Below are 113,052 nucleotides of genomic sequence, written 5' to 3'. Positions count from 1 at the left end.
GCGCCGAGGCCCGCGCCGTTGTCGCCGTGGAAGTACTCGTAGAAGAGGATCAGGTTCTTCCAGTGCGGGTCCTTGGCGTACTTGGCCTGGGCGCCGTGCACCGGTCGGTGGCCGTCGGGTCCCTGGAGGAAGGTGGAGGTGAGGCGGTCGGAGATCTCGCGGGCGACCTCGTAGAGGGTGAGGTGCTTGCCGGAGCCGGTCGGGCACTCCACCGTGAAGGCGTCACCGTGGTAGACGTACAGGTTCAACAGGGCGCGGATCAGCAGCATGTTGACGGGGAACCAGACCGGGCCGCGCCAGTTGGAGTTGCCGCCGAACATGCCCGAGTCGGACTCGGCGGGGAGGTAGCCGACGCCGTACGTCTCGCCATGTACGTCGAAGGTGTAGGGGTGTTCGGCGTGGTGCTTCGACAGGGAGCGGATGCCGTGCGGGCCGAGGAACTCGTCCTCGTCGAGCATGCGGGCCAGCACGCGGCGCAGCCGGTCCTCGCCGAACAGCGCGAACAGGACTCGGCCGCCCTCGCCGGGGCCGATGTTCTGCTGGGCGGAGACGATGGCCGCCACGGCCGGGTGCCGCTCTATGAACTCCTGCGCCCCGGCGGCCAGTTCGGGGAAGCGGCGACCGGCCCAGGCACCGACCACGCTGGTCGCCGCGAGCGGGATCAGGCCGACCAGTGAGCGCACCTTGAGGCGGGTCGCGGTGCCGTCGGGCAGCCGCAGGACGTCGTAGAAGAAGCCGTCCTCCTCGTCCCAGAGGCTCTCGTTGTCCTTGCCCATGCGGTTGGTGGCGACGGCGATCCACGCGAAGTGCTCGAAGAGGGTCTGCGCCTGCTCGATGTAGACCGGGTTCTCGTCGGCGAGTTCGATCGCGATCTCCAGCAGGTTCTGGCAGTACAGCGCCATCCAGGCGGTGCCGTCAGCCTGGTCGAGGTGGCCGCCGGTGGGCAGCGGGGCGCTGCGGTCGAAGACGCCGATGTTGTCGAGGCCGAGGAAGCCGCCCTGGAAGACGTTGTTGCCGTCGACGTCCTTGCGGTTGAGCCACCAGCTGAAGTTCTTCATCAGCTTGTGGAAGGCGTTCTCCAGGAAGGCGCGGTCGGCCTTGCCGGTGCGGTGCTTCTCCAGCTCGTAGACGAAGAGGACGGCCCAGGCGTGCACGGGCGGGTTGACGTCGCCGAAGTTCCATTCGTACGCGGGGATCTGGCCGTTGGGGTGCAAATACAGCCGGCGCAGCAGCAGGTCCAGCTGGGACTTGGAGAAGCCGATGTCGACCATGGACAGGGCGATGGTGTGGAAGGCGAGGTCCCAGGCCGCGAACCAGGGGTACTCCCAGGCGTCCGGCATCGACATGACCTCGTCGTTGACCATGTGGTACCAGGCGCTGTTGCGGACGCCGGGGTCGGCGCCGAGCGGGTCGACGCCGTGTTCGGCCAGCCAGCGCTCGACGTCGAGGTAGTAGTACTGCTTGCTCCACAGCATGCCGGCGAGGGCCTGGCGGGCGACCCGTCGCTCGTCCTCGCTGGGGCCGTCGGGCAGGACGTCCTCGTAGAACTCGTCGGCCTCGGTGCGGCGGGCGTCCATGGTCGCGTCGAAGTCGCCCCAGGGGTCGGCGGGTTGGGCGTCGGTCAGCCGGAGCCGGACGGTGGCGCTGCCGCCGGCGGGGACGGTGAGGACATGGTGGACGGCGGCCTTGGTGCCGGTCCGGGCGGGGTTGACGGCGTCGGTCTCGCCGTGGACGACGTACCGGTCGATGCCGTCCTTGACGTACGGCGTGGTGTTCGAACTGCCGAAGACACGCTCGTTGTTGGTGTCGTTCTCGGTGAACAGGGTCTCGGTCCCGCCGCTGAAGTACAGCCGTCGCGTGCCCAGTTCCTCGTGCTCGGCGCGGACGGCCGACCCGTCCAGGGCGAGGCTCGGGACGGCGGTGCCGCCGGCCCAGGACCAGGTGTGGCGGAACCAGAGGGTCGGCAGCACGTGGAGGGGGGCATCGTCGGGACCGCGGTTGTGGGCGGTGATCTCGATCAGCAGGTCCTCGGGTCCTGCTTTGGCGTACTCGACGAAGACGTCGAAGTAGCGGTCCTCGTCGAAGATGCCGGTGTCAAGGAGTTCGTACTCGTAGTCGCGGCGCCCGCGCGAGCGGTTGGTGTCGACCAAGTCGTCGTAGGGGAAGGCTGCTTGGGGGTATTTGTAGAGGTACTTCATGTAGGAGTGGGTGGGTGTCGAGTCGAGGTAGAAGTAGCACTCCTTGACGTCCTCGCCGTGGTTGCCCTCGGTGTTGGTCAGGCCGAAGAGGCGCTCCTTGAGGATCGGGTCGTGGCCGTTCCACAGGGCCAGGGCGAAGCACAGCCGCTGTTTGTCGTCGCTGACGCCGGCGATGCCGTCCTCGCCCCAGCGGTAGGCGCGGGAGCGTGCCTGCTCATGGGTGAAGTACGACCACGCGTCGCCGCCGGGGCTGTAGTCCTCGCGGACGGTCCCCCACTGACGTTCGCTGAGATAGGGGCCCCAACGGCGCCATGGCGCCCGGGCCGCGTCGGCCTCCGCGAGCCGTTGCCGTTCGGCGCCCGTCGTACCGCTGTCCGCCATCGTGGACCGCCTCCTCGCGATTGGGCATCGCTCCAAGACTCGGGGGTCCCGGGCGGGCCCGCAACGGATGCATGGCGGAGGGGCGGCTTCCTCGTCCCGGCGACTTCACCGTCCCGGCTACTTCACCGTCCCAGCGACTTCACCGTCCTGGCGGGCTCCTTGTCCCGGTGGCCTCCCCGTCCCCTCGGCTTCTCCGGCGAGGCACGTCCTCCCTGTCCGGTTGAAGGCGCAACGAGCCTCTGTACAAGTAGGCCCCCGGTCTTCACGTGCGCTAGGAGATTCCCCTGCCATGTCCCTGTCCGAGCAGAACCCGGCCCGCACCGAGCCGGTCACCGCACCACCCCGCGCCGACACCCGGCGCACCCCGCTGTGGCTGGCGATCCTGGCCTGCAGCGTGCCCATGTTCATGGTCGCGCTCGACAACCTCGTCGTCTCCACGGCCCTGCACACCCTCGCCGTCGACCTGCGGGCGAGCACGCAGGAACTCCAGTGGTTCGTCAACGCCTATGTGCTCAGCTTCGCCTGCCTGCTGATGACCGGTGCCGCGCTGGGCGACCGGTTCGGCCGCCGGACCGTCTTCGTCGTCGGCATCGCCGTGTTCACGCTGGCCTCGGTCGGCTGCGGACTGTCCGACACCAGCGCCCAGTTGATCACTTTCCGTACGGTCCAGGGTTTCGGCGCCGCGGCCGTGATGCCCCTGTCGCTGACGCTGCTCTCGCAGGCGGTGCCCGACCGGCTGCGCGGGCTGGCGCTGGGCGTCTGGTCCGGGGTGAGCGGGCTCGCCGTGGCGATGGGTCCCGTGGTCGGCGGCGCGGTGGTCGAGGGACTGGACTGGCAGTGGATCTTCTGGATCAACGTGCCGGTCTGTGTCGTCGCCATCCCGCTGGCGCTGTACGCCCTGCGGGAGAGTTCGCTGCCCGGGGTCCGGCTCGACCTGGTGGGCGTGGTGCTGGCCGCGGCCGGGCTGTGCGCGGTGGTGTGGGCGATCGTGCACGGCGAGCCGGCGGGCTGGACCTCGGTGAAGGTGCTGGGCGCGTTCGCGGGCGGAGCCGTGCTGCTGGCCGCCTTCGCGGTCCGGGAGGCACGGGTGGCAGAGCCGATGCTGCCGCTGTCCTTCTACCGGGTACGGGCCTTCACGCTCACCAACGTCGTCTCGGCGACCATGTACTTCGGTGTCTTCGGCTCCCTGTTCCTGCTGGCGCAGTACCTCCAGATCGTGCCGCCGCGCACTCCGCTGGAGGCGGGGGTCCGCACGCTGGCCTGGACGCTGATGCCGATGTTCGTCGCCCCGGTGGCCGGGCTGCTCACCGACCGGGTCGGCGGCGGCCGCCTGATGGCGCTCGGCCTCTTCCTCCAGGGCATCGGCCTGGGCTGGATCAACCTGGTCACCGACACCGACACCGCGTACCCCTCCCTGGTCGGTCCGATGATCGTCGCCGGGATCGGCATGGGCTTCGTCTTCGCGCCGACGGCCGCGGTCGTCCTCGGCTCGGTCGCCAAGGAGCACGCGGGCAAGGCGTCCGGCGCCAACACGACCGTCCGGGAGATCGGCGGCGCGCTCGGCATCGCCGTGCTCAGCACGGTGTTCGTCGCGCACGGCAGCACGCGCGACCCCGGGCAGTTCGTCGACGGGCTGCATCCCGCGGTGTGGGTCGGCGTCGCGGTGGTCCTGGCCGGCGCGGTGTGCGCCCTCGGCATCCCGCGCGAGGTACGGCCGGCCGGGAGCGAGTCGGGCGAGGCCTGAGCACGGGGTCGCCATTTGCGAATAAGAACACTCCGAACGCCGAGCATCACCAACACTAGGGGAGTTGCGGCCGACCCGTAAGTAGGCACTTTTTAGTGCGTTACGCCCCTGCCGGCTCGGTCTTCCGGGTGTCGTAGCGGGCTCGCGCCTCGTCGACCTCGTCGGTCTTGTCGGCGGCCCAGTCGCGCACCTGGGACAGCAGGCCGTAGAGGCCCTGCCCGAGCGGGGTCAGCTCGTAGTCGACGCGCACCGGCACGGTCGGGGTGGCCGTGCGCTTCACCATGCCGTCGCGCTCCAGCATGCGCAGGGTCTGGGTGAGCATCTTCTGGCTGACACCCGGGATCTCGCGGCTGATATGGCTGTACCGCATCGCCTCGCCGTACGACCCGAGGGTGCACATCGTCAGGCTGACCCACCGGTTGCTGATCGTCGAGAGCAGGGCCACCGCGGGGCAGTCGTGCATGTACGCCTCGTACGTGCCCGGCTCGATCCGGCGTGCCGGCTTCGGCGTGGTGGTCATCGGTATCTCCTGTCGGGAGCGCAACGCACTAAAAAGTGCCTACTTACCAATCGATCGTAACTCCCCTAGCGTTCGTAGCACCCAAGGTGTTCGGCAATGCAAAGGAATGAGCGAAGATCATGCGTGCAGCAGTCGTGAGGAAGATCGGTGGACCCGAGGCCGTCGAGGTCGTGGAGGTCCCGCTCCCGGAACCGGGCCCCTTCGAGGTCCGGGTCAAGGTCGCGGCCGCCGCGCTCAATCCCGCCGACGCCGCTGTGTGGGGCGGGTTCTTCGGGCCGTTGGAGGAGGTCGAGTACGTCGGTCTGGGGCTGGACGCCGCCGGCACGATCGACGCGGTCGGCACGGGTGTACTCCTGGAGGTCGGCACTCCGGTGATCGTGTACGACGCCCGCGTGCTGCGCCCCACGAAGGCCCAGGCCGAATACCTCGTGACCGACCTCAACTCCCTCGCCCTCGCCCCGGAGGGCATGGACCTGACGCTCGCGGCGACGATCCCGCTCAATGCGACGACCGCCGTCCAGGCGCTGGACCACCTCCCGCTGCGCCCCCGGGACACCCTCCTCGTCACGGGCGCCGCCGGAGCGGTGGGCGGCTACGCCGTCGAACTGGCCCGGACGCGGGGCGTGCGGATCGTCGCGCAGGGGCGGCCCGAGGACGAGGAGTTCCTCCGTGGTCTCGGCGCCAGGTGGTTCGTGTCGCGCGACGAGAAACTGGGCGAGGCGGTACGGCGGTTGGTGCCCGAGGGCGTCGACGGCGTGCTCGACGCGGCGGCCCTGGGCGCCCCCGCAATGGCGGCCGTCCGTGACGGCGGCGTCTTCGTGAGCGTGCGGGTCGACGTGCTGCCGGAGCCGGAGCGGGGCGTGGTCGTGCGCCACACCTCCGCCGGTCCCGAAGCGACCCGTCTCGCCTATGTCTCCGCGCTCGCCGAGGTCGGCGTGCTGACACCGCGGGTGGGGCCGATCTTCCCGCTGTCGCAGGCCGCCGAGGCGCACGCCCGGCTCGCCGCGGGCGGCCTGCGCGGCCGGATCGTGCTGGTGCCGTGACGGCGGCCCCGGTCGTCACCGCGGTGACCAGGATCTCCGCTCCGGTGGAGGACGTGTGGCGCGTGCTGGTGGCGTTCGACGAGTACGCGCACTGGCATCCGGTCCTGTCCTTCGACGCGAAGCCCGAACAGGCCCTGGCCGGAGCGGAGTTGCCTGGTCGCGTCGCACGTGGCGACACCGCCGAGCAGGACGTCACTCTGCGGATCGTCGAGGTGGAGGCCCCGCGGCGGCTGGTCTGGGAGGGCGGATCGCTCGACACGCTCCTGGGCAGGCACTCGTTCCTGCTCACCCCACAACCGGACGGCACCACCGAACTCACCGACTCCGAGGAGTTCTTCGGCCCCGCCGCCGACGAACTCGTCCCGGCACTCGGCAGGTTCAGGGAGGAGTACGCCCGCAACGGTGCCGCTCTGCGCGCACGCGTGACGGGTCCGTCCGGCTGACACGGTCGGCCGAGGAGGGCGGGCTCACGGTCCGGGGCGGGAGGTGCCAGGACTCCCCCACGGTCCTGGCACGTTCCCGGTCCCGCGGACGTGCATCGCGGTGATCACCAGCATGCGTGGGCACCGGCTCGCCTGTCGTTGGCACACGGTCCACACCTAGTTGGCGCCGGGTCCACCGCCTTCGCCGTCGAATTCCGCCTGGCATCGCGCCTGTTCGCGGAAGGCGCCCGGCGTGACGCCGTGGGCGGTACGGAAGGCACGGCTGAACTCGGCGGCCCGCGGGAAGCCCCAGCGGGCCGCCACCGCGTGCACCGGCAGCGTGCTCAGCGCCGGGTCGGCGAGGTCGCGGCGGGCACCGGCCAGGCGCCGGTCGCGGATGTACGAGGACACGGCGAGGCCCTCGGCCTGGAAGAGGCGGTACAGATAGCTGCGCGAGATGTGGTGCGCGGCGGCCACCCGGGCGGGCGTGAGGTCCGGGTCGTCGAGGTGGCGCCGGATGAAGTCCTTGATCCGCAGGGTCAGGGTGCGGGTGCGCGTCTCCGGCGCCAACTGGCCCTCCGCGTCCAGGGCGTGGGCGAAGAGCGCGGTGACCAGATCGGCGACGACGTTGCCCAGCCGGGGTGCGTCCGCCGGCCGGTAGGGGTTCGTGTCCGCGGCCAACTGGCCCAGCAACTGGGCCAGTAGCGCGCCCAGCCCGTCCCTGCCCGAGACGCGGGAGCCGATCACCCGGTCGGCACTGAGCGCGGGCAGTGCCACCAGGGCCCGCGGGACCTCCAGCCCGATGATGCTGACCGGTTCGGATCCGGTGGCTATCTCCCACGCCCGGGAGGAGGTGTTGGTGTGGATGTCGCCGATCTCATAGGCGATCTGGTCCCGGCCCCAACTGGCCGCGCCTTCACCGCGGCGCAGCAGAGAGAGGTGGTACGCCTCCGGGTCGGACTGACGCACCAGCTTCGGGGTGCGGCGGAAGACGAGCTGGTCGAAGGTGGCGGGCCATACGGTGACGTCCCCCAGGCCGATCGACCGCACGTGTCCGCGGTAGTCGGCCGCGCGGTCGCTGTCCAGCTCCATGGGTGCGTGGGTGCGGCCCATCCGCTCGATCCACGCCTCGAACCGGTCGCCGACCGGCAGTTCCTCGGTACGGAAGACCGACTCCTGCAACACGGCGGTCAGTCAATCACACGGTTCTGTGAAGCGGTCGCGCACGATCCGTCGGTCACGGGTGATCCCCGAGCCGCCTCGCCCCTCGCCTTCCTACGCCGTCCAGCGCACCCGCAGCTCCTGCGGCTTGCGGAAGACCAGGCCGCGCGCCTCGGCCGGCGCCGACGGGTCCAGGTGCAGGTCGGGCAGGCGGTCCAGGAGGTGGCGCAGGCAGACGCTGGTCTCCAGGCGGGCCAGATGCGCGCCGAGGCAGAAGTGCGGTCCGTGGGCGAAGGCGAGTTGGAGGCGGGCGTTGTCGCGCCGCAGGTCGAAGCGGTCGGGGTCGGTGAAGACGGCCGGGTCCCGGTTGGCGCCGGCGATCGAGACGCTGACGAGGTCGCCGCGGCGGATATGGGCGCCGCCGAGTTCGACGTCAGCGGTGGCGTACCGGTCGACCACGGCCGCCGCGGGTTCGAGGCGCAGCGACTCCTCCACGGCCGCGTCGATGAGTTCGGGATCGGCGCGCACGAGGGCGAGTTGGGCGGGGTCGCGCAGGAGGTGCAGCACGGCGTTGGTGATCATGCCCTCGGTGGTCTCGATCCCGCCGAACATGAGCACCGCCGCGTTGGAGGCCACCTCGGGCAGCTCCAGGCGCCCGTCGCGGGCCGCCTCGACCAGTACGGAGCCCTCGTTGCGGGCGGCGACCGTGGCCTCGACGCTGGCCTCCAGCTGGGCGAAGGCGGCCCCGGCCGCGGGGTCGGCGGGCTCGCCCACGGTGAGGTCGGAGACCGCGCCCACCATGGCGTCGTACCAGGTCAGGACCTCTTTGGGGTCCGCGCCGAGCAGGCCGAGGGACTCGGCGACGACGGCGACGGCGAGCGGTCCGGCCACCTCCCGGCGCAGTTCCGCGCTGCCCCGGGGCCTGATCGCGTCGACGAGCCGGGCGCTCTCCCGCTCGACGAACTCGTTGAAGCGGGCGTGCACGTCCCGGACCCGGAAGGGGTCGGTGAAGGGCTCGCGGTGCCGTTTGTGCGCGGGGCCGTCGAGCGAGAGCATGCTCGGTCCGACGACCTGGGCGGTGGAGAAGCGGGGGTCGTCCACGGTGAAGGTGACCGGGTCGCGCATCACGCGCATCGCCAGGTCCCGGCGGGTCACCGTCCAGCCGCCCAACTCCGGTATCCAGGAGACCGGTTCGTGCTCGCGCAGCAGCGCGAGACGCGGGTGCGGGTCGCGCTCCAGCTCGGCGATGGTGGTGGCGGAGCCGAGCGGGAAACCGGCCGGCGGGGTGGCGGGAGTCGTCGGTGGCACGGCCGAGGGCGTCGCAGGAATCACCGGTGGTACCGCCGGTGACATCGCAGGATTCGCCGGTGGCACGGCCGGTGACATCGCGGAAGTCGTCGGACGGGCCTCGTTGTGGTCGCGCATGGATCCAGTAAGCCACAGCCCGCTCAGGAGACCGCCGCCAGCCCCTGTCGAGGCAGGTGGCGGGCCTGCACGACGGCCGAACCTACCGGAGCGTAGGCCACCGGCCCGGAGAGGACTATCGTCGGAGGTCAAGGGCCAGAACGAGGGGAGGCCGCCGTCGATGCAGCAGGACGAGGCCGTGATCGGCTGTACCGGGGAACTGCTCCTCCCCACGCGCGGAGCCGCGGGGCCCGGCGAGATCCTCGTGCGGGTCAGGGGCGGCTCCGAGACCTTCCTCGCCTGGTCCTCCCAGCCCCTTCCGAAGGGGGCCACCGTGCTCGTGGTCGAGTCCCGCGGCTGTCGCGGGGTCGATGTCATCGAGTGGGTCGATCCACTGGACGCGCTGGACGGCGACGCCGACGGCGCAGGTTGAGGAGTACAACATGTTCGGTTACCGCGTTCCCGCCCCCGACGAGGCGATGTTGATCTCGGGCGGGCGACGGGGTCTGGGGGGCGCGCCGTTCCGGGTGGTCACGGGGCACGGAAAGTTCGTGCTCCCGGTCTTCCGCAAGACTCGCTTCCTCACACTGTCGATGTGCGAGGCCGAGGTCACCGAGACCTGTGTGACCCGGCAGGGCATCGCGCTGCACGTACGCGCCGTGATCGCGTTCAAGGTCGGCAACGACACCGAGAGCATCATCAACGCGGGCCAGCGTTTCCTGTCCGACCAGGACCAGATGTCGGTGCTGACGGGCCGGATCTTCGCCGGTCACCTGCGGTCCATCATCGGCTCGATGACGGTCGAGGAGATCGTCACCGAGCGGCAGAAGCTCGCCGCGGAGGTCCTGGACACCTCGAAGGTCGAGATGGCGAAGATCGGGCTCATCGTCGACTCGCTCCAGATCCAGTCGATCGACGACGGCGCCACCGGGTACATCGACGCGATGTCCGCGCCGCACAAGGCCGCCATCCAGCGCCAGGCACAGATCGCGCAGGCCCAGGCCACGCAGGCCTCGGTCGAGGCGGAGCAGGTCGCGGCGCGCAACCAGGCCGAGTACGCCCGGCAGACCGCGATCGTCAAGGCGGAGTACTCCGCCGAGGTGGACCGGGCGCAGGCGCAGGCCGCGCAGGCCGGTCCGCTGGCGCAGGCGCACGCCCAGCAGGAGGTGCTGGCCGCTCAGACCGAACTGGCCCAGCGCCAGGCGCAGTTGCGTCAGCAGCAGCTGGTGGCCGAGATCGTCAAGCCCGCGGAGGCGGAGGCCCAGCGGATCAAGCTGCTCGCCATCGCCGAGGCGGAGCGCATGAAGATCCAGGCCGAGGCGGCCTCCTCGTACGACCGGGTCGCGCTCGACCGGATGCTGATCGACCAGCTCCCGCAGATCGTGAAGGAGGCCGCGGGCGGCCTGGCCGGTGCCAACGTCAACGTTCTCAACGGCGCGGACGGCCTCGGCGAGATCGCGGCCGGTCTGGTCGCCCAGGGCCTGACGATCCTGGACTCGGTCCGCCAGAACCTCAACGGCCAGAACTCCGACGGCCGCCCCGCCAACGGCCTGCTGGAGCTTCAGGGTTACCTGCGCACGCCGGAGACGGACGGCGACGGCACCAAGGAGGACCGGCCGCGCGACGCCGAGTAGGCGCGGTTCTCGTAGGGTCCCGGGTCCCCGGCATCGGTGCGGACCGACGCCGGGGACCCATCAACTGACCCTTATCATAAGTGCAGTTGATACCCATTTTCTGCGCTACTCTCGCCGTCCCACGCGTCACGCGAGAGACCAGGAACCCCATGCCAGACCAAGACCGCAGCCGGTCGGAGAAGTTGGCCTATGCGGCGGCCGGCATGGAGCCGCCGCCCGTGACCCCGCTGCGGAGGAACGATCCCCGGCGGGTCGGCCCCTATCACCTGGTGTCCGTGCTCGGCAGCGGCGGCATGGGCCGGGTCTATCTGGGCCGAAGCACCGAGGGTGGCGGCCCGGTCGCCGTCAAGGTGATCCGGCCCGAGTACGCCGAGGACCCGCTGTTCCGGAAGCGTTTCGAGCGTGAGGTCGGCTCCCTCGGCCTCGTCCAAGGGGCGCACATCGTGCGGCTGTTGGGCAGCGGCGTCGACGAGGACCTCGTCTGGGTCGCCACCGAGTTCGTGCCCGGACCCACGCTCGCGGAGGCCATCGAGGCGCGCGGGCCGATCGACGCGGCGGCGGCCTGGCGGCTCTTCGCCGACCTGGGCCGTGCGGTCGAGGCGATCTGGCGGGCCGGCATCGTCCACCGTGACCTCAAGCCGTCCAACGTGATCCTGGCGGCCGACGGTGCCCGGGTCATCGACTTCGGTGTCGTCCAGGCCACCGACGGCACCACCATCACCGCCACCGGCCAGAACGTGGGCACCCCCGCCTTCATGTCCCCGGAGCAGGTCAGGGGCCAGGAGGTGACCGCCGCCGCGGACGTCTTCTCGCTGGCCTCCGCGCTGACGTTCGCGGTCACCGGGAAGGCGCCCTTCGGTGACGGTTCGGGCGTGGACATCCTGCACCGGGTGGCTTTCGAGGAGCCGCGGGAGAAGGTCCTCGCCGAAGTCGCGGCCGTCGACACGGAGTTGGCCGCGTTCATCCGTACCTGCCTGGACAAGGACCCGGAGCGGCGGCCGTCACCGGAGATGGTGTTCAGGATCGCCATCGGCCATCAATTACCCGCTCCGGACGGCAGACCGACCCGAACCGCGCCGAAGCGGCCGCAACCGCGGGAGAGACAGCCCGCCGCCTTCGCGTCCGCGCCTCCGCCGGTCGCGCCCGCCGTACCCGAGGCCGTCGCGGCGCCCAAGCCCCCCGCCACACCCGGAAAGCGCCGCAAGCTGATCGTGGGCGCCGCCGCGGCGGCCGTCCTCGTCGCCGGGGGAACCGCCGTGGCGCTGCTCCAGCAGGGCGGCAGTCCGTCGGTGGCGGCCGACCTCGGACCGGACCCGTCGGCGGCGGCGACGGACATCCCGGCCGCACCGCCCGCCGGTTCGCCGAGCGGGCACCCTCCTGCGACCGGTCCTTCGGCCACGGACCGGAAGGCCGATCAGACGACGGACACATCACCGAGCGCGTCGCCGTCCCAGAAGTCCGGGTCGCAGGACATCCGCGCCGCCGCGTGTCTCGCCGAGATCGTGTCGGGCGGCCGGGGCGGCTGCGTCAAGACCCTCCAGACCCTCCTCAACGGCTACGGGCTGTACGTCACGGTCGACGGGCGGTTCGGCGCGTCGACGGGCGCCGCGGTCCGGGCCTTCCAGCGCGAGGCGGGTCTCGTCGCCGACGGGAAGGTCGGTACGCGGACCAAGAAGCTGCTGTACGCCGGGGCGCGCGGGCCCGTCAGGAGCGGTGCCGTGACGGTCACCGAGAGCGTCGACGCCGTTGATGTCGCCCGGTGTCTGGACGTCCGCGGAGGGAGTGCCCAGGTGTGGGGATGCACGGGTTCGGCCACTCAGAGGTGGGCGCTGTATCGCGTGCCCGGTCAGGCCGCCACGTACATCGTCGTGAACCGGGGCGCGCATGTGTGTCTGGACGCCGACGCCGGCACGATCGGCAGCAACGGGCAGAAGGTGCGGGCCAGGACGTGCGACGGACAGGGCGCGCAGAGGTGGCGGCTCGGCAGCGGCCACACGCTCGTCACCGCGACGGGCGGCTCCTGTCTGGACGCGGTGGCCGGTTCCTCAGGGAGGGACGGCCAACCGGTCCAGGGCTGGGCCTGCGCGGGCAGCGTCAACCAGGTCTGGACCTGGTCCTGAACGGATGCCGCGCACTCCATTTCGTAGAAAGCGCAATCAAAAACGATCCCCCGGTGCTAGAAATCGCTCAGGCTCGTGCGTCACACAGCACCGTCCCGCATCGACTCGCACCGACCGCACCTCTCGCACCTCTCGCACCTCTCGCACCTCTCGCACCTCTCGCACCTCTCGCACCGGCGATCCTGCACCCGATAGGACCACCTTGCCCACGACCTCACGCCCCGCCCGTCGACGGCTCTCCGTCCGCAACTGGCGCGTGGCACGCAAACTGCACGCCATCCTCCTCGTCCCGGTCCTGGTCGCCCTCGTACTGGGCGGCCTGCGGGTGCGGAACTCGGTGGACACCTGGCAGGCGGCCGACGACGCCGTCCGGGTGGCGGAGCTGGTCCAGGCGGCGAACCGGTACGCGAGCGACGCGATCAACGAGCGGGACGTCTCGGTCGCTCCCCTGCTGAACGGCGACCGGACGTCGAGCACGGTCGCACAGGCCCGCCGGATCACCGACGCGGACGCGGTGGCGTTCGACCGGGCGGTGGCCCGGATGCCGAAGACGCCGGGGCTGCTCCGCCGGGTCCAACTGGTGCGTGCCGGCGAGCAGTTGCTCCCGACCGTGCGCGCGCAGGCCTTCACCTCCCAGCTCAAGGGCGTGCGCGCGGAGGAGAGTTACCACGCCCTCCAGCATCCCCTCATGGAGATCTCCAACGAACTGGGCTTCGGCAGCAGCAACCAGGCCAGCTTCGGCCGCACCCTCTACGCCATCTCCCTCACGCAGGCCGCCGAGTCCCTGATCCGCTCCATCGGCGTCCACCTCCTCGTGGAGGACCGCAGCACCCTCGCCCCGGGCGAACTCCAGGCCCAGCTCGGCTCGTTCAGCTCGTACGTCTATCTGGAACAGGTCGCGCTTCAGGAGTACGCCGGTGCCGGCACCGCCGACGACATGACCCGGCTGCGCGAGGCTCTGGCCGCCGCCGAGGAGCGCGGGAAGGCGCAGACCGCCCAGGCCGCCGCGCAGGCCAAGGCGGGCGGGGAGACCTTCGTCGCACCGCCGACCCTGGCGCAGATGAACAGCGCGATCGGGTCGGGCAGGTCGGCTTCGGAACTGGCCGCGCAGGGCATCACGCCCGACTCCTTCTTCGCCGCCTCCACCCTCGGGTTCGACGCCTACCGCGGCATCGAGGTCAACCTCACCGACACCGCCCTGGCCGGCGCGCACGACATCGCCGACGACGCGCGGAGCGAGGCGATCACCAACGCCGTACTCGTGCTCGTGTCGATCCTGGTGGCCCTCCTCCTCGCGTCCTGGATGGCCCGGTCGATGAGCCGGAGCATGCGCCAACTCAGCGCGGCGGCCCACGAGATCGCCGAGCAGCGGCTGCCGGCCACTCTCGACCGGCTCACCCGCAGCGTCCCCGAGAGCGTCGACCGGCAGGTCGAGCCCATACCCATCACCACCCGGGACGAGATCGGCGAGGTCGCCCGCGCCTTCGACCACGTCCATCGCGAGGCCGTCCGGATCGGCGCCCAACAGGCCATCGTCCGGGGCAACTTCAATACGATCTTCACCAACCTGGCCCGCCGCAACCACTCCCTGATCGAGCGTCAACTGGCCCTGATCACCGACCTGGAGGGCAAGGAGGCCGACCCGGACCAGCTGGCCAGCCTCTTCAAGCTGGACCATGTCGCCACCCGGGTGCGCCGCAACGGCGAGAACCTCCTCGTGCTGGGCGGCGAGGAACCCACCCAGCAGTGGGACCATCCCCTCCCGCTGGTCGACGTCATCCGGGCGGCGACCGCGGAGGTCGAGCAGTACGAGCGGATCGAGGTGTCGGGTGTCCCGGAGACCGAGATCAACGGCCCCGCGGTGACCGACCTCGTGCATCTGCTCGCCGAGTTGATGGAGAACGCGACGATCTTCTCCTCCCCGCAGTCGAAGGTCCGCGTCACCGCAGCCGGGCTCCCGGACGGCATGACCATGGTCGAGATCCACGACGAGGGCATCGGTCTGCCCCCGGCGGAGCTGGCGGACCTCAACCACGGTCTGGCCAATCCGCCCACCGTGGGCGTGTCGATCTCCCAGCGCATGGGTCTGTTCGTGGTCGGCCGGCTCGCCGACCGGCACGGCATCCGCGCCCAGTTGCGCCCGTCCGCGGCCGGGACCGGCACGACCGCGCTGGTCATGCTGCCCCGGACGATCATCCATGGAGCGCCCGAGCCCGCGGTCGACGCCGACTCCACCACCCTGTCCCTGGCCGTCCCCGCCGGCACGCTCCCCGGCTTCGAGTCCTGGGACGAGCCCTCGACGCACCGGAAGTGAGCGACCGGGGAGGCCGCGAGCGCCGGTGAGAGCCCGTGAGAGCCCGTGAGAGCCGAGTGAACCGGGCGGGAACTCTTGGTCATGGATTCCTTTGGACGCCCGTTCGGACGCGATCCGCTTCCTAGCATGAGGTGATCACGTACGCACGACCCTCGGAGGTCCGGGTGCCGTTCTCCGGCCTCAAGGCGACTCCGCTCCGGCTGACCGGTGCGCTCCTTCTCGTCCTCGTCCTCGCGCTGACCGGCGTCCTGGTCGCCCGGCGCGGGCCGCATCAGGCGCGTGCGGCGGACGACGGGCTGCGGCACACCACCATCGAGGTGTCCGCCGGTCACTGCGGTCGCGGCTGGTCCGAACCGGCGTCCGGCGTCCAGGTCTTCGACCTGCACAACACCTCCTCCGACGCCGCCGAGGCGTACCTGGAGAACCCCGTGAGCAAGGCCGTGTACGGCGAGGTGGAGGACATCGGCCCCGGCACCACGCGTGCGCTGACCGTCCGACTCGGCAAGGGCGCGTACGCCTTCAAGTGCGTGCCCGACGACGCCGACGCGGTCACCGGACCGACCGTCCGCCTCAGTACGGGACGCAGCGGCCCGGCGGCGGCGCCGGTCACCGAGCACGACCTGATCCCGCCCGCCCTCGCCTACCAGAAGTGGATCGGCGGCGGTCTGAGCGACGTCGTACGGCTGACGACCGGGCTGCGGGAGGCGATCGACCGCGGCGATCTCGCGGGCGCTCGGACGGCCTGGCTGCCTGCGCACCTGGAGTACGAGCGGCTGGGGGCGGCGTACGACGCGTTCGGTGACGCGGACGGGGAGATCAACGGCACCGACGCGGGGTTGCCCGACGGGGTGCGGGACAAGGACTTCGCCGGCTTCCACCGGGTCGAGTACGGGCTGTGGCACGGCCAGTCGGCCGCTGCTCTCAAGGCTCCGGCGAGCGCCCTCGTCAAGGCGGTGACCGCCCTGCGCGACAGCTGGGCGCGGACCCGGATGGATCCCGCCCAGTTGGGCCTGCGGGCGCACGAGATCCTGGAGAACACGGTGCAGTTCGAGCTGACCGGCCGGACCGACTACGGCAGCGGCAGCAACCTCGCCACCGCCCGCGCCAACCTGGACGGCACGCGCGAGGTGCTCTCCCGACTGCATCCGCTCCTCTCCACTCGGTACACCCGACTGCCAGCTCTGGAACGACAGTTGGACCATGCCCAGGACACGCTCGACGGCTTCCGTCGGAGCGGCGCGTGGACTCCGCTGGACCGGTTGAGCCGTACGCAGCGCGAGGACGTCGACGCGGTCTTCGGCGACCTGGTGGAGCGGCTGGCGTCGGTGGCGACCCTGTTCGACCCGCGGAGGACGGTGTGAGTGGTGTGAGTACGGACGAGGACATGGGTGACAGGACGGGCGAGCAGGCCGGCGGAGTGGGTCGGCGTCGGTTCCTGCGCGGTGCGGCCCTCGCGGGTGCCGGACTGGCCGCCGGCGGCGCGGCCTCGCCGACGGCCGCGACCGCCCCCGGAACTGGCACTGGTGGGGACGCGTCCGCCATCGCCCCCTTCCACGGCACCCACCAGCAGTCCGCGATCGCGAAGCCGCGCCGGTGCACCGTGTTCACCTCCTTCGACGTGACCGCCGTGAACCGCACCGAACTGACCGACCTGCTGCGCACGCTCACCGACCGGGCCCGCCTGTTGGCCGCGGGCGGCACTCCCGACCCGGTCGGCGTCACCGGCCCGCCCGCCGACTCCGGGATCCTGGGTTCCCAACTCCCGTCCGGTGCGCTGGCGGTGACCGTCGGGGTGGGTGCCTCGCTCTTCGACGACCGGTTCGGGCTCGGGAAGGCGAAGCCGCGTCGCCTGACGGCCATGCCGGTCTTCCCCGACGACGACCTCAAGTCCGAGTGGTGCCACGGCGATCTGAGCCTGCAACTGCACGCCGACGACACCGACACCGTGCTGCACGCCCTGCGCGACATCGCCCGGCACACGCGTGGCGGCATGCAGGTGCGCTGGCGCATGGACGGCTTCACCAGCCCGCCGCGCCCTTCCGGCACCCCGCGCAACCTGCTGGGTTTCAAGGACGGCACGGCCAATCCGGACACCGAAAGCGCCCGGGAGATGGGCCAGTTGGTGTGGGTGGGCCGGGGCACGGACGAGCCGGACTGGGCGGTCGGCGGCAGCTACCAGGTGGTCCGGCTGATCCGCATGCTGGTGGAGTTCTGGGACCGTGTCTCGATCAGCGAGCAGGAGCGGATGTTCGGCCGCGCCCGCGACACGGGCGCTCCTCTCGACGGCCGGGCCGAGTTGGACACACCCCGGTACGCCGACGACCCCCAGGGTGCCGTCATCCCCCTCGACGCGCACATACGGCTCGCCAACCCCCGTACCACCGCGACCGCGGAGCAGCGGATCCTGCGCCGCGCCTACAACTACGACCTGGGCGTGGACGGCAACGGCAACCTCGACATGGGCCTGCTGTTCTCCTGCTACCAGCAGGACCCGGTGCGCCAGTTCGAAACCGTGCAGCACCGGCTCGCCGGGGAGCCCCTCACCGACTACATCTCCCCGTTCGGCGGCGGCTACTTCTTCGCCCTGCCCGGCGTACGGGACACGACCGACTGGTACGGGCGCGACCTGCTCGCCTGAACCTGTCCGGACAACTCCCCCGCCTTATGGGTCAATACCGGGTCAATCTTTGGCCTGGCTTCCCTGACCCGGTGTTCATCCACCCGCCACCGGCCTTCCGTCGAAGAGCCGCCCGGCAGGCGGAGCATCCCGGATCGTACGGCGCACCAGCGATCCGCCCGGAGGGTGAACGACCATGAGCAGCAGGGGAAGAGCAGCGATCCGAAGCCTGGGGGCGCTAACCGGCGCCGCGGCACTCACCGTCCTGGGCAGCAGTACGCCGGTGTGGGCGGCGGCGCCCGCAGGCCACCACAGCACCTCGTCGACGGCGACGCCGATCAAGCACGTGGTCGTGCTGTTCGACGAGAACATCTCCTTCGACCACTACTTCGCGACGTACCCGAAGGCCGCGAACACCGACGGCACCAAGTTCACGGCGTCGAAGAAGACCCCCAAGAACATCAACACCCTCGCGCACGCCGGGCTGTTGAAGAAGAACCCGAACCAGTACCTGCCCGAGCGGCTCACCCCGGCGCAGGCCCTGACCTGTGACCAGAACCACTCCTACGGGCCCGAGCAGTACGCGGCCAACGGTGGCAAGGCCGACCAGTACGTGCAGAACACCGAGGTCGACAAGTGCAGCGGCGGGCTCTTCGGCGAGCCCGGCCTGGTGATGGACTACTACGACGGCAACACGGTCACCGGCCTGTGGAACTACGCCCAGCAGTACGCCCTCAACGACAAGTCGTACAGCTCGGTCTACGGCCCCTCCACGCCCGGCGCGCTCAACCTGGTCTCCGGCCAGACGCACGGCGTGATCTCCACGGACGCGGCCTCCGGCACCGAGCACCCGAAGCAGACCTCGACGCCCGACTCGTACGCGGTGCAGTCGCCGAACGCCAAGGGTGTCGGCACGGTCATCAACGATCCGGACCCGGCCTACGACGACTGCTCCGACAAGGACCACACCAGCACCAGCGCGCTCGCGTCGATGCAGGGCAAGAACATCGGTGACCTGCTCAACTCCAAGAAGGTCAGCTGGGGTTGGTTCCAGGGCGGGTTCCGCCCGTCCACCGGCTGGGACGGCAAGCAGACCGACTACGCCAAGTGCGACACCGCGCACGCCAACATCGGCGGCGCCTCCGCGCTGGACTACAGCCCGCACCACAACCCGTTCGAGTACTACAAGTCGACGTCGAATCCCCACCACTTGCCGCCCAAGAGCGTCGACGAGATCGGTCACAGCGGTCAGGCCAACCACAACTACGACCTGACCGACTTCTCCGCCGCCGTCAAGGCGGGCAAGCTCCCCTCGGTCAGCTTCCTGAAGGCCGGCGAGTACCAGGACGGCCACGCGGGATACTCCGACCCGACCGACGAACAGCACTTCCTGGTCAGCGAGATCAACGCCATCCAGAGCTCGCCGCAGTGGAGTTCGACCGCGATCGTCATCGCCTACGACGACTCCGACGGCTGGTACGACCACGCCACGATCACCCCGCGCAACGGCTCCAAGGACACCTCGGTCGGCTCCAACGGCAAGGCCACCGACAGCCCCGCCTGCCAGAAGGCGCCCAAGGCGTCCGGCGGTTACGCGGACCGCTGCGGCCCTGGCACCCGGCAGCCGCTGCTGATCGTCTCCCCGTACAGCAAGGTGAACAAGGTCGACCACACCCTCACCGACCAGGCGTCGATCATCCGCTTCGTCGAGGACAACTGGCACACCGGCCGCATCGGCGACCACTCCTTCGACGCCACGGCGGGTTCCCTGACCGGCATGTTCGACTTCCGGCACCCCAACGGCAAGCAGGTGCTGCTGAATTCGAACGGCTCGGTCAAGTCGGTCCGCCCCCTCCACCACATCGCTCCTGTGGCCACCAGCATCACCCCGGGCCCGGCCTTCCAGAACACCGCGGTGTCCACGGACACTTCGGGCTTCCCCGCCGTCCCGGTCGGCCTCGGCGTCGGCGGCCTGCTGGCCGCCGGCGCGACAGGCACGTACCTGACTCTGCGCCGCAGGCAGGGCACGACGGCCTGAGGCCACCGGCACACGGATCAACTCCCTTGCCCCCGCGCCGACTTCGGTGCGGGGGCTTCAGCCGATCAGGCATACAGCCGCTCAGTCGACGACCGGTACCGACGGCGCGTCGGGCGGCATGTTGAACGGTGTGACCACCTGGATCGCCGAGGGCAGTGACGGGCCGTCGTCGGGGAGTGCCTTGTGGGCGCGCATGATGATCTGGCAGGCGCGGCGCATGTCCTGGCGCAGGTCGTGGTGGAGGACCGCGGACAGCCGACGTTCGCGCAGCAGGCGGGTGTTGTCGTGGTCGAGGTCGTGGGCGATGAAGACCGCGCACTCCCGGCCGAGCGCGTCGAAGGCGTCGAGGGTAGCGAGGTTGCCGCCGCCCGCGGAGTAGACGGCGATGATGTCGTCGTCCCGCTTGAGCGCCGCCAGGACGAGATCGTGCTGGGTGGCGTCCAGGCCGTCGCTGTCGGTGACCTCCACCAGGGCCCGCCTGGGGTCGGCGAGCCGCATCGCGCTGCGGAAGCCCATCTCGCGCTCCTCCTCGCCGCGGAAGGAGCCGCGGCTGATGGTGGTGAGCACGTTGCCGGGCCGCTTGCCGAGCCACTGACCCAGGAGGTACGCGGCGGTGGCGCCGGCCGCGCGGTTGTCGATGCCGACGTACGCCAGGCGGGCGCTGTGGGGCAGGTCGGTGACCAGGGTGACGACGGGGATGCCGGCCGTGACCAGCCGGCCGACCGCGGCCGAGATCTCCGGCTCGTCGGGGGCCTTGAGGATCACGCCCTGGGTGCCGCGCTTCGCGATCTTGTCGAGGGTCGCGACGAGTTCCCCGGGCGGGCAGGTCTCGCGGAAGTGGAAGCGTGAGCGCACGAGCGCGGGGTGCAGGGAGGGCAGCTCGGCCTCCAGGGCGTCCCGTACCGCGGTGGAGAACCGCTCCGGGGTCTGCATCACGATGTCCATCATGAAGCTGCGGCCCCCGAGCCGGACCTGGCTCTGCTGGCGGTCCAGGTCCTTGATGGCTTCCTGCACCTCCCTGATGGTGCTCTCCGTGACGTTGCCCCGCTGATTGAGGACGCGGTCGACCGTGGCCGTACTCAGTCCGGCCTGACGGGCGATTTCCCTGATCGGGTACGGGTGACGCATGAGTGATCCCCCAGACCGATGATGCACTCTTGATGTAGTCGTAGGCATTGAATGATGGGTTCAACCTCTCAAGACTGGCAGAAAGGCACTGACGACGAAAGGATCCGGATGTCTCCCACAACTGCAGGGACGCGCACTTGGCTGACGGAGGCGGACTGCGATCTCGACACTTTCCGCTCGCTCGTGGAGCAGGGCACCGACCCCGACGACCATCCCTCGGCCGAGCGGATCGAGCGAGACGTCCCGCTCTACGACAGCGATCGGCTCCGCTCCCTGACGGCCTCGCCGGAGGGCCGCCGGGCCGTGCAGGGCGAATTGGTCCGGGCTCTGCTGGACGGACCCGGCATCGTGGTCCTCAAGGGCGCCTTCCCGGACGCGGGTGTCGTGGACCGGACGTCTGAGGCCTTCCGGGCGCTGATCGAGGAGGAGCGCGCGAGCGGCCGGGCCCGCGGTGACCACTTCGCCGCGCCCGGCGCCAACGACCGGGTCTGGAACGCGCTGGACAAGGTGGCGCTGCGGGCACCCGAGGTGTTCGCCGACTACTACGCCAACGACGTACTGGAGCTGATCGCCGAGGCCTGGCTCGGCCCCGCCTACCAGGTCACCTCACAGGTCAACGTGGTCAACCCGGGCGGCAAGGCGCAGAACGTGCACCGGGACTACCACCTCGGCTTCCTCTCCCAGGAGCGCGCCGCGGCCTACCCGGCGCACGTCCACCGCCTCTCCCCCGTCCTGACCCTCCAGGGCGCGGTGGCCCACTGCGACATGCCCGTGGAGTCCGGCCCGACGCTGTACCTGCCGCACTCGCAGAAGTTCGAGCCCGGCTATCTCGCCTGGCGACTCCCGCGTTTCGTCGACTACTTCGAGGACCACCACGTCCAACTCCCGCTGGAGAAGGGCGACGCCGTCTTCTTCAACCCGGCGCTCTTCCACGCGGCCGGCACCAATCGCTCGACGGACATCAGGCGCATGGCCAACCTGTTGCAGATCTCCTCGGCCTTCGGCCGCGCGATGGAGACCGTGGACCGCGAGTCGATGGCGGGCGCGCTCTTCCCGGTGCTGCTGCGCCGCAAGGCCGAGGGCGTCTCGGCGGACTGGCTGCGCCGGGTGGTCGCGGCGACCGCCGAGGGCTACCCGTTCCCCACCGACCTCGACCTCGATCCGCCGGTCGAGGGCCTCGCCCCGCCCGCCCAGGCGGACGTCCTGTGGCAGGCCGTGGCCGAGGACTGGGACCCCGAACGACTGCGCGCGGAGCTTCAGTCCGCCGCCAAGCGCCGACAGGGCTGAGGCGACCGCGAACGAGCCGTACCTCGGCGGCGCACGCACAGAAGCGGTGGGGACGACCGTGGTTTCGTCCCCACCGCATCTGCGGCCTTACCTCACCAGTGCCGCAGCGGTGCGGAACGCCGCCTCGGCGGCCTCCCGCACCGGCAGCGCGCGGTGCGTGGCGGAAAGGATCTCCACTCCCCAGGGACCGCGGAAGCCGGCCGCACGGAGCGCGGCGACGACGCCGGGGAGGTCGAAGGAGCCTTCCCCGCACAGCCGACGACGATGGACGGTGTCCTCGAAGAGCGTGCCCACGACGTCCGCGTCCGCGTCGTCGAGTTCCACGCCGACTATGCGCGATCCCGGTATCTCCGCCAGTTCGGCGGGCGGGGTGTGCGCGCGCTCGGTGTGCCAGGCGTCGATGATGAGCCCGCCCGCCGGGTGACCCGCCGCCTCGACGAGCCGGAGCCCGTCGTGCACGGTCCTCAGGTTGGACCAGGGCAGGGGCTCGACCCCGAGCCGGGCGCCCACCCCGTCGGCCTGCGCCGCCAGCACGGCGAACTCCTCGGCCCAGACGTCCAGGTCCCAGGGCTCGTCCGCCACGTCGGGGCCGATCTTGAAGGTGCGTGCGCCGAGCGCCTCGATGGCCCGCAGCATCTCGGTGCGGACGATGTCCGACGCGGCCCGCCGTGGCCCGTCGGCCCACCAGTCGGTGAGCAGCTCCAACTCGATGTGGTTGATCCCGTTGTCCGCGAAGAGCGACCGGACACCCGCGAGCCCGAACTCCCGCTCCGCCTCCACCAGGTCGACGTACAGCAACCCGAACGCGGTGAATCCGGCCTCCCGCGCCGCTTCCACGCGTTCCCGCAGGTTCAGCGGACTGCGCTGGTCCGCCCGGTCGGGAGCGGCGTCACCGGCGGTGGTCCAGCACGTGGCCAGAAGTGCGTCAGAGGTCACTGCGCGGCGCCGCGCAGCACCGCGCGCAGGTGCTCGGCGCTGGCCCACACGTCCTCGACCGGACCCTTGGCCGTGGGCTCCTCGGTCAGGATGGTGTCCTGCTCCAGGACGTACCAGCCGTCGTAGCCGCGTGCGCTGAGGTGCGTGACGATGGCCTCCACGTCCACGTCCCCGGCACCCAGCGGGCGGTACATGCCCTCGCGCACGGCGTCGGTGTAGCTGAGCCGGCCGTCCTGGACCTTGGCGGCGAGGGAGGCGTCCACGTCCTTCATGTGGGTGTGCGCGATGCGCTCGGGCGCCTGCCGGGTGAGCTCGGCCGGGTCGGTGCCGCCGATGAGCAGGTGACCGGTGTCGAGGCAGAGCGAGATCGCCGAGTGCTCCAGGACGCGCCGGACCTCGTCGCCGTTCTCGATCATCGTGCCGACGTGCGGGTGCAGGACGGCGCGTACGCCGCGCTCGGCGGCCAGTGCGGAGAGCCGGTCGAGGTTGGACAGCAGCAGCTTCCAGCCGTCGGCGTCCAGCTCGGGGCGGGAGTCGTAGCCGTCCTGGCCGGTGACGGCCGACAGGACGAGCACCTCCGCCTTCGAGGCGTCGTAGCCCGCCAGGAGCTGCTCGGCCTCGGGCAGCGGGTCGTGGCCGGGCACGTGCAGCAGCAGCGGAGTGAAGCCGCCCACCGCGTGCAGGTCGTGATCGGCGAGAGTGCGGGCCATGGCGCCGGGCTCGGCGGGCAGGAAACCCTCGGGGCCGAACTCGGTGGCGGACAGGCCGACCTCGCGCATTTCGTTCAGTACCCGCTCGGGCGTCAACTGGTAGCCCCAGCCCGGGACTTCGCACACACCCCAGGAGATGGGAGCGCCGGCGATCCGGTGGAGCGGTGAGGTGGTCATGCCGTGGCCTTTCGATGGGTCCGGTCGAGGCGTCGAACGCGGTGGCGGAAGGCCGGCTCGGGGTCGCACGCCAGGCCGTTCACCTGCCAGAAACGTTAGGTCGATCGCACGCCATTTCTGAAGGGCCGGAAACCATCATTAACCCGTCAATGGACACGTCTTTTTCCCGTCGCCGCCGCGGTCACTGGTACGGCGTCGTCGGGACCGTCCTCGAACCGTCGGAGCGCCTCTGGTCCGCGGCCCACGCGGAGAGAACCGTCATGGCCTCGTCCGAAGGTGACCCGGGATCGGCCAGGAACGTGAAGAGGGTCTGGTCCGGGTCGCCCGGGAAGGTCAACGCCTCCGTGTGGAGGGTGAGTCGGCCGACGATCGGGTGGCGCAGGACCTTCGTGTCGTGGCTGGGTTCGACCACCTTCTGCCCCGCCCACCAGCGCAGGAAGCGGTCGCTCTTGATGGACAGTTCGCCCACGAGTTCGGCGGTGCGGGTGTCGTCGGGGTGCCGTGCGGCGTCCATCCGGAGCGTCCCGACGAAGATGGTGGCGACCTTCTCCCAGTCGTCCGCGAAGAGCGACCGCGCGGCCTCGTCGAGCATCACCCAGCGCACGGCGTTCCGCTCCCGGACGGGCATCGCGTCGAAGTCGGCGAGCAGTGCGCGGGCCATCCGGTTGCTCGCCAGGATGTCGGTGCGCCGTCCCAGTACGAAGGCCGGGGTGTCCCCGAGCCGGGCCAGCAGCGCGTGCACCCCGGGCCGTACCTTCTGCACGCTACGGGAGGTGCGGCGCCGCCCGCCGGCCGGTCGGCGGGCGACCGTGTGCAGGTAGCTGCGCTCGGCCGGGTCGAGCTGCAGGGCGTTGGCGAGGGCGTCGAGGACCGAGTCCGAGGGCGTGATGGGCCTGCCCTGCTCCAGGCGCGTGTAGTAGTCCACGCTGACGCCCGCCAGCGCCGCCAGTTCCTCCCGGCGCAGTCCGGGGACCCGGCGCGGGGTCGCGTCGTGAATGCCGAGCCGCTGCGGATCGATCGCCGCGCGTCGCGCCCGCAGGAAGTCGCCGAGGTCTTCGTTCCGGTCCATCCATCCATGGTCGCGCGAACCGGCGGACCGTGCCGCGGCGAAGGTGGCCCTCCGCGTCCCAGGAAGCGGAGGGCCGCTTCCAAGGCCTTCGCGGCCCTGCCCCGGCGGTTGGCTTGAGAAGGGAAACACCGCGGCGGATCACCGCCCCGGCGCCCCCTTCCACCTCACCCCGCCGTGTCTGTCGCACGGCCCACCACAGGGAGTCCCCGACATGCCTTCCACCTGGCTCATCACCGGCGCGACCTCGGGCTTCGGCCGTCTGATCGCCGACCGCGCGCTCGCCACCGACGCCCATGTGATCGCGGTCGGCCGCCGCAGCGACCGGCTCGCCGACCTGGCCGACAGCGCCCCGCACGGGCGGGTCACCACGGTCCCGCTGGACATCACCGCGCCGGACGCGGAGGAGGTCCTGGCCGACGTCGTGCGTGCGGCGGGCGGCCGCCTGGACGTCCTGGTGAACAACGCGGGATACGGGCTGTTCGGCGCCGTCGAGCAGATCGGCGCCGCCGAGGCCCGCGCGATCTTCGACACCAACGTGCTGGCCAACCTCGCCGTCCTGCGGGCCACGCTCCCCGCCCTGCGGGCCGCCCAGGGCCGGGTCGTGCAGATCTCGTCCCTCATCGGCCAGTTCGCCTGGCCCTCCTCGGGCCTGTACTCGGCGTCCAAGGGCGCGGTCGAACTGATCGGCGAGGCCCTCGCCCACGAACTGGCCCCCACCGGCGTCAAGGTCACCATCGTCGAACCGGGCACCTTCGCCACCGAGTTCGCCACCAGCCTGCACGTCGTCGCCCCGAACGACGTCTACGCGCCGACCGTCGGCAAGTTCCTCACCGACTTCTCCGAGCTGCCGCCCGAGGCCTTCGGCGACCCCGACACCGTGGCCGACGCGATCATCGCGGTCACGGCACTGGACGAGCCGCCCCTGCGCCTGGCCGTGGGCGCGGACGCGATCGAGAACATCCGTGCCTCGCTCCGCTCTCGCCTCGCCGAACTCGACCGCTGGGAGTCCTTCCCGCGCGTACCGGTCGGCCAGGGCGCCTGACATCGCGGCGCCCGTCCGGACATGACCGAGGGGCGGGGTCGGATTCCTCCGACACCGCCCCTGATCTGCGACTCCTTCGAGTCGGGACGACAGGATTTGAACCTGCGACCCCTTGACCCCCAGTCAAGTGCGCTACCAAGCTGCGCCACGTCCCGGTGCCCGTCTGACCTGGGGTTTCCCCCGGCCGAACACGCATGGAAACAATACCGCACTCGGGTCGGTGGTCGCGCACGCCTTTTGTCCTGCCCGACGTCCGCGCCGTCCTGCCCGACGTCCGCGCCACCCCGTCACCCCGGCTGCGGACACTCCCGCTCGGGTGCCGGGCGCAGGCCCGAGCCCGCCTTCGGCGCGTCCGCGCGGACCAGGTCGCGGATCGCCGGTACGGCGAGGAGGGCGACCGGGATGGCGAGACTGACGGCGCCCGCGACGAGGAGAACCTGGTCGGCGCCGAGTGCCGAGGCTGCGGGTCCTGCGAGGGCCTGCCCGACCGGCATCATCGCGAGGGAGCCGGCCACGTCGTACGCGTGGATGCGGTTGAGGACGTCGGGCGGGACCTGCGTCTGCACGCTGGTCGCCCACATCACGCCCCAGAACGACATCCCGGCCCCGGCGACGGCCGCGCCGACCGCCATGGCGGGAACGCCGAGGCCGGCCCCGACGGCCGCCGGGAAGCCCGCGAAGAGGAACAGGGAGACCGCGCCGGCGCGCAGCATGCGCCGCGGTCTCAGCCGCAGGGCGAGCAGGCCGCCGACGACCGTGCCCGCGCCGAGGGCGGAGTTGACCAGGCCGTAGGCGCGCGGACCGTGCTGCTGCACCACCTCCGTCGCCACCAGCGGAACCGACGGCCCCCACACTGCGATCATGTACACGCACCAGATCGCGATCACGCCCCACAGCCACGTCCGCGACCTGAACTCCCGCCAGCCCTCAACCAGATCGGCCCGGAAGGCCCTTCCGCCGTGCCCGGTCGGTTCGGTGTCGGGGGTGAGCGGCGGCAGCCGGAGCAGCAGCAGACACAGCGCGCTGACCGCGTACGTGGCGGCGTGGGCGGCGAACACTCCGCCGGGCGAGGCGAAGCCGACCAGCAGGCCCGCGGCGGCCGGGCCGCCGAGTTGGGCGGCGGACTCGGCGATACGGATCGCGCCGTTCGCGCCCTGGATGTCGGAGGCGAGCCGGGGCACCGTGCTCGCCACGCCGGGCTGGAAGACGGCTCCCGCGATGCCGTTGGCGAAGCCGATCGCGCAGATCTCCCACAGGACGACATGGCCGGAGTAGAAGAGCACGGCCGCGAGTGTCTGGGTGCCGAGGCGCACCAGATCCGCGCCGATCATCAGCTTCCGGGTGTCGAACCGGTCGGCGATGACCCCGCCGAAGACGACGAGCCCGGCGAAGGCGGCGACCGTCGAGGCCATCGCCAGACCGACCGCGCCCACCCCGTACCCGTGCTGGAGGAGCCCCGCCGCGAGGGCGACGGGCAGCATGGTGTCACCCAGCCGGGCCATGGCCCGGGCGACGAAGAACAGCGCGAAGTCCCGCGACCACACGGGCCGTTGCCCCCGAGCCCCCGCGGACCGATCCGGCGGAGCGGCCGCCCCCGGCGAACCCGTTCCCCCCGTCGGATCCGCCGCCGACCCCGGATGTGACGACATCCCTGCCATCCCCTCGCGTCTCCCGCCCCGCCCGTCACGAACAACCTCGGATCATGCCACGCGGCACCGACGACGCCCGAGGGGATCTCAGTCCGTGGCCGGCCGCCCCAACTCGGGGTAGGAGTCGAGCAGACGGGTCGGGGCCGCCTGGCGCCAGGAGTCGGCGAGGATGTCGTGCAGTTCGCCCTCGTCCTCCAGCGCGGACAACCGCACCCGCACCCACGCGAACTGCGCCTCGTGGTCGGCGATCCAGAACTTCTCCGGCTCGGCGAGGGCCAGTTCGTCGCGCTCCTCCTTGGGGCAGCGCACGGCGATGGAGGTCTCGTCCTCGGGCACTGTGGCGAACATCTTTCCCGCGACCCGGAACGTGGGCATGTTCCAGGCGATCTTCTCCGTCGTGTCCGGCAGAGCAAGGGCGACACGGCGTACGTCTTCGGCGTCCGGCATGCCTCGCACCGTAGCGCCTCCCACTGACAACCACCTGGTGAGAGCACCGCTCCTCGTAGGTCGCGGCTCACAGGTCGCAGCGCTCAGCGCGCAGCGGTTACGCCCGCCCCCAACCGCTTGTAATAGATCGACGTCGGCCGCAGCACCCCGCCGGGATCCGCCGCGTAGTCCGGGATCGCGCCGATCCTGGTCCAACCCGCCCCTCCGTAGAGCCGTTCGGCGAGGCTGTCGGTCTCGGTGTCCAGGTGGAGGAGGGTGATGCCGGACGCGGCGGCGGCCTCCTCGGCGGTACTGAGGAGCGTGCGGCCGAGGCCCTGTCCGCGGGCGTCCCGGTGCACCATCAGCTTGACCAGTTCGGCCCGGTGACGGCTGTTGGGCTTGCCCGGGAAGGCGAGGCTCACGGTGCCGACGACCCGGTCCCCGTCCTGAGCGGCCCAGACGGCGAGTTGCCCGGCGGCCACGCCCGCCGCCCGCTCCTCCCACCAGGCAAGCGCCTCCGCGCGATCGAGCGGTGCGAGGAACCCGACGGAGGCGCCACCGTCCACGGTGTCGACCAGCAACTCGGCCAACTCCCCCACCCGCGCGGACAGTTCACCACTACCAAGTCTCCGCACGATCACGGCAGCACCACCGCCAGGACGTACCGCACGTCCGCATCGCCCGCGCACCGGAACCGGGTCGGCCCCCACACCCGCAACCGCAGACAGTCCCCGGTGTCGAGGTGGTGCGTCACCTCCTGGGCCGTCACGTCCAACGCCCCTTCCAGCACCCAGATGTGCTGTTCCAGACCGGGCACGGGCGGCCGGTCGTACGCGAGGTCGGCGCCCACCGCCAGCCGCCCCTCGACGAGTTCACCGCGCAGCCCGGCATGCGGCGGGGACACGGACCGGCGTACGAAACCGGAGGCCCTGTCCTGCCACACCGGTTGCTCGGCGGCCCGCAACAGCAGCGCGGGCTCGGACTCGACCTCGCTGAGCAGCTGGGACATGGTCCGGCCGTAGACATTGCAGAGGCGGTTGAGCAGAGAGGCGGTCGGGCTGATCTCCGCGCGCTCAGCCCGGGACAGCGTGGACTTGCTGACCCCGCTGCGCTCCGCCAACTCCCCCAGGGACCAACCGCGTTCGGCCCGCAGGTCGGCCAGGCGAGCACCGAGCCGGGCGTCGACGGCGTCCGGGGTCGCCTCATCGAGCTGTTTCATATCCGGGAAGGTATCCCGGATATGAAACGAGCAGGTTACGTACGGCTCACTCCCGAGCCGCCTTGCCGAGCGTCACTCCCGAGCCGCTTCCCCGAGCGCGTCCAGCACCGGCCTGATCAGCGGATGCTCCTCCGCCCCACGGCGTACGGCCGCGAAGACCCGACGCGTGGGCGCGACCCCGTCGACGGGCCGGACGACCACCCCCGCGAGGTCCATGCCGATCAGCGCAGAGCGCGGCACGAGGGCGACGCCCGCGCCGGCCGAGGCCAGGGCGACGACCGCGCGGAAGTCGTCCGAGGAGTGTTCGAGCCGGGGCTGGAAGCCGGCGTTCTCGCAGGCGAGGACCACCACGTCGTGGCAGGGGTTGCCGGGGTACGGGCCGATCCACGCGTCCTTGGCCAGCTCCGCGAGCGGCACCTCGGCGGCGTCGGCCAGGTGGTGCGAGACCGGCACGACGGCGTCGAAGGGCTCGGCGTACAGCGCCACGTGGGTCAGCCGGGGGTCGTCGGCGGCCGGCGCCCCGCGGTACTCCACGGCGACCGCCACGTCGACCTGCCGGTCGAGGACCATCGGGAGGCTGGCGTCGCCCTCCGCGTCCTGGACCCGGATCCGGATGCCGGGCGCGGTCGAGGCGAGCCAGGCCAGGGCCGGCGCCACGACCAGGGCGATACCGGTCGCGAAGGAGGCGACGGTGACCGTCCCGGCCGCGCCCGAGCTGTACGCGGCGAGCTCGGCCTCGGCCCGCTCCAGCTGGGCGAGGACGGCGTTGGTGTGGCCGAGCAGGATCTCGCCGGCGGCGGTGAGACGTACCCCCTTGGCCCCGCGCTCGACCAGGCGGTGGCCCGTCTCCTGCTCCAGCGCGGCGAGCTGTTGCGAGACGGCGGAGGGGGTGAGGTAGAGGGCCGCGGCGGCGGCCGTCACCGTGCGGTGGTCGGCCACCGCCCGGAGGATGTGGAGCCGCCGCGCTTCGATCATGGGATCGATTGTCTCAAACGCGCCCGTCGAACCCGGCACGCGCCGGAACGCGACCCACCCCGGGCTCCCCTCAGCCCTGCTCGGCCGCCAGCTCCGCCCGAGCCGCCACGAACGCCTCCACCGCGCGGTTCACGTCCTCCGTGGAGTGCGCCGCCGACAGCTGGACGCGGATCCGGGCCTGGCCCTGCGGCACCACCGGGTAGGAGAAGCCGATCACGTACACGCCCCGCTCCAGGAGCAGCTCCGCGAGGCGGCCCGCCTTGGTCGCGTCGCCGATCATCACGGGGGCGATGGCGTGGTCGCCGGGAAGGATCTCGAAGCCCTCCTCGGTCATCCGGCGCCGGAACAGCGCGGTGTTCTCGCGGAGCCGGACGCGCAGGTCGTCGGCCGACTCCAGCAGGTCGAGCACCTTGAGGGAGGCCGCCGCGATCACGGGAGCGAGGGTGTTGGAGAAGAGGTACGGGCGCGAGCGCTGACGCAGCAGGGCGACGATCTCGGCGCGGGCGGCGACGTAACCGCCGGAGGCGCCGCCGAGGGCCTTGCCCAGGGTGCCGGTGATGATGTCGACGCGGTCCATGACGCCGTGCAGCTCGGGGGTGCCCCGGCCGCCGGGGCCGACGAAGCCGACGGCGTGCGAGTCGTCGACCATGACCATGGCGTCGTAGCGGTCGGCGAGGTCGCAGATCTCGCGCAGCGGGGCCACGTACCCGTCCATCGAGAAGACGCCGTCGGTGACGATCAGCCGCCGTCGGGCGTCGGACGCGTCCTTCAACTGCCGTTCCAGGTCGGCCAGATCGCGGTTGGCGTAGCGGAAGCGGCGGGCCTTGGACAGGCGGATGCCGTCGATGATCGAGGCGTGGTTGAGGGCGTCGGAGATCACCGCGTCCTCGGGGCCGAGCAGCGTCTCGAAGACACCGCCGTTGGCGTCGAAGCAGGAGGAGTAGAGGATCGTGTCCTCCTGGCCGAGGAAGGCCGACAGACGGGCCTCCAGCTCCTTGTGCACCTCCTGCGTACCGCAGATGAAGCGCACGGACGCCATGCCGTAGCCCCAGCGGTCCAGCGCCTCGTGGGCGGCGGCGACGACCTCGGGGTGGTCGGCGAGGCCGAGGTAGTTGTTGGCGCAGAAGTTCAGGACCTCGCCGGGGCGGCCGCCCGCGGTGACGTTCACGGTCGCGGACTGCGGGCTGCCGATCACGCGCTCGGGCTTGTGCAGACCGGCGGCGCGGATCTCGTCGAGGGTGGTGCGGAGGTCGTCGCGCACGGAGTCGAACATGGGGGAAGCTCCTGAGAATGCCGTAGCCGAAAGGGAGTTGCGCGCTCGGTGCGGAGTCACACGGTCCAGTCGAGGATGACCTTGCCGCCACGGCCGCTGGCCGCGTCGGCGAAGGCCGCCTCGAAGTCGCGGTAGCCGTACCGGCCGGTGATCACGGGGGTGAGGTCGAGGCCACCCTCCAGGAGCACCGACATCGCGTACCAGGTCTCGTACATCTCACGACCGTAGATGCCCTTGATGGTGATCATCGAGGTGACGATCCGCGCCCAGTCGACCGGGAACTCCTCGGACGGCAGGCCGAGCATGGCGATGCGGCCGCCGTGCGTCATGTTCGCGATCATGTCGCGGAGCGCCTCGGGGCGGCCGGACATCTCCAGGCCGATGTCGAAGCCCTCGCGCAGGCCCAACTCCCGCTGTCCGTCGGCGATGGAGGCGTCGGAGACGTTGAGGGCGAGGCTCGCGCCGATCTTGCGGGCCAGGTCGAGGCGTTCCTCGCTGACGTCGGTGATCACCACGCTGCGCGCGCCGGCGTGCCGGGCGACGGCCGCCGCCATCAGGCCGATGGGTCCGGCGCCGGTGATCAGGACGTCCTCGCCGACCAGCGGGAAGGACAGCGCGGTGTGCACGGCGTTGCCGAACGGGTCGAAGATCGCGGCGACGTCGAGGTCCACGGGGACGCGGTGCACCCACACGTTGGACGCGGGCAGCACGACGTACTCCGCGAAGGCCCCGTCCCGGCCGACGCCGAGCCCGACCGTGGCCCGGCACAGGTGACGCCGTCCGGCGAGGCAGTTGCGGCACTTCCCGCACACCAGGTGGCCCTCGCCGCTGACCCGGGCGCCGAGGGCGATGTCGGTGACGCCCGGACCCGTCTCGACGACCTCGCCGACGAACTCGTGCCCGATCACGAGCGGGGTGCGGATCGCCTGCTGCGCCCAGCCGTCCCAGGACCGGATGTGCAGGTCGGTGCCGCAGATGCCGGTGCGCAGCACCTTGATCAGTACGTCACCGGGCCCGACGGTGGGCTCCGGGACGTCCACGAGCGCGAGCCCGGGCTCCGCCTTCTCCTTGACCAGCGCCTTCAACGCTACGGCTCCTGTGGGTGAGGTCCCGGGCGCGGGCATGCCGAACGAGCCCGTTCCGGGGGAGGGGTGGATTCTGCTGGCAAATCTGCCCCACCGGAGCGCCCGGGTCCATCGAGGTTTTCTTAAGCGGTGCCGCAGCTCTTCTTCACACCTGTCACGCGTCCAGCCGCGAGACCTGGTAGTGCGCGATGTACCAGCCCTCCCCCAGCCGCCTCACCAGCACGGCGAGCTTGACGTCCACCGGCGGCCGGTCGGTGAACGTGAACTCCGTGTCCAGATAGCCGAGTACGAGGTCGTCGGCGTACCGCCGCGTCTCCAGGATCCGGTAGGCGGCCTTCATCCCGAGGGGCTGCGAGGCGTAGTACTCGGCGACACCCGGTCGGCCGACGCCATAAGGGTGCAGTCCCTGGAAGATCGCGTCCTCGGTGAAGAGCCGGGCCACGTCCTCCGGTTGGTGGGCGTCGACGGCCGCCTTCCAGGCGTCGAGGACACCGCGCAGGATCAGTGCGTCGTCGTTCGTGCTGTTCATGTCCATGGACCTTTCTCAGTGACCGGTGTCCTACTGACCCGCGCCTTCGTCACCCGCGCCTCAGTGACCCGCGCTCATACCGCCGTCGACGTGCAGGATCTCGCCCGTGACGTACGGCGCGGCCTCCAGGTAGAGCACGGCGTCGACCACGTCGCTCACTTCACCCATCCGGCCGACCGGGTGCAGGGCGGCGAGGAAGTCGTGGGTCTCCGCGGAGTGCATGGGGGTCTTGATGGTGCCGGGCGAGACGGCGTTGACGCGGATGCCACGGGTGGCGTACTCGATGGCCAGGGACTTGGTGGCGGACTGAAGACCGCCCTTGGTCAACGAGGCGAGCACGGACGGTACCCGGGCGTCCGCGTTGTCGACCAGGCTGGTGGTGACGTTGACGACGTGGCCGCCGCCCTGGGCGAGCAGGTGCGGGACGGCGAGCTGCGTGACGTGGAAGAAGCCGGACAGGTTGATGCCGGCCACGGCCGCGTAGTCCTCGGGCGTGTAGTCCGTGAAGGGCTTGGCGACGAAGACGCCGGCGTTGTTCACGACGGTGTCGACCCGTCCGAACCGCTCGACGGCGGCGGCGATCACGCGCTCGGCGGTGGCCGGGTCGGCGATGTCGCCCTGGACGGTGAGGACGTCGGCGTCGTCGAGGGGCTCGATCGTGCGCGAGGTGGCGACGACTGCGTACCCGAGCTTGCGGTAGCCCTCGACGAGGGCGGCGCCGATGCCCTGCGAGGCGCCGGTGATGATCGCGACCTTCTGGTCCTGAGTGCTGGTGCTCATGGTGCTCTCCTCCGAAACAGTGGGACCGATCCACTAGACGACCGGTCGACTATTTAGAAGCTAGAGCGGTCCACCGGCATCCGGAAGGACCCGCTCAGGACCCCTTTCCTCCCGTCTGGGAGGCACAGGCTCCCAGCGCGGATCGGCGGGAGAGCGCGTGCGGTCAGCCGGCGGGCGTGCCCGGTCAGTCGGGCAGCGCGTACGGATCGTCTGCGGGCAGCCACGCGTCCGGGGCGTGGATGCCGAGGTCGCCGACGCCCTCGCACAGGGCCTCGACCACGGCGAGCACCCCTTCGCGCTGCTCGCTCTCGCGGCTGACGACCGACCAGGTCCAGTACACCCTCGGCCCGACGACCTCGCGTCGGACCAGGTCGGGCGGCAGCGGATCGGTCTGCCCCTTGGGCGAGTTGACGACCGGACGGCTGCACCGGCGGACGTGCTCGAAGAACGCCGGGCCGGTGATCGCCCCGTCGGAGATGCGCACCGCGCGAGCCCCCGTGGCCTGTGTGAGCTCCTCGGCGTACACGTTCCAGGACGCCCAGGAGGTGACGTCGTCGTCGACGAGGACGTCGGTGTCCCGGGCGGACACGTCTGCCGTGTCGTTGCCGGTCGAGACGGCGTAGAGCCGGTCGGCGCCGATCAGCCGGGCCCGCAGCCCGAGCCGTTTCAGGTCCTCGGTGCGGACCCAGCACACGGCGAGGTCCAGGCTGCCGTCGGCGACCCGGGCGGCCTGGGTGTGGGAGGGGGCGACCCAGGCGTCGATGTGCACCCGGGCCACCGAGGCGGTACGCCGGGTCAGGTCCGACGGGAGCCAGTTGACGTAGCCGAGCCGCACCGATTCGGAGTCCGAGAGGCGGCCCGCCCGGCGCTTGAGGTCCTCGGCCCGTTCCAGGAGGTCACGGGTGTGCGGGAGGAGGGCGGCGCCCGCCGGGGTGAGGGAGACGGACCGGCGGTCCCGGTCGAACAGCCTTACGCCCAGGTCCCGTTCGAGCGCCTTGATCTGCTGGGAGAGCGAGGGCCCGGCGATCAACAGCCGCTCGGCGGCCCGGCCGAAGTTCAGCTCCTCGGCGACGGCGACGAAGTACCGCAACTGGCGCAGCTCCACGCCCGTCATGCTACGCGGCCACTGGGAGCCTGTGTCTACCAGAAGTGAGGAAGCCCGTCGTGGCGCCGGGCCGGTGCCGGGCCCAGGATGAACGTATGCCGGCCCTGCGGCTCAGGACCGCGGACACCGCCCGAACGGAGAGACGCCATGCGTGAGTTCCTGGTCGAGATCACCACGACCGTGCCGGAGGGCACCCCTCAGGAGGAGGTCGCCGCACGTCGTGCCGCCGAGGCGGTCCGGGCGAAGGAGCTGGCGGCGACCGGGCATCTCGCGCGGCTGTGGCGTCCGGTGGGCGAGCGGCGCAGTGTCGGTGTGTGGCGGGCCGCCGACGAGGCGGAGCTGTACGAGAAGGTGCTGGGCACGCTGCCGTTGCACGATTGGATGTCGTTCGCCGTCACCCCGCTCGAATCCCACCCCAACGACCCGGGCCGGGCCGACAGCACGCGATGACGGCACCGGCTCGCCCGCCCGCCGGTCTCCCCTCCCCCTGGCCCCACGTCCTGCGGACCGCCACCGCGCTCGCGGCCGCGATGGGCGTCGGCCGCTTCGTCTACACGCCGATCCTGCCGCTGATGCACGCCCAGGCGGGCCTCTCGGCAGGCGCCGGCGCGAACCTGGCGACCGCCAACTACGTGGGCTACCTCATCGGCGCGCTCGCGGGCACCCTGTCCCCCGCCCTGGTCCGCTCACGGGCCGTCCTGCGCGGCTCCCTGCTCCTGCTCACCGGCACGCTCGCCGCGATGCCGGTCACCCACAGCCCCGCCGTGTGGGGCGTGCTGCGGCTGCTGGCCGGGGTGGCGAGCGCGCTGGTCTTCGTGATCGCGGTGAACGCGCTGCTGAACCACCTGCGCGACCACCCCGCGCACCTGCCGGGCTGGGCGTTCGGCGGGGTGGGGACCGGCATCGCGCTGTCCGGCGTGCTGGTCCTGGTCTTGCGGTCGGTCGCCGACTGGCGCGCGGCCTGGTGGGCCTCGGCCGGGCTCGCGGCACTGTTCGCCGCCGGTGCGTGGAATCTGCGACCGCCCGAGGCCGCCCCGCGCTCCTCGGCGCCGGCGACCCGCACACACCGCTGGTTCGGCGCGCTGTTCGTGAGTTACGCCCTGGAGGGCGTCGGCTACATCGTGGCCGGCACCTTCCTGGTCGCCGCGATCGCGCAGGGCTCCCCCGGCTGGATCGGCAGCGGCGCCTGGGTGCTGGTCGGGCTGGCCGCCGTACCGTCCTCGGCGCTGTGGGCGCGGCTCGGGCGGCGCTGGTCACGGCCCGATCTGCTGCTGGCGGCGCTGGTGATCCAGGCGGTCGGCATCGCGCTGCCCGCGCTGGTGGGCGGGGTGGGGGCCGCGCTGGTCTCCGCGGTGCTGTTCGGCGCGACCTTCCTCGGTGTCAGCACCCTCGCGCTGGCCACCGGCGCCGAGCTGCGGTTCCCCCGCTCGGTCGCGCTGCTGACCGCCGGCTACTCGGTCGGCCAGATCCTGGGCCCGCTGGTCGTGTCCCCGCTGCTCGGGCACGGCTACCGGTCCGCCCTGCTGCTCGGCGCCCTGGTGGTGCTCGCCGCGGCGGGGGCCGCCGCCGTGCTGCGGATCGGGTTCCCGCACCACATGGTCGTAGTACGCCACACGATGCCCGATCGGCGGCGAGAATCGACGCGGGACGATCGATCCGAGGCAGCCGACCCCGGTGTCGTCGCCCCGCACCCGCCCGACTGACCTGGAGTCACTCATGAACACCGCCCGGGACCTCGTCATCGTCGCCATCGACACGGCACCCGACCATCCGCTGGAGCGGGGGGACCTGTCGCTCGCGCTCGCCGGGGCCGAGGTGCTCGACCTCCTTGACGCCGGGGCCGTCTCGGTCGACGGCGACCGTCTCGTGCCCGACACCGGGACGAGGACGGGCGACCGCCTGCTCGACGAGGCCGCCGGGCAGCTCGTACGGCAGGAACCGTACGAGTCGGTCGAGGACTGGCTGTGGCGCCGGGGACGCGGGCTGTCCGCGGCCTATGTGACCGAGCTGGAGAAGGAGGGGCTGACCGCGAAGCCGCGCGGGCTGCGCAATCCGCTGCGCGCCGTGCCCACCGAACTGGTCGACTCGCCCGACCGGCGCCGCGCCGAGGAGCGCTGGACCGCGGGCGAGCCCGTCCTTGTCACCCTGGCCTCCGCCGCCGGCTTCGGCGACGAGCCGGCCGAGGACTCCGAGGACATCACCGAGGACGCGGTCACCGCGGTGCTCGCGGCCGTCGGCGACGCCGTGATGGAGCTGGAGGCGGTGCGGCAGCGGAAGCAGATCACGGACGCGGCCTACGACAACATCTGGCGCGGCATGTAGAGAGCGTCAGCGGGATGCAGCAGGCGTCAGTGGGCGCCCAGCAGGGCCAGGCAGTTCTGCCACAGGGGGCTCAGTCGCTCCGTGCTGTTGTACAGCTTGGCGAACATGACCTGGCCCTCCAGCTGGGCCACCACGGCCCGGGCCGCCTGGTGCGGGTCGGTGACGGCCACCTCGCCGCGGTCGCGGGCCTCGGCGACGACGGCCTCGACCATGTCGACCTGGACGTCGAAGATCTCCTGGAGGCGCTCGCGGACGGGCTCGGTCCGGTTGCTCAGCTCGAGGGTCAGGTTCCCGAACAGACAGCCCGAGACGGTGCCGCAGCCCTGCTGCACGGCGCGCTGCCCGGCCTCGGTCTCCTCGAACAACTGCCGCAGCCGCCCCAGCGGTTCGCCGTCGCCGCCCAGGATCCGGGTCCAGTCCCGGCGCTGGCCCGCCCAGTGCTCGTCCACGACGGCGAGGGCGAGGGCCTCCTTGGACTCGAAGAAGTAGTAGAAGCTCCCCTTCGGCACCCCGGCCGCCTTGCAGATCTCGGCCACGCCGAGCGCCGAGTAACCACGGCCCTCGATGAGCGTGCGCGCGGCCCCGAGGATCTTCTCCCTCGCATCACTGGTGCGTCCCACGGTGTCGAGTGTACGTAGGTACTAGACCGGTCGGCTAGCGGTCGGCCGCCGACGCTCACAGCGTGGGCAGCCCGTCCTCCTCGCGGCGCTCCAGCCGGGCCACCAGATCCGCCGCCGTCGCCTTTATGGTCTCCAGGCCCGGCTTCCCCCAGGGCCGCGGCTCGACGTCGACCACGCACACGGTGCCGAGCACCATCCCCGTGCTGTCGATGAGCGGCGCGCCCAGATAGGAGCGGATGCCGAACTCGTCGACGACCGGGTTGCCGGCGAACCGCGGGTAGTCGCACACGTCCTCCAGGACCAGTGCCTTGCGCCGGACCACCACATGGGGGCAGAAGCCGTGGTCGCGCTCCAGGTGGCGGCCGAGCTCCGGCTTCTCCTCGTCGCCCTCGGGCACGGGCGGGCGGACGGCCGGGACGTGCAGGCCCGCGAAGAACTGCCGCCGCTCGTCGATGAAGTTGACCATGGCGTACGGCGCCGCGACGTGCTCGGCGAGCCGGTCCGCGTAGGCGTCCAGGGCCGGATCCGGCTGCTCCCCGAGACCGAGCCGGCGCAGTCGCTCGGTCCGGGCGGGCGCCTCCTTGTCCTCGGGGGTGAGCAGCAGACGACCGGCCGGGCGCGCCGGGTCGTACCTCATGGGCGGGCTCCGTCGCGGTGGACGTGGTTCATGTAGGGGCTCCGTGGCGGGCGTGGCGGTATCACCTGTGGACACCGTGGATCGGCGCGTGCGTAGGCGCGTGGGCGATGAGATGGCGTACGAGGGTCAGCAGGGTCTGGACGCCGGAACTGGAGATCCGCGCGTCGCAGCGCACGATCGGGACCTCCGGCGAGAGGTCGATGGCGGCCCGGACCTCCTCGGGGTCGTAGCGGTAGGCGCCGTCGAACTCGTTGATCGCGACGATGAAGCCGAGGCCGCGCTGTTCGAAGAAGTCGACCGCCGCGAAGCACTCCTCCAGGCGGCGGGTGTCGGCGAGGATGACCGCGCCGAGCGCACCCTCGGAGAGTTCGTCCCACATGAACCAGAACCGCTCCTGTCCGGGGGTGCCGAACAGATACAGGACGTGTTCGGGGTCGAGGGTGATGCGGCCGAAGTCCATGGCCACGGTGGTCTCGATCTTGTTCTCGATCCCGTCGAGGCTGTCGGTCGCGGCGCTGACGGTGGTGAGCAACTCCTCCGTGCTGAGCGGCGCGATCTCGCTCACCGCGCCGACGAAGGTCGTCTTGCCCACCCCGAACCCGCCCGCGACGAGGATCTTCAGTGCGGTGGGGAACGGGTCAGAGCTGTCGTCGTAGTCCATCGAGCACTGCCTCCAGTAGGGCCCGGTCAGTGGGAAATTCGTGGAACACGGGGGGCTTGGTGGTCAGCGCCCCGCAGTCGACGAGGTCCGACAGCAGCACCTTGGTGACCACCGCCGGCAGCTTCAGATGGGCGGCCACCTCGGCCACCGGGACGGGCGCGCGGCACAGGTCGAGCGCCTGCGCGTGCTCGGGGCCGAGATAGCCGAGGGGGGTGGCTCCGGTGGCCATCACCTGCGACAGCAGGTCGAGGGCGATGGTGGGCCGGGTGCGGCCGTTGCTGACGGTGAAGGGGCGCACCAGCCGACCGGCCGCGTCGTCGAGCCAGGGCCCGTCGCCGGCCGCCGCCACGCTCAAGGCCTCATCGCCGGGGGTTCGACCGCGTGCTGCCTCGGCGCGGTCATCAGGTAGGGGCGCACGCTCTTGACGAGCATCGCCATCTCGTAGCCGAGCACCGCCGCGTCGGCCTCGCGTCCCGCGAGGACGGCGAGACAGGTGCCGGATCCGGCCGTGGTCACGAACAGCAGGGTCGAGTCGAGTTCGACCACGACCTGGCGGACGTCCCCGCCGTCGCCGAACCGGACTCCGGCGCTGCGGCCGAGGGAGTACAGCCCCGAGGCCAGTGCGGCCATGTGGTCGGCGCTGTCCGCGTCGAGGCCGTGAACCGACTTCACGAGCCCGTCGCAGGACAGGAGTACCGCACTGGTCGTGTGCGGTACGCGCTGCACGAGACCGCTCATCAGCCAGTCGAGATCGGATGCATGGCCGGTGGGCGCATCGCTCGCCATGGTGGATCGACTCCTTGGGGTACGAAGGTCTGCGGGAGCGCTGGGTGTGGGGGTGGATCGGGGGGTGGTCATCCGGCCGGCGCGCTCCCGTCGTGCCGGATGGTCGGGTGCTCGGCACCCCGCGCGGACGCGGGGCGCGCCTGGGCTATGTGGGCCGGGTCCATGGGACTCACGTCCAGGGGCGCGAGGTCCACGGGTGCCAGGTCCATGGGCGGCAGCGCCATCGATGACACGTCCATGGGCGGTACGTCCATGGAGAGCGGACCGGACGTGTGCGATGCCTCGCTGAAGGCCGGCTCCATGAAGTCCTCGGACGCCCTGCGCTCCGGCCCCATGTGCTCGACCTCCGACTGCTCGGCCTCCAGGGTCTGTTGGGCCTCCGCCAGGCCGATGCCGCGCTGGAAGGCGGCCATCAGCCCCGGGTCGTGGCCGGCCACGTGCTCGGAGTCCAGGCGTGGCGCGGGGCCGTCGCGCAGCTGGGGCACGATGTGTTCCTGCGCCCGGCGCCTGGGCAGTTGGGGCTTGCCCATGGTGCCGCGGACGGGTCCGGTGCGGGGCGTGGGCGGGGCGGCCACCCGGTCCGCGACGAGCCGTCGGTCGTCGGGCGCGATGCCGGGCACGGCCTCCGCCGGGGTGGGCCGCTCCTCATGGGCGCCGCGCACGGGGAGCGGGGGCGGTCCGCCGCCGTCGGCCGAGTGCCCGTTGGCGGTACGGCCGTCGAGGGCGCCGCCGTGGGAGAGGCCGGTGCCGGACAGGTGCGCGCCGGGCACGCTGCCGTTCGCCGGCGGAGCCGTCGGCCGTGCGCCCTCCCGGTGCCGGGGCCGGCGCGGTGCGGGGGGCAGGGGTTCGGCGTGCCGTCCGGCGGTCGCGGGACCGCCCGCCGTGGGGCCGGACGGCGCCTGCGGGTGGGCGTGTTGCTGAGGCGGTTGCTGCGGCAGGGCCGGTCCGGGCGCGCCCTGGGGCAGTGGTGCGGAGACTCCGGGCGCACCGGGCGCGCCGCCCAACAGGCCTTGCGGCACGACGAGTACGGCCTGCACTCCGCCGTAGATGTTGGTCTGCAACCGGACGTGGATGCCGTGGCGCTTGGCGAGCTGCGAGACCACGAACAGACCGATCCGGCCGTCCGACAGCAGGCTCGCGACGTTGACCTGGTCGGGGTCGGCGAGCAGGGCGTTCATCTTCTTCTGCTCGCCGACGGGCATGCCGAGCCCGCGGTCCTCGACCTCGACGGCGAGTCCGGAGGTCACCAGGTTGGCGCGCAGCAGGACCTGGGTGTGCGGGGCGGAGAACACGGTGGCGTTCTCGACGAGTTCGGCCAGCAGGTGGATGACGTCGGCGACGGCGTGGCCGCGCAGGGTGCCGTCGATGGGTGGCACGAGCTTGACCCGGGAGTACTGCTCGACCTCGGCGATGGCGGAGCGCAGCACCTCGGTCATGGAGACGGGGTGGCTCCACTGGCGGCGGGAGTTGGCGCCGCCGAGCACGGCGAGGTTCTCGGCGTGACGGCGGATCCGGGTGGCGAGGTGGTCGACGTGGAAGAGGCCCTTGAGCAGGTCTGGGTCCTCGATCTCGTTCTCCAGCTCGTCCAGGATCGAGATCTCCCGGTGCACCAGCGACTGCAGGCGCCGGGCGAGGTTGACGAAGACCTCCAGCTTCTGTTCGCTGCCCGCCTGGCTGGAGAGCTGGGCGGCCTGGACGACGGCGCTGACGGCGCCCTCGTGCGCGCGGGACAGGTCGGCGGCGAGCAGTTCGAAGTCGTCGGCGTCGTCGGCGGGACCGCTGCGCGGCCTGCGCTGGGGCAGGGTCTCGCCCCGGCGCAACGCCTCGACCAGGGCGCGCAGTTCGGCCTCGCCGCGGGCGCTGCTGCGGCGCAGGGCGCCGATGCGGTCGTTCACGGCCCTGGCGGCGCGGTCGGCGGCCACGGCGGCGATCAGGATGCCGGCAAGGGCGACCGCGGTGGCTCCGGCGAGGACGCCCCACAGTGTGATTCCGGTCTGGGCGCCGGTGGAGCGGACGGTGAACAGGACGGCCGCGCACGCGCTGAGGGCGACCGCGAGGGGTGGGAGCACGGCGAGCCGCAGCAGCTGCGGCCGTATGTGCGTCTCGGCCGGTGCGGGAGCGGTGTGGGAGACCGGCCGCCCGTGCCGTCCGCCCTCGCGGCGGTCTGCGCGTGCGGCCGGTGCGCGGAGGTGAGACATCGGTGTCCTCGTACTGATCCGTCGGGTGCCAGGGGCGCGGGCTGCGCGGCTCGGGCATGCGCCGTCGCGCAACGGACACCGACAGTAGTCGGGGACGCTTCATGTGCGGTGGGCAGTTGACAAAGTCCCACGGCGAGGGTCCCGCTCTGGTATGAGGCGTCGCACGGTAGACCGATAAACCAGGAGGGTGCGTGCACAAAGGCGGCGAAGGATCGATCAGAGCTGTTCAGAAGCGGTCATGCGGTACCCGGCGAGAATCCGGGGCGACCGCCGTCCCCCTCTCGCCGGGTACCGCTTTCTGTTCACTCATGGACTCCGGGGAGCCGTTTCGGGCTCTCCGGCACCACCGCCGGCCATCCCCCGAACATTACTGAGCGTGTTCGTCGACTAGGCGCGGCGGACCCGCCCGGCCACCGCGTGACCGATGAACAGGTAGACGAGGGCGGGCAGTCCGTAGTTGACCACCGTGCGCCAGTTGTCCGAGTCGATGGAGAAGAGGTCGTGCGACCAGCCCGACAGCCAGTCCGCCGCGTCGTGGATCCAAGAGACCACGTCGTTGGCCTTGTTGGCGTCGAACAGGTAGAAGGCGATCCACAGGATCAGAATCAGTGCCGCGATATCCGCGATGACGGCGATGACCGTCCCCGCGGGGCTTCCGCCGTAGCGTCTGGACATGTACACCGACTGGCCCGGTCAAGGGAGTTGAAACCTCGCCGGCCCGCTGTGGCCGCGGATTCACAGGCGGCGGTACCGGGCCGAGGCGAACGAGAAGACTCCGAACAGGATCAGGCCGATCGCGACGGCGACCAGGAGCCACGGCCCCGCGGGTGTCTGGGCGAAGCTGCGGAGCGTGGCGTCCACGCCCTTGGCCTCGTCCGGGTCGAACTGGATGGCCGCCACCAGGATGAAGATCCCGGCCGCGGCGAACACCGTGCCACGTGCCACGCCGCCGCCCACACCCAGCGCGGTGACGACCTGCTTCGTACGCGGGCTCATGCTGCCGGTGTCCAGGCGGCGCAGGAACTTCCGCATGGCCGCCCTGGCGGCCAGCACCACACCGACCCCGATCAGTACACAGCCCGCGGCACCCACCAGCACCTGGCCGAACGGCAGCTTGAGCGCGGACGAGGTCCAGTCCTTGGACTGCTCGTTGCTGCTGGAGCCCTGCCCGCCACCGGAGGCGTACACGGCCGTTCCCCAGCAGACGAAGGCGTAGAAGACCGCCCGGCCGGCGTCCAGCGCACGCGAAGCGGCCTTGTGGTCGGGCCCCCTGCTGAGCACCGCGCGGGAGGCGCGCCACAGCGCCATGGCGCCGAAGCCGACGACCAGCGCCCAGAGCATCACTTCACCGAAGGGCTTGGTCGCTATCTCGTGCAGCGCGCCCTGCCGGTCCGCCTGGCCACCGCCACTGCCGACGGCGATCCGGATGGACAGCGCCCCGATCAGTACGTAGACGACTCCGCGCGCGGAGAAGCCTGCCCGGCCCGCCGCGGTCAGCGTCTCGTTCTTGGTCGAACGGGCCGCGGACTTCGCGGCCCGGCCGCGCCCTTGCGTGTGCGACGACGTCACGATTGCCCTCCCCATTCCGTGGCCGCACGGTCGCGCCCACCGCCGTCGAGTGCCCTGGCCGGGGAATCTGATGCGCGTGTCAGGGGCGCCGTCGCCACACCCCGGGTCTGAGGGCCTGTGCGACGCGCGGGAGTTCCTCGTGCACCAGACGCCCGGCCAGCGCACCGCCGTAGACGACGACACCCACTCCGACCAGCCAGGACTGGACGACCAGGGCGGTTCCGAAGGGGCCGTAGGTGACGGCACTGGACGCGATGAGCGGGGAGAAGACGAGCCGGGAGAAGACCCGAAGACCGAGCAGCCCGACCGCCGTCAGCGCCGCTCCGGGAAGCACCGCGCTCCAGGCGATCCGCCCGCCCAGCAGCATCCGTTGCGACCAGCCGAAGAACAGGACGGCGCTCAGCGTCGCGGCCAGCGTGCCGGCCGCAGAGTGGCGCCACAGCGTGGTGGTCGCGGAGAGGTAGAGGGTCCCGACGAGCACGGCGAGCCACAGCACCTGGCGCCATCTGGCGTACCAGCGGGCCGAGGGCAGTTCCCAGATCTTCTCGTACCCGGTCTGCACCGCCGCCCCGAAGCTCAGGCCGAAGACGGCGAGGGCGGCGAGGCCGAAGGCGGTCGTGGTCTGCAGCACCTGGCCGGGCCGCGCGAACAGCTCACCGACCTGCTCCCGGGCCTTCCCCGACACCCCGAGCCCGTCCCCCAGCCACTGGGCGAAGCCCCGCCCGTGTTCCGGATCGGCCGCGGAGACGACGACCAGCAGGGGCACCAGCGTGAGGAATCCGAGCGCCGCGAAACCCATCGCCCTGGAGGCCAGTTCGATCTCTTGGCCGCGCTGCCAGCCGCGCTCGACCGGTGAGTCACGGAACACCCGGCGCAGTCGTACCGACGCGGACGAGCTGTCCGCGGCCTCGGGAGACTTCTTCGGCATGGAGGTCGAATATCACACAAACGCGGTGTCATGCGCCCTGCTGCCGACCCCGATTTTTCGCCGAAGAGCCGGCGGCGCCGAGACACCTCCGCCCCGCCCGACCTCCCAACGGCCGTTCTCCTGAAGGCCGTTCCCTCAACGCCCGTTCCGCGTACCCCTGTTCTCCGTACGCCCCTCGGCTCGGATCAGCTCTCCTCGACGAGATCGAGCGCTTCGGCCTCGGCTCCGTGGGCGACCTTCGGGGCGAGCTCCGGCACCGGCCACTCCCGCGTGAGCGGCAGCGACACATCGCGCCACCACGGCCGCCCGGGAAGCTCTCCCCCGGGCTCGAACGGCTGCCCCGGGACGGGCACGGCGACCGGCTGCCCGACCGCCTCACCGGCCGCCAGCGTCCACTCGCCGGGCTCGGCCCACGCGTGCGTGGCCAGGTTGAACGTGCCCCAGTGGATCGGCATCATCGCGCCGTGCGGACGGCCGCCCTGGAGGTCGAGGTGGGCGCGCATGCCCTCCTCGGGCGTCATGTGGATGTCCGGCCAGAAGTCGGAGTACGCCCCGATCTGGATCATCGTGGCGTCGAACGGGCCGTGCTGGGCGCCGATCTCCTTGAAGCCGTCGAAGTAGCCGGTGTCGCCGCTGTGGTAGATCCGGTGCTCGTCCCCGGCGACGGACCAGGAGGCCCAGAGGGTGTGCTGGGTGTTGCGCAGGCCCCGGCCGCAGAAGTGCCGGGCCGGTGTGGCGGTCAGGGTGAGGCCGCCGATCTTCGTCGACTCGTGCCAGTCCAGCTCGCGCAGCCGGTCGGCGGAGACGCCCCAGTGCTCGAGATGGGAGCCGACACCGAGCGGGACGGCGAACACGGTGTCCGTGCCGGCCAGCGCCTTGATGCTGGGCAGGTCGAGATGGTCGTAGTGGTCGTGCGAGATGACGACGACGTCGACCGGGCCGAGCGCGGCCAGCGGCAGCGGCGCGGGGTGCAGCCGCTTGGGTCCGGCGAAGGAGAACGGGGAGCAGCGCTCGCCCCACACCGGGTCGAAGAGCACCCGGTGTCCGTCGATCTCCGCGAGCACGCTGGAGTGCCCCATCCAGGTCAGCCGCAGACGGGTGGCGGGCGGCTTGGCGATGTCGGCGAGCGTGGTCGCGTGCACCGGGATCGTGCCCGTGGGGGCGCGGCGGGGGCGCTGCTCCTTGTCGAAGAAGACCTTCGCGAAGTCGACCATCGAGCCCGAGGGGCGGGTCCGGGCGGTGCCGCCGGGGTTCTGGAAGACCCCGTCCTTGAAGTGGGGCGATCTGCGGATGCGCGCGAGGCGCTCACCACTCGGGTCCGCGCCGAAGGCCGCGGGCTGCAGCGCGCGGAGCCCGGAGCTCAGGGAACGGAAACCGGACACGGTACCTCCTGGTGGAGACGGTGAGACATTCCATTATGGTCGGCCTCTCCGACAACACCGGACCGACGGCTTCGCATCCCGAAGTTTCCAAAGAAAACCCAAAGGTACGGCGGAGCGTAACCACGTCATGACGTCTCGTATGCGGACATTTACGCAGGCCGACGCGCCACCGACGATCGGCCCCGTGCGTTGACATGCACCGCTCCGGCTCCAGATACTGACCGGCGATTCAGTAGACGCTCGTCCGTGAGCACCGAGGAGACCGCATGACCGCCCCCCTGATGACGCTCACCTGGACCGACCACCTCACCGGCCGCCAGGGCTTCCTGGTCGTCGACCGGCTGGTTCGGGGCGTCTGCAGCGGCGGGCTGCGCATGCGCGCGGGCTGCACGCTCGACGAGGTCACCGGGCTCGCCCGCGGGATGACCATGAAGGAAGCCCTGCACTACGACCCCGAGGGCCGCTACATCCCCCTGGGCGGCGCCAAGGGCGGCATCGACTGCGATCCCCAGGACCCGGGGGCGTACGACCTGCTGGTGCGCTATCTGCGCGCCATGAAGCCGTACATCGAGAACTTCTGGACCACCGGCGAGGACCTCGGTCTCACGCAGGACCTGGTGGACCGGGCGGCGACCGAGGCGGGGCTCGTCTCGTCGATCCAGGCCGTGTACCCGCTGCTGGACGACGAGACGGCGGCCCGGCGGCGGCTCGCGGACGCGTTCGCCGTCGAGGTGGACGGCATCGGGCTCGACGAACTGGCCGGCGGCTGCGGGGTCGCCGAGTCGGCGCTGGCGGCCCTGGACCGGGCGGGCGTGCCGTACGCGGGCGCGCGGGTCGCCGTGCAGGGCCTGGGCACCATGGGCGGCGCCACGGCGCGCTTCCTCGCCCGCGCGGGGCTCGCCGTCGTCGCCGTCGCCGACATCAAGGGCACGATCGCCAACCCGGCGGGCCTCGACGTCGAGGCACTGCTGGCCGCGCGGGACGCGTACGGCACCGTGGACCGCTCCGTGTTGCGCCCGGCCGACCGCGAACTGCCCGGCGACGCCTGGCTGTCCGCCGAGGCGGAGGTGCTGGTGCCGGCGGCCGTCTCGTACGCGATCGACACGGCGAACCAGGGGCGGATCACCGCCCGTTGGATCGTCGAGGCCGCCAACATGCCCGTCCTGCCGGCGGCGGAGCAGTTGCTGGCCGCGCGCGGGGTGACCGTGCTGCCCGACGTGGTCGTCAACTCCGGGACGAACGCCTGGTGGTGGTGGACCCTGTTCGGCGACATCGGTCCGGACGCGGACGAGGCGTTCGCGCACATGCGCCGCTCCATGCGCGCCCTGATCGACCTGACGCTGGCCCGCGCGGAGGACGACGGCACGACCCCGCGGGCCGCCGCCCACGCCATCGTCGCGGACCGGCTGCCGGTGATCGCCGAGCGGTTCGGCTGGTACCGCTGACCGACTCGCCGCCCGTAGGCGGTGAATGCCGAACCGGTGCGGCGATGTTGCCCGTTGGGGCCGGGTCCGACACCGCGGAGACAACGTCCTGTGCGAACGGAATAGGGTGACCGGGTGGCGAGAGTGCGGTTGAGCGTGGCCGAGCGGCGCGAGGAGTTGCTGCGGGCCGCCATCGAGCAGATCGAGGTACGGGGCGTGGCGGCGGTCAGGATCGCCGACGTGGCCGCGGTGCTCGGCGTGAGCAACGCGCTGGTGCTCTATCACTTCTCCACGAAGGAGAAGCTGGTCGCCGCCGCGTTCACGTACGCCGCCGAGGACGATCTCGCCCATCTGCGCAAGCTGCTCGGCCGCCGGACGACGGCGCTGCGTCGACTGCGTTCGGCGGTGCGCTGGTACGCGCCGACCGGCCCGGCCAAGGGCTGGCGGCTGTGGATCGAGGGCTGGGCGGCGGCCCTGCGCGAGCCCACGCTGCGGGAGGTCACCCGGGACCTGGACCGGCAGTGGAAGGCCGCGCTCGCCGAGGTCATCGCGGAGGGCGTCGCCGCCGGCGAGTTCCGGTGCCCCGACCCGCACGGCACGGCCCTGCGCCTGACGGCCCTGCTCGACGGGCTCGCCGTCCAGCTGACGTCGTATCCCGGCGCGGTGCCGCGGGCGCGGGCGCAGGAGTGGGTGGACGAGGCGGTGGCCCGTGAACTGGGTCTCGCGCAGGAGGCGTTGACCGCTTCGGAGCGATGAAAGCCACCCGGTCACCCCCATGCTTCGGGGTCGGCCATCTCCATACTCCAGCGGTGTGGGCCGCGCCGTTTCAGGTCGGCACGGCCCGCACCGCTGGCATCCTTCAGGCCACCCGGGCGATCCGCGACTTGATGTCGTCCGGGGACAGCGCGCCCTTCGCCGTCACGTGGTCGCCCGAGGACTCGCCGCGCAGCCGCCGCCCGATCCACGGCACCAGGTACTCGCGCGCCCAGTGCACGTCGTCCCGCCGGACCTCCAGCGTGCCGCGGGGCGGCAGCGGGGGCCAGGCCTGGTCCGGGTCGGCCGGCACCTCGAGACCGAGCACCTGGCCCGCGCGCAGCGCCACGCGCGTGTGCCCCTCGGGCGAGAGGTGCAGCCGGTCGTCGTCCCAGGCCCGGCGGTCCTGGACGGTCTTCAGGGACCACAGGTCGAGCACGGGACAGCCGTACCGGTCGGCGACCGCGCGCACATGGCCGTTGTAGGTGGCGATCTTGCCGCGCAGATGCTTGAGCACGGGGACGCCTCGGGTGTCGAAGCCGGTCGTCACCAGGACGGTGCCGGCCGACTCGGTGAGCCGGGCGATCGCCAGCTCGAAACGCTCGGCGACCTCGTCGGGGTCGGTGCCGGGCCGGATGATGTCGTTGCCGCCCGCGCTGAAGGAGATCAGGTCCGGGGCGAGTCGGAGAGCCTGCGGAAGCTGGTCCGCCACGATCTGGTCGAGCAGCTTTCCGCGTACGGCGAGGTTGTTGTACGTGAAGTGGCCCTCGGGCTCCCGGTCCGCGAGCAGTACCGCGAACCGGTCGGCCCAACCGACCATCGCCCCGTCGGGGCCGGGGTCGCCGACGCCTTCGGTGAAGCTGTCCCCCACCGCAACGTACGACCCGATCACTGATCTGCTGTCATTCTTCGAATCGTCTGCCACAAGCGAACATGATTCACCTTCGAATGTGACCTACGCGACCGTAGGAAAGGGTTGACGTGCGGTGAGATAAGCCACTCCTAAAGTGTTCACCAAACCAGGAATAGCTTTCCGGCCACGGCTGTTGACGGCTGGAACGCCCTGCCGAAGGCGGCACCACGTCACACCGAAGGCCGGACCCGGGGATCGGGATCCGGCCTTCGGCAGCGTGTCAGGCAGGTGGTGCGGGAGGTGCGTCAGCCGACGGCGACGCCCTTCGTACGGAGGTACGCGACCGGGTCGACGTCGGAGCCGTAGTCGGGGGTCGTACGGATCTCGAAGTGCAGGTGCGGTCCGGTCACGTTGCCGGTCGCGCCGGAGAGGCCTATCTGCTGGCCCTCGGTCACGGTCTGGCCGGCCGAGACGGAGAGCTGCGAGAGGTGGGCGTACTGGGCGTAGTAGCCGTCGTTCAGCTTGATGACGACCTGGTTGCCGTACGCGCCGCCCCAGCCCGCGGAGACGACCGTGCCTGCGGCCACGGCCTTGAGCGAGGTGCCGGTCGGGACGACGAAGTCGACGCCGGTGTGGTAGCCGCTGGACCACATGCTGCCGGCCACCCGGTAGCCGGTGCCGATCGTGGCGCCGGTGACCGGAAGGGTGTAGCCGCTGGAGCTGGTGGCGGAGTCGGCGGACTGCGTGCTCGTCGAGTTCGAGGAGGCCTGGCTGTCCGAGGAGGAACTCTTCGAGGAGGAGTCCTTCGAGGACGAGGAGCCGGAATTCTTCGAGGAAGACGAGGAAGAGGGCGCGGACTCGGTGGTGCCGGTCGCGGCCTTCTTGCCGAGCGTGAGCTTCAGGCCGGGGTGGATGAGCGACGGGTCGTCGCCGACGGCCGCACGGTTGTCCGAGTAGAGCTTCTGCCAGCCGCCGGTGACGTTCTCCTCGTCGGCGATCTTCGCGAGCCAGTCGCCGGACCGCACCGAATAGGTGCGCACACCTTGGGTGTTGGCTGTGCTCTTCTTGGCCGACTTCTGTGCCGTCGACTTCTGCTGGACCGACGTCTTCTCGACATCCGGAAGCGACTGGACGGCCTTTTCCGAAACCGCCTGGGAAGCCGATTCGGAGGTGGCCGCGTGGGCGCCGGTGGCCCCCATGAGCGGGAGGGCGAGCGCGGCGCCCCCGGTGCCGGCGACGGCGATGGTGCGGGTCAGGCGCTGGGACTTGGGGCGGCGGTGCTTACCCTTCGCGGGCATGACGAATTCCTCTCCGGCGCCTGCGAGGTGAGCTGTCGGGTGCGAGCTGGAGATGCCCGGCCGTGCTTTTCGGCACGGCTTTACCCCAAGCCTGTTCCGGAGACCGGAACAGGCGGTTGTACCTGTGGGTCCCCCGCTCCTGCCGTTCACGGGTGAGTTGTGCGGACTCCGGTCGGCGGCAGGATTTGGCGTCCGTCCGGATTGGTGGCGAACGTAAGCGACCAGGACGCGAAGGAACAAGTAGAGGTTCCCTGTGAATACGTTTCTCTTGATCCCTTGCGAGAATTCACGGTCACCCTGCGTGAATTAAGGACCCGCCACCAGGCACAAACACCCTTGAAAAGCACGTGCATTACGTGGACATGCAGAACCACGCACGGTCACGGATATGACGCTCCTCACGTGACGCCACCCCAGTCCGCCTTATTCCAGAGCGAGTTGGAACGAAGGCGAACCAAGGCGCCAATTCGGACAGAAGAGTCAGATGCGACGGAGCCGAAGAACCGTCGCATCGAAGTCGCCGCGCAGTCCGGTCCGAAGTCCGTGATGCAGCAGTACGGCACCCCTGTGAACTTCGCCCGTTTCGAGGCATTCGTACGACGCTGTCGGGTCCAGCCCGCGCAGCCGCAGCGCCGGCACGGGCTCGCCGTAGCTCTGCGCCTGGAGCCAGGCGAGGACCACGGCCTCGTCCCCGAGCACGTACTGGACGGCACTGAGCCCGCCCTGCGGGGCCCGCAGCCGGTAGAGGTCACCCTGCTGCACGAGGTGCCGGATCTCCTTGTACAGGGCGACCCAGTCGCCCGCCTCGGCCAGTTCCTCCTCGGTCCACTTGGTGAGGTCGCCGCCGACGCCCAGCACGCCCGCCATGGAGCTCACGAACCGGAAGCGCAGCGAGCTGACGCGGTCGTTGAGCTGGGTGTTGGGGCTGTCGGTGACCCAGGCGGCCATCACGCGCGCGGGGTGGATCTGGGTGAAGCCGTGCTGGATGGCGAGCCGGTCGAGCGGGTCGGTGTTGTCGGAGGTCCACACCTCGTCCGTGCGGCTGATGATCCCGAGGTCGATCCGGCCGCCGCCGCCCGAGCAGGACTCGAAGGAGACTCCGGGATGCGCCGCCCGCAGCCGGTCCAACAGGGCGTACAGCGCGTGCACATGGTCGATCCACAGCCGCTGCGGGTACGCGTCGCCGGGCCAGCCGGCGTCGGTGAAGCAGCGGTTGAAGTCCCACTTCACGTAGTCGATCGGGGCGCTGGAGAGGATGGCGTCGAGCTTCTCCCAGAGGTACTCCTGGACGTCCGGCCGGGCCAGGTTGAGTACGAGCTGATTGCGGAACTCCGTCCGCTTTCGTCCCGGTTGGAACTGCACCCAGTCGGGGTGCGCGCGGTACAGGTCGCTGTCCGCGTTGACCATCTCGGGCTCGACCCAGATGCCGAACTGCATGCCGAGCGCGTGCACCTCGTCGGCGAGCGGCTTCAGGCCCCCGGGGAAGCGGTCGGGGTTGGGCGTCCAGTCGCCGAGTCCGGCCCGGTCGTTGACGCGCTTGCCGAACCAGCCGTCGTCGACCACGAACAGCTCGACACCGATCGCCGCGGCCTGCCGGGCGAGGGCGCCCTGCTGCTCCTCGGAGATGTCGAACTCGGTGGCCTCCCAGGAGTTGAACAGCACGGGCCGGTCCCGGTCCGCGTCCGGGATGACGTACGTCCGCTGGTAGGCGTGCCAGGCACGGCTCGCGCCGCCGAAGCCGCCCTCGCTCCACAGACCGGCGAAGACGGGGGTGGTGAAGGACTCCCCCGCCGCAAGGCGCAGCAGCCCGGACTCGTCGTACCCGACGCCACCGTTGATCTGCACGCGCGCGTCGGGGAGTTGCGCCACCGCGATCCGCCAGGAGCCCGACCACCCGAGCGCGCAGCCGTACACCTCGCCGCGCTCCTCGGTCGCGTCGGTGTCCAGGGCGACCCAGGGCAGGTGCTGGTGGCTGGTGTGGCCGCGGCGGCTGCCGATGACCTTCTCGCCGTAGGTGAGCGGTGCCGAGGTCAGCTGCGACTCCGCCGCCCACCGGCCGTGCAGGTGCGACAGCCGCCAGCCCTCGCGGTCGGGCAGCGTCCAGGTCGCCGAGTCTGCACGCAGAAGCTCCACGACCGGCCCCTCGTTGTCGAGGGTCACCCAGCGCTCCACGACGTCGTGCCGCATCCGGTAGTGCAGGGTGATGGCGAGCCCGTCGTCCCGGAAGCGCAGCCGCAGTTCGCCGTCCTCGCCCTCTTCGGACTCGTACGCCTCGAACCGCCACTCCGTGCCGCGCCGCTCCTCGGTGCGCACGGACAGGGCGGGCCGGACGAAGCGCGGGCCGCCCTCGACGGGGTACTCCTCGCGCCCGTCGAGCTGCGACTCGAAGCCCCGGTACTCGGGCTGCGGAAGCGCGGCCAGCGCCTCGGCGTCGGCGAGCTCGATCCGGGGGCCCCAGTGCAGATGCAGCAGGACGTCGTCCTCGGTGAGATGGACGGCGTAACTGCTCAGCGGCCCCGAAAGGAGCCACGTACGACCGTTGTCGGCGATCTCCAGCATCAAGCTCCCACACTTCCCAACAGACGCGACCAAGGACCAACATCATCAATGGTCGTGCCGCCCGAGGCAACGCCTGTGGACAACTCATTGCCCCCGGAACCCGTGTCGTATCGTCGAAGACGCACCCCGTCGGCCATCATGCCGAGCCGCGCCGGCCGGGTGGACTGGGAGGAGCCCCCGTGACGCAGCAGATCCCGTCGACCGAGCCCGAGCTGACCGGAGTCCGCAATTTCCGCGATGTGGGCGGGCTGCCGACGGTGGACGGACGGCGGGTGCGGCAGGGAGTGCTGTTCCGCAGCGGGCACTTGGCGCACGCGACCGCGGAGGACGCGGTGTTCCTCTCGTCCCTGGGGCTGCACACGATCTTCGACTTCCGCAACGCGGCCGACCAGAAGCTGGAGGGCCCGGACGTCGAGCTGCCGGGTGTGCTGAACGTGAACCTCCCGCTCACCGACCCGGCCCACGGCGCCGACTTCTGGACGATGGTCCGGGACGGCGAGATCGAGCAGCTGCGCGAGATCCTCGGCGACGGCAAGGCCGCGAACCGGATGATCAGCTCCTACCGCACGATCATCAAGGGCCGCACCGCCGAGCACGCACGCGTACTGCACGCGCTCGCCGAGGACAGCGCGCCCGCGCTGATGCACTGCGCGGCGGGCAAGGACCGCGCGGGTCTCTCCATAGCCGTGACGCTGCTCGCCCTGGGCGTCGAGCGCGAGGCGATCATCGCCGACTACCTGGAGTCGAACGCGAAGCACCGCCGCTACAAGGTGCGCCGCAGCAGCGGTGCCGAGTCCGCGTACTCCCCCGAGGTCATGGAGCTGCTCAGCCCCCTCTTCGAGGCACGCGCCGAGTATCTGACGGCGGCCTTCGACACCATCGAGGAGACGTGGGGCGACGTCGACACCTACCTGGAGCAGGGTCTGGGCGTCACCCCGGAGATCCGGGAGCGGCTGCGCGAGCGCCTGCTCGACTGACCACGGCGGCCAACCGGCCGACGGCCGGCACTACTTGGCGCCCGCGCCGACCTCGAACAGCAGGAACAGGAACGCCGCGAACACGTGCCCGGCGGCGATGTAGATGAGGAGCCGCACCCACAACGCGCGCGGGATCTTGTCTTCCATGTCTCTCATGGCGTCTCTCCGGTGATGGGGCCCAGGCACAGCGTGGCCGTGGGGCTCTGCAGCAGGGTGTGGACGAACAGCAGCTCGACCCCGTCGGGGTCCTGGGCCGCGATCCGGTGCGGGGTGAGGGAGTCGAAGTGCGCGCTGTCGCCGGGGGCGAGGCGGTGCGCGGTGTCCCCGAGGCGCAGCCGCAGCCGGCCCTTGAGGACATAGAGCCACTCCTCGCCGGGATGCACGCGCACGATGTCGCCCTGCGAGCCGTGCGGCACATGGACGCGCAGGGCCTGCATACCGCGGCCGGGCGCCCCGGCCGGCCAGTAGGTCCAGCCGCCGGCCGCGGTCGGTTCCATGTCGGCGGCGCGCACGACGGAGTCCCGGTCGGCGACCGTCTCGCCGAGCAGCTCCGAGACCGTCGTACCGTAGATACGGGCGAGGGCGAGCAGCATCGGCAGCGAAGGCTGGCGTTGCCCGGTCTCCAGTCGGGAGAGGTGGGCCGGCGACAGCCCGGCGGTGCGGGCCGCCGCCTCCAGCGTGAGGGAGGCACGGCGGCGCAGGGCGCGCAGCTGTGGAGCGACGACGGGCAGGATCTCCTCCGGCCCGTCCGCCGGCTCCGTCTCGGGAGAGCTCATGCTCTCCATTCAGCCGCAGGCTTGTCTCTGGGGCAAATTTCTTGCCTCAGAGACAAAACCCGCAGCCCCGCCGCGTGCGACGCCCGCTAGCGGTTGGCGACCGCCTGCTTCACCAGCGTCTTGCTGAAGTCCCACATCAGCCCGCCACCGCTGTGCGCGTCGTCCATCACGGCCGTGAACGCGTCCACGAACCGGTCCACCTCCCGCTCACCGACGACCAGTGGCGGGATCAGCTTGATCACCTCCAGGTGGTCGCCGGAGACCTGGGTGAGGATCCGGTGCCGTTGCAGGAGCGGTACGACGACCATCTGCGCGAACAGACCCTTGCGCGCGGCCTGCAACATCGTCCAACGGCCGCGCAGCTTCAGCGACTTGGGCCGGCCGAACTCGATGCCGATCATCAGGCCCCGGCCGCGCACGTCGGCGAGCAGCTCGTACTTGTCGATCAGCGCCGCGAGCCGCGTCCTCAACAGGTCCCCGGTCACCCGGGCGTTGGCGACGATCTGCTCGTTCTCCATGACGGACAGCACGGCGAGGCCCGCCGCCATGGCCTGCGCGTTGGACCCGAAGCTCGCCGAGTGGACGAGCACGCGGTCCATCGACGAGTAGACCTTCTTGAAGATCCAGTCCTTGCCGAGGGTGGCCCCGACGGGCACATAGCCGCCCGAGAGGGCCTTGGCCACGCACACCAGGTCCGGCTCGACGCCCTCCTCGTGCTGGTAGGCGTAGAAGTCGCCGGTGCGGCCGAGGCCGGTCTGCACCTCGTCGGCGATGAGCAGCGCCTTGTGCTGACGCAACAGCTCCTGGGCGGCCCGCAGATAGCCGGGCGGGGCCTCGTGCACGCCCTTGCCCTGGATCGGCTCGACGACCAGCGCGGCGACGTCGCCCTTCTTCAACTCCCGCGCCAGGGCGTCGAGATCACCGAGCGGCACCGCCGTGTCGGGCAGCAGCGGGGCGAAGCCGTCCCGGAAGCCGTCCTCGCCGTTGACGGACAGGGAGCCGGTGGTCAGGCCGTGGAAGGCGTGGTCGCAGTACAGGACCCTGGGCTTCCCGGTGGCGTACCGGGCGAACTTCAGCGCGGTCTCGACGGCCTCCGTGCCGCTGTTGCCGAAGAACACGCGGTCCAGGTGCGGGCTGTAGGACAGCAGCTTCTCGGCCAGCAGCCCGGGCAGCGGCTGGCAGTCGAAGCGGGTGAGGTCGGCGAGGTCGGCGTCGAGGACGTCGTGCAGCGCCTTGCGGACGACGGGGTGATGGCGTCCCAGGCCCATCACCCCGAACCCGGCCAGCATGTCCAGGTAGTCGTTGCCGTCCGCGTCCCAGAAGTAGGCGCCCTCGCCGCGCTCGTAGACCTTGTCGAAGCCGATCGTGTGCAGCATGCGCGGCAGTTGGTGGTTCAGGTACTTGCCGTGCAGCTCGTAGCGCTCGGCTCCGCGCTCGGCCAGCAGCGCGGCGAGGTCGAACTCCTTGGTCATTCAGCTTTCTCCTTGACTGGGCCGTCCAGCTGCTCCTTGGCGGCCAGGCTCGCGCCGATCCGTCCCGCCACCTCGACCGGCGTGAGGCCGATGTCGGCCAGCACCTCACCGCGCTTGGCGTGCGCGAGGAACTGCTCCGGGATGCCGAACCGCCGTACGGGTACGTCGACTTCGGCGTCGCCCAGCGCCAGCGCCACCGCCGCGCCGACGCCGGAGGCCCGGCTGTTGTCCTCGACGACGGCCACCAGTCGGTGTTCGGCGGCGAGGCCGGGGAGCGCCGGGTCGACGGGTTTGACCCAACGGGGGTCCACGACCGTGCAGTTGATGCCACGGGCCGACAGCAGTTCGGCCGCCTGGAGGCAGACGGGCGCCATCACGCCGACGGCCACCAGCAGCACGTCCGGCCGCTCGCCCCGGTGCAGGACGTCGATGCCGCCGATCCGGTCCACCGCCGGGATCTGCGGTCCCACCGACTCCTTGGGGAAGCGGATCAGTGTCGGCGCGTCGTCCACGGCGACGGCCTCGCGCAGTTGGGCGCGGAGTTGGTCGGCGTCGCGCGGGGCGGCGATTCTGAGGCCGGGCACGACCTGGAGGATCGACATGTCCCACATGCCGTTGTGCGAGGCGCCGTCGACGCCCGTGACGCCGGCCCGGTCCAGGACGAAGGTGACCCCGCAGCGGTGCAGGGCCACGTCCATCAGGAGCTGGTCGAAGGCACGGTTGAGGAAGGTGGCGTAGACGGCGACGACCGGATTGAGCCCGCCCGTCGCCAGGCCGGCCGCGGACACCGCCGCGTGCTGCTCCGCGATGCCGACGTCCCACACCCGGTCCGGGAAGCGCGCGGCGAACTTGCCGAGCCCCACCGGGTGCAGCATGGCCGCGGTGATCGCCACGACGTCGTCCCGCTCCTCGCCGATCGCGAGGATCTCGTCGCCGAACACCGAGGTCCAGGAAGGCCCGTTGGAGGGCGTGAGCGGCTCGCAGGTGAGCGGGTCCATCACGCCGACGGTGTGGAAGTGGTCCTCCTCGTGGGCGAGGGCGGGTTCGTAGCCACGCCCCTTCTCCGTGAGGCAGTGCACGAGCACCGGCCCGTGGAACCGTTTCGCCCGGCGCAGCGCCGACTCGACGGCCCCGAGGTCGTGCCCATCGATCGGACCGACGTACTTCAGGCCCAGGTCCTCGAACATCCCCTGCGGCGCGAACGCGTCCTTGAAGCCCTTCTTCGCGCCGTGCAGCGACTCGTAGAGGGTATTGCCGACGACAGGGGTGCGCAGGAGGACGTCCTTGCCCCAGGCGAGCACCTTCTCGTAGCTGTCGGTGGTGCGCAGGGTGGCCAGGTGGTTGGCGAGGCCGCCGATGGTGGGCGCGTAGGAGCGCTCGTTGTCGTTGACGACGATGATCAGTGGCCGGTCCTTGGCGGCCGCGATGTTGTTCAGCGCCTCCCACGCCATCCCGCCGGTGAGCGCGCCGTCGCCGATCACCGCGACGACGTGGCCCTTCTCGCCCTGCACCTGACGGGCCTTGGCGAGCCCGTCGGCCCAGCCGAGCGCGGTGGACGCGTGGCTGTTCTCGACGATGTCGTGCTCGGACTCCTCGCGCGAGGGGTAGCCGGACAGGCCCCCCTTGCCGCGCAGCTTCGAGAAGTCCTGACGGCCTGTCAGCAGCTTGTGCACATAGCTCTGGTGACCGGTGTCCCACACGATGCGGTCCACCGGCGACTCGAAGACCCGGTGGAGGGCGATGGAGAGTTCCACCACCCCCAGATTGGGCCCGAGGTGACCTCCGGTCCTGGCCACCGCGTGCACCAGGAACTCCCTGATCTCTTCGGACAGTTCACCGAGTTCCGCCTCGGACAGCGCCTTAAGGTCGCGTGGTCCCCGGATGCTCTCCAGAATCGTCACGCTCGGGCCCCCTTCGGTCCGTGCTTTTCAGCTCACGGTGACGGCCGGCTCCCCCGACGCGACGCCGTCCTGCTCCATCTGTTCGGCGATCTTCATCGCTTCCTCGATGAGGGTCTCCACGATCTTCGACTCGGGCACGGTCTTGATGACCTCGCCCTTGACGAAGATCTGCCCCTTGCCGTTGCCGGAGGCGACCCCCAGGTCCGCCTCGCGTGCCTCACCGGGTCCGTTGACCACGCACCCCATGACGGCGACCCGCAACGGGACTTCCATGCCCTCCAGGCCGGCCGTGACCTGGTCGGCCAGCTTGTAGACGTCGACCTGGGCGCGCCCGCAGGACGGGCAGGAGACGATCTCCAGCCGCCGCTGCTTGAGGTTGAGCGACTCCAGGATCTGGAGGCCGACCTTGACCTCCTCGGCGGGCGGCGCCGACAGCGACACCCTGATGGTGTCGCCGATGCCCTGGCTGAGCAGCGCGCCGAAGGCGACGGCCGACTTGATCGTGCCCTGGAAGGAGGGGCCCGCCTCCGTCACGCCGAGATGCAGCGGGTAGTCGCTCTGCGTGGCGAGCTGCCGGTAGGCCTCGATCATCACGACCGGGTCGTTGTGCTTGACCGAGATCTTGATGTCCCGGAAGCCGTGCTCCTCGAAGAGCGACGCCTCCCACAGCGCGCTCTCCACGAGCGCCTCCGGCGTCGCCTTGCCGTACTTCTGCAGCAGCCGCTTGTCGAGCGACCCGGCGTTGACGCCGATCCGGATCGGCGTGCCGTGCTCCTTCGCGGCCCGCGCGATCTCCTTCACCTTGTCGTCGAACTGCTTGATGTTGCCAGGGTTGACGCGAACGGCCGCGCAGCCGGCCTCGATCGCCGCGAACACGTACTTCGGCTGGAAGTGGATGTCCGCGATCACCGGGATCTGCGACTTGCGGGCGATGGTCGCCAGCGCGTCCGCGTCGTCCTGCGTGGGACAGGCGACACGCACGATCTGGCAGCCGGACGCGGTGAGTTCGGCGATCTGCTGGAGGGTGGCGCCGATGTCGGAGGTGCGGGTCGTCGTCATCGACTGCACCGACACCGGGGCGCCGCCCCCGACCGCCACCGGCCCGACATGGATCTGCCGCGACACGCGCCGCTCGGCGATCGGCCGGGCCGGTACCTCGGGGACTCCCAAGGAGATGGCGGTCATCGTGCTACTCCCGGTTTCCGGAGACCGTCTCGCGCATGGCGCGCAGCGACTCCTTCAGGGAGCCCATGGTGGCGAGGACGGCGGTGGGCTCGTAGCCGCAGTGCGCCATGCAGTTGGCGCAGCGCGGGTCCTTGCCGCGGCCGTACTTGTCCCAGTCGGTCTCCTCGATGAGCTCGCGGTACGTGGGCACGTACCCGTCGCTCATCAGGTAGCAGGGACGCTGCCAGCCGAAGAGCGAGTAGTTCGGGATCGCCCACGCGGTGCACGGGAAGTCGACCTTGCCCTCCAGGAAGTCCAGGAAGAGCGGGGAGTGGTTGAGCCGCCACTTCTTGCGGTTGCCGCCCGAGAAGGCCTTCTTGAACAGCTCACGGGTCTGCTCCACGCCCAGGAAGTGCTCCTGGTCGGGCGCCTTCTCGTAGGCGTACGCGGGCGAGATCATCATCTCGTCGACCTTGAGGTCGTCGTTGAGGAAGTTGAGCACCTCGATGATGGTCTGCGGGGTGTCGGTGTTGAAGAAGGTCGAGTTGGTGGTGACCCGGAAGCCGCGCTTCTTGGCCTCCTTGATCGCCTCCACCGCCTCGTCGAACACACCCTCCTTCGCCACCGACTCGTCGTGGCGCTCGCGCAGGCCGTCGATGTGCACGGCGAACGCGAAGTAGGGCGAGGGCGTGAACTTGTCCATCTTCTTGCGCAGCAGCATGGCGTTGGTGCAGAGGAAGACGTACTTCTTCTTCGCCACCAACTGCCGCACGATCTCGTCGATCTGAGGGTGCATCAGGGGCTCACCGCCCGCGATGGACACCATCGGCGCACCGGACTCCAGCACCGCCCCGACGGCCTGGGCGACCGGCATGCGCTGCTTGAGCACTCCGGCCGGGTGCTGGATCTTGCCGCAGCCCTCGCACTTCAGGTTGCACGCGAAGAGAGGTTCGAGCTCCACGATCAACGGGAACTTGTCCCGCTTACGGAGCTTCTGTTCGGCCAAGTATGTAGCGACCTTGATGGACTGACGCAGCGGCATGGCCATCTGGCTCACCTCCTGGGGAGCAGCAAAGAACGGTGCCATTCGAAGAAAGCTGGAAGTACGGAACGAAGGACGCGGAAAGCTGATATTCCACCGCGCACCGTGCCGATCCGGACGAGTTCATGTTCAGGAGCGTCCACGACCACCCGTACGGCCGCAACGGGGCGCTCACCGGTGCGGACGGCGCTCAGGAGCGTCGCCGCGGATTCCATGTCGACCGCGATTGCGCCGGTCGCGAGCAACTCCGACCGTTCGTGACCGCGGATGACGTGATCGGAGCCGGTGAGCGGTCCGGTGTGGACCGTGCGCCCGGGCACGGCGCGCATGAGCTCCTTGACCAGCAGATCGGTTCCGACGCACGGGACGTTCCCGCGCGAGTGCCAGGTCTCCTCGGCGACCACCAGGTCGCCGGGGTGCATCCCCGGTGCCAGCCCCGCGCAGAAGCCCGTGGCGAGGACGGCGGCCCCCGCGAGCTCCGGCTGGGCCAGCATCCGGGTGGTGGAGGCCTCGGCGGCCTCCGGTCCCATGCCCGTGCGCAGGACGGTGACCGGCCCGTCGGCCCCGCGGTGGTCGCGGCTGCGCAGGGCGAGGCTCTCGATGCCGAGAGCGCAGGCGATCACCAGCGGGGCCGGTGCGGACGGTGTGCTCATCAGCCCCCCTCGACCTCTGGGAAGGGTTTCTTCGCGAAGGGCTCCCCGTGCACGTACCGGCCGAGGGCGGTGAGCGGGAACACCTGCCGGTAGAGGTGGTAGTTGATGGAGAAGTCCCCCGGGAAGCCGGTCCCGGTGAAGTAGGGCTCGTCCCAGGAGCCGTCCTCCAACTGAGTGGCGGCGAGCCACTCCACCCCGCGCTCCACGGCCTTGGAGTCGTGCTCCCCGGCCGCCAGCAGGGCCATCAGCGCCCAGGCCGTCTGCGAGGGGGTGGAGGCACCGCGGCCGCTCCACTTCTTCGCGTCGTCGTAGGAGCGCAGGTCCTCGCCCCAGCCGCCGTCGTCGTTCTGGACCGACTCCAGCCAGCTCACCGCCCGGCGGATCGCCGGGTGCGAGCCGGGCAGGCCCGCGGCGGCGAGGGCGGGTACGACGGACCCGGTGCCGTAGATGTAGTTGACGCCCCAGCGCCCGAACCACGAGCCGTCCGGCTCCTGTTCGGCGAGCAGCCACTCGATGCCGCGCCGGGTGCGCGGATCGTGCGAGAGCCCCTCGACGGCCAGCATCTCCACCACGTGCGCCGTCACGTCGGACGACGGCGGATCGATGACCTCACCGAAGTCGCAGAACGGCAGCCGGTTGGGGAACGGGCTGGTGTTGTCGACGTCGAAGGCGCCCCAGCCCCCGTTCTTCGACTGCATCCCGAGGTTCCAGCGCACCCCCCGCCCGATCGCCTTCTCCACCCGCTCCGGGTCGTGGTGCCGGACCCGGCGCAGGGCGAGGACGACCTCGGCGGTGTCGTCGATGTCGGGGTAGTTGTCGTTGTGGAACTCGAACGCCCAGCCGCCCGGCGGCAGTTGGGGTCGCTTCACGGCCCAGTCGCCGGGTCTGACGATCTCCTCCCCGAGCATCCAGTCCGCCGCTCTGACGAGTTGCGGATGGTCGGCGGGCACGCCCGCGTCGACCAGCGCGATGGTGGCGAGGCAGGTGTCCCACACCGGCGACTGGCAGGCCTCGATCATCCGGGCCCCGTCCTCGCGCCAGACGGCGAACCGGTCCAGGGACGCCAACCCCTCGCGCATGACGGGGTGTTCGAGGTCGTAGCCGAGCAGGGACAGCGCGATCACGGAGTACACGGCCGGCGGCTGGATGCCGCCCCAGGCGCCGTCGTTCTCCTGCCGCTCGACGATCCAGCGGGCGGCGGAGTTCATGGCCGCCCTGCGCAGCCGGCGCGGCGCGACCTTGCGCAGTTGGTGCAGCGCCTTGTCGAGCCGCTGGAAGGCACCGTCCCAACTCACCGCCGGAGCAAGGGGCTTGGGCGGATTCGGCCGGGCGGGATCGGTGTGCAGCTCGTCGAGCGCGAACGGCGCGGGCCGTACCGGCCGCTTCGCGGAGACGACGGTGAGCGGGACGATGGTCTGCCGCGCCCAGCACCCGAAGTCGTAGATGTTGAGCGGGACCCACTTGGGGAAGAAGATGAGCTCCGGCGGGAGTTCGGGCAGATCCTCCCACTTCCACCAGCCGAACAGGGCGAGCCAGATCCTGGTGAAGACCCGGGCCGAGGCCACGCCGCCCCGGCCGCGGATCCACGCCGAGGCCTTCGCCATGTGCGGGGCGTCCGGCGCGTCGCCGGCCAGCCGCAGGGCGACGTACGCCTCGATGGTGGTGGAGAGTTCGCCAGGGCCGCCGTAGAACGAGGCCCACGTGCCGTCCTCGCGCTGCTCGCCGCGGATGAACAGGCCCGCGGCGCGCGTGGTCTCCTCGTCGCGGATCCCCAGGAACTGACGCAGGAGCAGGTCCTCGGCGTCCATGGTGACGTTCGTCTCCAGGTCGCCCTTCCACCAACCCTGGGGGTCCTGCCGCGACAGCAGGTAGTCGGTGGCGCGTTGTACGGCCCGTACGGCGGTGTCCGGTCCCCCCGCCGCCACGGGGGTCGTGCTGTCGGTTTCGCGGGCCGCGGCAGCGCGGGGCGGCAGGGCCCCGGTGCTTCCGTCGGTCGTCGCTGTCATGGCTTCCCCTTCGTGCAGTCGTTCAAATCGTGCTGCTATGGGTCCGCCGTCGGCCGGTGCGCGGGTGGTGCCCAGGGCACCGGTCGGCGACTACGCGAGGGTTATTCGACCGATAGTGATCATCTCTTTCGTACGACGACGAAGTCGGCGAGCGCCGCGAACTGTGCCCGCACCCGGTCGGGCATGTCGATGGCGTCCAGGGCTTCGATGGCGGTGGTGTGCTGACGGCGTGCTTCCTCGGCCGTCCATTCGCGGCCGCCCGCCTTCTCGATGAGGTCGGCGCGGGCCGCGAACTCCTCCTCGGAGAAGTTCTCGAAGTCGCTGCTCTTGGCGTCCGCGGCGAGCATCTCGCCGAGCCGCTCGGAGGCGGGACCGCCCGCCGCGAGCGCGGCCACGACCGGCAGGGACTTCTTGCGCTGGCGCAGGTCGCTCCAGGCCTGCTTGCCGGTCGAGACCGGGTCGCCCCAGATGCCGAGGAGGTCGTCCACGGCCTGGAAGGCCAGGCCGAGGTGGTGACCGTACTTCTCCAGCGTGTCGGCGGTGCGGTCGTCCGCGCCGCCGAGCACCGCGCCGACCGAGGAGGCGCAGGCGAGCAGGGCGCCGGTCTTGTTGCCCTCCATCTCCAGGCACTCCTCGACGCTGACGCGGTCGCGGTGCTCGTAGGAGATGTCCTGGGCCTGTCCGTCGATGAGGGCGCGGGTGGCGGTGGTCAGGCGGCGGGCGGCGCGGCCGGCCTCGGCGGTGCCGAGCTCCAGCAGCACCTCGTTGGCGAGGGCGAACAGGGCGTCGCCGACCAGGATCGCCTGGGCGGGGCCGTGCACCTTCCAGACGGTGTCACGGTGGCGGCGCTGTTCGTCGCCGTCCATCAGGTCGTCGTGCAGCAGCGAGAAGTTGTGGACCAGCTCGACGGCGACCGCGCCGGGGATGCCGACCTCGGGCGCGGCGCCGGTGACCTCGGCCGACAGCACCGCGAGGGCGGGACGTACGGCCTTGCCGCCGTCGCCGTGCGCGGGGTTGCCGTCGGCGTCGATCCAGCCGAAGTGGTAGGCGGAAACGGTGTCCATGGGAGGGGCCAGGCGGTCGATGGCCGCCCGCAGTACCGGTGTGGCCAGGGTCCGGCCGCGCTCCAGGAGCGCGGTCACGTCCACCGCGTCGGCAGCCGTCGAGGCCGGGGGCACAGTGGGCACAGTCTCTCCTCTTGTTGCGGTACCGGAGGTGCGGGGGTCGCCTGCCGCCTGCTGATCGAGCGTCACGCCGCCTCCTCGACTTCGAAGAGGTGACGGGGGCGGGGCCGGCCCAGGGTGGCGAGAGCGGCGTCCGCCGCGCTCACCCCACTGCGGACCGCACTCTCCATGGTCGCGGGCCACCCTGTGGCGGTCCACGCACCGGCCAGGTACAGGCCGGGGGCTTTGGTGCGGGCGCCGGGCCGCAGCCGCCCGACGCCGGGGGTCGGAGCGAACGTCGCCGTGCGCTCCCTGGTCACGAAGAAGTCCTTCACCTCGGCGCCGCGGGTGCCGGGCAACAGCCGCTCCAGCTCCGGGAGGTAACGCTCCTTCAGCTCGGCCACCGGCGCGTCGATCTCGTCCTGGGCGGCCGACTGGGAGAGCGCGAGGTACTGGCCCTCGCGCAGCCCGGAGGCGTCGGTGCGGTCGAAGACCCACTGCACCGGGGTGCCGAGCGCGGCGAAGAAGGGCTTGTCGAGCACCTTGCGGTCGTAGACGACGTGCACGTTGAGGATCGGCGCGGTGGCGATGTCGAGGAGCCGTTCGGGGGCGTCGAGCGCGCCCTCGGGCAGCAGATCGTGGGCCTCGCGCTGGGCCACGGCGAGGACGACCGTGTCCGCCTCGATGGTCTCGCCGGGAACCTGAACGCTCCAGCGCCCGTTCTCGTCAGTAGAGATGGAGGTGACTCGTGTACGGATCTCGGTACGCACGCCCGCGGAGTCGAGCGCCTTGCGGGCCATCCGGTCGTGCAGTTCACCCAGCGGGACGTGCGCCCATCCGATGTCGGCCGCGCCCGGTTCGGACAGCAGACCGGTCTTGAACACCATCGCGGCGAGCCCCAGTGAGGCGTCGCCCGCGACCGCGTTGAGAGTGGCGACCCCGACCAGGTCCCACAGGGCCTCGATGGCACGCGCCGACTGACCGTGCGCGGTCAGCCAGCTGCCGAAGTCCTGTGCGTCCAGGCTCGGATCGGCGAGGTCGAGCCCTTTGAGCGCGAGCGCGGCACGTCCGACCTTGGCACGCTCGGCGAGCGAGAGATGCGGATACGTGGCGAGGCTGCGCCCCAGGTGCAGCGGTACCGGCAGCGCGTCGCGGCGCAGCCGTCCCAGCCGCCGCCCCTCCGGCTTGTCGACGTCGAGCACGGGCACGTCGAGACGATCCTGCAGCGGTGCCAGCGCCGTGCCCTCGATCCGGTCGAGGAACCAGCGGTAGGCGGTGCAGCAGCGCAGGTACACGTGCTGGCCGTTGTCGACGGTCAGTTCGCCGCGCTGGAAGGAGAAGGCCAGGCCACCCAGTCTCGGCCTGCCCTCGATCAGGGTGACGCGCACACCCGCGTCGGCCAGTGCGAGCGCGGCGGTGATGCCGGCGAGCCCGCCGCCGACCACGACGCCGTCCCGCCCGGCATGTGCCGGGACGTCCGCGGGCAGCCCCTCGGACTGCGTCCCGTCGGTCATCGTGCGCCCTCCCCCGAGCGGCCACCGCGGTCGAACTCCGCGCGGCGGGCCGTTGCAGTCATGGACGCCGTCCGCGACCGGAGGGTTGCGCGCCGTTTTTCTCCGGTGGAATCACCTTGGACCGAATTGTCCATCAGGCGCGCCTCCTGATGGTCCTCCGCGTCACACCGCGGGCGTCCAGGCCGGACAGCCCGCGCACGGCGACGTACGCCTTCTCCCGCCCGGGCAGCGAGACCCGGCCGCGCAGCACGGCCTCCGGGTCGCGCTCGATCCGGTCGAGCAGCCGGCGGTAGATCCCGGCCATGGCGGCCACACAGGCGCCGCTGCGCCGGTCGAGCATGGGGAGCAGCCGGTAGCCCTCGGCGAAAAGGGTGCGGGCCCGTCGCACTTCGAAGTGGACGAGACCCGCGAAGTCGGAGCCTTCCGGTGGGGTCGGCCCGTCGAACCCGGCCGAGCACCCGAATTTCGCGAGGTCGTCGGCGGGCAGATAGGTCCGCCCGTTCTCGGCGTCCTCGCGGACGTCCCTGAGGATGTTGGTGAGCTGCAGCGCAAGGCCGAGCGTGTCGGCGTACTCCGGCGCGCGCTCGACGCCGGGCGCCCCCGGCTCGGGGCCGAACACACCGAGCGAGAGCCGCCCGATCGCGCCCGCCACGCACCGGCAGTAGACCTTCAGGTCGTCCCAGGTCTCGTAGGTCTCGCCCTGTACGTCCATCAGGACGCCGTCGATCAGCTCGTCCAGGCCGTCGAGCGGGATCGGGAAGGCCTGGGCGGCATGGGTGAGGGCGACCGCGACCGGGTCGGTGTCGTCCTCGTCGACCGCTCCCTCGCGGACCCGGGTCAGCAGCGCCCGGGTCTCCTCGAGTCTCGCGCTCTTGACGTCGACCGCCAGTGTGCCGTCCCCGATGTCGTCGACCCGCCGGGAGAACGCGTACAGCGCCGACATGGCGCGTCGCTTCGGCGTGGGCAGCAGGCGGATCCCGTAAGCAAAGTTACGGGCCTGCTGTCCGGTGACGGCCTCGCAGTAGCTGTAGGCGGCGAGTACCGGCGGGGACACCTGTGGTGCGTCCACGGTCCGGATCACCCCTCTCCTCGCAGAGTCACGCCCACCTCGCGCAGCAGCTGGATCTTGCCGGGCTTGGGCGGGCCGGGAAGTACGTCGTATTCAGCGGCGGCGATCGCCTTGATCGCCGCCCTCCCCCCCGCCACGAACCCCGCGAGCAGCAGCTTCAACCTGCCGTGGACGCTACCCACCAGGGGGGCGCCTTCATTCAGGAGATCGCGTGCGCGTTCCGCTTCGTATGCAACCAGGGCGCGCACCGACGCGCCCGCGCTGGCCGTGGCGAGATCCGCTTCCTGGACATGGAACCGCTTCATGTCCTCGGCGGGCAGGTAGATGCGGTCGTTGCCGAGATCCTCGGCCACGTCCTGCAGGTGTTCGACGATCTGAAGTGCGGTACAGATCGCGTCCGAGAGACGGATCCGCTCGGGGGTCGAGGTGCCGGTGACCGAGAGGACGAGGCGGCCGACGGGGTTGGCCGAGAGCTCGCAGTAGGCGAGCAGGTCGTCGTAGGTCTCGTAGCGGCTGACCAGCTGGTCCTGGCGGTTGGCGGCGATCAGGCCGAGGAAGGGCTCGGGGGTCAGCGCGCAGCGGCGGACGGTCGGCTGGAGGCGGCGCAGCAGGGGGTGGCGCGGGGTCGCGTCGAAGACCCGGTGCAGGTCGTCCTCGAAGGCGTCCAGGAGCAGCAGCCGGTCCTCGGCCGCCGCGGGCTCCACGCCGAGCAGCCGGGCGTCGGCGCCGCCGGGGGCCAGGTCGCCGTCGCCGATGTCGTCGACGAGGCGGGCGAAGCCGTAGACCGCCATCAGGTCGGTGCGCCAGGCCTTGGGCAGGAAGAAAGGTGCCACGGGGAAGTTCTCGCCCGCGGCCTTGTCGAGCGTGCCGCGCTCCGGATCACCGGAGGCCGGCGTGCCGGTTCCCGTCACCGCTCACGTCCCGGCGCGGGGACGGCACAGGCAGCTCCGTTGAGCTGGGGAGTTTCCGTAGCCATTGCCGTCACATCTCCCGTTCTACACTGCCGACCCAATACACACTATTTCGGACACGCCGCCCGGCCGTCCGCACAGTCGTCCCGTACGAGGGTGTCGCGCATTATCGCCCCACTTGCCGCGTTTCGGGACCGGTCCAGCTTACGTTGTACAACGCAGCGAGGTTCTCTGGGGTGTCCTGCACATCACAACAACACACCGATTGGCGCCAAGATTCCTAAGGCGGCCACGAGTTGACGTTTCCTTTGCAGACGCGGGGCCCCGCCGGAGAGGTTCCGGCGGGGCCCGTGGAAGCGTGGTGGGCCTGACTGCCCATGTCGATGTGGACTACTTGCCCGTGAACTTCTCGTACTCCTGGAGGACCTCTTCGGTGGGTCCGTCCATCCGCAGCTCACCGCGTTCCAGCCACAGCACGCGGTCGCAGGTGTCCCGGATCGACTTGTTGTTGTGACTGACGAGAAACACCGTGCCGGCTTCCTTGCGCAGCTCGCGGATGCGCTCCTCGGAACGTTTGCGGAAGGCCGCGTCGCCGGTGGCGAGGGCCTCGTCGATCATGAGGACGTCGTGGTCCTTGGCGGCGGCGATGGAGAAGCGCAGCCGGGCCGCCATGCCGGAGGAGTAGGTGCGCATCGGCAGGGTGATGAAGTCGCCCTTGTCGTTGATCCCGGAGAAGTCGACGATCTCCTGGTAGCGCTCCCTGATCTGCTCGCGGGACATGCCCATGGCGAGCCCGCCCAGGATGACGTTCCGCTCGCCGGTCAGGTCGTTCATCAGAGCCGCGTTCACACCGAGCAGGGAGGGCTGACCACCGGTGTAGACGCGGCCGCTCTCGGCGGGCAGCAGACCGGCGATGGCGCGCAGCAGGGTCGACTTGCCGGAGCCGTTGGAACCGATCAGACCGATGGCCTCGCCGCGGTAGGCGACGAACGACACGCCCCGCACGGCGTGCACCTTGCGCACGCCCCGCTCCTCACCACGCTTGATGATCCGGCTCAGCGCGGAAGTGGCGCTGCCCTTGCCGGTCTTGGCGCCGTTGACGCGGTAGACGATGTGCAGTTCCTCGGCGACGACGGTGGGGATGCGGTCCGCACCCTGCCCGACAGCCTGCTCGACGGGATTGTGCTCAGCCACGGCCGTACCTTTCCTCCGCCTTCCAGAAGTAGACGAACCCGCCGACGGCCAGGCACACCGCCCACAGGACCGCGACCGCCCAGACGTGGTCGGGGAGGTTCTCGGCGCCGTAGCCGTCGATGAGCGCGAAGCGCATCAGGTCCATGTAGATCGCCGCCGGGTTCCACTGCAGGACGTTCGCCAGCCATTGCGGCTTGTCGGCCAGGAAGATCGGGATGGAGAACATCACGCCGGACGCGTACATCCAGGTGCGCAGCACGAACGGCATCAGCTGCGCGAGGTCCGGGGTCGCGGAACCGGCCCGGGCGAAGACCAGGGCGAGTCCGGTGTTGAAGAGGAACTGCAGGGCGAGCGCCGGCACGATCAGCAGCCAGGACAGGTCCGGGTAGCTGCCGAAGGCGGCGGCCACCACGAACAGCACGATCAACGAGTAGAGCAGCTGCTGGAGTTGCTGGAGCGCGAAGGAGATCGGCAGCGAGGCGCGCGGGAAGTGCAGGGCGCGGACCAGGCCGAGGTTGCCGGAGATCGCGCGGACGCCGACCATCACCGAGCTCTGCGTGAAGGTGAACACGAAGACGCCGGTGACCAGGAACGGGATGTAGACGTCGTGCGACAGGCCGCGGTTCGCCTTCAGGATCATGCCGAAGATGAAGAAGTAGACCGCCGCGTTCAGCAGCGGGGTCACCACCTGCCAGAGCTGGCCGAGCTTCGCCTGGCTGTACTGGGCGGTCAGCTTCGCCCGCGAGAAGGCGAGGATGAAGTGCCGCCGGTCCCAGAGCTGGCGGACGTACTCGACGAGGGAGGGCCGGGCCCCGCTCACGGTCAGCCCGTACTTGGAGGCGAGCTGGGCCGCCGTGAGGCCCTCGGCGGGCACCGCGGTGGCACTCGGTGCGACCGTGCCGTCGTGCGTTGTCTCACTCACCAGTGGAAAACCTTCGTCTTCGGGATGCGCACCCGTGCGGGCTGGCATGGGACCGGGGCCGATCGGACCCGACGGCTCACAGCAAAGAGCTTGTCAGATCACAGGGGGGCGGCCCAGTCGGGTCAGCCGCCACACCGTACGCCACTTCATGGGTCTGCGCGGTCCGCAGGGCGTGCTCCAGCCCTCCCGGAAGCCGCCGAACCACGCCCGCAGGGCGGACCGCGAGGGGCGGCGGACGAGGGTGAGCAGCAGCCAGCAGCCGAGGTACACCGGGACCAGGGGCGCGGGGAGGTTGCGGCGGGCGAGCCAGACGCGGTTGCGGGCGACCATGCGGTGGTAGACCGCGTGCCGCGAGGGGGCGGTCGTGGGGTGGTAGAGCACCATGTCGGACCGGTAGTCGATCATCCAGCCCGCGTCCAGGGCCCGCCAGGCCAGGTCGGTCTCCTCATGGGCGTAGAAGAACGCGTCCGGGAGGCCGCCGACCTCGGCGAAGACCTTGGTACGGACGGCGTTGGCGCCGCCGAGGAAGGTGGTGACCCGGGAGGAGCGCATCGGGTCGGCGGCGCGCAGGCGCGGGACGTGCCGGCGCTGGGTGATCCCGGTCTCGGGATCGGCGATGCGGAAACTGATGATGCCGAGTCGGGGGTCGTCCTCGAAGGCCCGGCGGCACAGCTCGGCGGTGTCGTGCTGCGCGAGCAGGCCGTCGTCGTCGAGGAACATCAATATGTCTACATCTCGACCACTGGGGCCGAAGGCCTCGATGCCGACATTGCGGCCGCCGGGGATGCCGAGGTTCTCCGGCAGCTCGATCGTGCGGACGCCGTCGGGGACGTCCGGGACGGGCGAGCCGTTGCCGACGACGACGACCTCGACGGGGTCGCCGTCCTGCTTGCCGACCGAGTCGAGCAGGGCCCGCAGCTCGTCGGGGCGGTTGCCCATGGTGATGATCACCGCGCCGACCCGCATGGCGCTCACTTCAGCCTGCTGGAGGCGAGGATGGACACGAGGTGCAGCAGGGTCTGCACCAGCGCGATGCCGGCCAGGACGGCGACACCGAGCCGCGAGAAGAACAGGTCGCCGCGCACCTGGTCGGCGATGGCCAGCACCAGGATCAGCAGGGACGCCTCGATGCCGAGCACCAGCCGGTGGAACTTGAGCGCGGCGGCGGCCCGGCGGGCCAGCGCCATGCCGGAGGAGCGCATCTCGGACGCGGCCTCCTGGACCGGGGCCTGACCGGTCTGGTGCCGGGCGACACCGACCAGGTCGGTCTCCGCCTTGATCAGGATCGCGCCGAGCGCGGCGAGGGTGCCGAGGAAGGCCCACAGCCAGTCGATACGACCGCTGCCCCACAGGTCGGCGGCGCGCAGCCCGAAGCCGACGAGCACCGCCGCGTCGGTCAGATAGGCGCCGACCCGGTCCAGGTAGACCCCGCCCAGCGAGTACTGCTTCTTCCAGCGGGCGATCTCGCCGTCCACGCAGTCGAGCAGCAGGTACAGCTGGACCGCGAGCACGCCGAGCACGGCGCCCGGGATCCCCGGCACCAGCAGCGCGGGGGCCGCGAGCACGCCGCAGACAGTCATCAGGTACGTGAGCTGATTGGGCGTGACCCTGGTGTTCACCAGGTAACGGTCGACGCGCAGGGACACCTCTCGCATGTAGAGGCGCCCCATCCAGTGCTCACCGCTGCGCCGGTCCTTGACCCCCGGGGGGTGGACGACCGGGCGGAGTTCAGCTACCGATGGCCTTGACATAGTCGGCGTAGATGTCCTTGATCTGGTCGGTCTTGAGGTCGAGGTGTTCGAGGATCGTGTAGCGGCCGGGCCTGGTCTCGGGGGCGAACTCCACGACCCGGACGAACTCCGCGGTCGTGAAGCCGATCTCCTCCGGGAGCACCGGCAGTCCGTGCCGGCGCAGCACCTGGGCCATGAAGGCCGCTTCTTCGTGGGCCCCGCGCAGGTACATCGCGAAGGCCGCGCCCAGGCCGCACTGCTCGCCGTGGCTCGCGGCGCGCTTGGGGAAGAGCAGGTCGAAGGCGTGGTTGATCTCGTGGCAGGAGCCCGAGGCGGGCCGGGAGTCGCCCGAGATCGACATGGCGACACCGGTGAGGACCAGCGCCTCGGCGAGGACCTGGAGGAAGTCGTTGTCCCCGATGCCGCCGGGGTGCCGCAGCACCGCCTCGCCGGCCTGCCGGGCCATGGCCGCGGCGAGGCCGTCGACCTTCTCGCCGTTGACCCGGTGGGACAGCTCCCAGTCCGCGATCGAGTTGATGTTGGAGATCGCGTCGCCGATGCCGGCCCGGACGAAGCGGGCGGGGGCCTCGCGGATCACGTCGAGGTCGATGACCACGCCGATCGGGTTCGGCACACCGTAGGAGCCGCGCCCGGCGTCGTTGTCGAGGGTGGCCACCGGCGAGCAGAGACCGTCGTGCGCGAGGTTGGTCGGCACCGCGACCAGGGGCAGGCCCACGCGTGCCGCGGCGAACTTGGCGCAGTCGATGATCTTGCCGCCGCCCAGGCCCACGACCGCGTCGTAGTGACCGGCCTTTATCTCGCCCGCCAGCCGCACGGCGTCGTCGAGGGTGCCGCCGCCGACCTCGTACCAGGTGGCACCGGGCAGCGTCGGCTCGAGCCGCGCGCGCAGCCGGGCACCGGAGCCGCCGCTGACGGCGACGGCGAGCCGGCCGGACTGCGAGATGCGCTCGTCGGCGAGCACTCCCGCCAGGTCCTCGAGGGCACCCGGGCGGATGTCGACGACGAGCGGCGAGGGAATGAGCCGGGTCAGTACTGGCACGCGATCTCCCGTCCGCGGGCGAGGTCGGCGTGGTTGTCGATCTCCACCCACTGCACGTCACCGATGGGCGCGGTGTCGATCCGGAAGCCGCGGTTCACGAGCTCCTGGTAGCCGTGCTCGTAGAACTGCTGGGGGTCGGTCTCCCAGACCGTCTTGAGCGCGTCGACCAGTTCGGGGGCCGCGTCGCCCTCGATGAGCGTGACGCCGATGTACTCGCCGGTGGCTTCGGCGGGGTCCATCAGCTTGGTGATCCTCGTCATCCCCTTCTCGGGGTCGACGACGACCTTCATCTCCTCGTCGGCGAGATCCTTCACCGTGTCCAGGGCCAGGATGATCCGCTTTCCCTCGCCGCGCGCGGCGAGCAGCGCCCGCTCGACGGAGACCGGGTGGACGGTGTCGCCGTTGGCGAGGATCACGCCGTCCTTGAGGGCGTCACGGCCGCACCAGAGGGAGTAGGCGTTGTTCCACTCCTCGGCCTTGTCGTTGTCGATGAGGGTGAGCTTGACGCCGTACTTGCGCTCCAGCTCCGCCCTGCGCTCGTACACGGCCTCCTTGCGGTAGCCGACGATGACGGCGACCTCGGTCAGGCCGATCTCGGCGAAATTGCCGAGGGTGAGGTCGAGCACCGTGATCGAGTCCTCGGCGCCCGCGGGCCCCACCGGCACCAGCGCCTTGGGCAGGGTGTCGGTGTAGGGGCGCAGACGCCGTCCGGCGCCGGCCGCCAGCACGAGGCCGATCATGCGGTTTCTCCTTCATCGTGTACTGCGGGGGCCCCTGCGGACACCCAGAAGCGGATGCTCTCGGCGAGCACCACCAGGGCCACGGCAACCGCGAGGACCGTGAGCGCGAGCGTGAACTGCGAGGCCGTGAGCAGCGCGGCCAAAGCGGTGACGAGCAGCGTCCGCCCGTCGTGTCCCCCGATGACGCGCACCAGCCACGCGGGGGGCGCTCCGGCGTCGCCACGGATGCGGTACACCGTGTCGTAGTGATGGTAGGCGACGGCGGACACCAGTCCGAAAGCCGCCGGAAGTGCTCCGTTCACGTCCGCCTTCGCCGCCAGGATCAGGACGGTGCCGTACTCGGCCGCCCGGAAGAAGGGCGGAACGAGCCAGTCCAGAGCGCCTTTGAGGGGGCGCGCGAGGGCGAGGCCGGAGAGCAGGACGTAGCCGGCGGCACCCAGCACGGTCGGCCAGGTGGTGCCCCAGACTGCGGCGGAGATCACCACGAGGAGCCCGCCGGCCGCGGCGCTCACCGGCGCCGGGAGGCGCGGAGCGACCCGCGCGACCAGTCCGGCCAGCGGCCCGTTGTCCGCGAGGTCCGCCAGCGCCTGCGCCGCCCGGTCGGTGCGTCGCGCCTTGCGGGTCAGCGAGCGCAGTACGCGCCCGGCGGTCGTGTAGGTCGCCGCGAAGGCACAGCCGATGAGAAGGACGTACAAGGTGATGCGCGGGGTGGTGACGGCGGTGAGGACCGCGATCATCGCCCAGCGTTCGCCGATCGGCAGCACGATCATCCGGCGCAGCCACACCGTCCAGCCGACGCTGTCGAGCTTGTCGGAGAGGGCGGCGGTGGGGCTGGTGTTGGCGGTGGCGTCGTGGTTGGCCTCGTTGAAGGAGAAGTCGACGACGTGCCGGCAGGTCTGCAGGACCATCGCGCCGAGCGCGAGGGCCCATACGTCGTCACCGCCGCGGGCGGCTCCCAGCGCGAGGCCGGCGTAGTAGGCGTACTCCTTGGCCCGGTCGAAGGTGGCGTCCAGCCAGGCGCCGAGCGTGGAGTACTGGAGGGAGTAGCGGGCGAGCTGGCCGTCGGTGCAGTCCAGGACGAAGGACGCGATCAGCAGCACGCCCGCCGCGACGTACCCGGCGCGGGTGCCGGTGGCCGCGCAGCCCGCCGCGATGAGCGCGGTGATCAGGGAGGCGGTGGTGACCTGGTTCGGGGTCAGACCGCGGCGGGCGCACCAGCGGGCGATGTAGCGGGAGTACGGGCTGATGAAGTAGGTGGTGAAGAAGCCGTCGCGGGCCTTCACCGCGGACTTCAGGCGTACGGCCTCGTCGTCCACGTCGGCGACGGCCTGCCGTGCCTCGTTGCGGGCCTGCGGGTCGGCCGGGACGGCGGCGACGAGACTGCCGAGCTCGGGGCTGCGGACGTCGGCGCCGTCGTCGTCCAGGGCGGTGACTATGCGGTCGGGGAGGCTGTCGACGGCCAGGGCCGTGCCGCCGCCCGCCGAGGTCTCGCGGGCCAGCGCCCGGGTGAGGGTCGCCCGGCCCTCGGGCTGCGCGGTGACGGCACCGGCGATCGCGGCGAGCGGGAAGCGGGGGTCGGTGAGACCGAGGCGCAGCGCGTGCACGTGCCCGACGAAGCGGGCGTCGACCAGGGCGACCCGCCCGTCGGAGGGCACCTGCGCGACGAGCCGCTCCGCGTCGACGGCGTCGACGGCCACCAGCACGTCGAAACCGAGGGACCGCAGATCACCCTCGATCGACGATCCGGGGACCGGCTGACCGGTGAGGATGGCGGTCGACAACCGAACTCACTCCCTGGGTGCCGACGCACGAGCGCCGGTCATGTACACGATGGGGGCGCCCCTTGGATGCACCAGGCGGGCGGCATGTCGGCAGAGGCTATCGGATGCCGGAAGGCAGGCGTTCACCGCCCGTTCATGAGCTGATCAACGCCGGATCCACTGGCCTTCGCCGCGATCATCATCGGTGATTTTGGGCTCCGCCCACAAACCGTGCCCGCTATCACCCCCTTCGGCCCGGGCATCCGGGACATCGAGGGCGCTCGGCGGTGCCGACATAGGGTGGACGACCATGACATGGCTGATCACAGGCGGAGCGGGATACATCGGGGCCCATGTGGCGAGGGTCATGGCCGGGGCCGGGGAGCGCGTCGTCGCGCTGGACGACCTCTCCGCGGGTGTGCCGGCCCGACTGCCCGCCGATGTCCCCTTGATCGAGGGCTCTGCGCTCGACGCCGGTCTGCTCAAGCGGGTCTTCACCGAGCACGAGGTGACCGGTGTGGTGCACCTGGCCGCCCGCAAGCAGGTGGGCGAGTCCGTGGCGCAGCCGACTCGCTACTACCGGGAGAACGTCGGCGGCCTCGCCACGCTCCTGGAGGCGGTGGCCGAGGCCGGGATCGGACGGTTCGTCTTCTCCTCGTCCGCGGCCGTGTACGGCAACCCCGATGTGGACCTCATCACGGAGGACACCCCGTGCGCGCCGGTGAACCCGTACGGCGAGACCAAGCTGGCCGGGGAGTGGCTGGTCCGGGCGGCGGGCCGGGCGCACGGCATCTCGACCGTGTGCCTGCGCTACTTCAACGTGGCGGGCGCCGCCGCACCGGAGCTGGCCGACACCGGTGTCTTCAACATCGTGCCGATGGTCTTCGACCGGCTCACCCGCGACGAGGCCCCGCGGATCTTCGGCGCCGACTACCCGACACCGGACGGCACCTGCGTCCGCGACTACATCCACGTCTCCGACCTGGCCGAGGCACATCTGGCGGCGGCCCGGCGGCTCGGCGAGGACAACGGGACCGGTATCGGCACCGGTGACCTCACGGTGAACATCGGTCGCGGCGAGGGCGTCTCGGTACGGGAGTTGGTCACGCTCATCGGTGAGGTCACCGGTGACACCCGGCCGGCGCTCGTCGAGGGGCGCCGGCCCGGGGACGCGCCGCGCGCCGTCGCCTCGGCCGCGCTCGCCGGGCGGGAACTCGGGTGGACGGCCGGACGCGGAGTACGCGAGATGGTCGAGTCGGCGTGGCAGGGCTGGCTGCTGCACCACGGCGACCGGACCACCGGCTGAGGCACCGACCGAGGCACTGGCCGAGCCTCCGACCGCACCACCGGCCGAGCTACTGAGGGTGCCCTGACCTGCATATCGTTTCCGCAGGTCACGGCACATGACAACGGTGTTCAGTGCCGCGTTGCCCGATACCCCCCACCCGTAGTTCACTGTGATCCCGGGCCGACCACAGGAAGGGCTGTCATGGGGGCAGGACACGACCACGGACACGCGCATGGGCCGACGACGGGTACGGCCGCCTCGGCGTACCGCGGTCGGCTGCGGGTCGCGCTGTCGATCACACTCGGCGTGATGGTGATCGAGGTGGTCGGCGGAGTGCTCGCGGACTCGCTCGCGCTGATCGCGGACTCCGCGCACATGGCGACCGACGCGCTGGGCCTGGGCATGGCGCTGCTCGCCATCCACTTCGCCAACCGTCCGGCGACCGGCAACCGCACCTTCGGGTTCGCCCGCGCCGAGATCCTCGCCGCGCTCGCCAACTGTCTGCTGCTGCTCGGGGTCGGCGGCTACGTCCTGTACGAGGCGGTCCAGCGGTTCGTCACGCCGGCCGCCACCGAGGGCGGGCTGACGATCGTGTTCGGCGCGATCGGTCTGGTCGCCAACATGGTGTCGCTGACGCTCCTTGTGCGCGGCCAGGAGGAGAGCCTGAACGTGCGCGGGGCGTTCCTGGAGGTCGTCGCGGACGCCCTCGGCTCGCTCGCGGTGATCATCTCGGCGCTGGTGATCCTGGGCACCGGCTGGCAGGCCGCCGACCCGATCGCCTCGCTGGTGATCGGCCTGATGATCGTGCCGCGCACCCTGAAGCTGCTGCGCGAGACGCTGGACGTGCTCCTGGAGACGGCGCCCAAGGGCGTCGACATGGCCGACGTGCGCTCCCACATGCTGGCCCTGGACGGGGTGGAGGACGTCCACGACCTGCACGCCTGGACGATCACCTCCGGCATGCCGGTGCTGTCGGCGCACGTGGTCGTGCGCTCCGACGTGCTCAGCGCGATCGGCCACGAGAAGATGCTGCACGAGCTCCAGGAGTGCCTCGGCGACCACTTCGACGTGGAGCACTGCACCTTCCAGTTGGAACCGGTCGGACATGCGGAGCACGAGGCGAAGCTCTGCCACTGAGGCAGTCGGGGCACGTGGGGCGCCTCCGGCGCGGAATGCAGCCGTCCGGCGCGCATCGGCGTCCTGCACATCAGTACGCCCGCCCCGCGCGGTTCCCCGCCGACCGCCAGGGGCACGATGACCTACCGGGCCCCTGTTCCGGCGTCCGACCGGTGACCGTCGCTGCCCGTGCCGCGCGCGGGACATGCGGGCGCACCGCGAAGTGCCGGGAGTGCCGGATTCGTACGGCAGACTTGGGCGGCGAGAACCGATGCGAAGGATGGGTATGCCGATCACACCAGCCACCGCGACGCACAGTCCGTCGAACGGCACCGCAGACGCCATTTTGCTCGAACTGGTCGACGAGAACGGCGTCACGATCGGCACCGCGGAGAAGCTCTCCGCCCATCAGCCCCCGGGCCGGCTGCACCGCGCGTTCTCCGTGTTCCTCTTCGACGAGCGCGGCCGGCTGCTGCTCCAGCAGCGGGCGCTGGGCAAGTACCACTCCCCCGGTGTGTGGTCCAACACCTGCTGCGGTCACCCCTATCCCGGCGAGGCGCCCTTCGCGGCGGCGGCCCGGCGGACGTACGAGGAGCTGGGGGTGTCCCCGACGCTGCTCGCCGAGGCGGGTACGGTCCGCTACAACCACCCGGACCCGGCCTCTGGCCTGGTCGAGCAGGAGTACAACCACCTCTTCGTGGGCCTGGTGCAGTCGAAGCTGCGGCCCGACGAGGAGGAGGTCGGCGACACGGCGTTCGTGACCCCCGCCGAGCTGGCCGAGCGGCACGCCAAGGACCCCTTCTCGTCCTGGTTCATGACGGTCCTCGACGCGGCCCGGCCAGCGGTGCGGGAGCTGACCGGTCCGTCGGCCGACTGGTGAGTCTCAGAGGACCCGCACGGGTTTGAGCGGCAGCGCGGCCCAGATCACCTTGCCGCCGCTCGACGTGTGCTCGACGTCGCACACCCCGCCCGCCTCCCGGGTGATCTCGCGCACCAGCAGCAGCCCCCGGCCGCCGGTCCGGCCGTGGTCGGCCTCCAGGGCGGTCGGGCGGTAGGGGTGGTTGTCCTCGACGGACACCCGCACCCACTCGGCGCCCACCGCGACCTCCACGGCGAGCATCGGCGACAGCAGGGCCGCGTGCCGGACGGCGTTCGTGACCAGCTCCGAGACGATCAGCAGCACGCCTTGGACGAGGTCGTCGGAGAGGGGTACTCCCTGGCGGTACAGCAGGTCCCGCACGGCGTGTCGCGCCTGCGGGACCGAGGCGTCGACGGCGGGGGCGGTGAACCGCCAGACACCTTCGTACGGCAGCGGATCCGGGGCCCTCGGGTCACGGGGCTCGTCCGTGTCGCCCTCTGGGCGTGGGCCGGACCCGCGCCCGTGGTTCTCCATCGTCCGGTCGCCACCCTTGCGCTCGATTGTCACCACACCTCGAGTGTTGATAACGACCCGCTCCGCTCCGGATGACTGAACAGAAGTCAGCGAGTATCGAGCACTTATGACCGTTGCCGCACGACGAGGTCGCCTACGTGACCGCTCCTGCCCGCTCCGCGCCGACTTCGCGACCTATTCGGGGGGTACGGGTTTGGCGTGCGCCCGGCCCGGTCCGTCCCGCGCGTCGTCCTCCCCGGCGAGCCGCTCGGAGACCAGACCGACGATCCGCCGACCGCCGAAACCGGTCGCGATCAGTCCGAGTCCGTCGAAGAGCAGCGCGAGCGAGAAGAAACAGCCGATGACGTACTTGCTGCTGCTCGGCCAGTTCCCCAGCACCAGGATGCCGAGCAGCAGGTCGAAGGCGCCGAGCAGCAGGGTCCAGCCGAACTGCGGACCGCGTACCACCAGACTGCCCACGAGCCGGAAGAGACCGGCGGTGAGGAAGAGCAGGGCGGCGAACATGGTGAGGGCCGCGGCTGCCGCGTCGGGGCGGCGGATGACGACCACGCCCGCGGCGATGTTCAGGGCCGCGACGATGACACCGAGCCAGAAGAAGTTGGTGCCGCGGGCCTGGACCGCGTGCAGGAGTCCGACCGCGCCGCCGATCAGCAGCAGCCAGCCGAAGAGGAGCATCGAGGTCAGGGTGGCGACCCCGGTGTAGACAAGCCCGACGAGTCCGGCGAGCACCAGGATCACGCCGAGCGCGGCGAGCCAGCCGAAACCTCGGTGCAGTTTCGCGGCCTCGTCCTGTCGGGCTGTGGCCATCAGCGCCTCCTCGCGCTCGGCCCCCTCCTTGATCGTACGGTCGTGCGCTGCGGCTAGCATCCGGCCATGGAGCCCCAGCTGCTGCACACGGTCACCGACTCCGTCGCCACCGTCGTCATCCACCACCCGGCCAAGCGCAACGCCATGACGGCCGCGATGTGGGCCGCCCTGCCGCCGCTGCTCGACACCCTCGCGGCCGACCCCGAGGTGCGGGCGCTGGTGCTGACCGGGGAGGGCGGGACGTTCTGCGCGGGGGCCGACATCTCCACGCTGCGGGGGTCGCCGAAGGAGGCGCAGTCGCTGGCGGTGGGTGCCGAGGAGGCTCTCGCGGCCTTCCCGAAGCCGACGCTGGCCGCGATCCGCGGGCACTGCGTGGGCGGCGGCGCGCAGCTCGCGGCGGCCTGCGATCTGCGGTTCGCCGAGGAGGGTGCGCTGTTCGGGGTGACGCCGGCGAAGCTGGGGATCGTGTACGCGGCCTCGTCCACGCGGCGGTTGGTGTCGCTGGTGGGTCCGGCCGCCGCCAAGTACCTGTTGTTCTCGGGCGAGTTGATCGACACCGAGCGGGCGCAGTGCACGGGCCTGGTGGACGAGGTGCTGCCGGCGGGCGAACTCGACAAACGGGTCGCGGAGTTCACCAGGATCCTGGCCACCCGCTCGCAGCTCACGCAGGCCGCGGCCAAGGAATTCGCCAACGGGCGTACGGACAGGGACGGTTACTGGGCCGAGCAGGCGCGCGGAAGCGACGACACCGCGGAGGGGGTCGCCGCGTTCCTGGAGCGCAGGCAGCCGCGCTTCACGTGGTCGGTTCCTTTCCGAGGATGAACCGGCTCATCGAGCGGATCAGTTCGACGACGTCCGCGGGCGCCTTCTGCGGGGACCCCGCGTCGTAGGGCGGCTGCGGGTCGTACTCGATGCCCAACTGCACGGCCTGGGCGACGACATCGCCCGACATCCGGCCGAGCAGGGCGAGGCCCATGTCGATGCCCGAGGAGACCCCGGCCGCGGTGACGTACTTGCCGTCGAAGACGACCCGCTCCCCCGTCGGCTCGGCGCCGAACCTCTTCAGCTCGTCGAGGGCCAGCCAGTGCGAGGTCGCGCGGCGCCCGTCGAGCAGCCCGGCGGCGGCAAGCAGCAGCGAGCCGGTGCATACGGACGTCGTCCAGGTGCTCGTGGCATCGGCGGCACGGATCCAGTCCAGCAGCGCCTCGTTGTCCATCTGCGGGGTCTGGCCGGGGCCGCCGGGGACGACCACGACGTCCGGGTTCGGCACCTCGGCCAGGGTCCGGTCGGCGATCAGCGCGAGGCTCCCGCTGTCGGTGCGGACGGGCCCGGTCCGCTCGGCGACGAAGACGACCTCGGAGTCCGGGAGGCGGCCCAGGGTCTCGTAGGGGCCGACGGCGTCGAGGGCGGTGAAGCGGTCGTAGAGGACGATGGCGAACTGCATGGGATTCCCCCTTCGGTCTGCGGGTGTATCAGCCGGTCTGCGGGTGTTCAGTGGGCGGGCGCCGGGCGGAACCGGCGGCGGTACTCGGCGGGTGCCGTCCCGAGGGATCTGACGAAGGCGCGCCGCATCGCCTCGGGCGTGCCGTAGCCGCAGGCGCGGGAGACCTCCTCGATGCCGTCGGAGGTGTCCTCCAGGAGGCGGCGGGCGTGTTCGAGGCGGACGCGCTCGACGTAGCGGCCCGGCGTCATGCCGGTCTCGGTCTGGAAGGCGCGGGCGAAGTGGCGGGGCGAGAGGCTGGCACGGCTCGCGAGGGCCTCCACGGAGAGGTCGTCGCCGGGGTGCTCGGTGATCCACTGCTGGACCTCGCGCAGTGGCTCGCGCTGAGCGGTCTGCGCGACGAGCTGGGCGCTGAACTGGGCCTGATTTCCCGGGCGTCGGAGGAAGACGACGAGGTGACGGGCGATGGAGAGGGCTGCCTCCCGGCCGACGTCCTCCTCGACCAGGGCGAGCGCGAGGTCGATGCCTGAGGTGACGCCGGCCGAGGTCGCGAGGTGTCCGTCGCGGATGTAGATGGGGTCCGGATCGACCTCGACGGCCGGGTGGTCGCGGGCGAGCTTCTCGCACACCGACCAGTGGCTGGTCGCGCGGTGGCCGTCCAGCAGACCCGCCTCGGCCAGCAGCAGCGCTCCGGTGCACACCGAGACCAGCCGCTTCGCGCGCGTGCCGTGCGCACGCAGCCAGTCGACCAGGCGCGGGTCCGGGCTACGGGTGCCCGCGCCGCCGGGGACCAGGAGGGTGTGCGGGTCCGGCGCCTCCGTGAGCGCCTGGTCCGGTACGAGGGTGAGGCCGCTGGAGGTGCGCACGGGACCGCCGTCCAGGGACGCCGTACGGATGCGGTACGAGCCCGGCACACCCTTCTCCGCGCCCGCGAACACCTCCACCGGGCCGGTGACATCGAGGCTCTGGACGCCGTCGAAGAGGACGACGAGAACGGTTCGCTGCGCCATGCCGTCGATTCTCGGCGGGCGCGCCCATGGCCGCAATGACGGGCTTCCCACCTTTCCTGCCACGCGGGTTGTCCACAGGGCGGCGCCCTGATCCCCGGGTGTCGGTGCGACCTGCCACAATTGCCGCGCAACCCCAGCGAGAAGGCGGTACGGGATCGTGACGACAGCCGGATCCATCGAACCAGGGTCCATCGAAGGCAGGATCGCCGAGGAACTCGGCGTACGGGAGCGGCAGGTCAAGGCGGCGGTCGAGCTGCTCGACGGCGGCTCGACGGTGCCTTTCATCGCGCGCTACCGCAAGGAAGCGACCGAGATGCTCGACGACGCGCAGCTGCGCACGCTTGAGGAGCGGCTGCGTTATCTGCGGGAGCTGGAGGAGCGGCGCACGGCGATCCTGGAGTCGGTGCGCGAGCAGGGCAAGCTCACCGACGAGCTGGCCGCGCAGATCCGCGCCGCGGAGACCAAGGCGCGCCTTGAGGACATCTACCTGCCGTACAAGCCCAAGCGGCGCACCAAGGCGCAGATCGCGCGCGAGGCCGGTCTGGAGCCGCTCGCGGAGGGGCTGCTGAGCGACCCGACCGTGGAACCGCTGGCCGCGGCCGCCGCGTTCGTCGACGCCGACAAGGGCGTGGCCGATCCGCAGGCCGCCCTCGACGGTGCCCGGGCGATCCTCACCGAGCGGTTCGCGGAGGACGCCGACCTGATCGGCGAGCTGCGCGAGCGCATGTGGGTGCGTGGCCGCCTGGCGGCCAAGGTGCGGGAGGGCAAGGAGGAGGCGGGCGCCAAGTTCGCCGACTACTTCGACTTCGCCGAGCCGTTCACCGCCTTGCCCTCGCACCGGACCCTCGCCATGCTGCGCGGCGAGAAGGAGGAGGTCCTCGACCTCGTCCTGGAGCCGGAGGAGGCGACGGAGGGGCCTTCGTCGTACGAGGGGATCGTCGCCCACCGGTTCCACGTCGCCGACCGCGGTCGTCCCGGTGACAAGTGGCTGACGGACACGGTCCGTTGGGCCTGGCGCACCCGGATCCTGGTGCACCTCGGCATCGACATGCGGCTGCGGCTGCGCACGGCCGCCGAGGACGAGGCGGTCAACGTCTTCGCCTCCAACCTGCGCGACCTGCTGCTCGCCGCCCCGGCCGGCACGCGCGCGACGCTCGGCCTGGACCCCGGGTTCCGTACGGGTGTGAAGGTGGCCGTCGTCGACGCGACCGGCAAGGTGGTGGCGACCGACGTCATCTACCCGCACGTCCCGGCCAACAAGTGGGACGAGGCGATCGCCAAGCTGGCCCGGCTCGCGAAGGAGCACGCGGTCGATCTGATCGCGATCGGCAACGGCACGGCGTCCCGTGAGACCGACAAGCTCGCCGGTGAACTCATTACCAAGCACCCGGAGTTGAAGCTCACCAAGGTGATGGTGTCCGAGGCCGGCGCCTCCGTGTACTCGGCCTCCGCGTTCGCCTCGCAGGAGCTGCCCGACATGGACGTGTCGCTGCGCGGCGCCGTCTCCATCGCGCGCCGCCTCCAGGACCCGCTCGCCGAGCTGGTGAAGATCGACCCCAAGTCGATCGGCGTCGGCCAGTACCAGCACGACCTGTCCGAGGTGAAGCTGTCGCGTTCGCTGGACGCGGTGGTGGAGGACTGTGTGAACGGCGTCGGCGTGGACGTCAACACGGCGTCGGCCCCGCTGCTCTCCCGGGTCTCCGGCATCACCTCGGGACTCGCCGAGAACATCGTGGCCCACCGCGACTCCAACGGCCCGTTCACCTCCCGCGGCCAGCTGAAGAAGGTGGCGCGGCTCGGCCCCAAGGCCTACGAGCAGTGCGCGGGCTTCCTGCGGATCCGCGGCGGCGACGACCCGCTGGACGCGTCCAGCGTGCACCCCGAGGCCTATCCGGTGGTCCGGCGCATGGTGAAGACGTCCGGGCAGGAAGTCGCCTCGCTCATCGGCAACACGGGTGTGCTGCGGTCGCTGAAGCCGACCGAGTTCGTGGACGAGACGTTCGGTCTGCCGACCGTGACGGACATCCTCAAGGAGCTGGAGAAGCCGGGGCGCGACCCGCGGCCCGCCTTCAAGACGGCCACGTTCAAGGACGGCGTCGAGAAGATCTCCGACCTCACCTCCGGGATGGTGCTGGAGGGTGTCGTCACGAACGTCGCCGCGTTCGGGGCGTTCATCGACGTCGGCGTCCACCAGGACGGTCTTGCGCATGTCTCCGCGCTGTCGAAGACGTTCGTCAAGGACCCGCGTGAGGTCGTGAAGCCGGGTGACATCGTCAAGGTGAAGGTTCTTGATGTCGACATCCCGCGTAAGCGCATCTCGCTGACCTTGCGGCTGGACGACGAGGCTGCGCCGAAGGAGCAGGGGCAGCAGGGCGGTGGGGGTGAGCGGCGTCAGCGAGGCGGGCGTCCGCCTCAACCTCGGCAGCAACAGCGCCAAGGCGGTGGCGGTGGCGGTGGTTCACGTCAGGCTGCGCCGCCGGCGAACAGTGCGATGGCCGATGCTCTTCGCAAGGCCGGGTTGCTCAATCCTAAGGACGGCAAGCGCTGAGGTAGTGGGGAGCTGCGGGTCCGCTGTGGCTGGTCGCGCAGTTCCCCGCGCCCCTGACGGGGCGTTTCCTGACCGCCCTCTTATCGCTCCGTCACCTTCCCCCCTGCCACCTCCAGGCGGCGGGTCACATGGACCGCGTCCAGCATGCGGCGGTCGTGGGTGACGAGGAGGAGGGTGCCCTCGTAGGCGTCGAGGGCGGACTCCAGTTGCTCGATGGCCGGTAGGTCGAGGTGGTTGGTGGGCTCGTCCAGGACGAGGAGGTTGACTCCTCGGCCCTGGAGGAGGGCCAGGGCCGACCTCGTGCGTTCGCCCGGGGAGAGGGTCGCCGCCGAGCGCATGACGTGGTGGGCCTTGAGGCCGAACTTGGCCAGAAGGGTACGTACTTCGGCCGGCTCGGTGTCCGGGACGGCCGCGCAGAACGCGTCCAGCAGGGACTCCTCGCCGTGGAACAGCTGGCGCGCCTGGTCGACCTCGCCGACCAGGACGCCGGAGCCGAGCGAGGCCGTACCGGAGTCCAGCGGGATGCGGCCCAGGAGGGCGCCGAGCAGGGTCGACTTGCCGGCGCCGTTCGCCCCGGTCACCGCGACCCGGTCCGCCCAGTCGATCTGGAGGGTGACCGGGCCGAAGGCGAAGTCGCCGCGGCGGATCTCGGCTTCGCGCAGGGTGGCCACGACGGCACCCGAGCGCGGGGCCGAGGCGATCTCCATGCGCAGGTCCCACTCCTTGCGGGGCTCCTCGACGACGTCGAGGCGTTCGATCATGCGCTGGGTCTGGCGAGCCTTCGCGGCCTGCTTCTCGCTGGCCTCGCTGCGGAACTTGCGGCCGATCTTGTCGTTGTCGTTGTTCGCCTTGCGGCGGGCGTTCTTGACGCCCTTGTCCATCCAGCCGCGCTGCATCTGGGCGCGGTCCTGGAGGGCGGAGCGCTTGTCGGCGTACTCCTCGAAGTCGTCGCGGGCGTGCCGGCGGGCCACGTCCCGTTCCTCCAGATAGGCCTCGTAGCCACCGCCGTAGAGCGTGATCTGCTGCTGGGCCAGGTCGAGTTCGAGGACCTTGGTGACCGTGCGGGTGAGGAACTCGCGGTCGTGCGACACGACGACCGTGCCGGCGCGCAGGCCGGAGACGAAGCGCTCCAGGCGCTCCAGGCCGTCCAGGTCGAGGTCGTTGGTGGGCTCGTCGAGGAGGAAGACGTCGTAGCGGGACAGGAGGAGGGAGGCGAGTCCGGCGCGGGCCGCCTGGCCGCCGGAGAGGGCGGTCATGGGCTGGTCGAGGTCGACGGACAGGCCCAGGGAGTCGGTGACCTCCGCGGCCCGCTCGTCGAGGTCGGCGCCGCCGAGGTCGAGCCAGCGCTCCAGGCTCGTCGAGTAGGCGTCGTCGGATCCGGGCGCGCCGTCGACCAGCGCCTGGGTGGCCTCGTCCATCACCCGCTGGGCCTCGGCGACGCCGGTGCGGCGGGCCAGGAACTCCCGTACCGTCTCGCCGGTCCTGCGCTCGGGCTCCTGCGGGAGGTGGCCGACGGTGGCGCTCGGCGGGGAGAGCCGCAGCTCGCCCTCCTCCGGTGCGAGCAGGCCCGCGAGCATCTTGAGCAGCGTGGACTTGCCCGCGCCGTTGGCACCGACCAACCCGATCACGTCGCCGGGCGCGACGACGAGGTCGAGCCCGGCGAAGAGGGAGCGGTCGCCATGTCCGGCGGCGAGGTTCTTGGCGACGAGGGTGGCAGTCATCAGACCGCCGATCCTAACGTCCGGGTGCCGTCTCCCGCCGCCGGGTTCTCACCGTGCCATCGCCTCCACCAGCACACTCCCGGCGGTCCGCGCCACCACGAAGGACTGTCCCTTCACCGCCTTGGCGTCCAGGGCGATGCGGTGGCGGCCCGGTTCGAGGACGCCGTCGAAGACCTCGTGGGCGTGGGCGCGGTAGAGGCGGTCGAGGCGGTACGCCGTGAGGCTGACCCGGCAGGACGAAGTGACCTCGACGCCCGCCTCGCCGTCGGCGGCGACCAGGCGGGTGAGGCGGCGCAGTTCCACCGGGCTGCGGTCCAGGGCGTGTTCGATCTGGGCGACGAGCAGCGGGACTATCGGGGCGAGGCCGTCGACGTAGGCGACGTCGACGCCGGCCTGTTCGAAGGCGTGGCGTACGGAGGCACGTTCCTGCTCGGTGACCGCGCGGCCGAAGGCGACGGCGCCGTAGCTGCGCAGTTCGTCGGTGTGGACGTCGTTCGTGTCGTGGGCGATGTCGGCGCCGATGCCGATGATGCGCAGGGCGGCGGCGAGTTTGGCGAGCAGGGCGACGCGGGCGCCGATCAGCAGGACCCGGCGGCGGGTGCTGCCCGGGCCGCCGTCGAGGAGGGCGGCGAGGGCCTCGCGGTACTCGGTGCCGTGGAAGCGGAGCGGCCCGATGCCGTGGTAGCCGTTGAGCTCCAGGTCGGCGTGTTCGTCGGTCTGCCAGGCGAAGTCCCGCCAGATGTAGTCGTCGCCGTCCTTCTCGATGGCCGCGGTGACCGCGCCGCAGGCCAGGTCGGCGCAGTCGGGGCAGCCGTAGATGACGTAACGCCCGTCCGGAAGCGGGGCATGCGCCTCCAGGAGCAGGCTGCGGACCTGTTCGGTGAAGATCGCGGGTGGGATGTCGGAGGCCAGTGGGGAGACGGCGTCGAGGTCGGAGAGCTGGAACAGCAGCGGGCGTCCGTCGACGATGAAGTCCAGGAAGTCCCGGTGAACCTGGTAGTCACCATTGACGAGGACTCCACCGGCACGCATCGCCGGTGCCAGGCCGAAGGTCGCGTACTCGGCAGACATGCTGTGAGTATTCCCGCACCGACAGCGATCTGCGCACGGCATGGGACATTCCGCTACGGTCCGGGAATGGAGAGCGGATCGAACAGCGATGTCATCGTGATCGGTGGCGGGGTCGTCGGCCTGACCACGGCCGTCGTTCTCGCCGAACGCGGGATACGAGTGCGGGTCTGGTCCCGGGATCCGGCCGAGCGCACGACCTCGGCCGTTGCCGGCGCGCTCTGGTGGCCCTACCGGATCGAACCGGAGGCGCGGACCGGCGCGTGGGCGCTGCGCTCGCTCGGGGTGTACGAGGAGTTGGCGGCGCGGCCCGCGGAGACGGGCGTACGCATGGCCGAGGGCGTACTCGGCGAGACGCGGCTGGACGAGTTGGGGCCGTGGGCGGCGCGGGTACCGGGGCTGCGGGCGGCGACGGGTGACGAGTACGCCGGGACGGGACTGTGGGCGCGGTTGCCACTGATCGACATGCCGACCCATCTGCCGTGGCTGCGGGGGCGGTTGGCGAAGGCGGGCGGGGTGGTCGAGGAGCGTACGGTGTCCGCGCTCGCGGAGGCGGACGCGCCGGTGGTGGTCAACTGCTCGGGCCTCGGCGCCCGTGAGCTGGTGCCGGACGCGAACGTGTATCCCGTCCGAGGTCAGTTGGTCGTGGTGGAGAACCCCGGGATCGACACCTGGCTGGTCACCACCGCCGACGACGGCGAGATGGCGTACTTCTTCCCGCAGCCCGGCCGCCTGTTGCTCGGTGGCACGGCGGACGAGCACGCCTGGACCACCGAGCCGGATCCGGCGGTGGCCGAGGCGATCGTACGACGGTGTGCGGCCCTGCGGCCGGAGATCGCCGGGGCGCGGGTGCTGGAGCACCGGGTGGGGTTGCGGCCGGCCCGGGACGCGGTCCGGTTGGAGAGTGAAGTCCTCGCGGACGGGCGGCTGTTGGTGCACAACTACGGTCACGGCGGGGCGGGTGTGACGGTGGCGTGGGGGTGCGCGGAGGAGACGGCGGGGCTCGCGTCCGCCTGAGCGGCCGGGCAGCCGGGCAGCCGGGCGGCTGAGCGGCTGAGCGGCTGAGCGGCTGGGCAGCCGGGCGGCTGGGCCAACAGCCGGTCAGTCACGCCGTGTTCCGCCCCGCCCGCCCCCCTCACCCGTGGTCGTGCCCCAAGGGGTCGCCCTCCGTGTCGGTGCCCGGGCCCGGGCCGACCTTGATCTCGAAGTCGCCGTCGTACTTCTTGTGACCCTCGATCACGGCGAGTTCGACGGCCTCGGAGCCCATCTCGCCGCGCACGATGACCGGGTCGCGGCGGAGGTCGCGCAGGAGGGCTACACACATGCCGATCATCACCAGGACGAAGGGCGCGGCGGCCAGGATGGTGAGGTTCTGCAGGCCGGTGAGGGCGTCGTCCTCACCGCTGCCGACGAGCAGCATGATGGCCGCGACGGCCCCGGTGACCACGCCCCAGAACACGACGACGAACCGGCCGGGTTCCAAGGCACCCTTCTGGGAGAGCGTGCCCATCACGATGGACGCGGCGTCGGCTCCGGACACGAAGAAGATGCCGACCAGGATCATCACCAGGAGGCTGGTGGCGGTCGCGATGGGGAACTCCTGGAGGACGCCGAAGAGTTGGGCCTCGGGCGTCGACTTGCCGCCCAGCGCGCCGCCCTCCTTCAGCTTCATCGCCGTACCGCCGAAGACCGCGAACCAGACGAGGCTGACCGTGCTGGGGACGAGGATGACGCCGCCGACGAACTGCCGGATGGTGCGGCCGCGGCTGATCCTGGCGATGAACATGCCGACGAAGGGCGTCCAGGAGATCCACCAGGCCCAGTAGAAGACGGTCCAGCTGCCGAGCCAGTCCGCGACGCCCTTGCCGCCGCTGGCCTCCGTGCGACCCGCGAGCTGGGGCAGGTCGCCGAGGTAGGCGAAGATCGAGGTGGGCAGCAGGTCCAGGACGATGATCGTGGGGCCCGCGATGAAGACGAAGACCGCCAGGATCAGGGCCAGCACCATGTTGATGTTGGACAGCCACTGGATGCCCTTCTCGACACCGGAGACCGCCGAGGCGACGAACGCCAGGGTCAGCACGGCGATGATGGCGACGAGCAGGCCGGTGCTCACGTCGTCCATCCAGTCCAACTCCTGGAATCCGGAGCCGATCTGGAGGGCGCCGAGACCGAGCGAGGCGGCGGAGCCGAAGACGGTGGCGATGATCGCGAGGATGTCGATGACCCGGCCTGCGGCGCCGTTCGCGTGCCGCTCCCCGATGAGCGGGGTGAAGACCGCGCTGATGGTCTGGCGGCGGCGCTTGCGAAACGTGCTGTAGGCGATGCCGAGGCCGACCACCGCGTAGATCGCCCAGGGGTGCAGCGTCCAGTGGAAGAGGGTGGTGGCCATCGCCGTCTGCATCCGCTCGCCGGAGTCGGCAGGGGTCGTTCCCGGCGGCGGGGTCGTGTAGTGCGCGAGCGGTTCGCTGACGCCGTAGAACATCAGGCCGATGCCCATGCCGGCGCTGAACATCATCGCGACCCAGGACACCGTGCGGAACTCGGGTTCCTCGCCCTCGGCGCCGAGGTGGATACGGCCGTAGCGGCTGATCGCGAGCCACAGGGCGAAGGCCACGAAGCACGAGGCGGACAGCATGAAGGCCCAACCGCCGTTGTGGATCAGGCCGTTGAGCATCGTCGTGGAGACGCTCTCCAGGGAGTCCGTCGCCGCCCAGCCCCAGATCACGAAGGCCACGGTGATGGCGGCGGTGACACCGAACACCACCCGGTCGGTGCGGTTGCCGGGCGGGGCCGACGTGCCCTCCCGGTCGCCTCCCTGCTGCGGATCGTCGGTCATCGGCGGCACCTTCCCCTGGGCGTTTTGGGCGTATCTGTCGAGCTATGCCCCAAGGGCCTATCACAGGTGGCGTGGTCCGGGCGGTCGCGGCACTCGGTCCCGGTCCGAGTCGTGGTTTCAGCTATGCCTGAAACGTCTGGCGGTGCCATGTCAGGCGACCCCACGCTGACCCCAGGACGAGACCGAACCACTCAGACCCCGGGGGAATCCGATGAGGCAGAAGAAGTCGATCAGAGCGATGTTCGCCGCCGTGCTGTGCGCGGGGGCCCTGTTCGCCGCGACGGGCACCGCGGACGCCGTGCAGGAGACGGCCGACGGAGGCACCTCCGTGCTGGTCGTGAACACCTTCCAGAGCCTGGGCACGCTGCGCTGCATGGACGACAGCAAGTCCTTCGGGTTCCGCACGTACCCCTGCAACGGCGGCATCTACCAGAACTGGGACGTCCACGTCTTCAACGACGGCACGCGCCGCTTCCAGAACCAGGCCACGGGACGCTGTCTCTACGACGGCCCGGCCGGGTTCAGCACGCAGTTCTGCGACAGCTCCGAGTCCGTGAGCTGGTACATCGTCCGCCACCACGAGGTGCGCCTGACCTTCCGCAACCAGTACACCGACCGTTGCATCGACGACAGCGACGACAGCGGCTTCCGCACCACCGGCTGCAACGGCGGCATCTACCAGGACTGGGTCTGACGGACCGTCACACGCGAAGGAGGCGCAATGGCCGACGAGATGGTGGAACTCGCGCAGCGGTTCATCAACTCCTACAACGTGTCCGGCATCCCGAAGGTGGAGGTGAACGGGAGGACCAGCTGGACGGTGATGTACGCCCTGACCCGGGCGCTCCAGTACGAGCTGGGCATCACCACGCTGTCCGACACCTTCGGTCCGACGACACTGAGCACGCTCCAGTCCCGGTTCGGACCGCAGATCGACGACCTGACCCGGCACGGCAACGTCTACCGGATCGTGCAGTCGGGCCTGTACTGCAAGGGCTACGACGGCGGCGGCATGGACGGCACCTACAACGGCCGGACCGCGGACTCGGTCGCCGAGCTCAAGTCCAACATGGGCGTGGGCGGGGCCTATCCGGGCAGCGGGCTCCAGCCGAAGGTGTTCAAGGCGCTGCTCACGATGGACCCGTACGTCCGGGTGGGCAACGGCACCGAGCAGGTGCGCACGATCCAGCAGTGGCTGAACGGGCGGTACGTCCAGCGCCGGGAGTTCTTCATCTGCCCGGCCGACGGGAACTTCTCCCGGGACGTGCAGAAGGCGCTGGTCTTCGCCCTCCAGTACGAGATCGGGATGAGCGACGACGTCGCCAACGGGCGTTTCGGGCCCGGGACTCAGGACGGTGTCAGGACGCAGGCGGTGCTCGGTCTCGGCTCGGCCGACGGCGCCAAGCAGTTCGTGCACCTGTTCCAGGCGGCGATGCGGTTCAACGGCTGGGACGTCGCGTTCGACGGCTTCTACTCGGGGTCGCTGCTCAGCACCGTCGTGGACTTCCAGCGGTTCGCGCAGCTGCTGCCCACCAACGGCAGCGCGGACTTCCGTACTTGGGCCTCGCTGCTGGTCAGCACCGGCGACCCGAGCAGGGCCGGCACCGCGGCCGACTGCATCACCGAGATCACCCCGGCCCGCGCCCAGGCGCTGCGGGCCGCCGGATACACCACGGTGGGGCGGTACTTGACCAATGCGAACGTCACCAACCCGAAGAACAAGAAGATCCAGCCCGGTGAACTCGCCAACATCGTCGCGGGCGGCCTCTCGGTCTTCCCGATCTACCAGACCAACGGCGGCGACCCCGAGTACTTCAACGCGCAGCAGGGCGCCACGGACGCCCTGGCGGCCCTGGAGGCGGCCCGGGGACACGGCTTCAAGTACGGCACCATCATCTACTTCTCCGTCGACTACGACGCCGTCGACGAGGAGATCACCAGCCGGGTCATCCCGCACTTCCGGGGCCTGGTCAACCGGATGGCCGCGTACGGCAGCGAGTACCGCGTCGGTGTGTACGCGCCCCGCAACATCTGCAGCCGGCTCGCCAAGGCCGGTCTGACGGCGTCCAGTTTCGTGTCCGACATGTCGACCGGCTACAGCGGCAACCTGGGCTTCCCGCTGCCGAAGGACTGGGCCTTCGACCAGATCGCGACGATCACCGTGGGCTCGGGCGCCGGATTCATCGAGATCGACAAGGACGTCGCGTCCGGCCGCGACACCGGGCAGACCCAGTTCACGCCCCGGGGCCCGGACACCGCGCTGGACGTGCCCTTCGACATGAACCAGTGGGGCGCCCTGGCCACGGACCTCGTCCACTACATCGAGGACAACGGTCACGACGACTGGTACCGGGACCGCACCCCGGAGGAGTGCATCACCAAGGTCCTCGACATGGACGCGCTGATCACGGGTCTCGCCCGCTCCTTCCGGATGCGCAAGTCGCTCATCCAGGCGGTCACCTTCTGGGAGTACCAGGCCGACTTCACCGACGAGGCCGTGGACGTACTGGTCGCCACCTACTTCAACTGGGAGGAGGCGCAGGCTCTCTGGGAGCAGAACCCCGTCGGGGAGCCGCCCACCCCGCCGCTCGTGATCAAGGACGACTCCAGCACGGGTGTCGCCCAGATCTACGGCAGGACCGCGATCAAGGCCCGCAACTACTGCATCGACGCGGACGTGGTCTCCGGCCCGATCCAGGACATGGAGGACTGGCGGGCCCGCCGGGCGGTCTGGGACCGGCTGCGCAACGACGACGACTACAACGTGAGCACCGTCGCCCTGGTCCACATCCACTCGGCCCACCTCGTGGGCGTCACCACCGACCGGCTGCGCTACTCCGACGCCGACAACGTCGCGGTGCTCGCCCGCTACAACGGCACCAACGACGACGCCCAGGAGTACGGCCGCCGGGCGCGCGATCTCTACAACATCTTCGAGCGTTTCAACGCGGCTCTGCGGGCCTAGGGGGTTCCGGTATGAACACGAGCGACTCAGCGGACAACGCCGAGGGCAGACAACTGCCGCGCCGGTCCGTCCTGTTGGCCGGGCTGGCGGGGGCGGTGGCGGCCGGCGTCACCGTGGGCCTCCCGGCCCCGGCGACGGCGGCCGGGCGACCGCCGTCGGCCGCGGCCGGCACCAGCGCCAACGGCTGGCCGGTCACCACCACCGGCATCGCCACCCTGCCGGTCCCGGGCACCCCCGCCTCCGTCGCACTGCGCGAGGGCGAGGTCTCGGTGGTGCTCCTGCACGTCGTACGCCGCTTCCACTACGAGGTCGAGGAGGTGGCCCGGCACGAACTGGCCGGGCACCGGTCCGCCGCGGGGCTGACCGGGCACCGCACCAACTACGCCTCCGGAACCGCCGTGGCCGTTCGCCCGGACGCGTACCCGCTCGGCGCGGACGGCGTGCTGTTCCCGCACCAGGAGCGCGCGGTGCGGGACATCGTCCGGGAGTGCGAGGGCGTGGTGGCCTGGGGCGGCCGGCTGCGCCGGCCGCACGTGGCGCACTTCCAGATCGACGTCCGCCCCGGTGATCCCAGGCTGCGCCGGCTGGCCGCCCGGATCGGGGGCTGGACTCAGCTTCCCGGCGAGGGCGCGGGGGTGTTCCCGCTGGCCGCCTGACCGAAGCTCCGGCCGGCCGTCGGGTTCGCGTACCCGGCGGCCTGCTGCGCCGCGCTCTCCGGCCAGCGCTGCGGGATGCCGCGCCGGCCGTCCAGGAGGGCCTGTCCGAGCGGTGTCGTGCTGTGGTGGACGCCCTGTCCCCGGCGTTGGGTGACGATCAGGCCCGCCTCGCGCAGGGCCGCCGCGTGCTGCGAGACCGTCGCCGGGGACACGATGAGCCGACGGGCCAGCTCACCGGTCGAACCGCCGCCGGACGCCGCCGCGTTGAGCAGTTCGGCACGCGTACGGCCGAGCAGGGTGCGCAGCGCCTCGCGCCCATCGTTCACCGGGCCGTCCTCCTCCTGGGCCCAGCCGAGGTCGTGGACGACCGGATAGACGATCACCGGAGGACGCTCCGGGTCGCGCAGGGTGATCGGGGCACGCCAGCAGAAGAACGACGGCACCAGGAGCAGTCCGCGGCCGTCCAGGTGGATGTCGCGGTCGTACGTGCTGGCCATGGTGAGCACGCCCGACTCCCAGCGCAGGCCCGGGTGCACGGTGGCCAGCATGGCTTCGGTGCCCCCGTCCAGGACGGCCCGCGCACGCAGCGCGCGGTCCGCCTCGACCGTCGTGCGCACTCGCGTCCAGTGCGGGCGCAGGGCCTGGTCGAAGTAGCCGTGCAGGACGGCGCCCAGACGGCCCAGGGTGCCGGTGTCGCCCTCGGCGAGCGGCCGGGTCCACGTCCCGATGCGGCGCGCGGCGGCCAGCCCGGCCACGTCCCGGCGCAGCAGCTTGCGCGGGGTGGACAGGACGGCGTCGATCCCCGTGTCCAGCTCGTTCCGGTCGAGCGCGGGGGTGAGGAAGTCGGCCGAGTAGCCGCGGGGCGGGGCGAGATCGAGCAGCATGCGGACGCCGGCGGGCAGTCGGGTGCGGACGTGCCGCCGCCAGGGCCCGAACACGACGGTCCCGTCGCAGCCGGCGAGCAGGTGGAGGCTGAGCAGCAGCTCCCACATGGGATGCGGGCCGCTCACGACCCGTATTCGGGCCAGGTCGGCGTCCGTGAAATGGAAGTTCAGCATGGTGGTTCCCCCGTGGTGGTGCGTCGTGCGCTGTGGTCAGGAGCCGTTCCACGCCGTGGTCAGCGGCGGGAACGGTCCCTGAATCGGTCGGCCCACGGCATGCGCGCCGTGGGCCGACGGTCCGTCAATTTCCGTCCGGGACGCGCTGGGTGCGCGGTGCGCGGACCCCGTCGAGGTCCGTCGCCTCCGCCACCGCGCCGGACGTGCCCGAAGTGGCCTGCCTGAACGCGGACGCACCGCCGACCAGCGGTACGCGTGCGGACGTGCGGGACAGGTCGATGGTGAGCGTCGGCTTGTCGGCCGGCGGGTCGATGAGGTCCTTGTCGGTGCCCGCGACGATCAGGGCGAGGCGGTGTCCGGCCGGGACGACATGGTCGGTGGCCGCGAGGTCGAGGGTGATGGTGTAAGCCTTGCCCGGGGTGAGCGCAACTCCCTTGCGGTCGGAGGCGTAGGTGCCGAGGTCGGCCCAACCACGGCTGACCACCGTGTAGTCGACGGCGGTCTTCTTCGCCGCGGTGTTCTTGAAGCAGGCGCTGTCACCCGTGGTGCTCGCGCCCCAGCAACTGCGGTCGGTGAGCGTGCTGATGCCCTCGCCGCCGGCGGCGTAGTCGCGGATCGTGTCGGGACCGAGGTCGACCAGGACGGCGGAGAGGTGGGCCGTCGGGGTGGTCGGGGTGGCGGTGATCGTGACCTTGGAGGAGCCGGACAGCCGCAGGTCGCGGCTGAGGGGCTTGGTCACGAAGCCCGCCTTCGCCGGGGTCGACGTGTCGATCTGCGCGGCCCAGTCGGTCTCGCTCAACTGCGGGTCGTCGGTGAACGTTTCGGTGCCGTCGCCCTTGGTGAGGCCGAGGGCGCCGACGCCCGCCCGGGTGCCCTGGTCGGGGCGCAGGGTCGTGGTGGCCGTGGATCGCGGGGGCCAGACCGAGGAGGTGACCCACTGGTCGGGGTGGCGCTCGACGTCGGCCATCGGCTCGCGGTCGATTCCGTTGTCGTAGCCGAGGAGTTCGTGGTCGAACCAGCGGTGCAGGGTGTCGACCCAGGCGCCGCGGCGGAAGTCGAAGGGGTCGACGTGGCCGGTCTGGGAGAGCCAGATCTTGCGCTCGACGCCGTTCTTGGCGAGGGCGTCCCACCACTGGCCGAAGTGCTTGGTGCGGACGTTGAGGTCCTGGAGGCCGTGGGTCAGGAAGACGCTGGCCTTGACCTTGCTCGCGTCCTTGACGTAGTCGCGCTCGGTCCAGAACTTCGTCCAGTCGCCGGTGCGCGGGGCCCCGTCGACGATCTTCTGCTGGACGGCGGCGCACTTGGCGCGGGCGTCGGGACTGTCGACGTAGTCGGAGAGCCAGTCGGGGCCCGAGTCGTAGAGGGGGGCGCCCTGGGCGAAGTAATAGTCGTACCAGGAGGAGATGGCGCTGATCGGGACGATCGTCTTCAGGCCCTTGACCCCGGTCGCGGCGACGCCGTTGGCGATCGTGCCGTCCCAGCTCTTGCCGATCATGCCCGTCTTGCCGTTGGTCCAACTCGCCTTGGCACGTGCGGTTCCGGTGCGGGTGGTGTACGCCTTGGCGCGGCCGTTCAGCCAGTCGACGACGGCCTTGGCGGACTGGATGTCGGAGCGGCCGCCGACATCGACGCAGCCGTCGGAGCGGTTGGTGCCGGCGAGGTCGACGCCGACGAACGCGTACCCCCGCGGCACGAAGTAGTTGTCGTAGAAGAGCGGCATCTGGACCACGTCGCCGTTCGCGTCGTACGTCTTCAGCTGACTCTCGTTGCCGCGGCCGCAGCAGGAGTAGTACGGGCTGGCGTCCATGATGACCGGTATCTTGCGGCCCTGTTGGGCGGGTTCGCGGGGCCGGACGATGTCCACGGCCACCCGGTCGTGCTGTCCGTCGCCGTCACCGTCGAGGCCGGTGTCCACCCAGACGGCCTCGCGGACAGCGTTGTCGTAGGAGTAGACGGGTTGGCTCTCCCGAGGGGCCGCGTGGGCCGTCAGCGGGGTGAGGAACGCGGCCATGAGGGCGGCGATGGCCGCCGTCGCGAGCGGTCTCCAGGTCGTGAAGCGCGTGCGTGTCGGCATGCGCGGGACGGTACCTCGGTCAACTCCCGCACAGAAGGGGGCTATGCGCGAACTGTGGTGCCCCTGTGGCCGAATAAGGCCCCTGCGTGGACCTCGCTCATGTCGGCCGAATGGCGATCGTGTGACAGCGGAGGCCGTGGACAGGGGTGGGTGCACAGGGACTGAATAGGCTCCGAACAGACTTCGTGCCCCCAACACTTGGAGCCTTTCGTGCACCGCAGAATCATCGCGCCGGGCGCACTCGCCGCCGCGTCCCTGATGCTGGCGATCCCGGCGTCGGCCGCAAGCTACTCCCCCGGCGCGCCAGGTATCGGCGACCCCTACTACCCGGCCTACGGCAACGGCGGATACGACGTCTCCCACTACGACCTGAGGCTTCAATACCAGCCCACCACCGACGAGTTGGCGGGTACGGCGACGATCCTGGCGAAGACCACGCAGGATCTGTCGAGCTTCGACCTGGACTTCCTGCTGGACGTCAGCGAGGTGCGGGTCAACGGCGCCGCGGCCACCTTCACGACCTCGGGCCAGCACGAGCTGGTGGTCACGCCGAAGACGCCGCTGGCCAAGGGCACGGCGATCACCGTGGTCGTGCGCTACAGCGGGGTGCCGTCCACGAAGAGCGCGTACGGCTTCTCGACCTGGCACCGCACGCCCGACGGGGCGATCGCGGCGGACGAGCCCGAGTCGGCCTGGTGGTGGTACCCGAGCAACGACCACCCGCTCGACAAGGCGACCTACGACGTGTCGGTGGCGGTGCCGAACGGTACGCAGGTGATCTCCAACGGGCTGCTCCAGTCGACGAGTTCGCAGCGCGGCTGGACCCGCTACAACTGGCGTGAGAACAAGCCACAGGCGACCTACCTGACCACCCTCGCGGTCGGGAAGTTCGACATCACGACGAGCACCTCCGAGGGCGGGGTGCCGGTCGTCAACGCCTACAGCAAGGACCTCGGCGACAACGACGGGGCGGCGCGGGCGAGCGTGGAGCGGACCGGGGAGCTGGTGGACTGGCTGAGCGGCTACTTCGGGCCGTATCCCTTCAGTTCGGCCGGCGGCTACGTGCCCAACACGACCACGGGGTACGCGCTGGAGACCCAGACCCGCGTCTACTACAGCCCCCGGCAGTTCGCGAACGGCTCGAACACGTCGGTCGTGGTGCACGAGCTGGCGCACCAGTGGTACGGCGACAGCGTGTCCCTCAAGGGCTGGAAGGACATCTGGATCAACGAGGGCTTCGCCCGGTACGCGCAGTGGCTGTGGTCCGAGCACGAGGGCGAGGGCACGGCGCAGGAACTCGCCGACTATGTGTACGCCTCGCACCCGGCCGACGACGCGTTCTGGACCGTCAAGCCGGGTGACCCCGGTCCGGACAACCAGTTCGCCCTCGCCGTCTACGACCGCGGCGCGCTGGCCGTGCAGACGCTGCGCAACGCCGTCGGCGACGACGCGTTCTTCGCGATCCTGAAGGGCTGGCCGAAGGAGCACGCCTACGGCAACGCGTCCGTGGCCGACTTCCAGGCGTTCGCCGAGCGGGTGTCCGGGCAGTCGTTGTCGGCGCTCTTCGACACGTGGCTGTTCCAGCCGACGAAGCCGGGCGCCTCGACGGCGGGCTCGGCGTCGATCGCTCGGTCGGCGGCTGCTCCTGCTCAGCCGAAGTCGTGGAAGAAGATCGCGGCGACGAATGATGTGCATGAAGGCGCCCACTGAGGGGGTGCCCGGTTCGGTGGTGTGGGGGCTGCGCGTCCGTTGTGGCTGGTCGCGCAGTTCCCCGCGCCCCTTCAGGGCGTGATCGTCGCCGGCTCTTGATCAGTCACCGTGGTCGTAGACCGTGACCCGGATCCCGCGCGTGACCAGGCGCTCCGTGATCAGTGGCTCGACGCGTGACCACTTGCCGCCGGCCAGGCCGCAGCCAATGCGGGGCATGTGGACGGAGGCGTCCAGCTCCAGGGCCTTGTCCGCGAGCTTGCCGAGAGCCGTGTCGATGGCCTCGTACCGGACCGGGACGCCCTTGCTGCCGGTCCGCGTGCCCCGCTGCCCGACCATGTTGGCCACCCACAGATACCGCTCCACCTGTACGAACTGCGCCGCGCCCAGACCGAAGTCGTTCTTCGCGCGGTCGCGGTGCCAGGCCCGGTACGCGGCCTCCGGCTCGGGCCAGCGGCGGGAGAGGGCCAGGACGAACCCCTTTCCCCATCCCCCGATGTCGTTGCAGACATGGGCGATCACCTTGACGCCTTTCACCGACGGAACGGTGGCGTCACCCCGTGTGTAGATGATCTCTGACATGAGGCCACCGTACGGTTCGCCACTGACAACGGGATCGCGCAAGAGGTGTCACAGTTCTGGTGAGACAGCGATACTGATACGCATGACGACCGACACCGGGGAGCCGACGCTCACGATCGACGAACTGGCCGCGCGGGCCGGTGTCACGGTTCGTACGGTTCGGTTCTACAGCACCAAAGGGCTGCTGCCGCCGCCGATGATCGGGCCGCGGCGGGTGGGGCACTACAGCGGGGAGCATCTGGACCGGCTGGCGCTCATCGAGGAGTTGCAGCATCAGGGCATGACGCTGGCGGCCATCGAGCGGTATCTGCAACAGCTGCCGCCCGATCTCAGTGCTCAGGATCTCGCCATTCACCGGGCCGTCGTGTCCACGTGGGCGCCGGAGACGCTGGAGACGCTGAGCCGGGCGGAGCTGCGGGAGCGGGCCGGGCGGGCGTTGAGTGACCATGACGTCGAGCGGCTCGGTGCGATGGGGGTGGTGCGCGCGGACGAGGGCGGATACGTCGTCGACGTCGGGCTGCTTCGGCTCGGGGTGCGGCTGCTCGACGTACCGCTCTCCGAGGAGGCGATCCTCGCGGCGCGCCGGGTCCTGATCGCTCACTCGCGCGCGGCGGCCCACGAGTTGTCGGAGCTGTTCCGCGGGGAGGTCCGGGAGCGGGACGCGCGGGCCGTCAGGTCACTGTCCGCCCACATGGAGCCGCTGGTGCTGCAAGCCCTGCTCACCACCTTCCAGCGGTCGCTGAAGGAAGAGCTGCACGCCTGGGTCGACCGGTCACAGGAACGCCGATCCTCCTGAGACGTTGAGCGTCTGCCCGGTCAGGAAGCCGCTCCCCTCGTCCACCACGTACAGCAGCGTCGAGACCAGGTCGGACGGCTCCTGGGTACGAGCGACGACCTGGCCCGCGCGTACCGCCTCGAAGCCGCCGTCCGCGCCGACCGTCCGCTCGGCCGTCGCGGTACGCACCATGCTCGGCGCGATCGCGTTGACCGTGATGCCGTACGGTCCGAGCGCCGCCGCCAACGCACGCGTGAAGCCGATCAGGCCCGCCTTCGAGGCGACGTAGGGGACCATCGCGGGCGGCGCGGTGAACACGGCGGCCGAGGTGATGTTGATGATCCGACCCCAGCCGGCCGCCTTCAGATAGGGCAGCGCGGCGCTGGTGACCAGGAACGGCGCCTCCAGGTTGACGCGCATGACCCGCCGCCAGTCCTCCAGGGTCGTCTCCTCGAAGGGTTTGGCCGGATACAGGCCCGCGTTGTTCACGACGACGTGCAAAGTGCCGAACTGGTCGATCACCCGCTCCAGGCCCGCCCGCACCTGCTCCTCGTCGCTCGCGTCGGCCACCAGCTCCACGTAGTCGAGGACCTTCCCCGCGGTCTCCTGCTGCGGGACCAGGTCGAGGCCCGCGACCCGGTATCCGCGCCCGGCGAGCGCGACGGCGAACTCCTGCCCGAGGCCTTGTGCCGCTCCGGTCACCAGTGCGGTCCGCGTCTCCATGGGGCGAGTGTGATGACCCGTCAGTCGCTCGGCAAGGGCGCATTTCACTCGCCGGAACGGCACGGTTGCCGCCCGTGGCCGACGGGCCGACGCTGCGGTCGGGCCTCGCCGCCGGCCCGCCCCCAGTGCCTGCCGTACGGGAGCCGTGTCCGATGACCGAGACCGAGCGTGCCGTGGACGACGCCGAGCGCGCCCGCGAACAGGGCGGCGGAGAGGGCGAGTCGCGGGTACGCCGGTGGCGGCCGCGGCGGCTGGTGCGGGACGAGTTCGGTGTCCTGCTCGTGCTGGGGCTGCTGATCGCCGCGATCGGGATCCCGTACCCGGACTTCCTCGACACCGACAACCTGCTGACCACCGCCCACAATTCGGTCTACATCTCGCTGATGGCGTGCGGCATGGTCTTCGCCCTCGCCATGCGCGAGGTCGATCTGTCGGTGGGCGGCACCTACGCGATGTGCCTGGTCGTGGGGGCGTTGTTGGTACGGGACGGGCTCGCACCGTGGCTCGCGGTGCCGGTGATGCTGGTGTGCGGGATCGGGCTCGGCGTGTTCAACGCGCTGGTGACGACGCTGCTCGCGCTGCCGTCGTTCATCGTGACCCTGGGGACGCTGCTGCTCTTCCGGGGCGTCGGACTCGCGCTGGCCGACGGCAAGCAGATCACCGATCTGCCGCTGGACGACTCCTTCTTCACCTTCGCGGGCGGCGATCCGGGCGGAGTGCCCTTCGCCCTGTGGGTGCTGCTCACGGTGGTGGTCGTCCTCACCGTGGTGCTCTCCCGCAGCCGGTTCGGGGCCCGGGTGCGGGCGATCGGGTCCAATCCCGACGCCGCCGCGTTCAGCGGCATCCCGGTGGTCCGCACCCGCGTCCTGGCCCTGGCGCTGTCCGGCCTCACCACGGCGTGCGCCGCCTCGCTCGCTCTCGCCTTCTACGGCGCGGGCGACCCGACGCTCGGCCAGGGCTACGAGTTGCAGGCGATCGCCGCGTGCATCATCGGCGGCACCCCGCTGGCCGGCGGGCGCGGTTCGGTGGTCGGCGCGGTGGCCGGGGCGATGATCCTGTCGGTGGTCGCCTCCGGGCTGGTGTTCTTCGAAGTACCCATCAACTGGACGTCGTTCGCGACCGGCGGGGTCATCCTCGTCGCCGTCGCGGCCGACAGCGCACTGCGCCGCACGGGACGGCGGCGCAGATGAACACCCGGGCCGGGCAAGGCTTTTGGAGGCCGTGATGCACCGCCGATTCCGTACGACCGCCGCCGCGCTCGGCGCGCTGGTGCTGCTCGGTGCCGCCGGGTGCGGGGACAACAGCCCCGGATCCGGGGGCGGTGAGCTGAAGATGGGCATCGCGGTCGCCAACATCTCGCTCAACTTCGCCCACGAGATGGTGCTGGGCGCGGAGAGCGCGGCGAGTCACGCCGGGAAGGTCGACTTCAAGGCCGTCGGGCCGCCCAACACCGACGGCCCGGCCGAGGTGCAGCTCTTCCAGAACCTCACCGCGCGCGCGAAGGACGGCATCGTCCTGGAGAACCTCGACCCGCCGATCTTCACCCGCCCCGCCGCGCAGGCCGTCGACAAGGGCATCCCGATCGTCGCCCTGGACACCTCCCCCACCGACGGCAGCAAGGTCACCTTCTACGTCGGCAACGACAACTACGCGCTGGGCGAGTCGATGGCCAAGGAGGCCCTGAAGCGGCTCGGCGACGACTCCAAGGGCGAGATCGTCATCGGCGTGCCCAACCCGGGGACCCCGGTGCTGGACAACCGGGCCAAGGGCATCTCCGAGACCTTCGCGAAGGAGGCGCCGGGCGTGAAGGTGCTCGGCCCCTTCCAGACGTACAGCGATCCCGGGCAGAACTACAGCTCCTGGTCGGCGCAGGTCAACGCGCATCCGGACGCGCTGGCCTTCCTCGGCGTCGGGGACGCGGACAGCTACAACCTCGCCAAGATCAAGAAGGCGGAGGGCGGCAAGTGGCTGACGGCCGGTTTCGACGTCGACCCGAAGACGCTCGACGCGGTGAAGGACGGCTCCAACTTCGTGACCATCGACCCGCAGCACTTCCTCAAGGGCTATCTGTCGACGGCGATGCTGATCGAGGCGGTCCGCGACAACGACGGCAAACTGGCGGACGGTTGGTTCCTGTCCCCCGGCGGGGTGGTGGATTCCTCGAACATCGACGAGATCATCACCCGCCAGAAGTCAGCCAAGGCGGCCTACGACTGGTACAAGCCGACGATCGACAAGCTCCTCGACGACCAGAAGGCCAACCTCAAGCCCCTCGAGGACGCGCGCTGAGATGTCGGCCGAAGTGACGCACGAGGACGCCTTGGTCGCGCGTGACCTGGTCAAGTCCTATGGCGGGGTACGGGCGTTGGACGGCGTCGGCATCCGGCTGCGCGGAGGTGAGGTGCACGCGCTGGTCGGCGAGAACGGCGCCGGCAAGTCGACGCTGGTGCGCATCCTGTCCGGGACGCTGACGGCGGACGCGGGCGAGGTACGGACGGCACCGGACACCCGGATCGCCGTGGTCTCCCAGGAGTTGAGCCTCTTCCCGGACCTCACCGTGCGGGAGAACCTCTTCCCGTACGACCCTCCGCGCCGCCTCGGGCTGCTGGACCGGGGCGCGATGGACCGCGCGGCCCGTCCGGTCCTGGCGGAGCTGGGACTGGACGTCGACACGGGCACACCGTTGGGCGAACTCCCCCTCGCCGATCAGCAGTTGTCGGAGATCGCGCGGGCCCTGCTGCGGCGGCCGGGGCTGCTGATCCTGGACGAGCCCACCTCCGCGCTCCCGGCCGCCGCCGTCGACCGCCTGGAGCGGGTCCTGCGCACCCTCACCGGGCGGGGCATCGCCGTCCTGTACGTCACCCACTTCCTGGACGAGGTGATGCGCTTCGCGCGGCGGGTGACGGTCCTGCGGGACGGACGGGTGGCCCTGCCCGGGGCCCGCCGGGCCGAGGTCGACGTGCCCGAGCTGGTCACGGCGATGCTGGGCGGCCGCCCGCCCGGGCCGGCCCGCCGCGCGCGGGCCGTGGTGGATCTGCCGCCGTCGGTGGTGCTGTCCGAGGTGGACGTGCCCGGCCGGCTGTCGGACGTGACGTTCACGGTCCGGGCGGGCGAGGTGGTGGGGGTGGCCGGGCTCCAAGGGGCGGGCCATCTCGACGCGTTGGCGGTGGTGTGCGGGCGTACGGCGGTCTCGGCCGGGCGGGTCGACATCGCCGGGCACGGGTTGCCGCGCTCGCTGCGGGACGCGGTGCGGGCGGGTGTCGCGTTCGTGCCGAGCGACCGCAAGCGGTACGGGCTGATGGTGGACCGGGAGGTGTGGGAGAACACGACGACCGTGAGCTGGCTGGCGCTGGGCCGCGGCGGCGTACTGCCCTCCCGCGCCGAACTCGTGCGCAGGACCGCCGATCTGACGGAACGTCTGCGACTGCGCGGCGGCCCGCACGACCTCGTGGCCCGGCTGTCCGGCGGCAACCAGCAGAAGGTCGTCCTGGCCAAGTGGCTGGCGACCGAGCCCAAGGTCGTCGTCCTGGACGATCCGACGCGGGGCGTCGACGTCGGCGTACGGGCCGAAATACACCGCATCGTCGGCGAGTCGGCGGCGGGCGGCGCGGCCGTGCTGCTCGCGTCGACCGACCTCGCGGAGCTGACGGAGGTGTGCGACCGGGTGCTGGTCTTCGTGCGGGGGCGGGTGGTCGGGGAGGTGCGCGGGGAGCGGCTCACGGAGCGGGAGTTGGCGGTGGCGATGCAGAAGGGGGTGGCGGGGCCGAAGGGGGCGACGGGGCTGGGATGACGGGTCGCCTCGCCGTTCAGGGCGGGCGAGGCGGCCCGTCATCCCTGTACGACGGTGTGCTCCCCTCAGGCCGACAGCGACCGTGTCAGCGCCCGTGCCGCCGCGCAGACCCGGGCGCCGACGCGGGCCACGTCGAGGCGGCGGGTGCCGCCGGTGACGGAGATCGCAGCGATCGGGCGGGGGCCGAGGTCGTGGGCGTAGATCGGCGCGGCGACGGCCGAGATGCCGACCTCGGCCTCCTCCAGGTTGACGCCGTAGCCGCGGGCCCGGGTCAGGGCGAGGTCACGGGCGAGCTGGCCGGGCAGGACCAGGGTGCGCGGGGTGAGCCGGAGCAGCGTGCGGTGCGGTGGTCGGGGGTCCTGGGCGAGGAACACCTTGCCGGTGGCGGTGCAGTGGGCGGGCAGCCGGCCGCCGGTGCGGGAGACGATCGGCGTGGCGCGACGGCCGGTGAGCTTCTCCAGGAAGAGGGTGTCGGGGCCGTCGGGGACGGCCAGGTGCACGTTCTCGTGGGTCATCTCGTGCAGGTCGCCGAGGTAGGGCAGCGCCGCGTCCCGCAACTCCCGCACGCTCGGCGCCGATTGGCCCAGCACGAACAGTCCGAGCCCGATCCGGTAACGGCCCTCCTCGGTGCGCTCCACCAGTCCGAGCCGCACCAGTTCACCGATCAGCCGGTACGCGGTGGGCTTGGGCAGCCCGGTGCCCAGGGCCAGTTCGGCGAGGCTGAGGGCGGTCCCGGAGTCGCCGCAGACACGCAGCAGCATGACCCCGCGGGCGAGCACCGACTTGGGCAGCTGACCGTCCGTCATGGTCCCGATGGTGGTGGCTCGCGCGGGCGGGTGACAAGGCGTGCGGCACGGTGAATGTCACGACCGCAGAGGTACGTCCACCAGCAGCGGGCGCGTCAGGTCGGCCGCCCCGGCGACCAGTTCGCGCAGGTGGTCCGCGGACGCGGCGCGTACGGCGTCGACGCCGAAGAAGCCGGCGGCCTGGGTGAAGTCGAGGGAGCCCAGTTCGGTACCGGGGCAGACGCCCTGGCCACCCATCGACGCGTAGGTGTCCTGGAGGGTGCGGTAGGCGCCGTTGTTCATCACCGCGAAGAGGACGGGGGTGCGCTGGCGGGCCGCGCTCCACAGGCCCTGGAGGCCGAACAGGGCGCAGCCGTCGCCGAGTACGGCGACCACCGGCCGGGCGGGTTCGGCCAGCGCGCGGCCGACGGCGGCGCCGATGCCCCAGCCGAGGCCGCCGCCGACGGTGTGGGTGTAGCTGCCGGGGCGGTCCAGGCGGATCAGGCGGCGCAGCAACAGCCCTACGGTGATGGCCTCTTCGACGACAACGGCGTCCGCCGGCAGTCCGCGGGCCACGGCGTGCGCGGCGGCCCAGGGTGCCAGCGGGGCCGGGGAGTAGGCGGCGCCGGCCTCGGACTCGGTGCGGTCGCGGTCGGCGGTGTGGCGTTCGCCGGCGCGGAGGATGCGGCCCTTGGCGGTGTGCGCGGGTACGTGGTCGCGGAGCAGTTCGGCGAGGCGGTGCAGGGAGGGGGCGAGGGAGCCGACCAGTCCTGCCGTGGCGGGGAAGTTGCGGCCGATCTCGTGCGGGTCTGAGTCGAGTTGGACGACGGTGAGGCCGGGGGGCAACGCCGGTCCGGGGCTGTAGTGGTGGGGCGTGAAGGCGTGCGCGCCCGCGATCAGGACGGTGTCGTACGGGGTGAGGGCGGTGCGGATGGCGTCGTGGCGGGGCGGCAGCATGCCGGCGTACAGGGGGTGTGTGGTCGGGAAGTTGAGGCAGTCGGCCATGGGTTGGTGGTGGACGACCGCGCCGCACGCCTCCGCCGTGCGGACCAGTGCGTCCAGGGCGTCCTCGCGGCCGACGCCGTCTCCCGCGACGATCGCGGGGCGGGCGGCGGCGCCGAGCAGGGCGGCTGCGCGCTCGAGGCCTGCGGCCGGGCCCAGTGGGGGCGTGGGGGTGCAGGCCGGGATCTCGACCTCTGTGGCCTCGTCGAACAGGTCCATGGGGACGGAGAGGAACACCGGGCCCGCGGGTGGGCGGACGGCGAGGGCGAAGGCGCGGCGGAGGGCGAGGGGCAGGTCGTGGGCGTGCTGGACGTCGTGGGCGGCCTTCACCGCGGGGGTGGCCAGCGCCACTAGGTCGCCGGTGAGCATGGGGTCCTGTTGGAGGTGGCGGCGGTGTTGTTGGCCGGCGGTGACCACGAGGGGGGTGCGGGAGCGGCGGGCGTTGAGGAGGCCGATGATGCCGTTCGCCAGGCCGGCGGCTATGTGGAGGCTGGCGAAGGCGGGGCGGGCGGTGCCTCTCGCGTAGCCGTCCGCCATGGAGATGACGGCGCCCTCGTGTGTGCCGAGGACGTATTCGGGGGCGCCGGGGGTGTTCGACAGGGCGGCCAGGAAAGGGAGTTCGGTGGTGCCCGGGTTGCCGAAGATTCGGTCCACGCCCTCGCCGCGGAGGATGTTCAGGGCGGCGAGGGCGGGGCGGTGGCCCATGGCGGGCGCTCCTCGTGGGGACGGGAACGGGTGGGGTTCTCAGCGGTCAGCGTCGGGGAGTTGGGGGGTGGGGGCAAGCGTGGTGTGTCGCTCAGCGGTACGGCTTTTCTCGCCCCCGCCGCCCCTACCCGTCCCATCCCCAGGGGCTCTGCCCCTTCGACCCCGCCAGGGGGCTCTGCCCCCTGGACCCCCGCTCCTCAAACGCCGGAGGGGCTGAAATGCCTACGCGTCCCCGAAGGTCTCCCCCTTCTCCGCCTTCTCCACCAGCAACGCCGGCGGGTTGAAGCGTTCGCCGTAGCGGGCCGCCAGTTCGTGGGCGCGGGCTACGAACCCGGCGACACCGCCCTCGTAGCCGTTGACGTACTGGAGGACTCCGCCGGTCCAGCCGGGGAAGCCGATGCCGAAGATGGAGCCGATGTTCGCGTCGGCCACCGACGTGAGGACGCCCTCCTCGATGAGCTTCACCGTGTCCAGGGCCTCCGCGAAGAGCATGCGTTCCTGCATGTCCTCGAAGGGGATCTCGTGGCCGGGCTTGGTGAAGTGTTCGCGCAGGCCCGGCCAGAGGCCGACTCGCTTGCCGTCCGCGTCGTAGTCGTAGAAGCCCGCTCCGCCGCTGCGGCCGGTGCGGTCGAAGTCGTCGACCATGCGGTCGATGACGGCTTCGGAGGGGTGGCCGGGCCAGGTGCCGCCCGCTTCCTCGACGGCCCGCTTGGACTCCTGGCGGATCTTGCGCGGGAGGGTGAGGGTCAGTTCGTCCACGAGGGAGAGGACCTTGGCGGGGTAGCCGGCCTGGGCGGCGGCCTGTTCGATCGACGCGGGCTCGATGCCCTCACCGACCATCGCGACGCCCTCGTTGATGAACTGGCCGATGACCCGGGAGGTGAAGAAGCCTCGGGAGTCGTTCACCACGATCGGGGTCTTGTTGATCTGGCGGACCAGGTCGAAGGCTCGGGCCAACGCCTCGTCGCCCGTCCGTTCGCCCTTGATGATCTCGACCAGCGGCATCTTGTCGACCGGTGAGAAGAAGTGCAGGCCGATGAAGTCCGCCTGGCGGTCCACCCCTTCGGCCAGTGCGGTGATCGGGAGCGTCGACGTGTTGGAGCACAGGAGCGCGTCCGGTTCGACGATGTGCTGGATCTCCTGGAAGACCTTGTGCTTGAGGGTCGTGTCCTCGAAGACCGCCTCGATCACCGCGTCGCAGCCCGCCAGGTCCGCCGGGTCGGCGGTGGGGGTGATGCGGGCGAGAAGGGTGTCCGCCTTCTCCTGGGTCGTACGGCCTCGGGAGACCGCCTTGGCGCACAACTTCTCGGAGTACGACTTGCCCTTGGCCGCCGCTTCCGGGGATACGTCCTTGAGGACCACCTCGATGCCTGCGCGGGCGCATGAATAGGCGATGCCCGCGCCCATCATGCCCGCGCCCAGGACGGCCACCTTGCGGACCTTGCGGGGCTCGATGCCCTTGGGGCGGTTGGCGCCGGAGTTGACGGCCTGGAGGTCGAAGAAGAACGCCTGGATCATGTTCTTCGAGGTCTGTCCCGCGGCCAGTTCGACGAAGTAGCGGGCCTCGATGACCTGCGCGGTCTCGAAGTCGACCTGGGAGCCCTCGACCGCGGCCGCGAGGATGGCCCGCGGGGCCGGGTAGGGCGCGCCGTTGGTCTGCTTGCGCAGGTTGGCCGGGAAGGCGGGCAGGTTGGCCGCGAACTTGGGGTTGGCGGGCGTGCCGCCCGGGATGCGGTAGCCGGGCTTGTCCCAGGGCTGCTGCGACTCGGGGTGCGCCTCGATGAAGGCGCGGGCCTTGGCGAGGAGTTCGTCGGGGGTGGCGGCCACGTCGTCGATCAGGCCGTTCTGCAGGGCGCGTTGCGGGTTGTACTGGGTGCCCTGGAGGAGGACCTTGAGCAGTGCGTCGGCGATGCCGAGCAGACGGACCGTGCGGGCGACGCCGCCGCCTCCGGGGAGCAGGCCGAGCGTGACCTCGGGGCAGCCGATCTTGGAGCCGGGCGCGTCCAGGGCGATCCGGTGGTGGCAGGCGAGGGCGATCTCGTAACCGCCGCCCAGGGCCGCGCCGTTGATCGCGGCGACGACCGGCTTGCCCAGCGTCTCGATGCGGCGCAGGTTGCGCTTGATCGCCAGACCGCCGTCGAACAGCTCCTGCGCGGTCTCCGGGGTGACGCGGATGAGGTCGCGCAGGTCGCCGCCGGCGAAGAAGGTCTTCTTGGCCGAGGTGAAGATGATGCCGCGGATGGAGTCCTTCTCGGCCTCCAGGCGGTCGGTGACCGCCGCGAGGGACTCGCGGAAGGCAGCGTTCATCGTGTTCGCGGACTGGTTGGGGTCGTCGAGGACCAGCGTGACGACGCCGTCGCGGTCCTGTTCCCAGCGGATGGTGGTGCTCTGTGTCATGACAGGGTCTCCGTAGAAGCCGTTGAGGTCTGTTGGTCCGTCGATTCCGCCGGGAATCAGATGCGTTCGACGATCGTCGCGATGCCCATGCCGCCGCCCACGCACAGCGTGGCGAGGCCGTACCGCTTGTCCTGGCGCTCCAGTTCGTCGACCAGGGTGCCGAGCAGCATCGCGCCGGTCGCGCCGAGCGGGTGGCCCAGGGAGATCGCGCCGCCGTTGACGTTGACCTTGTCCAGGGAGATGCCCATGTCCTTGGCGAAGCGCAGGACGACCGCCGCGAAGGCCTCGTTCATCTCGAAGAGGTCGATGTCGTCGACGGTCAGGCCCGCCTTGGCGAGCGCCTTGCGGCTCGCGGGGGCGGGGCCGGTGAGCATGATGGTGGGCTCGGAGCCGGAGACGGCGGCGGAGACGATCCGCGCGCGCGGGGTGAGCCCGTAGCGGTCGCCGACCTCCTTGGTGCCGATGGCGACCAGGGAGGCGCCGTCGACGATGCCGGAGGAGTTGCCCGCGTGGTGGACGTGGTCGATCTTCTCGACCCAGTGGTACTTCTGCAGGGCCACGGCGTCGAAGCCGCCCAGGTCGCCGATGTCCGCGAAGGACGGCTTCAGCCGGGCGAGGGAGTCGGCCGTCGTGCCGGGGCGCAGGTGCTCGTCGTGGTCGAGGACGACCAGGCCGCTGCGGTCCTTGACGGGCACGAGGGACCGCTCGAAGCGGCCCTCCTTCCACGCGGTGGCCGCGCGCTCCTGGGAGAGCGCCGCGTATTCGTCGACGTCACGCCGTGTGAAGCCCTCGATGGTGGCGATGAGGTCGGCGCCGATGCCCTGCGGCACGAAGTTGACGGCCAGGTTGGTCATCGGGTCGTTGAACCAGGCGCCGCCGTCGGAGGCCATCGGCACACGGGACATGGACTCGACGCCGCCCGCCAGGACGAGGTCCTCGAAGCCCGAACGGACCTTGGCGGCGGCCAGGTTGACGGCTTCCAGGCCCGAGGCACAGAAGCGGTTCTCCTGCACGCCCGCGACCGTGTCCGGCAGTCCGGCGACGATCGCGGCGGTCCGGGCGATGTCGGAGCCCTGGTCGCCGACCGGGCTGACGACGCCCAGCACGATGTCGTCGATCGCGGCCGGGTCCAGGCCGGGGAATCGGTCGCGGAGTTCGTGGATGAGTCCGACGACCAGGTCGATGGGCTTGGTGCCGTGCAGGGCGCCGTTCGCCTTGCCTCGGCCGCGCGGGGTGCGGATCGCGTCGTACACGTACGCTTCGGTGCTCACAGGGAAGCCTTTCAATGAGGGTCAGCCCAGCAGGGAACGGCCGATGATCTCCTTCATGATCTCGGTCGTGCCGCCGTAGATGGTCTGGATGCGGCCGTCGGTGAACGCCCGGGCCACGGGGTACTCGGTCATGTAGCCGTAGCCTCCGTGCAGTTGGAGGCAGCGGTCGGCGACGCGCTTCTGCAGTTCGGTCGCCCACCACTTGGCCATGGACGCGTGCACGGCGTCGAGCTCGCCGTCCGCGTGCTCCTCGATGCAGCGGTCGAGGAAGGTGCGGGTGACGGCGCACTCGGTGGCCATCTCCGCTATCTCGAACCGGATGTGCTGCTTGGTGGCGAGCGGCCGGCCGAAGGCCTCGCGCTCCTTGACGTAGTCGGTGGTGATCTCCAGGACGTGCTCGGCCGCGGCGATCGCGGCGACGCCGATGTGCAGTCGCTCCTGGGCGAGGTTCGTCATCAGGTGCACGAACGCGCCGTTGAGCTCGCCCAGCAGGTTCTCCTTGGGGACGCGTACGTCGGTGAAGAACAACTCGGCGGTGTCCTGGGCCTTCTGGCCGATCTTGTCGAGGTTGCGACCGCGCTCGAAGCCGGCCGTGTCCCGCTCGACGACCAGCAGCGACAGCCCGCGCGCACCGCCCTCCGGCGTGGTCCGGGCGACCACGATCACCAGGTCGGCCAGGATCCCGTTGGAGATGAACGTCTTGGAGCCGTTGAGCAGCCAGTGGTCGCCCTTGTCCTCGGCGTGCGTCCGGATGCCCTGGAGGTCGGAGCCGGCGCCGGGTTCGGTCATCGCGATGGCCGTGATCAGCGAGCCGTCGCAGAAGCCGGGCAGCCACCGGCGCTTCTGCTCCTCGGTGGCGAGGCCCGTGAGGTAGGGGCCGATGATGTCGTTGTGCAGGCCGATGGCGATCCCGGGAGCGCCCGCGCGCGTGAACTCCTCGGCGAGTACGGCGCTGTAGCGGAAGTCGGCGGTGCCGCCGCCCCCGTACGCCTCGGGCACGGCGAGCCCGAGCAGCCCCTGCTTGCCGGCCGCCCGCCAGGCCTCGCGCGCGACGATGCCGTCCTTCTCCCACTGCTCGTAGTGAGGCAGCACCTCCCTGGCCAGGAAGGCCCGCACGGTCTCCCGGAACGCCTCGTGCTCGGGGGCGAAGATCTGACGCTTCATGGCAGGTCCTTGGTGAGGCGGGGCACGTCCCAGTCGCGTGCCACCTCGGCCGTGTCCGCGCCGGGTCGGGCGGGCCCGGTGCGCACGGTCGTGGGGGTCCCGGAGAACCGGGGCGCGGGGGCCGGCTGGGTGATCCCGCCGTGGTCGGTGAAGGTGCCGCGGGCGGCGAGGTGCGGGTGGTGCGGGGCCTCGCCGAGCGACAGTACGGGCGCCACGCACGCGTCGGCGCCCTCGAAGACGGCCGTCCACTCCTCGCGCGTACGGCTGCGGAAGCGCGCGGCGACGGCCTCGCGCAGCTCGCCCCAGCGGGACAGGTCCTTGCGGGCGTCGGCGTGCTCCGGGATGCCGAGGAGGGTCACGAACTCCGCGTAGAACTGCGGCTCCAGGGCACCCACGGCCATGTACTTCCCGTCGGCCGTCTCGTACGTGCCGTAGTACGGGCAGCCGCCGTCCAGGAGGTTGACGCCGCGCCGGTCCTGCCAGCCGCCCGCGGCGACCATGCCGTGGATCATCGCCGCGAGATGGGAGGCGCCGTCGACGATCGCGGCGTCCACGACCTGGCCGGCGCCGCTCACGCGCGCGTGGTGCAGGGCGGCGAGGACGCCGACGACCAGGTAGAGGGAGCCGCCCCCGTAGTCGCCGAGGAGGTTGGCGGGGGCGACCGGCGGCCGGTCCGGGTGCCCGATCATGCCGAGGGTGCCGGTGACGGCCAGGTAGGCGATGTCGTGGCCGGCGCGGTGGGCGAGGGGGCCGTCCTGCCCCCAGCCCGTCATGCGGCCGTAGACGAGGCTCGGGTTGCGGGCGTGGCAGGCCTCGGGGCCGACGCCGACGCGCTCGGCGACGCCGGGGCGGAGGCCCTCGACGAGGATGTCGGCGCGTTCGGCGAGGTCGAGCACGCGGGCCGGGCCGTCCGGGGACTTCAGGTCGACGATCACCGAGCGCTTGTTGCGGTTGGTGACGTCGTAGTCCGGGTTGATCCCCAGTCCCACCCCGCCGGGTCGGTCCACGCGGACGACGTCCGCGCCGAGGTCGGCGAGGAGCATGGCGGCGAAGGGCGCGGGCCCGATCCCGGCCAGCTCGACCACGCGCACGCCGACGAGCGGTCCCTGTCCTGGCGTCGTCGCCATCCGACCCCCTAGG

100 protein-coding genes, 1 tRNA gene and 1 riboswitch (1 of these 102 running past the window's edge) are annotated in these 113,052 nt (G+C 71.1%); of the genes, 32 read left to right on the top strand and 69 right to left on the bottom strand.

The window, feature by feature from the left end; translation table 11 throughout:
• On the bottom strand, positions 1 to 2,579 hold the 5' portion of the coding sequence (locus ACWD5F_RS24385; protein ID WP_451257257.1) for an MGH1-like glycoside hydrolase domain-containing protein. The gene continues 106 nt to the left of window position 1, outside the view; 2,579 of the gene's 2,685 nt are visible here — the first part of the coding sequence; its start codon is at positions 2,577 to 2,579; the stop codon falls past the left edge of the window.
• Positions 2,580 to 2,868: 289 nt separating this feature from the next.
• Between ACWD5F_RS24385 and ACWD5F_RS24380 the strand changes: the two genes are divergently transcribed.
• Positions 2,869 to 4,323 carry a DHA2 family efflux MFS transporter permease subunit gene (locus ACWD5F_RS24380; protein WP_451257255.1) on the top strand — a complete coding sequence of 485 codons (1,455 nt, stop codon included), beginning with the start codon at positions 2,869 to 2,871 and terminating at the stop codon, positions 4,321 to 4,323.
• A 100-nt stretch (positions 4,324 to 4,423) separates the two neighbouring features.
• Here the strand turns inward: ACWD5F_RS24380 and ACWD5F_RS24375 are convergent, their stop codons facing one another.
• Positions 4,424 to 4,843: a winged helix-turn-helix transcriptional regulator gene (locus tag ACWD5F_RS24375; protein WP_401712049.1), complete on the bottom strand. Its 420-nt coding sequence runs from the start codon at positions 4,841 to 4,843 to the stop codon at positions 4,424 to 4,426.
• A 119-nt stretch (positions 4,844 to 4,962) separates the two neighbouring features.
• Between ACWD5F_RS24375 and ACWD5F_RS24370 the strand changes: the two genes are divergently transcribed.
• Positions 4,963 to 5,886: a zinc-binding dehydrogenase gene (locus ACWD5F_RS24370; protein WP_451257253.1), complete on the top strand. Its 924-nt coding sequence runs from the start codon at positions 4,963 to 4,965 to the stop codon at positions 5,884 to 5,886.
• Positions 5,883 to 6,329 carry an SRPBCC domain-containing protein gene (locus ACWD5F_RS24365; protein WP_451257251.1) on the top strand — a complete coding sequence of 149 codons (447 nt, stop codon included), beginning with the start codon at positions 5,883 to 5,885 and terminating at the stop codon, positions 6,327 to 6,329. Before ACWD5F_RS24370 ends, ACWD5F_RS24365 begins: the two co-directional genes overlap by 4 nt.
• Positions 6,330 to 6,485: 156 nt before the next feature.
• Here the strand turns inward: ACWD5F_RS24365 and ACWD5F_RS24360 are convergent, their stop codons facing one another.
• Complete coding sequence (locus tag ACWD5F_RS24360) at positions 6,486 to 7,493, bottom strand: AraC family transcriptional regulator (RefSeq protein WP_451257249.1); 1,008 nt, start codon at positions 7,491 to 7,493, stop codon at positions 6,486 to 6,488.
• Between the two features lie 90 nt (positions 7,494 to 7,583).
• Positions 7,584 to 8,777 (bottom strand): cytochrome P450, encoded by a 1,194-nt coding sequence (locus ACWD5F_RS24355; protein ID WP_451257247.1) that lies wholly within the window; start codon positions 8,775 to 8,777, stop codon positions 7,584 to 7,586.
• 277 nt (positions 8,778 to 9,054) lie between these two features.
• Here ACWD5F_RS24355 and ACWD5F_RS24350 point away from each other — a divergent pair, with 277 nt between their 5' ends.
• The 7 genes from ACWD5F_RS24350 to ACWD5F_RS24320 all read left to right on the top strand — a co-directional run bounded on the left by ACWD5F_RS24350 (position 9,055) and on the right by ACWD5F_RS24320 (position 19,596).
• Complete coding sequence (locus ACWD5F_RS24350) at positions 9,055 to 9,306, top strand: hypothetical protein (RefSeq protein WP_401712064.1); 252 nt, start codon at positions 9,055 to 9,057, stop codon at positions 9,304 to 9,306.
• Between the two features lie 10 nt (positions 9,307 to 9,316).
• Positions 9,317 to 10,507, top strand: a complete 1,191-nt coding sequence (locus ACWD5F_RS24345; protein ID WP_401712067.1) for an SPFH domain-containing protein — start codon at positions 9,317 to 9,319, stop codon at positions 10,505 to 10,507.
• Between the two features lie 149 nt (positions 10,508 to 10,656).
• The gene (locus tag ACWD5F_RS24340; RefSeq protein WP_451257244.1) at positions 10,657 to 12,627 is read left to right on the top strand and encodes a protein kinase domain-containing protein; all 1,971 of its coding nucleotides are present in this window, start codon (positions 10,657 to 10,659) and stop codon (positions 12,625 to 12,627) included.
• 202 nt (positions 12,628 to 12,829) lie between these two features.
• Entirely contained in the window at positions 12,830 to 14,941 is a 2,112-nt protein-coding gene (locus ACWD5F_RS24335) for a nitrate- and nitrite sensing domain-containing protein (protein WP_451257242.1), read from the top strand.
• A 134-nt stretch (positions 14,942 to 15,075) separates the two neighbouring features.
• On the top strand, positions 15,076 to 16,302 hold the full coding sequence (locus tag ACWD5F_RS24330; protein ID WP_451257568.1) for an EfeM/EfeO family lipoprotein: 1,227 nt from the start codon (positions 15,076 to 15,078) through the stop codon (positions 16,300 to 16,302).
• Between the two features lie 23 nt (positions 16,303 to 16,325).
• A complete protein-coding gene (gene efeB / locus ACWD5F_RS24325; protein WP_451257240.1) occupies positions 16,326 to 17,579 on the top strand; it encodes an iron uptake transporter deferrochelatase/peroxidase subunit in 1,254 nt (417 codons plus the stop codon).
• Positions 17,580 to 17,754: 175 nt separating this feature from the next.
• Positions 17,755 to 19,596 (top strand): phospholipase C, encoded by a 1,842-nt coding sequence (locus tag ACWD5F_RS24320; RefSeq protein WP_451257238.1) that lies wholly within the window; start codon positions 17,755 to 17,757, stop codon positions 19,594 to 19,596.
• An 81-nt stretch (positions 19,597 to 19,677) separates the two neighbouring features.
• On the opposite strand, the gene ACWD5F_RS24315 is transcribed toward ACWD5F_RS24320, so the two are convergent.
• The gene (locus tag ACWD5F_RS24315) at positions 19,678 to 20,724 is read right to left on the bottom strand and encodes a LacI family DNA-binding transcriptional regulator (protein ID WP_451257236.1); all 1,047 of its coding nucleotides are present in this window, start codon (positions 20,722 to 20,724) and stop codon (positions 19,678 to 19,680) included.
• A gap of 108 nt (positions 20,725 to 20,832) precedes the next feature.
• On the opposite strand from ACWD5F_RS24315, the gene ACWD5F_RS24310 reads away from it, so the two are divergent.
• A complete protein-coding gene (locus tag ACWD5F_RS24310) occupies positions 20,833 to 22,011 on the top strand; it encodes a phytanoyl-CoA dioxygenase family protein (protein WP_451257234.1) in 1,179 nt (392 codons plus the stop codon).
• Between the two features lie 87 nt (positions 22,012 to 22,098).
• Here ACWD5F_RS24310 and ACWD5F_RS24305 read toward each other — a convergent pair whose 3' ends face one another.
• The 3 genes from ACWD5F_RS24305 to ACWD5F_RS24295 form a co-directional block, all read right to left on the bottom strand.
• Positions 22,099 to 22,947 carry a sugar phosphate isomerase/epimerase family protein gene (locus ACWD5F_RS24305; protein ID WP_451257232.1) on the bottom strand — a complete coding sequence of 283 codons (849 nt, stop codon included), beginning with the start codon at positions 22,945 to 22,947 and terminating at the stop codon, positions 22,099 to 22,101.
• Positions 22,944 to 23,834 (bottom strand): sugar phosphate isomerase/epimerase family protein, encoded by an 891-nt coding sequence (locus ACWD5F_RS24300; protein WP_451257230.1) that lies wholly within the window; start codon positions 23,832 to 23,834, stop codon positions 22,944 to 22,946. The genes ACWD5F_RS24305 and ACWD5F_RS24300 overlap by 4 nt, the downstream gene beginning before the upstream one ends.
• A 181-nt stretch (positions 23,835 to 24,015) precedes the next feature.
• On the bottom strand, positions 24,016 to 24,903 hold the full coding sequence (locus ACWD5F_RS24295; RefSeq protein ID WP_451257228.1) for a helix-turn-helix transcriptional regulator: 888 nt from the start codon (positions 24,901 to 24,903) through the stop codon (positions 24,016 to 24,018).
• A gap of 211 nt (positions 24,904 to 25,114) precedes the next feature.
• On the opposite strand from ACWD5F_RS24295, the gene ACWD5F_RS24290 reads away from it, so the two are divergent.
• Positions 25,115 to 25,945 carry an SDR family NAD(P)-dependent oxidoreductase gene (locus tag ACWD5F_RS24290; RefSeq protein WP_451257226.1) on the top strand — a complete coding sequence of 277 codons (831 nt, stop codon included), beginning with the start codon at positions 25,115 to 25,117 and terminating at the stop codon, positions 25,943 to 25,945.
• 81 nt (positions 25,946 to 26,026) lie between these two features.
• Here the strand turns inward: ACWD5F_RS24290 and ACWD5F_RS24285 are convergent.
• The 11 genes from ACWD5F_RS24285 to ACWD5F_RS24235 form a co-directional block, all read right to left on the bottom strand.
• Positions 26,027 to 26,100, bottom strand: a tRNA-Pro gene (locus ACWD5F_RS24285).
• Between the two features lie 132 nt (positions 26,101 to 26,232).
• On the bottom strand, positions 26,233 to 27,603 hold the full coding sequence (locus ACWD5F_RS24280; RefSeq protein ID WP_451257224.1) for an MFS transporter: 1,371 nt from the start codon (positions 27,601 to 27,603) through the stop codon (positions 26,233 to 26,235).
• A gap of 78 nt (positions 27,604 to 27,681) precedes the next feature.
• Entirely contained in the window at positions 27,682 to 28,041 is a 360-nt protein-coding gene (locus ACWD5F_RS24275) for an MmcQ/YjbR family DNA-binding protein (protein ID WP_401712104.1), read from the bottom strand.
• A gap of 83 nt (positions 28,042 to 28,124) precedes the next feature.
• Positions 28,125 to 28,661 carry an N-acetyltransferase family protein gene (locus tag ACWD5F_RS24270; protein WP_451257221.1) on the bottom strand — a complete coding sequence of 179 codons (537 nt, stop codon included), beginning with the start codon at positions 28,659 to 28,661 and terminating at the stop codon, positions 28,125 to 28,127.
• Positions 28,658 to 29,239 carry a helix-turn-helix domain-containing protein gene (locus ACWD5F_RS24265; protein ID WP_451257219.1) on the bottom strand — a complete coding sequence of 194 codons (582 nt, stop codon included), beginning with the start codon at positions 29,237 to 29,239 and terminating at the stop codon, positions 28,658 to 28,660. The genes ACWD5F_RS24270 and ACWD5F_RS24265 overlap by 4 nt, the downstream gene beginning before the upstream one ends.
• A 72-nt stretch (positions 29,240 to 29,311) precedes the next feature.
• Positions 29,312 to 30,214 (bottom strand): LysR family transcriptional regulator, encoded by a 903-nt coding sequence (locus tag ACWD5F_RS24260; protein ID WP_401712113.1) that lies wholly within the window; start codon positions 30,212 to 30,214, stop codon positions 29,312 to 29,314.
• Between the two features lie 70 nt (positions 30,215 to 30,284).
• Positions 30,285 to 31,487: a glycine C-acetyltransferase gene (locus ACWD5F_RS24255; RefSeq protein ID WP_451257217.1), complete on the bottom strand. Its 1,203-nt coding sequence runs from the start codon at positions 31,485 to 31,487 to the stop codon at positions 30,285 to 30,287.
• A gap of 56 nt (positions 31,488 to 31,543) precedes the next feature.
• Positions 31,544 to 32,572 carry an L-threonine 3-dehydrogenase gene (gene tdh, locus ACWD5F_RS24250; RefSeq protein WP_451257215.1) on the bottom strand — a complete coding sequence of 343 codons (1,029 nt, stop codon included), beginning with the start codon at positions 32,570 to 32,572 and terminating at the stop codon, positions 31,544 to 31,546.
• A 154-nt stretch (positions 32,573 to 32,726) separates the two neighbouring features.
• Positions 32,727 to 33,101: a YybH family protein gene (locus ACWD5F_RS24245; RefSeq protein WP_451257213.1), complete on the bottom strand. Its 375-nt coding sequence runs from the start codon at positions 33,099 to 33,101 to the stop codon at positions 32,727 to 32,729.
• Between the two features lie 60 nt (positions 33,102 to 33,161).
• A complete protein-coding gene (locus ACWD5F_RS24240) occupies positions 33,162 to 33,881 on the bottom strand; it encodes an SDR family NAD(P)-dependent oxidoreductase (RefSeq protein WP_451257211.1) in 720 nt (239 codons plus the stop codon).
• A 184-nt stretch (positions 33,882 to 34,065) separates the two neighbouring features.
• Positions 34,066 to 34,995, bottom strand: coding sequence for a LysR family transcriptional regulator (locus ACWD5F_RS24235; RefSeq protein ID WP_451257209.1), 930 nt, complete (start codon positions 34,993 to 34,995; stop codon positions 34,066 to 34,068).
• Between the two features lie 138 nt (positions 34,996 to 35,133).
• Here ACWD5F_RS24235 and ACWD5F_RS24230 point away from each other — a divergent pair, with 138 nt between their 5' ends.
• The 3 genes from ACWD5F_RS24230 to ACWD5F_RS24220 are packed head-to-tail and all read left to right on the top strand — an operon-like array spanning position 35,134 to position 37,308.
• On the top strand, positions 35,134 to 35,436 hold the full coding sequence (locus ACWD5F_RS24230; RefSeq protein WP_451257207.1) for a muconolactone Delta-isomerase family protein: 303 nt from the start codon (positions 35,134 to 35,136) through the stop codon (positions 35,434 to 35,436).
• Positions 35,433 to 36,689 (top strand): YbfB/YjiJ family MFS transporter, encoded by a 1,257-nt coding sequence (locus ACWD5F_RS24225; protein WP_451257205.1) that lies wholly within the window; start codon positions 35,433 to 35,435, stop codon positions 36,687 to 36,689. Before ACWD5F_RS24230 ends, ACWD5F_RS24225 begins: the two co-directional genes overlap by 4 nt.
• A 13-nt stretch (positions 36,690 to 36,702) precedes the next feature.
• The gene (locus tag ACWD5F_RS24220; RefSeq protein WP_451257203.1) at positions 36,703 to 37,308 is read left to right on the top strand and encodes a GOLPH3/VPS74 family protein; all 606 of its coding nucleotides are present in this window, start codon (positions 36,703 to 36,705) and stop codon (positions 37,306 to 37,308) included.
• 26 nt (positions 37,309 to 37,334) lie between these two features.
• Here ACWD5F_RS24220 and ACWD5F_RS24215 read toward each other — a convergent pair whose 3' ends face one another.
• The 10 genes from ACWD5F_RS24215 to ACWD5F_RS24170 form a co-directional block, all read right to left on the bottom strand.
• Positions 37,335 to 37,928, bottom strand: a complete 594-nt coding sequence (locus ACWD5F_RS24215) for a TetR/AcrR family transcriptional regulator (RefSeq protein ID WP_451257201.1) — start codon at positions 37,926 to 37,928, stop codon at positions 37,335 to 37,337.
• A 55-nt stretch (positions 37,929 to 37,983) separates the two neighbouring features.
• A complete protein-coding gene (locus ACWD5F_RS24210; protein WP_451257199.1) occupies positions 37,984 to 38,565 on the bottom strand; it encodes a GAF domain-containing protein in 582 nt (193 codons plus the stop codon).
• A gap of 61 nt (positions 38,566 to 38,626) precedes the next feature.
• On the bottom strand, positions 38,627 to 39,226 hold the full coding sequence (locus ACWD5F_RS24205) for a GTP-binding protein (protein ID WP_401712145.1): 600 nt from the start codon (positions 39,224 to 39,226) through the stop codon (positions 38,627 to 38,629).
• Positions 39,204 to 39,575, bottom strand: coding sequence for a DUF742 domain-containing protein (locus tag ACWD5F_RS24200; RefSeq protein WP_124002318.1), 372 nt, complete (start codon positions 39,573 to 39,575; stop codon positions 39,204 to 39,206). The genes ACWD5F_RS24205 and ACWD5F_RS24200 overlap by 23 nt, the downstream gene beginning before the upstream one ends.
• A 2-nt stretch (positions 39,576 to 39,577) precedes the next feature.
• On the bottom strand, positions 39,578 to 40,012 hold the full coding sequence (locus tag ACWD5F_RS24195) for a roadblock/LC7 domain-containing protein (protein ID WP_401712148.1): 435 nt from the start codon (positions 40,010 to 40,012) through the stop codon (positions 39,578 to 39,580).
• Between the two features lie 68 nt (positions 40,013 to 40,080).
• Entirely contained in the window at positions 40,081 to 42,210 is a 2,130-nt protein-coding gene (locus ACWD5F_RS24190; protein ID WP_451257196.1) for an ATP-binding protein, read from the bottom strand.
• A 387-nt stretch (positions 42,211 to 42,597) separates the two neighbouring features.
• Positions 42,598 to 42,885 carry a hypothetical protein gene (locus ACWD5F_RS24185; protein ID WP_401712154.1) on the bottom strand — a complete coding sequence of 96 codons (288 nt, stop codon included), beginning with the start codon at positions 42,883 to 42,885 and terminating at the stop codon, positions 42,598 to 42,600.
• A 60-nt stretch (positions 42,886 to 42,945) separates the two neighbouring features.
• The gene (locus tag ACWD5F_RS24180) at positions 42,946 to 43,779 is read right to left on the bottom strand and encodes a DUF1206 domain-containing protein (RefSeq protein ID WP_451257194.1); all 834 of its coding nucleotides are present in this window, start codon (positions 43,777 to 43,779) and stop codon (positions 42,946 to 42,948) included.
• A gap of 79 nt (positions 43,780 to 43,858) precedes the next feature.
• Positions 43,859 to 44,707, bottom strand: a complete 849-nt coding sequence (locus tag ACWD5F_RS24175; RefSeq protein ID WP_451257192.1) for a YhjD/YihY/BrkB family envelope integrity protein — start codon at positions 44,705 to 44,707, stop codon at positions 43,859 to 43,861.
• A gap of 185 nt (positions 44,708 to 44,892) precedes the next feature.
• Entirely contained in the window at positions 44,893 to 46,089 is a 1,197-nt protein-coding gene (locus ACWD5F_RS24170) for an MBL fold metallo-hydrolase (protein WP_451257190.1), read from the bottom strand.
• A gap of 266 nt (positions 46,090 to 46,355) precedes the next feature.
• On the opposite strand from ACWD5F_RS24170, the gene ACWD5F_RS24165 reads away from it, so the two are divergent.
• Complete coding sequence (locus ACWD5F_RS24165; protein ID WP_451257188.1) at positions 46,356 to 47,534, top strand: Glu/Leu/Phe/Val dehydrogenase dimerization domain-containing protein; 1,179 nt, start codon at positions 46,356 to 46,358, stop codon at positions 47,532 to 47,534.
• Positions 47,535 to 47,648: 114 nt separating this feature from the next.
• Positions 47,649 to 48,269: a TetR/AcrR family transcriptional regulator gene (locus ACWD5F_RS24160; protein ID WP_451257186.1), complete on the top strand. Its 621-nt coding sequence runs from the start codon at positions 47,649 to 47,651 to the stop codon at positions 48,267 to 48,269.
• 103 nt (positions 48,270 to 48,372) lie between these two features.
• Here ACWD5F_RS24160 and ACWD5F_RS24155 read toward each other — a convergent pair whose 3' ends face one another.
• From ACWD5F_RS24155 to ACWD5F_RS24145, 3 genes are all read right to left on the bottom strand, one after another.
• Positions 48,373 to 49,158 (bottom strand): SGNH/GDSL hydrolase family protein, encoded by a 786-nt coding sequence (locus ACWD5F_RS24155; protein WP_451257184.1) that lies wholly within the window; start codon positions 49,156 to 49,158, stop codon positions 48,373 to 48,375.
• 266 nt (positions 49,159 to 49,424) lie between these two features.
• Entirely contained in the window at positions 49,425 to 50,417 is a 993-nt protein-coding gene (locus ACWD5F_RS24150) for a M23 family metallopeptidase (RefSeq protein WP_451257182.1), read from the bottom strand.
• A gap of 2 nt (positions 50,418 to 50,419) precedes the next feature.
• Positions 50,420 to 50,591, bottom strand: a riboswitch (cyclic di-AMP (ydaO/yuaA leader).
• A gap of 306 nt (positions 50,592 to 50,897) precedes the next feature.
• The gene (locus ACWD5F_RS24145) at positions 50,898 to 52,976 is read right to left on the bottom strand and encodes an alpha-galactosidase (RefSeq protein WP_451257180.1); all 2,079 of its coding nucleotides are present in this window, start codon (positions 52,974 to 52,976) and stop codon (positions 50,898 to 50,900) included.
• Positions 52,977 to 53,155: 179 nt separating this feature from the next.
• Here ACWD5F_RS24145 and ACWD5F_RS24140 point away from each other — a divergent pair, with 179 nt between their 5' ends.
• On the top strand, positions 53,156 to 53,953 hold the full coding sequence (locus tag ACWD5F_RS24140) for a tyrosine-protein phosphatase (protein ID WP_451257178.1): 798 nt from the start codon (positions 53,156 to 53,158) through the stop codon (positions 53,951 to 53,953).
• Between the two features lie 30 nt (positions 53,954 to 53,983).
• Here the strand turns inward: ACWD5F_RS24140 and ACWD5F_RS24135 are convergent, their stop codons facing one another.
• From ACWD5F_RS24135 to ACWD5F_RS24040, 20 genes are all read right to left on the bottom strand, one after another.
• The gene (locus ACWD5F_RS24135) at positions 53,984 to 54,109 is read right to left on the bottom strand and encodes a DUF6126 family protein (RefSeq protein WP_124002036.1); all 126 of its coding nucleotides are present in this window, start codon (positions 54,107 to 54,109) and stop codon (positions 53,984 to 53,986) included.
• Positions 54,106 to 54,729: a helix-turn-helix domain-containing protein gene (locus ACWD5F_RS24130; protein WP_451257176.1), complete on the bottom strand. Its 624-nt coding sequence runs from the start codon at positions 54,727 to 54,729 to the stop codon at positions 54,106 to 54,108. Before ACWD5F_RS24130 ends, ACWD5F_RS24135 begins: the two co-directional genes overlap by 4 nt.
• Positions 54,730 to 54,815: 86 nt before the next feature.
• On the bottom strand, positions 54,816 to 56,201 hold the full coding sequence (locus tag ACWD5F_RS24125; protein WP_451257174.1) for an aspartate aminotransferase family protein: 1,386 nt from the start codon (positions 56,199 to 56,201) through the stop codon (positions 54,816 to 54,818).
• Entirely contained in the window at positions 56,198 to 58,102 is a 1,905-nt protein-coding gene (dxs, locus tag ACWD5F_RS24120) for a 1-deoxy-D-xylulose-5-phosphate synthase (RefSeq protein ID WP_451257172.1), read from the bottom strand. Before dxs ends, ACWD5F_RS24125 begins: the two co-directional genes overlap by 4 nt.
• 27 nt (positions 58,103 to 58,129) lie before the next feature.
• The gene (gene ispG, locus ACWD5F_RS24115; protein WP_451257170.1) at positions 58,130 to 59,287 is read right to left on the bottom strand and encodes a flavodoxin-dependent (E)-4-hydroxy-3-methylbut-2-enyl-diphosphate synthase; all 1,158 of its coding nucleotides are present in this window, start codon (positions 59,285 to 59,287) and stop codon (positions 58,130 to 58,132) included.
• Positions 59,288 to 59,291: 4 nt separating this feature from the next.
• On the bottom strand, positions 59,292 to 60,314 hold the full coding sequence (gene hpnH, locus ACWD5F_RS24110) for an adenosyl-hopene transferase HpnH (protein ID WP_450355063.1): 1,023 nt from the start codon (positions 60,312 to 60,314) through the stop codon (positions 59,292 to 59,294).
• A gap of 5 nt (positions 60,315 to 60,319) precedes the next feature.
• On the bottom strand, positions 60,320 to 60,961 hold the full coding sequence (locus ACWD5F_RS24105; RefSeq protein WP_401712195.1) for a phosphorylase family protein: 642 nt from the start codon (positions 60,959 to 60,961) through the stop codon (positions 60,320 to 60,322).
• A complete protein-coding gene (gene shc, locus ACWD5F_RS24100; protein WP_451257167.1) occupies positions 60,961 to 62,967 on the bottom strand; it encodes a squalene--hopene cyclase in 2,007 nt (668 codons plus the stop codon). The genes ACWD5F_RS24105 and shc overlap by 1 nt, the downstream gene beginning before the upstream one ends.
• A gap of 119 nt (positions 62,968 to 63,086) precedes the next feature.
• Positions 63,087 to 64,154 carry a polyprenyl synthetase family protein gene (locus ACWD5F_RS24095; RefSeq protein WP_401712201.1) on the bottom strand — a complete coding sequence of 356 codons (1,068 nt, stop codon included), beginning with the start codon at positions 64,152 to 64,154 and terminating at the stop codon, positions 63,087 to 63,089.
• A gap of 62 nt (positions 64,155 to 64,216) precedes the next feature.
• On the bottom strand, positions 64,217 to 65,644 hold the full coding sequence (gene hpnE / locus ACWD5F_RS24090) for a hydroxysqualene dehydroxylase HpnE (RefSeq protein WP_451257164.1): 1,428 nt from the start codon (positions 65,642 to 65,644) through the stop codon (positions 64,217 to 64,219).
• Positions 65,641 to 65,778, bottom strand: a complete 138-nt coding sequence (locus ACWD5F_RS24085; RefSeq protein ID WP_401712208.1) for a DUF6380 family protein — start codon at positions 65,776 to 65,778, stop codon at positions 65,641 to 65,643. The genes hpnE and ACWD5F_RS24085 overlap by 4 nt, the downstream gene beginning before the upstream one ends.
• Positions 65,778 to 66,725, bottom strand: a complete 948-nt coding sequence (hpnD, locus tag ACWD5F_RS24080; RefSeq protein ID WP_451257162.1) for a presqualene diphosphate synthase HpnD — start codon at positions 66,723 to 66,725, stop codon at positions 65,778 to 65,780. Before hpnD ends, ACWD5F_RS24085 begins: the two co-directional genes overlap by 1 nt.
• A complete protein-coding gene (gene hpnC / locus ACWD5F_RS24075) occupies positions 66,722 to 67,624 on the bottom strand; it encodes a squalene synthase HpnC (protein ID WP_451257160.1) in 903 nt (300 codons plus the stop codon). The genes hpnD and hpnC overlap by 4 nt, the downstream gene beginning before the upstream one ends.
• Positions 67,625 to 68,014: 390 nt before the next feature.
• Positions 68,015 to 68,818, bottom strand: a complete 804-nt coding sequence (locus ACWD5F_RS24070; RefSeq protein WP_185146319.1) for an ABC transporter ATP-binding protein — start codon at positions 68,816 to 68,818, stop codon at positions 68,015 to 68,017.
• The gene (locus ACWD5F_RS24065; protein WP_451257158.1) at positions 68,811 to 69,740 is read right to left on the bottom strand and encodes an ABC transporter permease; all 930 of its coding nucleotides are present in this window, start codon (positions 69,738 to 69,740) and stop codon (positions 68,811 to 68,813) included. The genes ACWD5F_RS24070 and ACWD5F_RS24065 overlap by 8 nt, the downstream gene beginning before the upstream one ends.
• A 93-nt stretch (positions 69,741 to 69,833) precedes the next feature.
• Positions 69,834 to 70,706 (bottom strand): glycosyltransferase family 2 protein, encoded by an 873-nt coding sequence (locus ACWD5F_RS24060; protein WP_451257566.1) that lies wholly within the window; start codon positions 70,704 to 70,706, stop codon positions 69,834 to 69,836.
• A 5-nt stretch (positions 70,707 to 70,711) separates the two neighbouring features.
• Positions 70,712 to 71,491: a CDP-alcohol phosphatidyltransferase family protein gene (locus tag ACWD5F_RS24055; protein WP_401712223.1), complete on the bottom strand. Its 780-nt coding sequence runs from the start codon at positions 71,489 to 71,491 to the stop codon at positions 70,712 to 70,714.
• Positions 71,469 to 72,530 carry an iron-containing alcohol dehydrogenase family protein gene (locus ACWD5F_RS24050; RefSeq protein WP_401712226.1) on the bottom strand — a complete coding sequence of 354 codons (1,062 nt, stop codon included), beginning with the start codon at positions 72,528 to 72,530 and terminating at the stop codon, positions 71,469 to 71,471. The genes ACWD5F_RS24055 and ACWD5F_RS24050 overlap by 23 nt, the downstream gene beginning before the upstream one ends.
• Positions 72,518 to 73,270 (bottom strand): phosphocholine cytidylyltransferase family protein, encoded by a 753-nt coding sequence (locus ACWD5F_RS24045; RefSeq protein WP_451257155.1) that lies wholly within the window; start codon positions 73,268 to 73,270, stop codon positions 72,518 to 72,520. Before ACWD5F_RS24045 ends, ACWD5F_RS24050 begins: the two co-directional genes overlap by 13 nt.
• Positions 73,267 to 75,051, bottom strand: coding sequence for a DUF5941 domain-containing protein (locus ACWD5F_RS24040; protein WP_451257153.1), 1,785 nt, complete (start codon positions 75,049 to 75,051; stop codon positions 73,267 to 73,269). The genes ACWD5F_RS24045 and ACWD5F_RS24040 overlap by 4 nt, the downstream gene beginning before the upstream one ends.
• 289 nt (positions 75,052 to 75,340) lie before the next feature.
• Between ACWD5F_RS24040 and galE the strand changes: the two genes are divergently transcribed.
• The 3 genes from galE (at position 75,341) to idi (ending at position 78,314) form a co-directional block, all read left to right on the top strand.
• Positions 75,341 to 76,336, top strand: coding sequence for a UDP-glucose 4-epimerase GalE (gene galE, locus ACWD5F_RS24035; RefSeq protein WP_451257151.1), 996 nt, complete (start codon positions 75,341 to 75,343; stop codon positions 76,334 to 76,336).
• A gap of 183 nt (positions 76,337 to 76,519) precedes the next feature.
• Complete coding sequence (locus ACWD5F_RS24030) at positions 76,520 to 77,455, top strand: cation diffusion facilitator family transporter (RefSeq protein WP_401712237.1); 936 nt, start codon at positions 76,520 to 76,522, stop codon at positions 77,453 to 77,455.
• Between the two features lie 265 nt (positions 77,456 to 77,720).
• A complete protein-coding gene (gene idi / locus ACWD5F_RS24025; protein WP_401712240.1) occupies positions 77,721 to 78,314 on the top strand; it encodes an isopentenyl-diphosphate Delta-isomerase in 594 nt (197 codons plus the stop codon).
• Positions 78,315 to 78,317: 3 nt separating this feature from the next.
• Here the strand turns inward: idi and ACWD5F_RS24020 are convergent, their stop codons facing one another.
• Positions 78,318 to 78,827 carry an ATP-binding protein gene (locus tag ACWD5F_RS24020; RefSeq protein WP_451257564.1) on the bottom strand — a complete coding sequence of 170 codons (510 nt, stop codon included), beginning with the start codon at positions 78,825 to 78,827 and terminating at the stop codon, positions 78,318 to 78,320.
• Positions 78,828 to 79,001: 174 nt separating this feature from the next.
• Positions 79,002 to 79,634 (bottom strand): HdeD family acid-resistance protein, encoded by a 633-nt coding sequence (locus ACWD5F_RS24015; RefSeq protein ID WP_401712243.1) that lies wholly within the window; start codon positions 79,632 to 79,634, stop codon positions 79,002 to 79,004.
• A gap of 66 nt (positions 79,635 to 79,700) precedes the next feature.
• Between ACWD5F_RS24015 and ACWD5F_RS24010 the strand changes: the two genes are divergently transcribed.
• Positions 79,701 to 80,456: an enoyl-CoA hydratase/isomerase family protein gene (locus tag ACWD5F_RS24010; protein WP_451257148.1), complete on the top strand. Its 756-nt coding sequence runs from the start codon at positions 79,701 to 79,703 to the stop codon at positions 80,454 to 80,456.
• Here ACWD5F_RS24010 and ACWD5F_RS24005 read toward each other — a convergent pair.
• Together ACWD5F_RS24005 and ACWD5F_RS24000 are read right to left on the bottom strand one after the other, a co-directional pair.
• Positions 80,428 to 81,078, bottom strand: a complete 651-nt coding sequence (locus ACWD5F_RS24005; RefSeq protein WP_451257146.1) for a DJ-1/PfpI family protein — start codon at positions 81,076 to 81,078, stop codon at positions 80,428 to 80,430. The genes ACWD5F_RS24010 and ACWD5F_RS24005 overlap by 29 nt on opposite strands.
• 47 nt (positions 81,079 to 81,125) lie before the next feature.
• A complete protein-coding gene (locus ACWD5F_RS24000) occupies positions 81,126 to 82,085 on the bottom strand; it encodes a GlxA family transcriptional regulator (protein ID WP_451257144.1) in 960 nt (319 codons plus the stop codon).
• Positions 82,086 to 82,242: 157 nt separating this feature from the next.
• Here ACWD5F_RS24000 and ACWD5F_RS23995 point away from each other — a divergent pair, with 157 nt between their 5' ends.
• Positions 82,243 to 84,633 (top strand): Tex family protein, encoded by a 2,391-nt coding sequence (locus ACWD5F_RS23995; protein WP_451257142.1) that lies wholly within the window; start codon positions 82,243 to 82,245, stop codon positions 84,631 to 84,633.
• An 80-nt stretch (positions 84,634 to 84,713) separates the two neighbouring features.
• On the opposite strand, the gene ACWD5F_RS23990 is transcribed toward ACWD5F_RS23995, so the two are convergent.
• Entirely contained in the window at positions 84,714 to 86,354 is a 1,641-nt protein-coding gene (locus ACWD5F_RS23990) for an ABC-F family ATP-binding cassette domain-containing protein (RefSeq protein WP_451257140.1), read from the bottom strand.
• Between the two features lie 48 nt (positions 86,355 to 86,402).
• Complete coding sequence (locus tag ACWD5F_RS23985; RefSeq protein WP_451257138.1) at positions 86,403 to 87,425, bottom strand: oxidoreductase; 1,023 nt, start codon at positions 87,423 to 87,425, stop codon at positions 86,403 to 86,405.
• A gap of 66 nt (positions 87,426 to 87,491) precedes the next feature.
• Here ACWD5F_RS23985 and ACWD5F_RS23980 point away from each other — a divergent pair, with 66 nt between their 5' ends.
• Positions 87,492 to 88,439, top strand: coding sequence for an FAD-dependent oxidoreductase (locus ACWD5F_RS23980; protein ID WP_451257136.1), 948 nt, complete (start codon positions 87,492 to 87,494; stop codon positions 88,437 to 88,439).
• Between the two features lie 118 nt (positions 88,440 to 88,557).
• Here the strand turns inward: ACWD5F_RS23980 and ACWD5F_RS23975 are convergent, their stop codons facing one another.
• A complete protein-coding gene (locus ACWD5F_RS23975; protein WP_451257134.1) occupies positions 88,558 to 90,258 on the bottom strand; it encodes a BCCT family transporter in 1,701 nt (566 codons plus the stop codon).
• A gap of 211 nt (positions 90,259 to 90,469) precedes the next feature.
• Here ACWD5F_RS23975 and ACWD5F_RS23970 point away from each other — a divergent pair, with 211 nt between their 5' ends.
• From ACWD5F_RS23970 to ACWD5F_RS23960, 3 genes are read left to right on the top strand one after another with little or no spacing between them, the layout of a single operon-like run.
• A complete protein-coding gene (locus ACWD5F_RS23970; RefSeq protein ID WP_451257132.1) occupies positions 90,470 to 90,952 on the top strand; it encodes an RICIN domain-containing protein in 483 nt (160 codons plus the stop codon).
• A 27-nt stretch (positions 90,953 to 90,979) separates the two neighbouring features.
• On the top strand, positions 90,980 to 93,223 hold the full coding sequence (locus tag ACWD5F_RS23965; protein ID WP_451257130.1) for a glycoside hydrolase domain-containing protein: 2,244 nt from the start codon (positions 90,980 to 90,982) through the stop codon (positions 93,221 to 93,223).
• A gap of 11 nt (positions 93,224 to 93,234) precedes the next feature.
• Positions 93,235 to 93,879, top strand: coding sequence for a hypothetical protein (locus ACWD5F_RS23960; RefSeq protein ID WP_451257128.1), 645 nt, complete (start codon positions 93,235 to 93,237; stop codon positions 93,877 to 93,879).
• Here the strand turns inward: ACWD5F_RS23960 and ACWD5F_RS23955 are convergent.
• Together ACWD5F_RS23955 and ACWD5F_RS23950 are read right to left on the bottom strand one after the other, a co-directional pair.
• Complete coding sequence (locus ACWD5F_RS23955; RefSeq protein ID WP_451257126.1) at positions 93,834 to 94,937, bottom strand: ArsR family transcriptional regulator; 1,104 nt, start codon at positions 94,935 to 94,937, stop codon at positions 93,834 to 93,836. The genes ACWD5F_RS23960 and ACWD5F_RS23955 overlap by 46 nt on opposite strands.
• 124 nt (positions 94,938 to 95,061) lie before the next feature.
• Complete coding sequence (locus ACWD5F_RS23950; protein WP_451257124.1) at positions 95,062 to 97,011, bottom strand: Xaa-Pro dipeptidyl-peptidase; 1,950 nt, start codon at positions 97,009 to 97,011, stop codon at positions 95,062 to 95,064.
• Between the two features lie 210 nt (positions 97,012 to 97,221).
• On the opposite strand from ACWD5F_RS23950, the gene ACWD5F_RS23945 reads away from it, so the two are divergent.
• The gene (locus ACWD5F_RS23945; protein ID WP_451257122.1) at positions 97,222 to 98,721 is read left to right on the top strand and encodes a M1 family metallopeptidase; all 1,500 of its coding nucleotides are present in this window, start codon (positions 97,222 to 97,224) and stop codon (positions 98,719 to 98,721) included.
• A gap of 99 nt (positions 98,722 to 98,820) precedes the next feature.
• Here ACWD5F_RS23945 and ACWD5F_RS23940 read toward each other — a convergent pair whose 3' ends face one another.
• Positions 98,821 to 99,300: a macro domain-containing protein gene (locus tag ACWD5F_RS23940; protein WP_451257120.1), complete on the bottom strand. Its 480-nt coding sequence runs from the start codon at positions 99,298 to 99,300 to the stop codon at positions 98,821 to 98,823.
• 82 nt (positions 99,301 to 99,382) lie between these two features.
• Here ACWD5F_RS23940 and ACWD5F_RS23935 point away from each other — a divergent pair, with 82 nt between their 5' ends.
• Positions 99,383 to 100,096, top strand: coding sequence for a MerR family transcriptional regulator (locus tag ACWD5F_RS23935; protein ID WP_451257118.1), 714 nt, complete (start codon positions 99,383 to 99,385; stop codon positions 100,094 to 100,096).
• Here ACWD5F_RS23935 and ACWD5F_RS23930 read toward each other — a convergent pair.
• Entirely contained in the window at positions 100,073 to 100,798 is a 726-nt protein-coding gene (locus tag ACWD5F_RS23930) for an SDR family NAD(P)-dependent oxidoreductase (protein WP_401712294.1), read from the bottom strand. The genes ACWD5F_RS23935 and ACWD5F_RS23930 overlap by 24 nt on opposite strands.
• Before the next feature lie 152 nt (positions 100,799 to 100,950).
• Here ACWD5F_RS23930 and ACWD5F_RS23925 point away from each other — a divergent pair, with 152 nt between their 5' ends.
• The 3 genes from ACWD5F_RS23925 to ACWD5F_RS23915 are packed head-to-tail and all read left to right on the top strand — an operon-like array spanning position 100,951 to position 104,588.
• Entirely contained in the window at positions 100,951 to 101,988 is a 1,038-nt protein-coding gene (locus ACWD5F_RS23925) for an ABC transporter permease (protein WP_451257116.1), read from the top strand.
• A 34-nt stretch (positions 101,989 to 102,022) separates the two neighbouring features.
• The gene (locus ACWD5F_RS23920) at positions 102,023 to 103,087 is read left to right on the top strand and encodes a sugar ABC transporter substrate-binding protein (RefSeq protein ID WP_451257114.1); all 1,065 of its coding nucleotides are present in this window, start codon (positions 102,023 to 102,025) and stop codon (positions 103,085 to 103,087) included.
• Position 103,088: 1 nt separating this feature from the next.
• Positions 103,089 to 104,588 carry a sugar ABC transporter ATP-binding protein gene (locus ACWD5F_RS23915; protein ID WP_451257112.1) on the top strand — a complete coding sequence of 500 codons (1,500 nt, stop codon included), beginning with the start codon at positions 103,089 to 103,091 and terminating at the stop codon, positions 104,586 to 104,588.
• 65 nt (positions 104,589 to 104,653) lie between these two features.
• Here ACWD5F_RS23915 and ACWD5F_RS23910 read toward each other — a convergent pair whose 3' ends face one another.
• From ACWD5F_RS23910 to ACWD5F_RS23885, 6 genes are all read right to left on the bottom strand, one after another.
• The gene (locus ACWD5F_RS23910; RefSeq protein WP_451257110.1) at positions 104,654 to 105,394 is read right to left on the bottom strand and encodes an IclR family transcriptional regulator; all 741 of its coding nucleotides are present in this window, start codon (positions 105,392 to 105,394) and stop codon (positions 104,654 to 104,656) included.
• A gap of 57 nt (positions 105,395 to 105,451) precedes the next feature.
• Positions 105,452 to 107,080, bottom strand: coding sequence for a thiamine pyrophosphate-binding protein (locus ACWD5F_RS23905; protein ID WP_451257108.1), 1,629 nt, complete (start codon positions 107,078 to 107,080; stop codon positions 105,452 to 105,454).
• Between the two features lie 222 nt (positions 107,081 to 107,302).
• Positions 107,303 to 109,477 carry a 3-hydroxyacyl-CoA dehydrogenase NAD-binding domain-containing protein gene (locus ACWD5F_RS23900; protein ID WP_451257106.1) on the bottom strand — a complete coding sequence of 725 codons (2,175 nt, stop codon included), beginning with the start codon at positions 109,475 to 109,477 and terminating at the stop codon, positions 107,303 to 107,305.
• A gap of 56 nt (positions 109,478 to 109,533) precedes the next feature.
• A complete protein-coding gene (locus ACWD5F_RS23895) occupies positions 109,534 to 110,748 on the bottom strand; it encodes an acetyl-CoA C-acetyltransferase (protein WP_401712315.1) in 1,215 nt (404 codons plus the stop codon).
• 21 nt (positions 110,749 to 110,769) lie between these two features.
• Positions 110,770 to 111,912, bottom strand: a complete 1,143-nt coding sequence (locus tag ACWD5F_RS23890; RefSeq protein ID WP_451257104.1) for an acyl-CoA dehydrogenase family protein — start codon at positions 111,910 to 111,912, stop codon at positions 110,770 to 110,772.
• Positions 111,909 to 113,039 carry a CaiB/BaiF CoA transferase family protein gene (locus tag ACWD5F_RS23885; RefSeq protein WP_451257102.1) on the bottom strand — a complete coding sequence of 377 codons (1,131 nt, stop codon included), beginning with the start codon at positions 113,037 to 113,039 and terminating at the stop codon, positions 111,909 to 111,911. Before ACWD5F_RS23885 ends, ACWD5F_RS23890 begins: the two co-directional genes overlap by 4 nt.
• Positions 113,040 to 113,052 lie beyond the last annotated feature (13 nt).

The organism is Streptomyces sp. NPDC002499, assembly GCF_053595415.1.
This window is presented reverse-complemented; position numbering and strand designations above follow the sequence as displayed.

Bases quoted from the DNA above. Each gene is read 5' to 3' on its own strand.
- ACWD5F_RS23975 (WP_451257134.1), bottom strand. From the start codon at position 90,258: ATGACCGACGATCCGCAGCAGGGAGGCGACCGGGAGGGCACGTCGGCC.
- ACWD5F_RS24150 (WP_451257182.1), bottom strand. From the start codon at position 50,417: ATGCCCGCGAAGGGTAAGCACCGCCGCCCCAAGTCCCAGCGCCTGACC.
- shc (WP_451257167.1), bottom strand. From the start codon at position 62,967: ATGACAGCGACGACCGACGGAAGCACCGGGGCCCTGCCGCCCCGCGCT.
- ACWD5F_RS24380 (WP_451257255.1), top strand. From the start codon at position 2,869: ATGTCCCTGTCCGAGCAGAACCCGGCCCGCACCGAGCCGGTCACCGCA.
- ACWD5F_RS23950 (WP_451257124.1), bottom strand. From the start codon at position 97,011: ATGCCGACACGCACGCGCTTCACGACCTGGAGACCGCTCGCGACGGCG.
- ACWD5F_RS23980 (WP_451257136.1), top strand. From the start codon at position 87,492: ATGGAGAGCGGATCGAACAGCGATGTCATCGTGATCGGTGGCGGGGTC.
- ACWD5F_RS24135 (WP_124002036.1), bottom strand. From the start codon at position 54,109: ATGAGAGACATGGAAGACAAGATCCCGCGCGCGTTGTGGGTGCGGCTC.
- ACWD5F_RS24310 (WP_451257234.1), top strand. From the start codon at position 20,833: ATGTCTCCCACAACTGCAGGGACGCGCACTTGGCTGACGGAGGCGGAC.
- ACWD5F_RS24345 (WP_401712067.1), top strand. From the start codon at position 9,317: ATGTTCGGTTACCGCGTTCCCGCCCCCGACGAGGCGATGTTGATCTCG.
- ACWD5F_RS24340 (WP_451257244.1), top strand. From the start codon at position 10,657: ATGCCAGACCAAGACCGCAGCCGGTCGGAGAAGTTGGCCTATGCGGCG.
- ACWD5F_RS24350 (WP_401712064.1), top strand. From the start codon at position 9,055: ATGCAGCAGGACGAGGCCGTGATCGGCTGTACCGGGGAACTGCTCCTC.
- ACWD5F_RS23970 (WP_451257132.1), top strand. From the start codon at position 90,470: ATGAGGCAGAAGAAGTCGATCAGAGCGATGTTCGCCGCCGTGCTGTGC.
- ACWD5F_RS23940 (WP_451257120.1), bottom strand. From the start codon at position 99,300: ATGTCAGAGATCATCTACACACGGGGTGACGCCACCGTTCCGTCGGTG.
- ACWD5F_RS24370 (WP_451257253.1), top strand. From the start codon at position 4,963: ATGCGTGCAGCAGTCGTGAGGAAGATCGGTGGACCCGAGGCCGTCGAG.
- ACWD5F_RS24315 (WP_451257236.1), bottom strand. From the start codon at position 20,724: ATGCGTCACCCGTACCCGATCAGGGAAATCGCCCGTCAGGCCGGACTG.
- ACWD5F_RS23990 (WP_451257140.1), bottom strand. From the start codon at position 86,354: ATGACTGCCACCCTCGTCGCCAAGAACCTCGCCGCCGGACATGGCGAC.
- ACWD5F_RS23910 (WP_451257110.1), bottom strand. From the start codon at position 105,394: ATGACGGACGGTCAGCTGCCCAAGTCGGTGCTCGCCCGCGGGGTCATG.
- ACWD5F_RS24060 (WP_451257566.1), bottom strand. From the start codon at position 70,706: ATGCGGGTCGGCGCGGTGATCATCACCATGGGCAACCGCCCCGACGAG.
- ACWD5F_RS24125 (WP_451257174.1), bottom strand. From the start codon at position 56,201: ATGACCAAGGAGTTCGACCTCGCCGCGCTGCTGGCCGAGCGCGGAGCC.
- ACWD5F_RS24085 (WP_401712208.1), bottom strand. From the start codon at position 65,778: ATGGACAATTCGGTCCAAGGTGATTCCACCGGAGAAAAACGGCGCGCA.
- ACWD5F_RS24225 (WP_451257205.1), top strand. From the start codon at position 35,433: ATGACGGCACCGGCTCGCCCGCCCGCCGGTCTCCCCTCCCCCTGGCCC.
- ACWD5F_RS23915 (WP_451257112.1), top strand. From the start codon at position 103,089: ATGTCGGCCGAAGTGACGCACGAGGACGCCTTGGTCGCGCGTGACCTG.
- ACWD5F_RS24000 (WP_451257144.1), bottom strand. From the start codon at position 82,085: ATGGCGCAGCGAACCGTTCTCGTCGTCCTCTTCGACGGCGTCCAGAGC.
- ACWD5F_RS23935 (WP_451257118.1), top strand. From the start codon at position 99,383: ATGACGACCGACACCGGGGAGCCGACGCTCACGATCGACGAACTGGCC.
- ACWD5F_RS24230 (WP_451257207.1), top strand. From the start codon at position 35,134: ATGCGTGAGTTCCTGGTCGAGATCACCACGACCGTGCCGGAGGGCACC.
- ACWD5F_RS23965 (WP_451257130.1), top strand. From the start codon at position 90,980: ATGGCCGACGAGATGGTGGAACTCGCGCAGCGGTTCATCAACTCCTAC.
- ACWD5F_RS24145 (WP_451257180.1), bottom strand. From the start codon at position 52,976: ATGCTGGAGATCGCCGACAACGGTCGTACGTGGCTCCTTTCGGGGCCG.
- hpnE (WP_451257164.1), bottom strand. From the start codon at position 65,644: ATGACCGACGGGACGCAGTCCGAGGGGCTGCCCGCGGACGTCCCGGCA.
- ACWD5F_RS24030 (WP_401712237.1), top strand. From the start codon at position 76,520: ATGGGGGCAGGACACGACCACGGACACGCGCATGGGCCGACGACGGGT.
- ACWD5F_RS24190 (WP_451257196.1), bottom strand. From the start codon at position 42,210: ATGTCTCACCTCCGCGCACCGGCCGCACGCGCAGACCGCCGCGAGGGC.
- ACWD5F_RS24260 (WP_401712113.1), bottom strand. From the start codon at position 30,214: ATGATCGAAGCGCGGCGGCTCCACATCCTCCGGGCGGTGGCCGACCAC.
- hpnH (WP_450355063.1), bottom strand. From the start codon at position 60,314: ATGGCCATGCCGCTGCGTCAGTCCATCAAGGTCGCTACATACTTGGCC.
- ACWD5F_RS24220 (WP_451257203.1), top strand. From the start codon at position 36,703: ATGAACACCGCCCGGGACCTCGTCATCGTCGCCATCGACACGGCACCC.
- ACWD5F_RS24240 (WP_451257211.1), bottom strand. From the start codon at position 33,881: ATGAGCACCAGCACTCAGGACCAGAAGGTCGCGATCATCACCGGCGCC.
- ACWD5F_RS24130 (WP_451257176.1), bottom strand. From the start codon at position 54,729: ATGAGCTCTCCCGAGACGGAGCCGGCGGACGGGCCGGAGGAGATCCTG.
- ACWD5F_RS24280 (WP_451257224.1), bottom strand. From the start codon at position 27,603: ATGGCAGGGATGTCGTCACATCCGGGGTCGGCGGCGGATCCGACGGGG.
- ACWD5F_RS24015 (WP_401712243.1), bottom strand. From the start codon at position 79,634: ATGGCCACAGCCCGACAGGACGAGGCCGCGAAACTGCACCGAGGTTTC.
- ACWD5F_RS23985 (WP_451257138.1), bottom strand. From the start codon at position 87,425: ATGTCTGCCGAGTACGCGACCTTCGGCCTGGCACCGGCGATGCGTGCC.
- ACWD5F_RS23885 (WP_451257102.1), bottom strand. From the start codon at position 113,039: ATGGCGACGACGCCAGGACAGGGACCGCTCGTCGGCGTGCGCGTGGTC.
- ACWD5F_RS24245 (WP_451257213.1), bottom strand. From the start codon at position 33,101: ATGAACAGCACGAACGACGACGCACTGATCCTGCGCGGTGTCCTCGAC.
- ACWD5F_RS24020 (WP_451257564.1), bottom strand. From the start codon at position 78,827: ATGGAGAACCACGGGCGCGGGTCCGGCCCACGCCCAGAGGGCGACACG.
- ACWD5F_RS23920 (WP_451257114.1), top strand. From the start codon at position 102,023: ATGCACCGCCGATTCCGTACGACCGCCGCCGCGCTCGGCGCGCTGGTG.
- ACWD5F_RS24195 (WP_401712148.1), bottom strand. From the start codon at position 40,012: ATGGCGAGCGATGCGCCCACCGGCCATGCATCCGATCTCGACTGGCTG.
- ACWD5F_RS24205 (WP_401712145.1), bottom strand. From the start codon at position 39,226: ATGGACTACGACGACAGCTCTGACCCGTTCCCCACCGCACTGAAGATC.
- ACWD5F_RS23900 (WP_451257106.1), bottom strand. From the start codon at position 109,477: ATGACACAGAGCACCACCATCCGCTGGGAACAGGACCGCGACGGCGTC.
- efeB (WP_451257240.1), top strand. From the start codon at position 16,326: ATGGGTGACAGGACGGGCGAGCAGGCCGGCGGAGTGGGTCGGCGTCGG.
- ACWD5F_RS23905 (WP_451257108.1), bottom strand. From the start codon at position 107,080: ATGGGCCACCGCCCCGCCCTCGCCGCCCTGAACATCCTCCGCGGCGAG.
- ACWD5F_RS24175 (WP_451257192.1), bottom strand. From the start codon at position 44,707: ATGCCGAAGAAGTCTCCCGAGGCCGCGGACAGCTCGTCCGCGTCGGTA.
- ACWD5F_RS24105 (WP_401712195.1), bottom strand. From the start codon at position 60,961: ATGAGCACACCGTCCGCACCGGCCCCGCTGGTGATCGCCTGCGCTCTC.
- ACWD5F_RS23930 (WP_401712294.1), bottom strand. From the start codon at position 100,798: ATGGAGACGCGGACCGCACTGGTGACCGGAGCGGCACAAGGCCTCGGG.
- ACWD5F_RS24265 (WP_451257219.1), bottom strand. From the start codon at position 29,239: ATGAAACAGCTCGATGAGGCGACCCCGGACGCCGTCGACGCCCGGCTC.
- ACWD5F_RS24005 (WP_451257146.1), bottom strand. From the start codon at position 81,078: ATGCAGTTCGCCATCGTCCTCTACGACCGCTTCACCGCCCTCGACGCC.
- ACWD5F_RS24320 (WP_451257238.1), top strand. From the start codon at position 17,755: ATGAGCAGCAGGGGAAGAGCAGCGATCCGAAGCCTGGGGGCGCTAACC.
- ACWD5F_RS24165 (WP_451257188.1), top strand. From the start codon at position 46,356: ATGACCGCCCCCCTGATGACGCTCACCTGGACCGACCACCTCACCGGC.
- ispG (WP_451257170.1), bottom strand. From the start codon at position 59,287: ATGACCGCCATCTCCTTGGGAGTCCCCGAGGTACCGGCCCGGCCGATC.
- galE (WP_451257151.1), top strand. From the start codon at position 75,341: ATGACATGGCTGATCACAGGCGGAGCGGGATACATCGGGGCCCATGTG.
- ACWD5F_RS24235 (WP_451257209.1), bottom strand. From the start codon at position 34,995: ATGACGGGCGTGGAGCTGCGCCAGTTGCGGTACTTCGTCGCCGTCGCC.
- ACWD5F_RS24290 (WP_451257226.1), top strand. From the start codon at position 25,115: ATGCCTTCCACCTGGCTCATCACCGGCGCGACCTCGGGCTTCGGCCGT.
- ACWD5F_RS24300 (WP_451257230.1), bottom strand. From the start codon at position 23,834: ATGACCACCTCACCGCTCCACCGGATCGCCGGCGCTCCCATCTCCTGG.
- ACWD5F_RS24055 (WP_401712223.1), bottom strand. From the start codon at position 71,491: ATGTCAAGGCCATCGGTAGCTGAACTCCGCCCGGTCGTCCACCCCCCG.
- ACWD5F_RS24375 (WP_401712049.1), bottom strand. From the start codon at position 4,843: ATGACCACCACGCCGAAGCCGGCACGCCGGATCGAGCCGGGCACGTAC.
- ACWD5F_RS24295 (WP_451257228.1), bottom strand. From the start codon at position 24,903: ATGGACCGGAACGAAGACCTCGGCGACTTCCTGCGGGCGCGACGCGCG.
- ACWD5F_RS23890 (WP_451257104.1), bottom strand. From the start codon at position 111,912: ATGAAGCGTCAGATCTTCGCCCCCGAGCACGAGGCGTTCCGGGAGACC.
- ACWD5F_RS23960 (WP_451257128.1), top strand. From the start codon at position 93,235: ATGAACACGAGCGACTCAGCGGACAACGCCGAGGGCAGACAACTGCCG.
- ACWD5F_RS23925 (WP_451257116.1), top strand. From the start codon at position 100,951: ATGACCGAGACCGAGCGTGCCGTGGACGACGCCGAGCGCGCCCGCGAA.
- ACWD5F_RS23955 (WP_451257126.1), bottom strand. From the start codon at position 94,937: ATGCTGAACTTCCATTTCACGGACGCCGACCTGGCCCGAATACGGGTC.
- ACWD5F_RS24210 (WP_451257199.1), bottom strand. From the start codon at position 38,565: ATGAGGTACGACCCGGCGCGCCCGGCCGGTCGTCTGCTGCTCACCCCC.
- ACWD5F_RS24255 (WP_451257217.1), bottom strand. From the start codon at position 31,487: ATGTTCGACTCCGTGCGCGACGACCTCCGCACCACCCTCGACGAGATC.
- ACWD5F_RS24010 (WP_451257148.1), top strand. From the start codon at position 79,701: ATGGAGCCCCAGCTGCTGCACACGGTCACCGACTCCGTCGCCACCGTC.
- ACWD5F_RS24045 (WP_451257155.1), bottom strand. From the start codon at position 73,270: ATGATCGGCCTCGTGCTGGCGGCCGGCGCCGGACGGCGTCTGCGCCCC.
- ACWD5F_RS24185 (WP_401712154.1), bottom strand. From the start codon at position 42,885: ATGTCCAGACGCTACGGCGGAAGCCCCGCGGGGACGGTCATCGCCGTC.
- ACWD5F_RS24275 (WP_401712104.1), bottom strand. From the start codon at position 28,041: ATGCCGGACGCCGAAGACGTACGCCGTGTCGCCCTTGCTCTGCCGGAC.
- idi (WP_401712240.1), top strand. From the start codon at position 77,721: ATGCCGATCACACCAGCCACCGCGACGCACAGTCCGTCGAACGGCACC.